The following is a 91691-nucleotide window of genomic DNA, read 5'->3' as shown; positions in this document are numbered from 1 at the left end:
CGAAACCCCCTAGTCCACCTCGGCCACGGCCTGGGCGAACTGCGCCTGGTACAGCCGCGCGTACGCCCCGCCGGAGGCGAGCAGCTCCGCGTGCGCACCCTGCTCGACGATGGACCCGTTCTCCATGACGAGGATGGTGTCCGCGTCCCGGATGGTGGAGAGCCGGTGTGCGATCACGAACGACGTCCGCCCGTGCGCGAGCTTCGCCATCGCCTTCTGGATCAGCACCTCGGTACGGGTGTCGACGGAGCTCGTGGCCTCGTCGAGGACCAGGATCACCGGGTCCGACAGGAACGCCCGGGCGATCGTGATCAGCTGCTTCTCGCCCGCGCTGACCCCGGTGCCCTCGTCGTCGATCACGGTGTCGTAGCCGTCGGGCAGCGTACGGATGAACCGATCGGCGTGCGCCGCGCGCGCCGCCTCCTCGATCTCCCCGCGCGTGACGTCCCGGGCGGCCCCGTACGAGATGTTCTCGGCGATCGTGCCCCCGAACAGCCAGGTGTCCTGGAGCACCATGCCGATGGCGGCCCGCAGGTCGTCCCGGGACATCGAGGCGATGTCGACCCCGTCGAGGGTGATGCGTCCGCCGGTGACGTCGTAGAAGCGCATCAGCAGGTTCACCAGCGTCGTCTTGCCCGCGCCGGTCGGGCCGACGATCGCGACCGTGTGCCCCGGCTCGACCTTCAGCGACAGGTCCTCGATGAGCGGCTTCTCGGGGTCGTAGCGGAAGGACACGTGCTCCAGCGCCACGCGTCCGCGCAGCTCGTCGGGGCGCACCGCCGGAACCGGGTCGGCCTCCTGCTCGTCCGCGTCCAGCAGTTCGAAGATGCGTTCCGCGGACGCGACGCCCGACTGCACCAGGTTCGCCATCGAGGCGACCTGCGTCAGCGGCATCGAGAACTGGCGGGAGTACTGGATGAAGGCCTGCACGTCGCCGATCGACAGCGTGCCGGAGGCGACCCGCAGTCCGCCGACCACGGCCACCAGCACGTAGTTCAGGTTCGACACGAACATCATCAGCGGCTGCATGACCCCGCTGTTGAACTGCGCCTTGAACCCGGCCTCGTACAACTGCTCGTTCTGCTCGGCGAACTGGGCCGCCGACTCGTCCTGCCGTCCGAACACCTTCACCAGGGTGTGCCCGGTGTACATCTCCTCGATGTGGGCGTTGAGCTTGCCGGTGGTGCGCCACTGCTGCACGAAGTGCGGCTGCGACCGCTTGCCGACACGCGTGGCGACGTAGAAGGAGAGCGGCACGGTCACCAGCGCGACCAGCGCCAGCAGCGGCGAGATCCAGAACATCACCGCCAGCACGCCGACGATCGTCAGCAGCGAGTTGACCAGCTGGCCCATCGACTGCTGGAGGGTCTGCTGGATGTTGTCGATGTCGTTCGTCGCGCGGCTGAGGACCTCACCGCGCTGCCGCTTGTCGAAGTAGGACAGCGGCAGCCGCGAGAGCTTCGCCTGCATGTCCTCGCGCATCCGGTAGACGGTCTTGTTGACGGCGCGGTTCACCATCCGCGTCGCCACCGCCATCAGCAGACCGGCCAGCAGGAACGTGCAGAGCGCGAGCAGGAGCACACGGCCGACGGCGTCGAAGTCGATGCCCACGCCGGGGGTGAAGTCCGTCCCTGAGAGCATGTCGGCGATGCCGCCCTCGCCGCGTTCCCGCATCCCGTCGAGGACCTCGGACTTGGAGGCCCCGGCCGGCATCTGCCGTCCGATGATGCCCGCGAAGACGAGGTCGGTGGCCTTGCCGAGGATCTTCGGGCCGACCACCGAGAGGCCGACGCTCAGGACGACGGCGACCAGCATCACGCACATCGTGACGCGTTCCGGTTTGAACTGGGACAGGAGCCGCTTGCCCGACCCCTTGAAGTCCATCGAGCGCTGGTCGGGGCCGCCCCCGGCCATCATGCGTCCCATGGGCCCGGCCATCAGGCAGCCTCCGCTTCCGTGAGCTGGGAGAGCACGATCTCCCGGTAGGTCTCGTTGTCCGCCATCAGTTCGTGATGCCGTCCGCTGCCGACGATCCGGCCCTCGTCGAGGACCACGATCCGGTCGGCGTCCCGGATGGTCGACACCCGCTGGGCCACGATCACCACGGTCGCCTCGGCGGTCTCCTCGGCGAGCGCCGCCCGCAGCGCCGCGTCGGTCGCGTAGTCGAGCGCGGAGAAGGAGTCGTCGAAGAGGTAGATCTCCGGGCGCTGCACCAGGGTGCGCGCGATGGCGAGGCGCTGACGCTGACCGCCGGACACGTTGGTGCCCCCCTGCGCGATCGGCGAGTCCAGACCGTTCTCCAGCGTCTGGACGAAGCCCTTGGCCTGCGCCACCTCCAGCGCCTGCCACAGCTCCTCGTCGGTGGCGTCGGGATTGCCGTACCGGAGGTTGCTGGCGACGGTGCCCGCGAACAGGTACGGCTTCTGCGGGACGAGACCGACCGTCCTGGCCAGTACCTTCGGGTCGATGGTCGAGACGTCCACGCCGTCGACGAGCACCTCGCCCTCGGTGGCGTCGAACAGCCGGGGGACCAGGCCCAGCAGGGTGGACTTGCCGCTGCCCGTGGAGCCGATCACGGCGGTCACCTCTCCGGGCCGGGCCACCAGGTCGATGGCCTTGAGGACCGGCTCCTCGGCGCCCGGATAGCGGAACCCGGCCCGCCTGACCTCCAGATGGCCGTGGCGGCGCAGCTCGACGACGGGCGCGGACGGCGGGACCACACTGCTGTCGGTGCCGAGCACCTCCTCGATGCGCTCGGCGCAGACCTCCGCGCGCGGCACCATCATGAACATGAAGGTGGCCATCATCACGGACATCACGATCTGCATGAGGTAGGCGAGGAACGCGGTCAGGTCGCCGATCTGCATGCCGCCGCTGTCGATGCGGTGGGCGCCGAACCAGACGACCGCGATGGACGACACGTTCACCACCGTCATGACGATGGGGAACATCAGCGCGAGCATCCGGCCGGTGGCCAGCGACGTCTGCGTCAGCTCGGTGTTGGCGCCGCGGAAGCGGTCCTTCTCGTAGTCGTCGCGCACGAAGGCGCGGATCACCCGGTTGCCGGAGATCTGCTCGCGCAGCACGCGGTTCACCGTGTCCAGCCGCGTCTGCATGGTGCGGAACAGCGGGCGCAGCCTGCGCACGATGAGGGTCACGCAGATGCCGAGCACCGGCACGACGGCGACGAGGACCGCGGACAGGGGCACGTCCAGGCCGAGCGCCAGGATGATGCCGCCCACACACATGATCGGCGCCGACACCAGGAGGGTGAACGTCATCAGCGTCAGCATCTGCACCTGCTGGACGTCATTGGTGGTGCGGGTGATCAGCGACGGGGCCCCGAAGTGGCCGACCTCACGGGCCGAGAAGGACTGGACGCGGTCGAAGACGGCGGCCCGGATGTCCCGGCCGACCGCCGACGCCGTACGGGCGCCGTAGTAGACCGCTCCGATGTTGCAGACGACCTGCGCCATCGAGATGCCGATCATCAGCGCCCCGAAGGACACGATGTAGCCCGTGTCTCCCTTCACGACACCGTTGTCGATGATGTGCGCGTTCAGCGTGGGCAGATAGAGCGTGGCGCACGTCTGCAGGAACTGCAGCAGCACCAGCAGGGTGATGGGCTTCTTGTACGGACTGAGGTGGGTACGCAGGAGTCGTATGAGCACGCGGGGTCTCTCGGAGTCGTCGACGGCTGGGGGTTCGGCACGCGATCGGTCGGTGCACCACCCCCTATCGTCGAACACTCCACCCGCGTTACCTCAACCGAATTAACCCGACCGCGGTCCTGCGACGGACCCGGCCCCGGTCCTTCGACGGAGGCCGGCGCGACGCTACGGCGCCCCCGGGCCGCGGAACGCCCCAGGATGCGTCTGTTCCCGTACGGACACGTACTGCTGGCGTACGGCCTGGCCCACGGCGAGTTCCTCGCCGGGCTCCAGCACCTGGGCGACCGGACCCTGCCACATCGGCGGCGTCCGCGGGTCGAGCGCGCCCTGCGAGACACCCAGGGCCCAGGCCGCCTGCCGGGCCGCGCCGAGCGCCGCGTAGTCCGCGGGCTGCGGCACGACGACCTGCGCGCCGAACAGTGCGGGCGCCACCGCCTGGACGGCGGGCAGTTCGGCGGCCGGCCCCAGCAGGAAGATCCGGCGTACGTCGACGCCGCGCCCGCGCAGCACGTCCAGCGCGTCGGCGAGCCCGCACAGCATGCCCTCGAAGGAGGCCCTTGCCAGGTGCTCGGGCCGCATGGACTCCCGCCGCAGCCCGGCGAGGGTGCCCGCCGTGTGCGGCAGGTTCGGCGTCCGCTCGCCCTCCAGATAGGGCAGCAGGACGAGGCCGTGGGAGCCGGGTGTCGACTTCATCGCCAGATCGGACAGCCCCTCCAGGTCGGGCACGCCGAGCAGCTCGGCGGTGCCCCGCAGGGCCCGTACGGCATTGAGGGTGGTGACGACCGGCAGATGCATGCCCGTCGCGTCCGCGAGGGAGGTGATCATGCCGCTGGAGTCCACCAGCGCCTCGGGGTGCACGGCCATCACGGACCCGGAGGCGCCCAGCGACACCACCGCGTCCCCGAGCCCGATGCCGAGCCCGAAGGCCGCCGCCATCGTCTCGCCGGTCCCCGCCGAGATCAGCAGCCCCTCCGGTGTGGTGCCGGCCGCCTCGGCGGGACCCAGCACGTCGGGCAGGGACGCCTGGTGCCCGAGTGCCAGTTCGACGAGGTCAGGGCGGTAGGCGCCGGTGGCCGCGGACCAGTAGCCGGTCCCGGAGGCCCCGCCCCGATCGGTGGTGCGCCGCGCGGGGCGGCCCAGCAGCTGCCACACCAGCCAGTCGTGCGCCTGCATCAGCAGGGCGGTGCGCCGCGCCGCCTCCGGCTCGGTCCTGCTGAGCCAGCGCAGCTTGGTCACCGGCTGCGCGGCCTGCGGCACGGAGCCCACGGCCTGGGCCCACGCCTCGCGTCCGCCGAGCGCGTCCACCAGGTCGGCGGCCGCGACCTGCGCGCGCTTGTCGCCGCCGACCAGCGCGGGGCGCACCGTGTTGCCCTGCACGTCCAGCGGGACCAGGGCGTTCTGCTGCGCGGAGACACCGATGGCCTGCACGCCTTCGAGCAGGCCGCCGCCGGCCGCCTCGCCCAGGGACAGCAGCCAGGCCTGCGGATCCACGTCCGAAGGGCGGCCGCCGCTCTCGGTGGCCTCGACCGGATGCGGCGCATACCCCTGCCTGAGCACGGCACCCGTGTCGGTGTCGCAGACGACGATACGAGTGAAATCGGGCGAACTGTCCAGCCCGGCGACTATCCCCATGGCAGAAATTCTGCCGTACGACGGGAGGTGGGCGCCCCTTAGGTGTTGCTGGTGCCCCAGTCGTCCTCGACCGCACCGTTGGTGTTCCGCTCGCGCAGGGAGCGGACCCGCTCGGCGACCGAGTCCGGGACGTGGTCGCCGACCTTCTCGCTCACGGCGTGGAACGCCTTGCCCGCGGCCACGCGGCCCTGCTGGGCGGCGGTCTCCGCGGTGTTGCGCACCGCCGGGTTCTGGGCGACCTGGCGTGCGGACTTCTTCAGCTGCTCGTAGCGCTCGCGCCCGGCGCGCGTGCCGAGCACGTAACCCAGGGCCAGTCCGGCGACGAATGTGAGCCGGTAGCGCATGGCGGCCACCCTTCCCTTGCGTCGGCATCGGTACGGAGGGAACCGATTGGCGGAGCACCCCCCTGCTTGCGCTAATGTATGTGTCGCAGCGAGCGCACGCCCCCTGGCGAATACCCAGGTAGGTACGTTCGATGCAACGAGGCAATCCTCCGTAGCTCAATTGGCAGAGCAGCCGGCTGTTAACCGGCAGGTTACTGGTTCGAGTCCAGTCGGGGGAGCTCGATCTCCTGTAGCTCAATTGGCAGAGCAGCCGGCTGTTAACCGGCAGGTTACTGGTTCGAGTCCAGTCGGGAGAGCAACGGAAGAGGACCCCTCAGGGGTCCTTTTTCATGTCCGGGGGAACCGCGCGGGGCACGCCGAAGTCCTCATGGTCATGTGATGCCGACCATCCGAAGCAGGAGATCGTATGAGCGGCTATGCTGCGGCAGACGGCGCGCACAAATGTGCGCGACACGCCGTACGGGGCGGTAGCTCAGCCGGTTAGAGCAGCGGACTCATAATCCGTCGGCCGTGGGTTCGAGTCCCACCCGCCCCACCCAGCGCTACGCGTGCAGAAACGATCTGACCTGTGTGGTCTCCGCCCTGACTGGGTTTCACCGGTCAGGGCGGACGTGTCTGTGGAGCCGCCGTCACCCGTGCGGCGGCCGGTCGCACCCGAACTGCCCCCTCGCGATGAGGTCTTGGGCACAGGCCACGTCGGTCTCCGCCGTGGGGCGGGCCCGCCGGCCCAGCAGCCGCTCGGCCTTGGCCGAGGAGCGCAGGTGCTGGTGCCCGAGCATCGGGCGCACCGACCGCAGCGCCGGGTCGAAGCGCGCCGCGCTCCGCGGGCGCCGTGACGGCCCCGCGCGGCGCCGTTTCCCGGGTGCGGGAGCGCAGGGTGGTGCGGACGGTGTCACCGCGCTGGAGCAGCGTGACGACGCACCAGTCGGCCGCGAAGCCGCGTCCGCCGGTGACCAGGACTGTTTCGCTGATCTCCACCTTCTGTCGATCAACGTAGTGGAGAGTTCTCCGGTCTTCGGTGCGGGGCACGGGAGCGCGGAGCCCGTGCCGTACCGTGAGAAAGATCATCTGCCGCACGCTCGGGGAGGAACAGTGGCCGGACGTCGTCAGGGGCCCGTGCGGGTGGACGCGCTCAAGAACCGGGAGCACCTCCTGCGGGTGGCGCACGACGCGTTCGCCGAGGACGGGGCGACCTCGCTCAACGTCATCGCCAAGCGCGCGGGAGTGGGCGCGGGCACGCTCTACCGGCACTTCCCGACCCGGGAGGCCCTGATCCTCGCCGTGTACCGGCACGACGTGGAACGCCTCGTCGGCGAAGTGGATCAGGTGCTGGCCGAGAACGCGCCGCTGGACGCGTTCCGTGTCTGGTTCGAACGGCTCGCCGCCTATGTGCGCCTCAAGCACGGCCTCGGTGAGGCTCTGCACACGGTGGCGGCCCAGAAGGTCATCAGTGACACGTACGCGCCCGTGGCGGGCGCCGTCGCCCGGTTCCTGGAGGCCTGCGAGCGCGACGGCAGTGTGCGTCCCGGCCTCGACGTCGGCGACGTGCTGCTGCTCATGGGGTTCCTGTGGCGCGTCGGACCCGGCGAGGAGGGGCTCGCCCAGGCGCGCCGCATCATGGAACTCGCCATCGACGGCTTCCGTCCGTAGGGGCGAGGGGCGAGGGGCGAGGGGCGAGGGCTGAGGGCCCGGCTCCTCAGGCCCGGGTTCCGGCGGCCGGTTCGCCGAGGGCCGGATCTTCGACGGCCGGGCTCCTCGGGCCCGGGCATGCGGAAGCCGGCCGGGCTGAGGGCGCCGGCCGGCTCCGATGACGGGGTGCGGTCGTCAGCGGCGGGCCGCGCGGCGCCGCATCACGACGACGGTGCCCGTGCCGACGGCGAGGGCCGCGGCGGCCGCACCCGCGAGGGGCAGGGCGGCACCGGAGCCGGTGCTCGCCAGGTCGCCGTCGACGGCGGAGTCGCCCGAGGTGCCGCTCGTGGTCGATCCGCCCGTGCCGCCGGTGGAACCGGACCCGCCGGTGGACGAGGAGCCGGAGCCGCCGGTGGAGGACGAGCCGTCACCGCCGGTCGAACCGCTGCCGCCGGTCGAGCCGCCGGCGCCGCCGGTCGAGCCGCTGCCCGCGACGGCGAGGGTGATGGCTGCCTTGTCGTTCTTCTTGTTCTCGTCGAACGGACGGGCCGTACCGTTCAGCGCGATGGAGCCCTTGGCCCCGGCGACCGCCTTGGTGATCTTCAGTTTGAAGTCGTACGTCCCCTCGTACGCCGCCTCCACCCAGGCCTGGGCGGTGCCGCACTCGTAGGTGCCGGCGTCCACCTTGTTGCAGAAGCCGTCGGTCTTGGTCACCTCGGTGCCCGCGGGCATCTTGATCAGGATCCGGGTCGACGGGGCGCCCAGCTCCGGGAGCACCCAGCCCGGACCGGCATTGGTGAACTTCGCCCGGAGGTCGACCGTCTCGCCGACCTTGCCCTTCAGCGCGGCTCCCGTCACCTGGAAGTCGGCCGTGCTGTCCGCGGTCACCCGCACGCTGATCCGGTCCCAGTCCTCGTGCTCCGCGGAGCCGGGCTCGGCCGCGGGGGCGTCGGGGCGCTCGACGAGCTTGACCGCGGGGCCGATGCCGCGCACCGGCTTCGAGGCGCCCTCGGAGGGCGCGGCGTCGTAGTTGGCGACCGAGACGGAGAGGTCGTCGTACAGCGCGCGGTCGAGCGCCTTGATCGTCACCGGTGTCTGCGGGGCGTACACGACGCCCGGCTTCACGGTCTGGTCGAACTCGCAGACCGCGTCGGAGCGGCTCGGGGCCTCGTCGAAGGAACTGACCTCGTAGCGGAGGCAGTTGGACGGCAGCTCCGCCTGGCTCAGGCCCTCGGTCACCGAGTACGCGATCCAGACCTTGCCGAGGTCCGCGGGACCGGTGTTGGTGAAGGTGACCGGCACGTCGAAGCTGCTGCCCGGCTTCACCCCCTCCGGCGGAGTGATCTCGCCCAGGACCAGCCCGGGTGCCGGGTCGGCGGCCAGGGCGGGCGCGGCGCCCAGGGAGATCACGGCGACGGCGCCGATCGCGCCGGCTCCGATCACGCCGGCGGTCCGGCGGAGCGTACGGCGGTCGGGAGCGGTGTGCGGCATGGAGATCCCTCTGGGTGAAGCGTCGGTGACGGACGGACGAACTGCGCGGGAACGCCAGTTCCCCACTCCTGAGACACGTGTGACGGCTGAAGGGTTGCACGCGGCGGAGGGCCGGATTCCCCGGCGGAGGGCCGGGGATCCACGGCGCGGCGGTTCGTCGGCGGTCGCCTCCGGGGCCGTCCGCGGATCTCCGGCCGTCGGCTCAACGGCCCAGCGCGGCGCCGCCGTTGATGTGCAGCAGCTGGCCCGTCACATACGCGGCCTCGGGAGACGCCACGTACCGGATGAGCGCGGCGATCTCCGCCGGGTGGCCCGGCTGTCCCGTGAGGGACTGCGCCACCCGGGAGGCGACGAACTCCGGGGTGGCGCGGTCGCCGAAGAACTCGGTGTCGCCGACGAAGCCGGGGGCGACCGCGTTCGCGGTGATGCCCTCGGGGCCGAGGCGCTGGGCGAGGTCGAAGGTGTAGGTGTTGATCCAGCCCTTGGAGCCGCCGTACGAGCCGGGGCCGCGCAGCGAGGCGATCGAGGAGAGCTGCACGACACGGCCGCCGGGGCGGCGCATGTGGGGGATCAGCGCCTCGGTGAGCAGGACGGCGGTCAGGACGTTGGCGTCGAAGTTGCGCCGGTAGCTCTCGGCGACGGAGGCGAGGCTGCCGTCGTGCGAAGGGGCCACGTTCCCGCCCGCGTTGGCGACCAGCACGTCGACCGGGGTGTCGTTCCCGGTGATGAACCCACGGACCGACTCCACCTGTTCGGGGTCGGCGAGGTCCGCCGCGTACCAGGAGGCGGTGCCCGCACCGTGCCGCTCGTCCAGTGCGTCGGCGGCCTTGCGCAGTACGTCCTCGCGGCGGCCGAGGAGCACCACACGGTCCCCGTCCGCCGCGAACGCCTCCGCCGTCGCCAGACCGATCCCGGTCCCGCCGCCGGAGACCACCACACGTCGCCCGCTCATGGACACCCCGCCCGTCTCGTCGCTGTCCTCGGATATGAATCCTGGTCAGATCCACGTACGCAAGGCGACGCTACGGAGGCCGCGAAGTGACGTCAAGTGGCTTGATATGAAGCCATGTTGACCTGCGCATTCGTTTCGCGGCAAGGCCCGCTGGGCAGGGATGGGGCAGCGTTTGTCCCGGTCCATGGACCGAGGAAGGGGGGCGCTGTGCGCGATCATGTGCGGACGGCGGACGGACGGCAGCTGCGCGTGGAAGTCTCGGGGGATCCAGGGGGGCGCCCGGTGTTCCTGCTGCACGGGATGCCCGGCAGCAGGGTCGGACCCAGGCCGCGTTCCATGTTCCTCTACCAGCGCGGCACCCGGCTCATCAGCTACGACCGCCCCGGGTACGGGGGATCCGACCGCATGCAGGGGCGCCGGGTCGTCGACGTGGTGCAGGACGTCACCGAGGTCGCCGACGCCCTGGGGATCGACCGGTTCGCGGTGGCCGGGCGCTCCGGCGGCGCCCCGCACGCGCTGGCCTGTGCCGCGCTGATGCCGGCGCGGGTCACCCGGGCCGCCGCGCTCGTCGGGCTGGCGCCGCGGAACGCGGAGGGGCTCGACTGGTTCAAGGGAATGGCGCCGTCGAACGTCAACGAGTTCCGGACCGCGTTCACCGACCCGGAGCGCTTCGTGGCCCGGCTGATCCCACGGTCGGCCGCCATCCGCCGCGATCCCGTGCGGCTGCTGGAGGAACTGCGGCACGACCTCACCGACGACGACCGGCAGATCGTCTCCGACAACACCATCCGCTCGATGCTGCTGCGCAACTACCGTGAGGCGCTGCGCACTTCGCCGTACGGGTGGATCGACGACGCGCTCGCGCTGACCGGGAACTGGGGCTTCGACCCGGCGGACATCAGGGTGCCGGTGCTCCTGTGGCACGGGGTGAAGGACGTGTTCTCACCGGCTTCGCACTCCTCGTGGATGGCGGCGCGGATTCCCCGTGCGACGGCCGTGCTGGAGCCGAGCGCGGCGCACTTCGCCGCGCTGCGGGCCCTGCCGAAGGTGCTGACGTGGCTGCTCGCCGATGTGCCGGTGTGGCCGGCGCACCGGCGAGGGCGGGGGGCGCACTCCGCTGCTGTGCCGGGTGCTTCCGTGCCGGGTCCTTCTGTGCGGGGCGCTTCCGTGCCGGCTCCTTCCGTGCCCGTGCCTGATGTGCAGGTCTCCGGGGGCTGCCGCCCCCAGGCCCCCGCATCGGCCTGAACGGCCTCGTCCTCAATCGCCGGACGGGCTGAGACTCGCCCCGCGTGCCTGGGCGGGCGTCCTGTGGTGCGGGGCGGGCTGAGGGTTGCCCCGGGTGCCTGGGCGGGCGTCCTGTGGTGCGGGGCGGGCTGGGAGTTGCCCCGTTCGCCCGGGCGGGTGCCCTGCGGTGCCGGGTGGGCCGATGTGGCCGTCCGGCACCGCACGGGCGCCGGTCACACCGCCAGCGGTTCCAGGTCCCGGTAGATACGGCGGCCCTCCGCCGCCACCCGGGTCATGCCGTTGTCGTCGCCGAGGCGGTCGCGCAGCTCCGACAGTGCCTCGTCGCGCAGCCGCCCGGCCTCGTCCTTGCGGCCGAGCTCGGCGAGCGTGAGGCCGTAGTTGGTGACGACGGCGAGCGTCTCCGGGTGGTGCGGACCGAGGACGGTACGCAGGGTGACGACGGCCTTCTCCTCCAGTTCACGGGCCTCGCCGAGCTGACCCTGGTCGGCGAGGACGTTGGCGTAGTTGATACCGGTGAACAGGGTGTGCGGGTGCTTCTCGCCGAGCACGTCGCCCATGCGGCGCAGCACTTGGCGGAACACGGTCTCCGCCTCCTCCGCGTCGCCGCAGCCCCAGTGGAATATCCCCAGGTTGTTGAGGGCGGCCTGGGTGTACGGATGGGCCTCGCCCGGCACCTTCATGTACTCGGTCAGCGCCTCCCGGGCGACATCGCGCGCCGCCTCCCGCTCGTCGGCGGCGAAGAGGTCGGCCGCCATGTTCAGATCGCAGGCGAGCGAGTCCGGCGTCGGCGCCGGGTACTGCGCCCGGTACTGCGCGCGGGTGGCCGTCGTCAGCCGGCGCGCGTCCTCGAACTGACCTGCCCTGCGCAGCGACACGGCGAGCGACTTCGCGCAGCTCAGCGTGCCCGGGAAGTCCTTGCCGAGGATGCGTTTGTGGGCGTCGTAGGCGCGGGAGAGCAGGGAGACCGACTCGGTGTACCGGCCGACCTCGCGCAGGTCGCGGCCCAGCCGGGCGGCCGAGGCCAGCGTGTACGGGTGATCGGGGCCGAGGACCTCGATGCGCCGGTCGTAGGTGTCCTGGTCGATGGCGCGGGCCTCGCCGTACCGGCCGACCATACGGAGCGCCAGCGCGAGGTTGTTGGCCGCGCTGAGGGTGCGCCGGTGCGACTCGTGGAAGATCTGGCTGAAGCCCTCGTGCGCCTCACGGGCGAACTCCACCGCCGACCCGTACACACCGAGCGCCGCGAGGTCGCTGGCCAGGCCGGACATGGTGACGTACGTGTGCGGGTGCGAGGGGCCGAGCACGCGCTTCTGGCGTTCCAGGAGCTCGGTGTTGATCTCCCGGGCCTCCACGTAACGCCCCTGCGAGCGCAGGATGTTGCCCAGCTGGCAGCGCAGGTACAGGTACTGGACGTCGTCCTCGCCGAGGGCCGGCTTCCAGTGTTCGAGGAGGTCCTCGGCGAGCGCCTGGGCGCCGGCGAACTCGCCGCGCTTCCAGAGGTAGCGGACGCGGTCGATGAGCAGCCTGCGGGTCGGCGCCTCGGTGCAGTTGCGGGCGTCGGACGCCGACAGGTGCGGCCAGATGACCGCGAACCTCGCCCAGGTCTCGGGGTCGTCGATGGGTTCGTCGCCGTCCGGCCGGCAGCCCGCCAGGACCGTGTGCACGATGTGGCGGGCGTGCCGCTGCTCCTCCTCGGTGAGCTGGGAGCGGATCACCGCCTGCACCAGCCGGTGGACCTGGATGCTGTTGCTGACCTGGTCGACCTTGGCGAGCGCGAACCGGCCGATCTCCCGGATGACCCGGCCGAGCAGCAGACTCTCCTGGAGGGCGGGGTCGTAGGGCCTGAGGGCGTCGATCATCTCCTTGCTGTAGAGCAGGTGGACGGAGATCGGCTCGGCGGCGAGGAACGCGCACAGCTGGAGCAGCCGTACCGAGGCGGGGGAGTTCTCCCGCAGCCGCGCTATGGAGATGTTCCAGGTCGCGGCGACCGTCTTGGGGTAGTCGGCGGGCTGGTTGAGGTCGAGGACCTCGGTGGTCTGCTCGGCGAGCTGGCGCAGGTAGTCGTCGATGGGCGTGGCCGTCTCGGCGAGCCAGGCGGCGGCCTGCTCGACCGCGAGCGGCAGGTCGCCCACCGCGGTCGCCACCTGGTCCGCCTCCTCGGTGGTGAGCCCGGAGGCGCGGCGGGTGAGGTGCTCGATGCTCTCCTCGCGCAGGAACACGTCGATGGGCAGGGAGGCGCCCTCCTGCGCCCAGGCCTGGTTGCGCGACGTGACGAGGATGTGCCCGCCGCCCCCGGTGGGGAAGAAGCGGGTGAGCTTCGCGGGGTCGTCGGCGTTGTCGAAGACCAGGATCCAGCGTTTGGTGGGCGCGCCGCGGCCCAGCATCTGCACGGCCTCCTGGCTGGCCACGTTGATGTCCTCGCCGCCGGGCGCGCCGATGCGGGCGGCGAGTTCGGCCAGCGAGGAGACGACGTTGCCGGGGTCCTCGGCGGAGATCCACCACACGAGGTCGTAGTCCGCCATGAAGCGGTGCACATACTCCAGCGCGACCTGTGTCTTGCCGACGCCGCCCAGCCCGAACAGCGCCTGGGGCTGCGGCAGGACGACCGATATGCCCCCGCTGAGCTGGTCGCGGACGTGGTCGAGGATGACGTTGCGGCCGGTGAAGGTGTTGTTGCGCTGCGGGGCGTTCCAGATGCCCGGCGTGCTGCCGGGGAAGCGGGGGCCCGAGGGTCCGCTGTCGAGGGGACGGCCCGGCAGCTCCAGGACGTTCAGCAGCGAGGAGATGCACTGGGCCTCGTCGAGGCGGTGCAGGTCCACCGGGTTGCGGTCGAGGTAGGAGTCGGGCAGCCGGACCTCGTCGACCCGCAGTGCGATCAGCGGGCTGTGCGGGGTGTCCGGGTCGGTCTCGGTGAGGGTGCGCCAGACGGCGTCGGCGTAGCGGGACTTGCGGAAGGCGTTCGACAGCAGCACGAGGGTGCGGGTCGCCGGGTCGGGCTGCTCGACGGGGCCGGTGGAGATGTCGTGCGGCACGACGTTGCAGCCGGCCCGCTTCAGGAGCGCTTCGGTCCAGTCCGCCCACATGCGGTTCTCCGCCGCGTACACGATGGACACGTCGGCCACGGACGTCATCGGCCGGCGCCGCAGGAACGCGTCGCGGCAGCGCAGCCGCACCGGCTCCGGCACCGGCGGCAGCGAGGTGACCTCGCCGTCCGAGATGACGGCCGTGAGCCGCTCGAAGGCGGACAGCAGCGAGTTCGCGATGCCGCTCTCGTCGCCGACGGTGGCGAGGGTCTCCTCGTACGCGTAGTACGGGCGGTACGGGATCTCGACGTTCCCCCAGTACGCGGTCATCTCCTCGAAGGCGAGGTCCTCGCCGCCGAGGCCCTTGGGCAGTCCGTCGAACTTCATCCGGGCGAGCGCGCGTCCCGCGTCCACCTTCTCCTTCTCGCCCTCGTCGATGCGCATCGGCACCGGCAGCACCCGGATCTTGCGGTCCCGGTAGCCGTCCTCGACGCTGCGGGCCACGGCCGCCGCGCCGTCGAGGGACTGGTCGCTGAGCGTGAAGCAGTCCACGAGCACGTCGGGCATCTGCATGGTGCAGATGTCGGCGTTGTCGGACAGCCCGGTGCGGCTGTCGATCAGGACGTAGTCGTACGAGCCCTTCATGTCGTCGCGCAGCGCGTCGAGGAACTGACCGCCGCCGAGGCGCTCGTAGAAGTTGTCCCATTCGAAGGACGACACGGTCGCGGAGTACGAGCGGTCCTGGCGCCCGGCGGACAGGAAGTCGAGGGAGCCGCCTTCCTGGAAACGCAGACCGAGCCGCTCCGGGGTCAGGGAGATGGCGTGCGGTTCGACGCGCGCGTAGTCCAGGTGCCAGGGCCCGGTTCGCTGGGTACCGGTGGTGGACGCCCAGGCGTACTCGTTGATGATGTCGATGACGCCGGTGGTGGCCGCGAGCGCGCTCAGGTCCAGGAACGGATGGAAGAAGCGGTGCAGGCCCGGGGCCTCCAGGTCCCAGTCGACCGCCAGTACGCGTTTTCCGTTGGCGGCGAGGATCCATGCGGTGTTGGCCAGGGCCATGGTGCGGCCCGTGCCCCCTTTGTACGAGTAGAAGGTGATGATGCGTCCGTCCTGCACGGCCGTCATGCTTCTTCTCCTCCGTCGTCGGCTCCGCCTTCGTCCAGTGGCGGTTGGATGGGGCCCAGCAGGCGGGGCCTGCGGATCGGCGGGCCCGCGGGCGGATGCGCCTCCGCGTGCTTGAGGTACTGCCGGGTCGCGTGCGCGACGACGGCGGGCAGTACGTCGGTGAAGGCCTTCAGGGTCGGGACGCCGTTGACGGCGACCCGGCAGTCGGCGCGCCGGCCCCGGTCCAGGATCAGCGGCAGCGTCTGTTCGAGGTCCGCGGCCAGCTTGCGGCCCTCGTCCCCGTGGCACTGGATGTCGGCACGGTTCCAGGGAACGATTGCGCTCACCCAGGGCCGGGCGTTGGCGTCGAAGGCCGCGAGTCTGCGCTTGCGTTCCTCGTCGGTCAGCGCCCAACGGTCGACCAGCAGGATGCCGGGGTGACTGGGCGCCGCCTTGTCGGAGTCGTCCGCCACCAGGTTCTCGCCGGTGTCCTCGTCGTCGAAGGACGACACCGTGATCCGGTAGTCCAGGGAGCGGATCAGCTCCTCGGCGAGCGCGGGCAGCGAGCGGGTGGACTCCGAGTGGTACGGGTTCCAGTCCTGGGCGTCCTCGCCGTAGGGCCGGGTGTCCCGGTGCTCGGGGATGCTGTGCCGGGTCGGCGCGGCCACGGTCAGGTGGATGCGCCGGGGACCCTCGCCGCGCGGCTTGAACGCGCTGGGCGTGCTCTCGTAGGGGCGGGGCCTGCTGGACGGCAGCGGCGACTCGTGGGCGAGCCGCACGATCCGCTGGGCGAGCCCGAGCACGGTCTCCTCGTACTCGTCGTGCAGCCGGTTCAGCTTGATCAGGCCGTAGATCCCGTTGGCCGCGTACCGGTCGCCGAACTGCGCCTGGTCGACATGGATATGCCGTACGGAATCAGGGAGTTGGGCGTAGTCGATATGCGTCCACAGCGCCGGGACGATGGCCGACATGGCGCCGGCACCGGTGGCCCGCGCCCGTACGATCCGCTCGTTGAAGGCGAACCATTCCCGGCCGCAACTCTCACTCGTGAAGTACCGCGGCGAGAACAGCGGCACGAACACCCGGCACGTCGCGAGATTCTCGCTGAGTTTCTCCGGCCAGCCGTCCCCGGCGCGCATCTCGCGGTCCATGAAACCCGCGGGCGCGCCCGCGGGCAGATCCGTGAGCGCCATGATGTGGTCGCACAGGTCCGTGAACAGGACGTGCACCCAGTGGTCCGGATCGCCGCCGCCGGACCCCCACGCCGGTGTGTGGGCGTAACTCAGGAAGAAATACGGCCGGTTGTCCGATGCCCGTTCAGGTATGTCCACGCGCCCCCCTGCCTGTGGATGTGCCCCTACGGGATGTTCACCTGGCCGGAACCCACAATCTTCCCGACCGAGCGCCCGCACGGGTCGCCTCTTTCACGTCAAACCATGTCGATATCCAGACATCTGGACACCCGCCAGGTCGACGGCCTTCCGCACCCCGAAGAGCAGCACCGCTCTCCCCGCCATTTCCCGTTCCGTCCAGAGATCACGCGGCAGGCGCGCCCCGATCGCCCCGAAGTCCCCGTCGTCCAGCACGATGTCCTCGTACGCCGTCCAGCGGCCCGGACCGCCCACCACACAGTGGTAGGACCGCCGGGCGGGCGCGGGACGCAGCCGGTACTCGGCGAGGTGGAAGGCGCTGCACACCTCGAACCCCACCCGCAGCAGCAGGACGTGTGCGTCGGCCGCGTACAGCTTGGCCATCGGGGACGTCTCGCCGAGGTGGCAGTGCGGGTCGTGCCCGCCCAGCAGTTCCGCGGCGCGCGGGCCGAGACCGGCCAGCGAGGTGTGCGGATGCCCGCTGCGCACCGAGCCCGGTGTGGTGCGCACGCACTCGGCGAGCACACCCATCGTCGGACAGGGCGTCGTCGCCGGGTCGAACGGCGGCACCGACGCCCGGAACACCGCCTCCTCGCTCTTCGACATGGTCGCGGTGAGCGTCTTGTACGCACGTGAGGTGAACGAGTTCTCCGGCGTGAAGGTGGGCACGACGAGTGTGCCGTCGGGACCGAGCGCGTCGAGCAGTCCGTCCCGTACGTCGGCGGCGTGCACCCCCGCACCGCCGAGCGAGGCGTGCACCATGAGGACGCCGCCGGGGCGCACTCCCAACTCCGTGAAGAACTCCGCCAGTTCGGGGCGAGAGGTCACGACAGGACCGCCCACTCCGCGCGCAGCTCCTCGGCCAGCACCATGCCGGTCTCGGTGAGTTCGTCCTTCGGGCGTTCGCCCAGCTGCTCCAACGCACGCTCCGCGCGGTCCAGCGCGGCCGCGCGCAGCGCCGCGTCGCCGGCGAAGTACGTGGCGTTGCCGAGCGCCCGGCTGGCCTCGTCGAGCAGCCGGCCGGCACGGTTGCCGGGCACGTTCAGGTCGGCCGTCCCGCGCAGCGCGGTGAGACGCGCCCGCCGCCCGGTGCGCGGCAGTTCCCGCACGAACTCCTCCGGATCGAAGTCGACGGCCACCCCGAGCGCGCCGAGACCGTGGGCTCCGAGCCGCACGCCCGAGCCCTCCTCCAGCGGGGTGACCGTGGTGACCAGCAGCGCGTTCGCGTCGGTGCGCCAGCCGGGCGCGCGCTCGTCCATCAGGTCGAACGCCGTGCGCAGCCGCCGGGCGAACGCGTCGAGCGGGCCGGGGCCGAGCGGCGGCGCGACGGGCACGGGGAAGCAGTCGCGCAGCGGATCGGCGTCGTCGAGGAGCAGGACGGTGCCGTCCGTCAGGGTCGTGGCGGGCAGCGGGCGCCACACCGAGGGGCCGTCCTCGGGAGCGCGCTCCTCGCCGGTGTGGGTGCGCACCCGCAGCCGGCCTGCGGTGACGGAGACCTCGACATGTCCCGGTTCGGGGAGGGTGAGGGTGCCCAGGGTGGGCAGATGCAGCTCGCGGGTGCTCTGGTGCCAGCGGAGTTTGAGGTCGGCGCCGGCGCGGACGGCGACGGCGGCGATCGCCGAGGCGAGCGGCGCCGGGCCGTCGAGCCGGTCGTGCAGGCTCTCCTTGAGCGCGGTGGACAGATAGGGGTGGGCGAGGACGTCGTCGACGTGGGCCGGGCCCTCCGGGCTGCCGTCGAGGTCCAGCAGGGCCCGCCACATCTCGTCCCAGTCCTCTTCCCCGGTGTGCCGGGCCATCGCGCGGGACAGCGCGTGCCGGATCGACTCGCCCTGCGCGAACCACAGCTCACCGCTGTCGTGGACGGCCGGGCTCAGCGCGCGGTCGGTGGTCCGCTCGGCGATGCCGTCGACGAGCGCGCGCAGGTCGGCGCAGAAGACGGACGGATTGTCGAAGCCGCGGCCGGTGCTGTACCGGTGGGCGTAGAGCCCGCCGCCGCACGACTCGACGACCGGGCAGCGCCTGCAGGTGGAGCTGATCCCGGCCAGGCCCAGCTGACGTGCGCGCACGCCGGGGTGCCGGGCGAGCTCCCCGAAACTGTGCTCGAACACGTCGTAGCCCGTGGCGGGTGCTCCGGCATAGGCCGTCTTCAGCGAGTCGGCCTGCTCGAAACTGCCGTCGGTCTCCACCACCGCCAGGTCGCTGGGCGCGAGCCCCATGGCCTCCGTCAGGCTCGGACCGCCCCGTAGGGTGCTGAGGACCGATTCGAAGGTGCGCACCGCCACGGTGCGGCCCTGTTCATCCCACCGGTCGAAGATCCGGAGCAGCCACCGGGCGTAGGCGGTGGGCGAGTCGACGGGTCTGTGCGGTGGGCTGTCCCAGGTCGAGTGGGGCAGCAGGTAGTCGATGCGCGGCGGCTCCAGCGCGACCAGCGCGTCGTGCACCGCCACGGGGTCGTTGGCCACGTCCACGGTGCACAGCAGGCCGCTGTAGAGGTGCCGGTACTCGGGTCTGCGTAACAGGGCCAGCGCGCGCAGCACCCGGTCGTAGCTGCTGCGGTGCCGGCGGTCGAGCCGGTGCCGGTCGTTCGCGGCGCGGTCTCCGTCGAGCGAGACACTGACCTTGACGCCGAATTCCCGGAACACCTCGAGATGCCGGGTGTTCAGCTGGACGCCATTCGTGTGAATGCGGAGATCGAGTTCCGTGACCTCGCCGAGAGTGCGTGTGAGTTCCGCACAGATGTTTCTCATGCGAACGGGTCCCACGAGAAGTGGTTCGCCACCGTGAAGGATCACGGAAACGGACGGGAGTTTCTGCTCCTCGGCATACTGCGCGAATCTTCGGGCGACAATCCCGAGTGTTTCCTCGGAAATAAAGGTGGGGCGCCCTTTCCAGCTCTGGTCCGCATGCTCGTAGACATAACAGTGATCACAGGCGAGGTCGCATCGACTGTGGATCTTGAGAACCAGCTGCTGAAGCTTCACTTGGTGAAGGGTAGTGCCGACAGCGGGCTGCTTGTACCGCGAACTCCCAGATCTTTCAAGCCGGTTGACGCCTCCGGCGCACGCGGACGGGCGCACCGGGCGGCTTCCGCGCCGCCGGATGCGCCCGTCCGAAGTCTGTGGGGCTAGAGAGCCGAGTCGAAAGTGATCGGCTTCGTGGGGCGCCGCCCGGGGATGTCCGTCACTCGTCCGGCCGACCTCACCGCGGCTGTTCCGAGCGGGTCGATGGCCGACAGGGGGGTGTGCTGCTTGCGCACGGGCCGGGCGGCGACGGGGCGGCGCGTCGTCGGCATCACCGAAACGTTCATTTGAGGATTGTCCACTCTTGGATAGGGGAATACTGCGTCCACCGCGGACCCTACCTGAGATCGGCGGACCCTACCCGAAAACAACGACAAGAGGCGAGCACTTCGTCTGAAGCGGCCTAAAAACGCCTTGGCCGGTCGGGACCTGTGAGCCGCGACAAGTCGCAGCGGGCGGTTGAGCCGTCCGGGGCATTCGAGGACGTGAGTTCGCCGGGTGCCACGACGTCACAGTGGTGACTGCCAGGTGACGGTGTTGTTCGCGCCGTCCCCGCCCGCGCCGCGCCCGCCGGTCGCGGCCTCGTCCCCGCCCTCCTCGCCGCCGCCCCCGCCCTCCTCGCCGCCGCCCCGGCCCTCCTCGCCGCCGCCCCGGCCCCGACCGCTCGTGCGGTCCGCGCCTGTGGGGATGTCGTGGTCCGTACCCGTGGGGGTGCCGTGGTCCGCTCCCGAAGGGACGCCGTCCACCGCACCGTCGTCGCGCACGGTCAGCCGGACCCCGGGGCGGCCGTCGGGCAGCGTCGCGGTCACGTCGACCGTCACCTCGATCCACGACACCCCGGCGCGGCGCGTGGCCGCGGCCAGCGCCCGGCGCAGCGCGGCCAGGAGCTGCCCGGCCACACGCTCCGTGAGCCGGCTCTCGACGGGACCGGTGAACCGCGCGGACGGCCGGAAGCCGACCACCGCCGCCGCGCCGGCGGCCTCGCGCAGCACCTTTCCGCGGAACGTGGTGGGGGCGTCGGCGGGCGGCTGCTGCAAGGCGAAGATCGCGGTCCGGACCTCCTGGACGGTCGCCTGCAACTCGTCGACCGCCCGGCCGAGCATCACGGACACGTCCTCGCCGCCCGCCGCGGCGCTCCTGCGCCGCGTGGACTCCAGCATCATGCCGGTCGCGAACAGCCGCTGTACGACGAGATCGTGCAGATCCCGGGCGATGCGATCGCGGTCCTCGTACACCGCGAGCCGCTCACGGCGGTGCCGGGCGTCCGCGAGGACCAGGGCCAGCGCGGCCTGAGAGGTGAACTGCGTGGCGAGCAGCCGCTCCACCGGGGTGTACGGCCGGCCGCCGCGGGTGCGCGGCAGGGCCAGCGTGCCGATCAGGCGGCCCTCCGCCTGGAGGGGGAGCATCATGCTCGGCCCGAACCTGGTGCGCACATGCGTCGTCATCCGCGGGTCCGTCGCCGAGTCGTCGATGAACACCGGCTCACCGCTCAGGAGCTGATCCAGCACGGGGCTGCCGGGCGCGATGGTGGCGCCCACGATGTTCCCGGGATCGCCGAGCACGGACGCGGTCACGATCTCCATGCCGCCCGCCCGGTCGGGCTGGAGGATGACGCCCGCCGTGGCGCCGGCGAGGACCCGGGCCCGTTCGGCGACGATCGCCAGCGCGTCCGACGCCTCGTCGGCGGTCAGCAGCGCGGTCGTCACGGCGGCGGCACCCTCGATCCAGCGCTCGCGCTGCCGTGCCGTCTCGTACAGGCGGGCGTTGGCGATCGCGACGCCGGCCTGGGTGGCGAGGACCCGCAGCAGTTCCTCGTCCTCCTCGGTGAACGGCCCGTCCGGCTTCCCGGCGAGCCAGAGGTCGCCGAACACCTCGTCGCCGATGCGCAGCGGAACCTCCAGGCGGTCACCGGTCGGTACCGCGGGGCCCTTCTCGGTGCCGGGCGCGTACGGACGCGCCGCACGGATCTCGACGAGCCCGTCGTGGCCCGGATCGTTCATGCCCAGCGCCGCGTAGCGCGCACCCGTCAGCTCCGCCGCGCCGTCCACGATGCGCTGGAGCGTCGCGCGCAGATCGAGGTCGGTGCCGACGCTGAGGACGGCCTCCAGCAGGGACGGGAGGCGGGGGACCGGATCGGTCATGCGGCGCCCTCGGCGGTCGGGCCGTCAGCCCGCCAGCGGGTCCAGGACCATCGGCTGGATCATGCCCTCCAGCATGTAGCCCAGCCCCTGCACGGCACAGATGTCCGGCCTCTCCGCGATGTGGACGGGCATCCCCGTCGCCTGCCGGAGCATCTGGTCCAGCCCGGGGAGCAGCGCGCTTCCGCCGACCATCATGATGCCGCGGTCGGCGAGGTCGGCGACCAGGTCCGGCGGGCACACGCGCAGCACCTTGCCGATGCCGTCCAGCACGGCGGTCAACGGCGTCTGGATGGCGTTGCGCACGGCGGCGGTGTCGACCCGCACGGAGCGGGCGAGGCCGGTCGCCACGTCCCGGCCGTGGATCTCCGTGGACGTCGGGCCCTGAGCGGTGAGCCCGTTGCCCGAGAGGGCCAGCTGGAGGGGGCGTACGGCCTGGCTCGGCAGCATCAGCTCGTGCTGGTGGCGCAGGTGCTGCACGATCGCGTGATCGACGGCCTCGCCGCCCACCGGGACCCGCTCGGCGGTGACGATCGAGCCCAGCGACAGCACCGCGAGCTGCGTCGCGGCGGCACCGCACACCATGACCATGGTGGCCTCGGGCTGCTCCACGGGCAGTCCGCAGCCCACGGCCGCGGCGATCAGCGTGTCGACGAGCTCGACCCGCCGTGAGCCCAGCCCGACCAGCGTCTCCACGGTGGCGCGCTGCGCCAGCGGGTCCGCGTCGTGCGGGGTGCAGGCGGCGGCCCGCAGCCGCGGCTTGCGGCGCAGCGTGCGGCGGACCTTGTCGCCGAGCAGCTGACGCAGCATCCGCTGGGCCATCTCGATGTCGACGACCGTGCCGCCGGACACCGGCCGCACCACACGGATGTAGTCGGGCGTACGGCCCGTCATCTTCTCGGCGAACTCGCCCACCGCGATCAGCGCGCCCGTCCTCGTGTTGATCGCGGCGACACTCGGCTGGTCGACGACCAGACCCGCGCCCTTCACGTACACCCGGGTCCGCGCGGCGCCCAGGTCGACGGCGAAGTGGCAACGGCGCAGCTGCTCCAGACTGGCGGTCATGGCAGGTCCTCCGAGAGCGCAGAGCGTGGCCCGCCGGGCGGCGGTCCTCTTTCGCATCGTGCGCGGGCCGCCGGGGCGACGCCTTCTGTGGGGGGCCGGGCGGGGTGCCGCTGGACGGGTGGTCCTGGGGAAGGACACGCGTCTAGGAGGTACGCACCTCATCGAGAACCGGTTCCAGGGACGTGATGATCCGCTCGCAGCCCGCCCGGGTCAGCCGCCGCTCCACCCCCGTCTGCCGGGTGAGGCCGACGAAGGGGAGGCCGACGGCGTCCGCGGCGGTCAGTTCGGCGACGGTGGATCCGATGAGCAGAGCCTCATGGGCGGCGACCCCCAGTTCGTCCAGGGCGCGCCGGAGGCAGTCGGGGTCCGGCATCAGCAGAGCGAGGTCGTCGGACCGTCCGTGCACTCCGCCGGTCACCGAGTCCGCCAGACCCCTGGACGTCAGGTACGACAGGACGGCGCGCCGCGAGGCGTTCGTGACGACGGCGGGGCCCCGGCCGGTGTCCGCGAGCGCGCGGACCAGGGAGTCCGCGTACGGGACGGGTGACGCCGAGGCGGCGGCTGCCGCCTCCAGCCGGTCCAGCCGTCGCCGCAGTTCGGGCCCGGACCGGTGGTCCGCGAACGCGCGCAGCAGGTCGTACGGATCGGCGTATCCCTCAAGAGGCGGTGTGGGTGCGCCCCCGCCCGGCAGGGAGGTGCCGCTCAGGGCGTCGTCGGGACTGCGCAGTTCCACGAGGAGCGTGGCGAGCTCGCGGTTCACGGCGTCGCGCTGCACGCCGCCCCACAGCCGGGCCAGGGTGCCGTGGAAGCCGAGGAGCACACACACGGCGTCGCCCAGCAGGGAATCCGCGGGGTGACGCCCCGCCCTCCCGTCCGGCGCCGTGCGCTCCACCGGCTGCTCCACCGGCTGCTCCACCGGTTGGGGAGGCGGGGCCTGCGACGCCGGCGCGCCCGGGCGCAGCCGTACCGAACACCCGACCGACAACCCCGGCACCGGCCATCTGCGCAGCCCGTCGTGCACCGCCCGCTGGGCGGCGCCCGCGCGCGTCAGCGGATGGCGCCTCGTGATCCGTCCGGCCTCCCTGACCAGGTGGTCGAGGAGCAGTCCGGACACGTCGGTGGCCTCGCTGCGGACGAATGCCACCGGGTCGTCCACGTGCCAGGACAGCTCGGCCGACGCGGCGAAGGCGCCGCGCCCGGAGCTGGGCAGGTGCAGCTCATGCGTGGTCCCCTGCGCGGTCAGGTCGACCTCGTAGTACGTGATCAGGTACCGAGGCGGGCGCTTGCCGAGGGGCCGGCCGGGGTCGAGGAGCGTCAGCGAACCGTCGGGTTCCGTGTGCACGACGGCCGCGCGGCCCTGCTCGGGGACGCGGATCCGCTCGATCTCACGTTTGGTGAACGGACCGCGCACCAGGTCCCGTTCGGCCGGTTCCGGTGCCCGCTCCGGCAGGTCCAGCGGGTAGTACCAGGCCACGGGCGGGCCCGATCCCTCCCAGCGCAGGGGGAGGAAGGAGGCGTCGGTGACGGCCGTGCCGCCGCCCATCAGCTCCTCGTGCAGCGGAGGGGACAGGACGATGACGACGTCGCGGCCGGAGCCGACGTCGGCGGTCAGGGTCGCGGCACGGTCCGCGGGCGTGAACTGCGCGGTGTGCCAGAACGTGACCGACAGCCGCGGCGGATCCTCCATCTCCAGCAGGGCGCCCGGCAGTTCACGCATGACGGCGTGCAGCGCGGTCAGTACGGACGCCTCGGGCTCGGTGATCACGAGGTAGCCGTTGTCGCGGGCCAGCAGCTCGTAGTCGCGGGGGGCCATGTCGCTCAGCGAGAGCAGCCAGGCCAGGGTGCGGCCGACGGCGCTGTGACTGCGGGGCTGCCGGGCCTGCTCGCCGGGATCGAGGTACTCGACGACGATGGTGGGCCGGGCGCGTTCCGGGGCGCCGCGCAGCTCGCGGTACAGCTCCAGCATCGTCGCGCTCGGCTCGCCGTAGGGCTCGCTCGCCTCCTCGAAGGCCTCGTACGACTCGATGGCCTCGGCGATCCGGCCCTGGCCCTTGAGGGCGAGGATGTGCAGCCGCCGGAAGTCCTCCCGCCGGGGGTGGGAGCGGAGCAGTTCGGTGAGGTCGGCCGCCGCGCGCTCGAAGCGGCCGAGCTCCAGGTCGAGTTCGGCGCGGGTGGCGCAGAGCGTGAGGCGCAGGGCGCGCAGGCGGCCGCGGGTCGTCTCGGCGGCGGGTCCGGGCACGCCGTCGACGGGCTGGCCCTGCCACAGGGCGAGCGCCTCCCGGACGGCGGCGCGCGCGCCCGCCGGGTTCTGCTCGTCCCGGAGGGCCTTCGAGCGGGCGATCAGCTCCTCGCAGCGGTTCAGGTCGACGCCTCCGGGGTCCGCGAGGAGGGCGTAGCCGTCCGCCGTGGTGGCCAGCACGCCGGGGCCCAGGGTCCTGCGCAGACCGGCCGCGTACGTAGACAGCAGCCGCGCCGCGCGCTGCGGGCGCCGACGCCCCCACAGGCCCTGGATCAGTTCCTCGTGCGTCACCGTCCGCGCGCGGCGCAGGAGCAGCATGCACAGCAGCGCCTGTTCCCGGGGCGCACCGGCGGCCAGGGGGCGGCTGCCCTGGCTGACCCGCACGGGGCCCAGCACGCGGTACCGGAACCGGGCGGCCTCCCCGGCCTGGAGGACCTGGGCGAAGGAGGGGGTGAGGAAGAGGTCCCTGCCGCGTCGCTGGGCCTCCAGGTCCGAGGAGGTGAGCGGGGTGAGGGCGTCGTCGAAGAACGCCCTGAACTCGCCGGGGATCGCGCCGAGTTCGGGTGCCGAGTCGCCTCCGGCAAGCCGCCGCAGCAGATGGCCGAACCGGCTCAGGTCCTTCGACTGGTCGGGTGGCTGCTCCGCGTCCAGCGCGAAGTGGGTGATCTTCACGGTGCCGTCCGGCGCGACGAGCAGCGCGTTCGGGGTCAGCCGGCCGTGGGCGACGCCCTTCTCGTGCGCGGCCCGCAGACCGTCCGCCACCTGCTGGGCCAGGGGCGCGAGCAGCGAGAAGGGCAGCCCGAAGCCGCCCTCCGCCGTCAGCTCGGCGACGGTGAGGCCCTCCACGAACTCCGTGACGAGACAGGGCAGTCCGTCGTCGATCCCGTAGTCGCGCACGGCGATCACATGGGCGTGCCCGACGGCGGCGAGGGCGCGTGCGCGCTCCAGGAACAACGGGTGCCGTGCGGGAGGCGCGGGATACTGGTGCACCGTCACGGTCAGGTCCGCCTCGGTGTCCATGGCCTGCCACAGCGCGTGTCCGCCGCTCGTCCCGAGCCGCCGCACCAGCCGGTACCGGCCGAGCACCAGCCCTCCGGAGCGCGGTGGCGTCGCACCGCCCAGCCTCCTGAGGCTCTCCTCCCGCACCGTCGCGATGGGCTCGCCGCCGCCCCGCTCGTCCCCGCGCCCGGGGGCGAGCACGGGAAACTCCCCCGCGGCCACCCCGGCCCGGACGTCGATCAACGCGCCCACCCGGGAGAGGAGTTCGGCCGTGCGGGTGTGCGCGGTGCGCGGCAGTGTGCCCAGCAGGAGCTCGCGGACGCCGGGACGGAAGGCGTACGAACCGGGCGGGCCCGGTGTGCTGCTGAGCACTCCGCTGAGGATGACCTCCGCCAGGTGCTGCGGCCGCGGACTGGGCTCGATCGCGGCCTGGACCAGCCGCATGACGGGCAGTTCGGCCCGGCCGACGGCGAGATGCCCGGCGAGGCGGAAGGCCTCGGGAGAGGCGATGGACCGGAAGCGGAGGACCAGTTCCTCCGGGGAGAGTTGCTCGACGTCGCCGCGGCCCTGCTCGTCCAGCGGGGCGGGCGGGGGAGCGGGGTCCAGCAGCGCCACCGAACCGGGGAGCTGACCCGAACCGGCCACCAGCGCCGACCAGTTCGCCAGCCAGGGCGCCGAGGGTTCCAGCACGGGCAGCGGCAGCGGCGCGGAGCCGTGCGGGTCCGTGACGGCGTAGGAGTCCACGGAGTAGGCCGAGTTGGGGGCGGCGGGCCACGGGGCGGAGATCCGGGCGGTCGTCGCCGGGAGGGCGGTGGTGCGCCACAGGCGTTCGGGCAGCGGCTGGAGCACGGCCACCGGCATCCGGGCCGCCCAGCGGCGCAGCGTGCGATACCAGCGGGTGCCCGGCGGCCCGCCCCGCCACTGGGGGCCCATGCAGTCGCTGACCAGCAGGGTGACCGTGCGCCCGTCGGCGTACGCCTCCTGCGAGCCCGGTCGCCGTACCGTTCCGCCGGCGGTGAGCCGGTGCAGCTCCACCGTGCGGAAGACGCCCGACTGGGCCAGCGCGGTGTGCAGTTCGCGGACGAGCGGGCGCCAGACGGGCATGGTGGGCCCGGTGTCGTGCACCAGGTGCAGGGTCAGCCAGCGTTCCGTCGCCGGGCGCAGCACGGGCATCCACCAGGGCGGTGCGGCGCCGAGCCGGGCGATGCGGTGCGCGGTCTCCTCCTCGTCGAGTTCCTGGCCGACGGGCGCGGGCACCCGGCGCTTGAGGGGCCGCAGGGTGCGCTGGAGCGCGAGCGGGTGGGGCAGCATCGGGGGCGCGGGGGCGAGGAGCGTGGTGTGCGGACCGTCGTCGTCGCCGGGTCCGCCGCTGTCGGCCGTGTCGCCGCCGGGCAGCAGGAGGGGGACACGGTCCTCGGAGTGCCCCGGCCCTGGGGGCGGTTCGGCCTCTGGGCCCGCCGGGGGCGCGGGCGGTGGCGGGCCGGCCGGCGTGGGTGCCTCCGGCGCGGCCGGGGTGCCGGCGGGCTCACGTCCGGCGGACTGCGGCCGGGGCGCGCGCCCGGGCGTCGAGTCCCCTTCGGCATGCCCCGCGAGCCACAGCAGCTCGGCCAGTTCCACGGAGCCCGGCGGCTCCCCGCCGGTGACCTCCCCGAGCAGCCGGGCGAGCGCGGCGGGTCCCGCCGCGGGCCCCTCGCCGGCGGCCGTGCCGTCCGAAGTGCCGGGCGTGCCCGTCGCGTCGGCGGGGTCAGAACTCATCGTCGTCCTGGGTGCGGCTCAGATACGGCATCAGCTGCTCCGCCAGGTCGTCCCGTGACGCGGCGTCGACGCCCGCGGCCCCCGTCAGGTAGATGGCGTTCAGGAGCTGGTCCGTGGCGAGTTCACCGCCGGTGCCGCGGGAGAGGAAGCGGGTGATCAGCTCCCGGGCGTAGGCGTCGGGCTCGCCGAGGTGGGCCCGGACGATGGCTTCCAGGTGGGCGTCGCGCGGCTGGTGGAGTTCGAGGCGGACGCAGCGGCGCAGGAAGGCGGGCGGGAACTCGCGTTCGCCGTTGCTGGTCAGCACCACGAAGGGGAAGGCCCGGCAGCGGACGCGGCCCCGCAGGATCGCGACGCGGTCGTCCGTACCGGCGGTCATCACCTCGGCGGCGGGTGTGTGCCGGGCCGCGCGGACCAGCTCGGGGATCTCGTACTCGCCCTCCTCCAGGATGTTCAGCAAGTCGTTCGGGAGGTCGAGGTCGCTTTTGTCGATCTCGTCGATGAGCAGCGCCCGGGGGCGGCGGTAGGGCAGGAGGGCGGTGCCGAGGGGGCCGAGGCGCAGATGGTCCTGGAGCCCGTCGTCCGCGGACGGTTCGTGCGCGGCGGCGCGGCCCGCGGCGTACAGACGGGACAGCGGGTCGTACTGGTAGAGCCCGTCGCGCAGGGTGGTGCGGCTGGTGATGTTCCAGCGCAGCACGGGCCCGAGCCGCAGCTCGCGCGCCACCGCGTACGCGAGGCTCGACTTCCCGCTGCCCGGCGGGCCGGTCACCAGCAGCGGCCTGCGCAGGTACAGGGCCGCGTTGACGAGCTGGACGGCGCGGTCCGTGGCGCGGTAGGTGCGGGCGCGGTGCCTGCGGTCCGGGGAGGCCGCCGAGGTGTCGTCGTCCACGGCGGGCGTGTCCAGCTCGGGGCCGCCGTCGAAGTCGCGCCACGGTGGCGGCGCCGGCAGCTTCGCGATGCCGTCGTGCGGCTCGCTCCCACCCGTGTAGACGGGCCACAGGGACATGGTCTCTCCTCGTTAGCGGGCCGGCCGGACGGCGGACGGGTGTTCAGCCGACGGGCGAGTGCAGATAGCCGACGGGGTCGGGCAGGCATCTGGGGTCCTCCCACAGCAGCGCAAGGTCGTACGCCCAGTGCGGTTCGGACGCGTCGGCGGCGTACGCGGCCTCGCGCAACTCATGTATGTGGGAAGGAAGTTCGGACGGCGGAAGGTCCGCGAGGTGTTTCGCGAGCCGGTCCAGGAACGCGGCGCCCGTGCAGTCCTCGTGCGCCGCCCCGCGATGGTCCCCGCGGCACCCGGTGCGGGGCCAGAACATCACCGGCACCGCCGCGTTCAGGCTCGCCTGGAACAGCCGCCGGGTGCCGCCCGCGCGGGGCGGGGCCGCGAACCCCACCATGTCCGCGCCGCGTCGCAGCCCGATCGTCAGCCGCACCGGGTCCTGGCCGAGGGCCCCGCAGCCGATGCGATGCAGCCGTGCCGCGGGCTGCGCGTCGAGGCGCTGCCACTTCTGCAGCAGTTTGTGCTGGAGTCCGCCGCTGCGCCGCCGCTCCAGGTCCATCACGACGAGCGGGGCGAAGGAGCCGAGCGGGCTGTCGTCGTCGGCGCTGCGCTGCCAGTGCGCCACGTCCGTGTTGAGCCAGCGGCGGGGCAGGACGAACGCGATCAGCTCCCGGGCCTCCGGCTCCAGTTCGTGGTAGGCCTCGTCGATGCGCTGGAGGGCGTAGCCGCGGACCCGGTCGGCGGGCAGCGCGCGCGAGCCGACGACCCGGCGGTGCCGGCCGGTGTACGCGGACACCTCGACCAGGAAGTGGTGGTCGCCCGAGCCGCTCGGCGCGATCTCGACGAGGATCGGCGACCAGGGCTGCCGGTCCGCCGCCGGACGGTGTGCCGCCGGGGGACCGGGCCGCGGGGGCCCGGGGTGACGGTCCTGCGGCCGGGACGGCCAGGCCCGCAGCGCGCCGCGGGCCGGCGCGTCCTCCACGAAGTCGGCGAGCCGCGTGGCGAACCGGGCGACGGCGCCGGTGTCGGGCACCTCGGAGAGCAGGTACCAGGCCGCGTCCCACAGCGAGCCGAACCGCCGGGCCGGCAGCGGCGGCCCGAACGGTCCCACCGCGTCGCTGTAGAGCCGCTCGGGGCTGCAGTCGGGGCGGCCCTCGAACTCCGGGCCGCGCCCCTGCACCAGTTCCCGCAGGCGTTCCTTCTCCGCCCGCCCGTACTCCGGCGTCGGGATCAGCTCGCCGAGCCGCGGCCAGTAGCGGGCCATGACGTGCGCGGGCAGCATCCGCCCGTTGCGGATCTGGGGGTCCCGCGCGGCGGCGGAGACCATGCCCACCACCCGGCCGGTGTCCGCGAGGGTGACCGCGGCGCCGCTGAACCCCGGTACCAGGGGCTGGCCGTGGGCCGCCCACGCCTCCAACTGGACCCACTCGCCCGCGATCAGCTGATCGGCCGTGGCCCGGTACTCGGCGAGCGTCCCCTCCTCGTACCGCTTGGGGAAGCCGTACGCCAGGAGCCTGCGCGGCGGGTCCCCGTACGCGTCGGCGGGGGGTGCGAACCGCGCGGGCTCGACGGCCACGGCGCGGTCGAGTTCGAGGACGGCGACGTCACCGGGGTCCGTGTCGCGGCCGTCCCAGCCGCCGTGCGCGACGACCTTCGCGGGCAGCCCGTCGCCGTCGTGCCCGTCCGGCACACCCGGTCCGAAGCGGACGCGCACCTCCGCGGTGCCGCTGCGCGCCACCACGTGCGCGCAGGTCAGCACGTGCCGCTCGGTGACGAGGAACCCGGCACCCGTCTCCCGCCCGCAGCTGATCCTGGCGTGCCACGCGGCGCTGCTCATGACTGTGCGGCGGTCTCCGCGGAGCCGGAGCCCCCGGACTGTCCCGGCGACCAGGAGAGCTTGACGACGAGATGGCCCTCGACGGCGCTCTTGGCGATCAACGCGCCCGCCTCCGCGGTGAGTCTGACGCCGAACTCGATCTCCACGGCATCGGGGTTCAGACCGTCGCGGAACACCCGCAGCGCGGAGCGGGCGGCGGCCCGTACGCCCTCCAGCGAGCCCTCGAAGGTGCGGGCCGCCTGCACGGTCCCGTCGTCCCGCGCGACCAGCCGCGATCCGGTCCCGTCGTCGACGCCCTCGACGACGACCAGCGCACCCTCGTCCGTCTTGAACTCCACCAGTCCGTCCATGGCGCCGGCTCCCCCGTCCGTCGTGACCCTCGGCCGTCCCCATTGTTACGGACGGTGCTCGGGGCTGTCCCGGTTTCTGCGGCTCGTACCCGCCTGTCCTGGCGGGAAGCCGCCAGGGCGCCTTCCCGCCAGGTCGCGTCAACTCCCCTGCAACACAAGCCCCCTGACACTCTTCGCAGCGCCCGTCCCGCACGGGGAGGCAGAGCGGGAGCGGCGCCGGGCACAGCGGAAGCGGAGAACGGACCCAGCCGGAGCAGAGCCGAGCAGAGAGGGCAGAGATGACGACCAGAGGACCAGCGAGACGCGGGGCGGCGCTGTTGTCGGCCGGGCTCGTGCTCGCCCTGCTGCCCACGGGGCGGGCGGGCGCGCTCGGCACCCAGATCGCCACCCCCGAGCCGGCGAAGGCGGCGTCCGCCGCCCGCACCGTCACTCTCGTCACCGGCGACAAGGTGACCGTCACCGATCTGGGCGGCGGGAAGAAGACCGTGTCCGTCGAGCGCCCGCGGGGCGCGACCGGCGCGGTGCGCACCCAGGTGGCGAACGGCGCCGTCACCGTCGTACCGGACGAGGCGCTGCCCTACCTGCGGGCGGGCACCCTGGACCGGCGCCTGTTCGACGTGAGCGAGCTGATACGTCAGGGGCTGACCGACCGGCAGACGCACGAGCTGCCGCTCATCGTGACCTACGACCGCAAGGCGCGCGCGGCCACCCCGTCCGGCGCGGAGCGGACACGGGAGCTGCCCAGCATCCGCGGCGCGGCCGTCGACGCGGACAAGGGCCGCACCTTCTGGCGGGCCGTGACCCGCCAGGCGGGCATCGGCAAGGTCTGGCTGGACGGGCGCGTGAAGGCCGACATGGCCGAGAGCAACGCCCAGATCGGCACCCCGAAGGCCTGGGAGGCGGGGCTCACCGGCAAGGGCGTCACCGTCGCCGTCCTCGACACCGGTGTCGACGCCGACCATCCCGATCTGGCCGGGCGCGTCTTTCGGAGCAAGAGCTTCATCGAAGGACAGGAGGTCGCCGACCGCAACGGGCACGGCACCCATGTCACCTCGACCGTCGGCGGCAGCGGAGCCGCCTCCGACGGCAAGGAGCAGGGGGTCGCGCCCGGCGCCACGCTCGCCGTCGGCAAGGTCCTCAGCGACCAGGGCTCGGGCAGCGAGTCGCAGATCATCGCCGGCATGGAGTGGGCCGCGCGCGACGTGCACGCGAAGGTGATCTCCATGAGCCTCGGCTCGACCGAGGCCAGCGACGGCACCGACCCCATGGCCGAGGCCGTCGACACCCTCTCCGCGGAGACCGGGGCGCTGTTCGTGATCGCCGCGGGGAACACCGGCGCGCCCTCCTCCATCGGGTCGCCCGGCGCCGCCGATTCCGCGCTCACCGTCGGCGCGGTGGACTCCGCCGACGAGGCCGCCTACTTCACCAGCGCGGGACCGCGCTATCGCGACAACGCGCTCAAGCCCGACCTCTCCGCCCCCGGCGTCGACATCCTCGCGGCCCGCTCCGGACTCGTCGAAGGCAGTGGCCCCTACACCTCGATGAGCGGTACGTCGATGGCGACACCGCACGTCGCGGGCGTGGCCGCACTGCTCGCCGAGAAGCACCCGGACTGGTCCGGCGCCCGGCTCAAGGACGCGCTGATGTCGACGTCGGAGCAACTGGACGCGTCCGCCTACGTGCTGGGCGCGGGCCGGGTCAGCGTGCCGGACGCCGTCGACGCGGAGGTCACCGCCACCGGCAGCGCCGACCTCGGCTTCCACAGCTGGCCCTACGAGGACGACAAGCCCGTCACGAAGACCCTGACCTACGCCAACTCCTCTGACCAGCCCGTCGAGTTGGCGCTCACCGTGCAGGGCGGCCCCGACGGGGTGGCCTCCCTCGCCGACCGGGCGCTCACCGTGCCCGCGCACGGCACCGCGTCCACGACGGTGACCGGCGACGCCGGCGAGGCGCCCGTGGGCAACACCTCCGGGCAGATCGTCGCCTCGGTCGCCGGCACCCCCGTCGCCCACACCGTGTTCGGGCTGGTCAAGGAGGAGGAGCGGTACACGCTCACCGTCCACGTCAAGGACCGCGACGGGTCGCCGACGGCGGCCGACCTCGCGGTGCAGCAGCTGGCGCAGGGCGTCGACCCCTATCCCGTGACGGTCGGCGACTCCGGCACCCTGGAACTCCGCCTGAAGCCCGGCACGTACAGCCTGACGTCCTTCCTCGACGTGCGCGGCAGCCGCGGCGCGGACTCCCTCGGCCTCGGCTTCCTCGCCGCCCCCCAGCTACAGCTCGACCGCAACCGGGAAGTCACCCTGGACGGAAGGCAGTTGAAGGAGGTCCGTGCGAGGGTCGACCGGCGCACCGAGACCCGGCAGCTGCTGATGGAGTACGACCGCAGCGGCGGCGGCTCCGACCTGTTCGGTGCGGTCGAGGTGCCCGTCAAGTACGACAGCGTGTTCGCCGCGCCGACCGGGAAGGTCACCGAAGGCGGCTTCGAGTACCGCACGGTGTGGCGGCTGGGCAAGCCGTTGCTGGAGGTCGACGGCGTCCGCGAGGCGGTCGTCCAGCCGGGCGGCACGTTGATCGAGGGACGCAGCAGGCTGCCGCTGGCCGACGTGGGGACCGGGCCGTTCACCGGTGTGCGCGGCAAGGCCGTGCTCGCCCGCCTCGCCGACGGCGTCGAGCCCGCCGCCCTCGCCCAGGCCGCCCAGGACGCGGGAGCGGCGGCCCTGTTCGTCACCGACGACACCGCGGGACGCCTCAACGCCTGGTTCGGCACGGACGACAACACGGACCGGCCGCTGCAGATCGCCACGGTCGACACCGCGGACGCGGCACGGCTGCGGGCGGCCGGACGGGTCGACATGACCGGGACGCGCAACACGCCGTACGTGTACGACCTCGCGCAGGGCCACCCGGGCGGCGTCCCGCGCGGAGACCTCACCTACGAGCCCGGTGCCCGTGAACTCGCCGTGCTGGACACCCGGTTCCACGCCGCGAAGCCCGTGTCGGGCAGCGAGTACCGCTACTCGATCACCGACACCTTCCCCATCGGCATCGGCTTCCAGGAGCGCATCGACTACCCGGCCGAACGGACCGACTACGTCTCCACGGGCACCGGGCAGCTCTGGCACGAGTCGGTGAACGTCGGCGCGGGCGCGCTGGAGGAGCGCAGCGGAGTCATCGCCTACCGGGGCGGCACCCGGACCCCGCTCGACTGGTTCAAGCCGGTCTGGCACCCGTACCTGGGCACCGGGCTCGGCTGGGGGCAGCAGCGGTCGGGCAACGTGATCCAGTTCAACACGCCCGGCTGGGGCGACTCCGGGCCCGACCACACCGGCTTCGGCGACGTGTGGAGCGACGACAGCGGGATGACCCAGTTCACCGAGGTGTACCAGGACGGCACGCTGGTCGACCGCAAGACGAGTTCCGGCGCCTACGTCTGGGACGCGCCCGCCGACGAGCACACCTACAAGGTCGTCACGGACACCACCCTCGACCCCGACCGCTGGAAACTGTCCACCAAGGGCCACTCCGAGTGGACCGTACGGTCGGCGGCCACCCCCGACGACCGCTGGACCTTCCTGCCGCTCCTCAACCTCGGCTACGACATCGACACCGACCTCGCGGGAGACGTGCGCGACGGCCGAGTGCCGGTCGGCCTGCACGCGGAGTACGTGAAGGGCGCGCCGGACACCGGGACCATCGGCGGCGCGAAGCTGGAGGTGTCGTACGACGACGGCCGGACCTGGAGGACGGTCCCGCTGTCGAGCGGCACGGCGTCGTGGAAGGGGACGCTCAACGTGCCACGCGGCACCGCGTACGTCTCGCTGCGGGCCTCCGCCGCCGACGACCGGGGCGGCTCGGTGAGCCAGGAGATCATCCGCGCGACCGGGGTGCGCTAGCCACGACCGGGGTGCGCCGGCCACGTGCGCCGGCCACCACCACCCCCGCACGGAAGGCGCCGGCTCCCCTCGCAGGGGGAGCCGGCGTCGCCGTGTCCGCTCAGACCGCCGCGCTCTCCACGATGCCGCGGACCACACCGAGCTCCAGCAGATCCTGCGGACGCACGCGGAGCTGATCCGCGGTGCCGCGCACCTCGTCCGGGGGCCGCTTCAGGATGGCGGCCGCGAGCTCCGGGGCGATGACGGAGAAGTAACTGTCCGGCGTGGCCCAGGTGTTGCCGGGCGCCGCCAGCGCGAGCGCACCGCCGGAGCCGCCCTCGCCGATGACCAGCGTGGTCACCGGCGTCCGTGCCGTCGCCACCGCGGTGAACAGATCCGCGATGGCGGCACCCGCGCCCTGCCGCTCCGCGTCCGCGTCGTTCGCCGCACCCGGCGTGTCCACCAGCGTCAGCACGGGGATGCCGAGCCGGCCCGCGAGACGGACCAGCCGGGCGGCGGTGCGGTACCCGGCCGGCCGGGTCGCGGTCCCGCACTGGGCCGCGTACGCGACGGACCGTCCGCCGTGCGTCAGGCCGACACCGCACAGCATGCCCTCGTCGGTGCCCCCGCAACGGTCCCCGCGGAGCGCGACCCGGTGCGTGAAGTACGCGTCCAGATAGGCGTGGGCGCGTGGCCGCCGCGGGGAACGGGCCCGGAGCACCGCGTCCCATCCCGTGGCGGGCAGCCCGGCCGCGCCCAGCGCCCGGGGCGGCGGCGCGGTCCCGGCGGAGGGCCGGGTGAGCAGGTCGAGCCAGAGCGCGAGCGTGCCGCGCAGCTCCGACGCCGGCACGACGTCGTCCACCGCGCCCGCCGCCAGCTGGGCCTGTGCCGTGTACGCCGCCGGGTCCGCGTCGGGCGGCCGGACCCGGGAGCCCGCGAATCCCACCTGGGCGCCCGGCAGCGCCAGCGTCACATCGGCGCCCGCGCCCAGCGTGGCCCAGCCACCGCCCGTCGTCGGGTCCCGCAGGACGGCGATCTGCGCGAGCCCCGCCTCCCGGGTGAGCGCCGACTGCCGTGCCACCCGCTGGAGTTGGGTGAGCGCGAGCATGCCCTCCTGCATCCGGCTGCCGCCCGTCGCGACCAGCGTGACGACGGGCAGCCGCTGCGCGCGGGCGTGCGTGTACGCCGCCTCCAGCCGGTCACCGGTGCGCACCCCCAGCGAGCCGCCGAGGAAGCCGAACTCGAAGGCGACCAGCACGGCCCGCGTGGCACCGAGGAGCGCGGTGCCGCAGACGACGGACTCCTCCTCGCCGGTGCGCTCCCGGGCGCGGGCGCGGGCGTCGTCGTATCCCCGCCAGGACAGCGGACCGTCGGGCGGGTGCGCCCCCTTCGGGGCGGAGAAGGGCACGAAGTCGTCAGTGAGCAGGGCGAGGGCCGCGCGGGCCGGGATCCGCTCAGTCACGCTTCAGCGCCCGCTTCAGGATCTTGCCCATGTCGTTGCGGGGCAGCGACTCCAGGACGTGCACGACGCGCGGCCGCTTGTGCGGAGCCAGTCTGTGGGCCACCTGGTCGGCCAACTCGTCGGCCGACGGCGGGGACTGCGGGTCCGTGGGCACGATCCAGGCCACTACGCGCTCGCCCAGGTCCTCGTCCGGTTCCCCGGTGACGGCGGCCTCGCGTACCCCCGGGTGTTCGAGCAGCGCGTTCTCGATCTCCCCGGCGCCGATCTTGTAACCGCCGCTCTTGATCAGGTCGGTGGCCTTGCGGCCGACGATGCGCACGGACCCGTCGGTGTCGAGGACCGCCATGTCGCCGGTGCGGAACCAGCCGTCCTCGGTGTACGCGGCGGCGGTCGCGTCGGGCCGGTTGAGGTACTCGGTGAACAGGTTCGGCCCGCGCACCTGGATCTCGCCGACGCTCTCGCCGTCGTGCGCGCCGGTGGGGGTGCTGTCGGCGTCGTACCCCGCGATCACGGAGCCGTCCTCCTCGACGAGCCGCAGGCCGACCCCCGGCAGCGGCACCCCGACGGTCCCGGGCCGCGGCTTTCCGTCCGCCCGGACGCTCGTGTTCATCAGGGTCTCCGTCATGCCGTACCGCTCGACGACCCGGCGCCCGGTGGCCGTCGTGATCCGCTCGTGGTCGTGCACCGGCAGCGCGGCCGACCCCGACACGAGCAGCCGTGCCCGGCCGAGGGCCTCGGCGGCCTTCGGATCCGCGTCGAGCGTCTCGGCCAGCCGGTGGTACATCGTCGGCACCCCGAACAGCATGGTCGCCCCGCCGTTCAGCTCCCGGACCACGCCCTCCGCGCTGAACCGCCCCAGATGCCGCATGGAGCCGCCGCGCCGCAGCGGCCCCAGCACGCCGAGGACCAGCCCGTGCACGTGGAACAGCGGCAGCCCGTGCACGAGCACGTCGTCGCCCGTCCACTGCCAGGCGTCGGCCAGCGCGTCCAGCGTGGAAGCGATCGCCCGGCGGGGGATGACGGCGCCCTTCGGCGGGCCGGTGGTTCCCGAGGTGTACACGACGAGCGCCGGGTCCGCCGGTCCCGCCGGCTCCGGCGGCAGCGCCGGCACCGCCCCGCCGCCGGGCGGCTCGGCCACGACGTCGATCCGCCGCAACGCCCGGACGGGAGAGGGCAGTTCGTCCCCCGGGGCGGCGAGCACCGCGGACGGCGCGCTGTCGGTCAGGATGTGCTCCAGTTCACCTTCCCCGGACTTCGCGTTGAGGGGCACCGCGGGCACTCCGGCGAGCAGTGCGGCCACCACGCCGACGGCCGTCTCCAGGGTCGGCGTCGCCCACACGGCGACCCTCCCGGCACCGTCCAGGCGCGCGGCCAGGGCGCCGGCCGAGGCGGCGAGCTGCGCGTACGTCAGGGACCGCTCACCGAAGCGCAGCGCGGACCGCTCCGCGACCGAGCCGCCCACGAGGGCCGGGAAGAGGGAGGACACGTGTGCTCCTTTGCCAGTAGGGACGTTCCGCCTGAGACCGTCACCACCGTTCCTACACGATGACGCCACGCCCACGGGTGGCCGTCCGGTCGCAGCGGGGACGTGAGGCGCGTGTCGAGGCCCGTGCCGGAACGACGTCCGGCCGGGCGGTCCCTGCGGCCCTCAGCCGAGGTGCGCGGGTGCCGCCGCGGCCACGCGTGCGCGGACCGCCCTGATGTCGTCGGTGCGGCGCAGCGCCCGGGACACGGCCTCGATCTCCTCCAGCAGCTCCTCGATGTCCGGGCTGTCCAGCGGCGCGGGGGCCTCCGCGCGGGAGCGGCGTCTGGCGTCGACGGCGGCCTGGATGGTCACGGCGTGGGCGAGCGGGCGGGCCCGGCGGGCGTCCCGGCCCAGGTCCACGGCCGCACCGTAGGCGCGTCGGTCCAGGTCCTGGTCGATGTACCGGGCGAGGTGGAGCAGCGCGTCCCGGATGAACGTCTCGCGGCGGGTGAGGCGCAGTTCGGGGGTGGCCCGCAGCTTGAAGGGGACACGGCCTCCGGTGGCGTTCCGGGTGAGCCGGTACAGCGGCCGCAGACGCCAGTGGCTGAGCCGGGTGCGGCCACGGCGGTGCAGGTACTGGCCGGTGTGCGGGAGGATGAAGCCCGCCGCGATGAGGATGGCGGAGACGCAGGCGACCGGCGGTGCCAGCGAGGTGCTCAGCCAGTCCAGGTCGCGGCCGGTCCACCGGGCGCCGACCGCCACGGCCTTGGCGGCGTCGTAGACCAGGTTCGTCGCGTAGCCGACGCCGAGGAGCTTCAGACCGCCGCGCAGCCAGGCGTCGAGCCCGTCGGCGCGGATCCAGTTCCGGATGAGCCGGCAGCTGATCAGACAGGCCACGGTGTGCGCGAGCAGATAGAGCACGATCAGTTCGCGCATGAACGGGGTGGTGGCGTAGTAGGTGTCGAGGTCGCGCACCCGCTCGACGGGCGCGTCGGCGAACGCGAACAGCACCCACAGCGCGACGACCACGCAGGAGTAGACGCTCACCACCCACCGCGTGGCACGGCGGGTCGTCGCGGAACGGTCCGAGATGCCGTTGCGCCAGGCGGTGATGAGCAGCAGACAGGACCCGCAGAAGGCGGTGATGAGGCTGTAGACCAGGGGCGCCGAGAAGTTCGGGACGCCGGTGGCGCGGTTGACCCGGGCGATGGTCGGCGGCGCCGCGAAGACGAAGACGGCGCAGGCGAGCGCGAGGAGACCGCCGACGGCCCGCAGCAGCGGGTCCTTCCACAGCTTGACGATGCTGGGCAGTTTGATCGCGAGCGCGGCGGTGAGCACCGCCGCCGGTATCCAGAAGGAGATGTACAGGCCGTCGGCGAGGCGGGCGGGGCTCATCGCGGGTCAGCCCCGGGGGTCGCGGTAGCCCAGGGAGGCCTGGATGGCGCGGCCCACCGGATCCACGGGCCCGCCGGTGCCCTTGCTCCTCGGGCCTGTCAGCCAGGAGCGGAAGACGCTCGCGAGATGCAGGCCGAAGTCCTCTGCCTGCGCCTCGTCCGACGCGTGGGAGCCGTCGCGGGCAGCGACGGTGAGCGCGACCTCCTGCCAGTCGGGCCGCTCCGACAGGGCGTGCGCGGCGGCCGCGGCGCCGGCGACGTGGTGGTCGCGGTGGCCCTCCTTCATGTGCCACAGCTCGTGGCCGAGGATGACGAGCTGCTGCACGGCCTCGGCGCGCTCCTCGACGATGACGAGGTCGAAGTCGTGGAACTCCATCCACAGACCGGTGACCTCGATCTCGTCGGGGAACCGCTCGAAGCGCAGCTGGACGGGGCGGCCGTCGCGGCGTCCGCTCATCTCCGCGCACAGGGCGTCCGCCAACTCCCGTACGCCGACGGGGGCGTCGATCCGCCCGCGCAGGACGCGGCTGAGCTCCACGGCGAGGGCGTGCATCTCGGAGTCGGCCGCCGGCGAGCGCAGAGCCGCCGCGAGCCTCCGGATGCCCCCGGCCAGTCTCATCGGCCCGGCTCCGCACGGTTCACGCGCGGACGGGCGAGCGTCTCGCGCAGGGTCGGCGGGGACTGGCTCACCAAGGGGCTCCCGGCTGTTGATGCGTCAAGTTCTCACACGTCACCGAGAGTACGGGCCCCCTCCGGCCGGTGCCAGGGTTTTCCGAACGATCTTTCCCGCCCGCGGGACGGCCCGTCCGGGCACCGGCCCGCGGGTGCCGCGGCGAAGGGGGAGGTCAAAAGGCCTGGGGCGGGCGCCCGGGTGGTTGTTAGCCTCCCCGAGGACCAGTCGTACGAAGAGGGAGTCCGCCGTGGCCCGCACAGCCGACCGCGCCCGTATCGCGCTCGCCACCTACCGGCCCGAGGAGGGGGAGACCAGCGCGGACCGGGACCTGCCCGTGCTCAGGGCCGCCCTGGAGGAGGCCGGTGCGGAGGCCGCCGTCGTCCACTGGGACGACTCCACGGTCGACTGGGCGGCCTTCGACCTCGTCGTGATCCGGTCCACCTGGGACTACAGCCGGCGCCTGGCCGAGTTCGTGGCGTGGGTCGAGCGCTGCGCGAAGGCGACCCGGCTGGCCAACCCGGCGGACGTCGTGCGATGGAACGCGGACAAGCGGTACGTCGGCGACCTCGCGGCGGCGGGCGTGCCCGTCGTGCCCACCCGGTACCTCGCGCCGGGCGACCCCGTCGAGCTGCCCGCGGAGACGGAGTTCGTCGTGAAGCCGACCGCCGGGGCCGGCGCGCGGTATGCCGCCCGGTACCTGCCCGAGGAGCGGGAGACGGCCGTGCGGCAGCTCGCGCGGATGCACGCGGAAGGCCTGACCGCGATGGTGCAGCCGTACCTGAAGGGCGTCGACGTCCGCGGCGAGCGGGCCCTGCAGTTCTACGGCGGACGGCTGCTGCACGCCAGCCGGAAGGGGGCCGTCCTGGAGCCGGGGACGCCCTTCGACGGTGACAAGGTCCCGCATCCCCGGCTGGAGGTCTGGGAGCCGTCCGCCGCGGAACTCGCCGTGGCCGGGCGGGCGCTGGCCGCCGTGCCGGGCGGGCCCGACGCGCTGCTCTACGCCCGGGTCGACCTCGTCGACGGCGACGACGGCGAGCCCCGCGTGATGGAGCTGGAACTGATCGAGCCGAACCTCTTCCTCTGGCTGCACCCCGGGTCGGTGCCGGCCGTCGTGGAGGCGGTCCTCAGGGCCGCTCTCTGACGGCGACGCGCTGCAGCAGCCCCCAGGTGAACTCCGCCGCGCACTCCCGCGCGGCCCCCGACGCGTCCGGCGCCGTGAACGCCAGGCCCCAGCGCGTCGGCGCCGTGCCCTCCAGGGGGCGTGCGGGGGCGAACGCGCGGGCCGCCTCGTCGACCGTGCAGGACCAGGGGAGAAGGTCGTCCACGGTGCGCAGTTCGGGGCCGGGCGCACCGGGGGCACGCACCAGCCACTCGTTCCAGGCCACGCCGTTCGGCGCGACGAGGACCTCGAAGCGCAGCTCGGACCAGAGAGGGACGGGCCACAGCAGGGCCTCGCAGTCCAGGTCGCCGATCCGGCGCGGGCTGACGGACTCCGGCTCGCCGAGGACCGAACGGTAGCGGGCGACCGCGGAGCGGGAGCGCGGGGCGTGCAGCATCGCCTGCCAGCGGCGGTTGGCCTCGCGCATGTCGGCGACACCGACGCCGAGCCGGTGGCGGGCGTCCTCGACGAGACCGGGGTTGTGGTCGGCCATACGGCGCAGCAGGACCAGCTGGAAGTCGAGCGGAGTGAAGGGGGCGGTGGGGCGTTTGGCCGGCATGCGTCCATCGTCGCCCACCCGGACCGCTCCGCGGCCGGTTCAGGGAGCCATGCGTTTCAGCAGCTCCTCGTGCTCGTCCTCGGTGACCTGCACCCCGGAGGACGGCAGCAGCTGAGGGATGCCGTCGACGACCGGGTAGCGGCGGCGCAGTCTCGGGTTGTACAGCGCTTCCTCCGCCGCCACCGACTCGTCCGGTACGAGCAGGTGGAGCGGCCCCTTGTCCAGCGGGCAGGCCAGGATCCTCAGCAGCGGGTCGTCCGGGTTCATGGGGGTGTCAACTCCTTGGCACCGATGGGCGGTCGGGGTGCTTCGTCGTGCTTGGGCATGGCGAGCAGGACGGCCACCGCGAGAGCGGTGCCCGCCAGGCGCAGGGCGAGCCGGACCGGGTCGTGCGGCAGCGCCTCGCCGAACGCGAGCGTGCCGAGCACTGCGGTGAACAGCGAGGTCACCGTCGTGCAGACCGGCACGATGAGCGAGGCCCGGCAGCGCTGGAGCGCCGCCTGCGACATGACCAGGCCGAACGCGCCGGTGAACACGAGCAGGTACGGGTAGGGGGAACGGAGCAGGGCGAGGACGGCTCCTCCCGGGTCGTGGGCGGTCAGGCGGCTCGACACGCCCTTGATGGCCAGTGAGCTCACCCCGTACAGCAGCCCCACCGCCACGCCGTACTCGACGCCGGTGGTCGGCATGCGGTGCCGGTTCCGGGACCGGCGCTCGGCCGCTCCGTACAGCCAGACGCCCAGCGACAGCGTCGGCAGGCAGACCGTGAGGATCAGCGGGGCGGGCGCGCCGCGGCTGACCGTGTCGGAGTCCTCGTTCAGGGACAGCACGACCATCAGCAGGGCGGCGAGGATCGCGCCGAGCGCGTACCGCTCGCGGCCCGTGGTCTCCTCACCGAGCAGCCGGGAGGAGAGCAGGACCAGCAGGACGAGCCCGGAGACGAAGATGCCCTGCGCCGCGGCGATCGGCAGCGTGCGGTAGACGGCGAGCTGGGCAGCGAACCCGGCGGCCAGGGCCAGCGAGCCGCCGATCCACAGCGGGCTGCCCAGCACCAGCCGCAACAGCCGGGCGGGGCGGCGGATTTCCACGTCGGGCAGGGCCGCCAGCGCGCGTTTCTCCAGGACGAATCCGGTGCTGTACAGGACGTTCGCCAGCAGTGCCGCGGCCACTCCCCACCACATGGGCTACGTCCTTCGTGCGTGCAGGAGCAGGATGGACGACAGGGACGGCGCGGCGCAGGCCAGCCGGTCCAGGGGGCGCAGCGGACGCGGTACGCCGTGGAAGGGGGCGCCCGCCAGCCGTACGACCTCGAAGCCCGAGGCGGTCACGAACTCCCGCAGCGCGCGCGCCGTGTACAGCCGCAGGTGGCCCACGACCTCCTTGCCCGGGCGGCCGTGGATCGCGCGCAGGCTCACCTCGGAGAAGACGGGCTGGACGCCGGCGAGGAGCAGGGCCCGGTTGTACCAGGCGGCGAGGTTCGGGGTGGAGAGCATCAGGTGGCCGCCGGGGCGCAGCACGCGGCGGATCTCGTCCAGGGCGGAGTCCGGGTCGGCCAGGTGCTCGACGACCTCGCTGAAGAGCACCGCGTCGGCCGACGCGGTCGCGAACGGCAGCCCGCCGTCGCCGAGTTCGCCGCGGACCGCGTACGGCAGCCGCGCGTGGGCGCGTCTGAGCGCGTCCTGCGACCAGTCGACGCCGACCAGGCGGTGCCCGGCGAGCAGCGGGGCCGCGGTCGCGGCGGCGGTGCCGTCCCCGCAGCCGATGTCCAGGACGGTCCGCGGGCCCGCCGTGGCCGGGCCGAGCGCGGCGGCCAGCATGCGGGCCTGCCGCAGGCTGCGCGGTGTCCCGGAGGCGACGGGGACGGAGGGGTCCTCGTAGAAGTCGCGCAGTCCGCCGGGGGCCGGTGCTGTCGTGGTCATGCGCCGTTCGCCTCTCTCAGCTCCGTGGCGTGCAGATAGTGCTCGAAGAGGTCGCGCAGATGGGCGCCGTCGCCGTGGCTGAGCAGCGTCCGCGACCAGCGCAGGGCGAGGTGCAGACGGCCCGCCGTGGACGCCGTCGTGACGGTCAGGCCGCGCGGCATGCGGGCGGGCGCGGAGAACCAGACCGCGTGGGCGCGGCCGGCCGCCTCACCGAAGTCCAGGGCGTACGGGATGCGGCCGATGTTGCTCAGCAGGACGGTCGACGTCCACGGCCCGGCGGCCCGCCGCAGTCCCCGGGTGACGGTGGCGCGCCAGGCGACGGGGACCACGGGGGCGGTCAGCAGGGCCGCGCCGTGGCCGAGTTGGGGGCGGTCGACGGACTTCAGCGCACGGGTGCGGTTCGCCGTGCGGCGCAGCAGCTCGGCCATCCGGTCCGCGTTCACCTCGTCCGGCGCGAAGGTGACTTCGACGAGCCGTGTGCCGTTGCCGATCGGCATGTCCGCGTCCCTCGTGCGGTCGTCGACCGGCATGGTGACGCGCAGCGGGCGGGGTCGCGCGCCGTGCTCCCGGTTCCAGTGGGCGACCATCAGCACCGTCGCGGCCATGAGCTGGTCGTTCACCGTGTACGGGGAGCCCTTGGGGCGGCGCGGCACGCTCAGTTCGGTGACGAGCAGGCCGTTGCCCGCGGACGGCTCGGGGGTGCCGTGGGCGACCCGGGCGGGCGGGGTCCAGGTGGAAGGGCCCACCGCCTCCTCCGCCCCCGGCGCCTCCGATGTCCGCACCGGGGGCGCCGTCGGGGTGTTGTCCCGGCCTCCGTACAGCTCGGCCGCCGTCGCCAGGATGCGCAGACAGGCGGGGCCGTCCAGGGCGGTGTGGTTGATGGTGAGGAAGAGGACGGTGCCCTTCCCTTCCGGCCGCCCACCGCCGGCACCGGCTGCCGCATCGGTGCGGTTGCCGCCGGCGCCGGCGTCGGGACCGCCGTCTCCTGCCCCGGCGCCGTCTCCCGTCCTGGAGGGGTCTCCTGCCCTGGCGCCGTCTCCCGTCCTGGAGGGGTCTCCTGCCCCGGCGCCGTCTCCCGTCCTGGAGGGGTCTCCTGCCCTGGCGCCGTCTCCCGTCCTGGAGGGGTCTCCTGCCCCGGTGCCGCTGCCCGCGGTGGCGTCGGGGCCGTGGCTGTCGTCGTCGCTGCCCGCGCCGGTCGCGGTGCCGTCGGTGCCCGTCGCGGGGCCGCCTCCCGCCGCGGGACCGCTGTCCGCCCCCGTGGGGACGGCCGCCCTGGTGCGGAGGGCCGCGCCCGTCCGGCCGACCGCGTCGGTCGCCTCGCTGCCGATCGCCGGGCCCGCGCCCTCGACCACCTCCAGCCGGATCGGCGGGGAGGCGGTCAGCGGGGGCGCCGTCAGCAGTGCCCGGGTCCGCGCGTCGCGCAGCGCGTCCCGGCTGGGGAGCGGGAAGGCCACCACGTCCAGGTCGGGTTCGGAGGTCAGCTCCCACTCGTAGCGCCGCCGGTACCAGGGGCGCGCGGCCTCGCGCATCAGGATGCGGGGATGGCGGCGGAGCGCCTCCGCGAACGCCGCCCTCAGCCGCGCCGGTTCGAGCCGTCCCGGCAGGTGGACCTCGATGTGGACCGTCTCCGGTTCCTCCTCCTGGAGGCAGTGCCGGGCGACCTCGTCCACCACCGGGAACGGGACGCGGACGGGCGGCCGGGCCGGGCCGCCCGTGCCGTCCCGCGGGGGGTGCTCCACAGCCGTCATGGGGTGTCGCCCCTCCCCGAGCCCGTGTCCGAGCCCGTGTCCGAGCCCGCGCCCGAGCCCGTGCCCGTGCCCGTGCCCGAGGCCGAGGCCGAGCCCGCGCCCGAGCCCGTGTCCTGGCCCGTGCGCGGACCGGGCTCCTCGGGCGGTGTCACCCTGAACCGCGGCTTGCGCAGCGCGATGCGCGCGGTCGGCGGGTCGGGCTCGGCCCGGTCCGCCCCCGGCCCCCGGGCGGAGACGGTCGGACCGGACGCGACCCGGCGCTCCCCTCCCGCACCGGACCGCCCCCCTTCCGCCGCACCGGACCGCTCCCCGCCCGAAGCGGACCCCGCGGCCGTTCCCGGCTCCGCCGTGGCCGAGCCGGCACCCGGCTCGTCGGCCCGCGCCTTCTTCTCGAAGCCTCCGGGCAGCGGACCGGCCGGGGTTCCGCTCCCCGGGCCTCCGCTCGTCCCGCGCACCCGGTGCGGCAGCGGTGCCGTCGGGGCCTCCGACGACGCCGGCGGCTGGGTCGGCCGCGCGGCCGGGACGGTGCCGGACCCCGGCTCCCGTACGCTCACCAGGCCCGCGAACAGGCCGATGAGTGCCAGGAGTTGGGCGGTCGGCCCGAAGGCTCCCTCGTCCGCGGACACCGGCGAACCTGCGCCTGTCGCCGCGGCGATCCCGGCGCCGGCGAGCGCGAGGAACGCGATCGGGACGAGCAGGGTGTGCCGCCGTCGCGCGAGCAGGGCCAGCGCCGGCACCAGCAGGGCGAAGAAGCCCGCGACGACCACGCCGACCAGGGTGAGCGCGACGAGACCCGGCCAGAGACCGGGCAGCGGGGCCTCCGGCTGCGGTGCGTCCGGGTTGGGCGCGCGGCGCCGCCACAGGACGAGTCCCACGAGGACGGCCACGGCGACGCCGCCACCGATCAGCCCCGCCTCGTACGTCGTCGACGGCTCGTACGACAGCGTGACCGTGCCGCCCGCGCCGGACGGGATCTGCCAGCCCTGCTGCCAGCCGTCGAGCCGTACCGGCGTGAGTTCCCGGCCGTTCAGCGTGGCCTTCCAGCCGTCGTTGTAGTTCTCGTACGTCGTCAGGTACGAGGCCGCGCCGGAGCCGACCGTCACCGTACGGCGGTCGCCCAGCCAGTCCCGGATCGTCAGCTCGCGTCCGACGCCGGCCGCCTCGTCCACCGTCCCGCGCGTCAGCGTCACGTCCGTGAGCGCCAGCGGCCCGGCGTCCCCCGACTCGACGCGGTGGGAGCCGTCGGCGAAGTCCAGCGCCGCGTCCTCGCGCCCCTCCTGGCAGAGCGTCACCTCGACGGCCCGGCGTTCGACCAGGTCCCGCACCGTGCCCTTCGCGGCGGTCTCGTACAACTTCCCGTCGACCGCGACGACCGGGCCCTTCCCGCACGGGAGCGAGAACGGGCGGGTGCCGGACGGCTGCGGGGTGCGGTACCGGTCGAGCGCCGGGACGTACGCCTCCGTGAGGCCGACCGGCAGCTGCAGATCGGCGTCGGCGACCGGGTTGTGGACGGTCAGCGGAGCGGTCTCGGTGACGGTGATGTCGAGGCGGTCGGTGGTGATGGGGTCGAAGCGGGCCCAGCCGTTCTCGTCGACGCCGACGACGGCCGCTCCGTCCGGGGAACTGATCTCCACCTTGGTCGGCCGGGTCGACAGACCGCCCGCCGGGGCCAGCACGAGGGACGAGACCGGCTGCTTGTCCGGCCAGCTCAGATGGATCGTCGGGTTGCCGCCGGCGATCCACGCCGTGGTGAGGTCGCCGTCGGTGAGATTGCGCGCGGACAGACCGGCGCCGAGCCGCGCGGTGGAGTCCGCCGTCGCCTTGATCCGGCTCTGCTGGTCGGGCGCCACCTCGTAGAGCAACTCGTCGAGCTCGGCGCCGGGGACCGGGACCGCGCTCGCCTTCATGGCGTACGTCCCCACCGTCGAGGTGGCGAAGCTGCGGTGCAGCCCCGCCTCCGTGCCGGTGGCGGAGAGCCCGGTGGGGTCGGTGGTGCGGTGCAGGGAGACGACCTCGGCCGACGCCGCGGACGCGTCCGGCCCCGAGGCGTCCGTGGGCAGCCGCAGCAGACGGGTGACCTGGACGTCCGGGAGGGCGATCTCGGAGAAGCCCGCACCGGTGAGACCGGCGTGCGGCCGTGTCGAGTCCACGATCGTGATCTTCAGCCAGCCCGTGGACCCGGGGCGCGCCCTGACCGTCTGCTTCATGCCGTTCGGCTGGAGATAGCTCGTGACGGAGCCCTTCTCCGTCTCCACCCGGATGCGCGTCGCCGCCGCGCGCACGCCGTCCTGCGGCAGCGGTGTCACCTCGAACGACGAGGGCACGTCCACGGACCCGTCGAAGCGGATCCGCAGCCACTGCCCGTCCGCCGAGCCCGCCGCGCCCTCGGCCCAGGCCGTGTCGGGGTTGCCGTCGAAGGCGTTCACGGGGTCGTACTGCGGAAGGTGGAACAGCCAGTTGCCGGTCGAGGACGCGGTCACCGAGCGGGCGCCGCGCAGCTGGGCGACCGTCTGGTGCTCGATGCCCTTCGTCGGCAGGATCTGGTGCGGCTTCCTCCCCGCGTCCTGCACGCTGCCGCTGTCGTTGCGCTGGTCGCGCGTGTACGTGTACGAGGTGTTGGCGTCGACCAGGCCGAACCGGGTGTCGGCGCGCCGCAGCCCGTCGCCCACCACCTGGACCTGCGGGGTGCCGAGACCGGGGTGGTTGTCGCCGGTCAGCACGGCGGCCCGGCCCCGCGCCGCCGGATCGGCGGCCAGCGGCAGCAGCGCCTCGGGACCGCCGGAGACGACAGCGGTGTCGGCGATCGGTTTCAGTCCGGCCTGACCGGGCCGCGGCACGTCCCGGTCGGCGGGTTCGTAGATCTCCACGGCGCGCCCGCGCGGGTAGAGGCCCTCCACCTGGAGGGGGGTGTCGTTCGCGATCCGCCCGCCGGTCGTGACCGGGCCGAACCCGGTCACCCGTCGGTATCCGGACTGCTCCAGGGTGCGCCGCACCGTGGCGGTGGGCACGTACCCGAGCTGGTCGGGGTCCAGGTCGTTGCGTACGACGACGTAGTGGAGGCCGGCGCGGCTCAAGTAGTCCGCGAGGCCGGGGACTTGGCCGCCGGTCGTCAGCGCCTGCTCCACCGCGTCCATGGCGCGCCGGTTGCCCGGGGTGCCGAAGGGCACGTAGTCGCGCTCGGCCCAGCGGGAGTCGGCGAGCACGTCCAGGGGCTCGTCGATCGGGGAGCCCCAGGTGTAGATGCCGTGCGCGGTGGCGGGCACGACGAGGGCTCGGGAGTCCGGCGAGTACTTCTCCAGCCAGTCGGCCGTGGTCTGCCAGTACCTGGGCAGCTCCTGGAACGAACCGGGCTGCAGGATCGACCCGTTGAGGTACGGCCAGGCGAGCCCGGGCAGCACCAGCACGGCGGCGATCAGCGGGGCGAGGCGCCGGCCGCGCACCGGGCGGGCGCCGCGTGTCTCGGCCGCGACCGCGACCAGATGGGCCAGGCCCAGGACGAGCGCGAGGGCGAGCCCTGTCTGGAACTTGTAGATGTTGCGGAAGGGGACGAGCCAGCCGTTCAGCCAGTCCTGGACCACCCCGTGGAACGGCGCGCCGAACGAGCCGCCGTACCCGGCGAGGGTGACGAGCGCGACGGTGAGCACGGTCAGTACCAGCCAGCGCCGCTCGGGCATGTCCCGTCTGGCCAGTCCGGCCAGGCCCAGACCGGCCGCGAGCGCCGAGCAGACGATCACGACCACCGAGGACGCGACGGTCCAGCCGGCCGGCAGCCAGGCCTCCCCGAAGTTCAGGTAGGCCACCCAGTTGCCCGCGCCGCGCAGCGACTCGGTCGCCGACATGGTGGCGGTCGTCGTCGCCGAAGTCTCCACGTAGGGAAGGAAGTTCTCGCCGTAGACGCCGAGCACCAGCAGGGCGATCCACCACCAGGCCGTCGCCAGGATCACGCCCGGCACCCACCAGGCGAGCAGCTTGCGCTGCCGGGGCCCGCGGGGGCGGGACAGCAGGTACAGCCCGGCGGGGAGCAGCGACGCCAGGGTCGACGCCGCGTTCACTCCGCCCATGAAGGGGACGACGAGCGCCGAGCGCAGGGCCGCGATCCGGGCGGCGTACCGCTCGTCGGCGAGCGGCAGCAGCACCCAGGGGAGGAAGGCACCCGGCAGTGCCGCCGCGGAGGTCGAGCCGACGACGACCGTGAAGACCGGCCACAGTGCGTACGCGACGGCGGCGAGCAGGCGTGAGGCCGCGCTGCCCACGCGCAGTCGTTCCGCCAGCCGCAGCGCGCCCCAGAAGGCGACGGACACCACGAGCGACAGCCACAGCCGCTCCGCGAGCCACACCGGCAGGTGGATCAGCCTGCACAGACCGTAGAACGGCAGCATCGGCCACGCGTAGCCGACGTACTGGTCCTGGAGGCCGCCGAAGCCTCCCCGGTCGTGCCACAACTGGCCCAGGTCGGACAGGAACTGCCACGGGTCGAGTGCCACGCCGAGCTTGGTGTCGAACGTCGCCCGTCCGGGATGCACGGCCAGGAAGAGGACGAACACCACGGCCCAGAAACCCAGCAGCCAGCCGCGCGAGCGCGGCCCCTGCGGGGGGCCGGCCGCGGTCGTGGCGGGGCGGACGGCTGCCGGGGGAGGAGCCTGGACCGTGCTCGTCATGGTGGACACCGCCGGAGGATGAGGAGGAGGTTCCAGGTGGCGAACTCGCGCAGTCCGGGCGTCTTCGCGACGGCCGACGCGAGGAACGGCCAGTAGCGGGAGCGGGCCGAGACGACCGTGACGTCGTCGCGAGCGCGCACCTGCCGCAGGGTGCTGCCGATGTGCACGGCGAAGAGGTTCTCGCCGAGGGTGTGCTTGGCGTCCCTTCCGGTTCGGCGGCGGTAGCGGGCGCGGGCCCGCTCGGCGCCGAGGTAGTGCCAGGGCGCCCACTCGTGGCCGCCCCACGGGGACAGCCAGTTCGTGAACGACACATAGATCAGGCCGCCCGGGCGGGTCACCCGGACCATCTCGCTCAGGAACGTCTGCGGGTCGGCCACGTGCTCCAGCACGTTGGAGGAGAAGCAGACGTCGGCGACACCGTCCGCCAGCGGCAGCAGATAGCCGTCCGCGACGACCGTCGAGCCGGCGGGTGCGGGCCCCAGCTCCCTGACGTCCGGCTCGAACAGATAGGCGTGGGCGCCGCGCCGCCGGAACTCCTCGGTGAAGTACCCGCTGCCGCCACCGACGTCGACGACGACGCGGCCCTCCACGGGGCCGTACGCCTCGACCTGGTCCGCGGCGTCCCGGGCGAGCAGCGTGTAGCAGGACTCGGGGTCCTCCTGCTCGTGCAGAAAGGCCTGGAAGAGCGCGAGGGAGCGCCGCAGCGAGGGGTCCTTGAACCCGGTGCCCCGGGTGCGCTCGGCACCTCCGCCGACCCCGCCGTCCGCCGCTCGCGGGTCCTCGGCGTTCCCGCCCGGCACCGCCCCGGGTACGGCTTTCCCCGGGCTGCCCGCGGACTTCGACACCTCTGGGGCGTGTGCGGGCCCCGGGGCTGTCGGGACTCCCGCCGCTCGCGGGGCCCGCGCGGTCTCGGCGGCCTCCGCGACTCCTGGGACGCGCGGCGCCCCGGCGGTCCCGGGGGCTTTGGCCGGTCGCCCCGCCTGCGGGGCGTGCGCCGTACCCGACGCCTGTGCGTCGGGCCTGGTCCAGGGGGACGTCATGGTGTCCAGCCCCTCACCGCCTCCGCGGCCACCGCTCCGAACTGGTGGACCGTGTGGTTCCAGCGGTAGCGGGCCGCGTGGTCGCGGGCCGCCCTGCCCATCAGGGTGCGACGCTCCGTGGACAGCGCGAGGGTGCACCAGGCCGCGGCGAAGGAGGACTCGCCCCGCGCCAGCAGGCCCGTCTCGCCGTCGACGACGGAGTCCCGCAGCCCGGGCACGTCGAAGGCGATCGCCGGGGTCTCGCGGGCGGCGGCCTCGGTGACCACCAGGCCCCAGCCCTCGACGGCGGACGGGTGGAGCAGCAGCCATGCCGCGCACAGCAGCCGGTGCTTCTCCGTCTCCGAGACATGTCCGGTGAACTCCACATGGGGACCGGCGAGTTGTTCGAGACGCTCCCGCTCGGGTCCGTCGCCGACGATCACCAGCCGGCCGCCGGTGACCGGACGCACCCGCTCCCACAGCCGCAGCAGCAGATCGATCCTCTTGTACTCGACGAGCCGGCCCATCGCCACGAACAGCGGTTCCGGCGAGCGCAGGGCGCGCGGCCCCGGCTCCTCGACGCCGTTGTGCACGACCCGGATGCGGTCCCGCTCGACGCCGATCGCGCGCAGGGCGTGTGCGGTCGACGGCGAGACGGCGACCAGCAGACCGCCGCGCTGCGCACCGGCCAGGGCCCAGTGTTCGAGTCTTCGTCCGAGTCGGGCGGCGGGGGCCAGCGGTCCGCCGAAGCGCATCCTCCACAGGTCGGTGTGGACATGGTTGACCAGGCACAGGGTGGGCCCGCGGTGCCACAGCGGGGCCAGATAGGGCAGGCCGTTGCACACCTCCACCAGCAGGTCGCAGTCGCCGACCTGGCGGTGCAACGCGGGCCGTGCGCGCAGGAAATGGCCGAGATCGCCGCCCGCGGAGACGACCCGGTAGTCGCGGTAGGCGGCCGGGCCGCCGCACAGCAGGGTGACCTGATGGCCGAGCCGGGTCAGTCCTCCGGCCAGCCGGTCGACCAGGAGTTCGGAACCGCCCGCCGCCGGATTGCCGAGGTCGCGGCGGGCGAGGAAGACGATCCGGCGCGGATGTGGGGGGAGCGCCGGGGGGTACTGCGCGGAGCGCGGGAACGCGGCGCGCAGCGGGGAGGGCACGTGCTGGGGCATGAGTGCTCCAACTCGTCTCAGGGTGCGGAACTCAGCGTGGGGGGTGGGGCTCGGTGCGGATTCACACCTTCCGGTCCGGTGACGCGTCTTCCGCAATTCCTCCTGCGGACGACGCGCACGATCCGACGAACTGTGGGGGATGTGGGAGTTCGCTGTAACGGGGATGTGGGTGGGCTGTGCTCGGGTGGGGTGGACAGTTTTCGCCCAGCCGTTCCCCGCGGCTACTCACCGGGGTGACAATTTCCGGCCTTTGTGGAGCTGACGGAACATCACATCGTGAGAGAAGGGTCGGAAGAGTCGGACGTATCGGGACCAGATCGTCCGCGTACCACCAAACCGGCCCCCACGGCGGCGAGGACGAATCCCAGCACACCAGCGCCGATCGGCACCGTCTGCCCCACCATGCGCAGCTGACCGCTCTCGCTCTTCGCCTGCTTCACCTGGTCCTTCTGCGTCGCGGTGTCGAACGCCAGCTTCCGGCTGTCGAGGAGCACCGCCGCGTCCTTCTCGCCGCCGGGGGCGCGCAGCGTCCGGCGCGGGCCGACCTGCGCGTAGATCACCCGGCCGGTGCGCTGGTCGACGACCAGCTCGATCAGGTGGTTGGCGTACCACTCCTCGGCGAGCACCTGGCTGCGCTCGGGCTCCCCGACCAGCGCGCCCGGCACCTGCCGGGTCCCCGTCCGGGTGGCCGGGACGGTTCCGGTGAACCGGTAGCCCTCGTACCCGCGGATCTTCTTGGTGCCCCGGTAGTGCAGCGTGACCGTCGCGCCGAGGGAGTTGTCCCACCAGCGGTAGGCGCGTTTCTGCACGTCGAAGGGGAACTTGAGATAGGCCTCGCCCTCGAAGTACGGGTGCTCCTTGCAGCAGTGCGCGGGAGCGTTCGTCCGGCGGTCGGTCACCCAGCGGCCCGGCACGAACTCCAGCGCGTCGTGCGGGTCCGCCGCCGGCAGCGACTTGTCCGTGTCGACCGTGGTCGTCACGTCCCAGACCGCCTTGCCGCTGCGCTCGCTGTCGGCGACGTCGCCGCGCACCTGCTGGGTGACGGTGATCCTCCGGTCGTTCACGGTCTTGGCCTCGTCCACGTCGAAGACGCTGCCGGTGCCGGTGTAGACGGCGGTCGTGTCGATGTCGATCGGGTTCACGGCGGCGCGTGGTTCCACGTACCAGGCGAGCATCGGGGCCAGCACGAGCAGGAAGGTGCCGAGACCCAGGAGGATCAGCGAGAGGGGTGAGACCTTGCGGCGCATCCGGGCACTCCAGGGGCGTGAGGAGGCTCGACGCACGGGAGGTATCGGGTGGTTCGAGGCGATACGAGTGCGTCGACACCGGGAGGGAAAGTGCACGTGCGGTACGGGCCGGGAACCGTAGGCGCACCCTTGACGGGTGTCAATGCATTGTCGAGACTGGCTCTGCCGGACGGGGCCGGCGTGGGCAGTGACCGTGGGACCACTCGACCGGTGGCCGCACGGGTCCGGGTGGGGACGACCTCCGACAGAGAGGCTGACCCTGCGATGTCCAGACTGCTCGCCGCCGCGCTGACCGTCGGCGCCGCCGCCCTGCTGGCGGTGGGTGCCGCGCTCGGGATCGTGGCGCTGCTCGACGCGACGCCCGACCAGCCCAACACCCCGTTGATCACCTACGAGCATGCCGGCCAGGAGCGCTGACCGTGCCGGGCCGCAGGGGCGCGCCGGAGGCGGAGCGCGTGGTGCAGATACGCCCGGGGACCCTCACCGTGCGCTCGGCGTGGCGTGACGTTCCCCGGCTCCAGGTACGCCAGTTCGCGGCGATCGCCATGGCCGAGGCGCCCGCGCTCGCCGAGGAGATCCTGCGCGAGATCCGCCGCGAGTACCCCCATCTACCACTCGTGCTGGACGACTCCGGCGAGCCGATGGCCCTCGTCGGCATCCGGCGTGCCATCGAGGTCTTCGTGCAGCAACTGGAGGCGGCCGAGGGCAGGCCTCGCGTCCCCCCGGAGGTGTTCCAGGAGTTCGGCCGGGGCGAAGGCCTGCACGGCCGCACTCTCGACTCGCTCCAGGCGATCTACCGGCTGGGGGTCAGGCTCGCCTGGCGGCGGTTCGCCGAGATCGGGCAGCGCGTCGACATCCCGCCACCGGCGATGTACGAGCTCGTCGACGCGGGATACGAGTACCTGGACGGCCTGGTGGACCAGTCCGTACGGGGCTATGCCGAGGCCGCGGCGCGGCAGGCGGGGGAGCGGCTGCGCCTCCAGCGGCGCCTGATGGAGCTGCTGTTCTCCGAGCACCATCACCGGGGCGACCCGGCCGAGGCGCTCGTCGAACGTGCGGCCCGTGTCGGCTGGCCCCTGCCCGACCGGGTCGCCGTGGGCGTGCTGCTGCGTCCGGCCAGGGAGGCCGTCGCGCCCGCCGTGGGGCAGGGCGTGCTGCTCGACATGGAGTACGAGCAGCCCCGCATGGTGGTGCCCGAGCCCGACGCCGCCGGCCGGCCGGAGCTGCTGGACCGGGCACTGACCGGCTGGGCCGGCGCGATCGGGCCGCCGGTGCCGCTGGCCGAAGCGGCGAAGTCGCTGCGCTGGGCGGAGGCCGCCGTGCGGCTCATGGAGCGGGGGCTGCTGCCCGCCGGAGGGGTTCTGCACTGCACGGAGCACACCGAGGCGCTCGTCCTGCTCCAGCCCGAGGAGCTCATCGACGATCTGGCGCTCCGGTGCCTCGCCCCGCTGGAGCACTGCGGGCCCACCCACGGCCGCCGTCTCGCCGAGACACTGCTGGCCTGGCTGGAGACCCGCGGCGGAGCCCCCGAGGTGGCCGCCCGCCTCGGCGTCCACCCGCAGACGGTCCGCTACCGCCTGCGCCAGATCAGGGAGCTGTGGGGCGACGAGATCGACGACCCGGACCGGCGCTTCGAGCTGGAGCTGGTGCTGCGGGCCCAGCGCCTGCGCGGCGAACTCGGCGACCCCCGAGCCCGCCGCTAGGGGGTTCGTTCGGATCAGGTCGGATCGGGCCGCGGCGTCCGGTGCGGTGCATCGCACGGCGGAGGATCATCCGCGTGCTGGGTGTACTCGGGTGGTCAGACGACGCGGCGAGGTGCCGTGCCGGGCGTCGCGGACCCGGGCTGATCCGAACGAAACACCCTGGACGTATCGACCTGAAGGGTTGTTTACGCGGCGCCGCCGTCGGGCCGGCCGATCATGCCGCGGGCCGGTGCCGACGCCGTACCGCCGCACCGGCCGTGGCCCGGCATCGGTCGTACCGCCGCACCGGCCATTGCCCGGCCAAGCCCACTGTGACTAGCCTGTGTTCGTCATGCCGATCGTCTGTTGAAATTTCGAACATAGGGAGGGGTCGGTCGTGGGACGCCTCGTACCTGCCGTGACCCGGGCTCTGGACATACTGGAGCTCTTCCTCGACGGGGACGGGACTCTTTCCGCCCCCGACATCGTGCGCAAACTACAGCTGCCCCGCACCACCGTGCACGAGCTCGTCACCACGCTCGCCGCGCGTTCGTACATCGTCCAGGTGCCCGGGCAGCCGGGACGCTATCGGCTCGGTGTGCGCCCGTACCAGCTCGGCAGCCGCTACGCCGAGCAGCTCGACCTGGCCGCCGAGGGGCAGCAGGTGGCCCGTTCCGTCGCCGAGACCTGCGACGAGACCGTGCACGTGGCCATCCTCGAAGGCACCGACGTCATCTACATCGCGAAGGTCGACTCCACGCACGCCGTGCGCATGGTGTCCGCGGCCGGCCGCCGGCTGCCCGCGCACTGCACCTCCGTGGGCAAGATGCTGCTCGCCTCGCTCTCCGAGCCGGAGCTGACCTCGCGCATTCCCGACGACGCCGAACTCGTCGCGATGACGCCCAACAGCATCACCGAGCCCGCCGCCCTGCGTGCCGCCCTCGCCGAGATCCGCCGGCGCGGCATCGCGGTGGAGAGCCGCGAGTCCAACCCGGACGTCAGCTGCGTCGCCGCGCCCGTCCGCGACCGCACGGGACAGGTCGTCGCCGCGCTCTCCATCTCCGTTCCGATGATCCGCTGGAGCGACGAGCGCCGCGGCGAGCTGGAGCAGCTCGCCGCGAAGGGCGCCGCCGAGCTGTCCGAGCGGCTCGGTCACCGGAGCATCGGATGAGCGCCGCCGAGGTCGCGGTCCGCGCGGACGCCGCCCTGGGCGAGGGTCCCACCTGGGACGCGGACGCCCAGCGGCTCGTCTGGGTCGACATCCTCGGGTCCCGGGTGCACACCTACGCCCCGGCCTCCGGGCGCCGCACGGTCATGACCACCGAGCAGCACGTGGGCGCGGCCAAGCCGCGCGCCGGCGGCGGCCTGGTCGTCAACCTCCGTGACGGCGTCGGGCTCTACGGCCCGCCCGGCTCGGGGGAGGCCTTCCGCTGGCTGCACCGGGAGCCCGTCCCCGGCCGCCGCGCGAACGACGCGGCGGTCGCTCCCGACGGTTCGCTGTGGTTCGGCACCATGCGCTACGACGAGGCGCCGCGCGGCGGCACGCTGTCCCGGATCACCCCGGACGGTGCCGTGCGCACGGTCCTCGACGACGTCGCCGTCAGCAACGGCACGGGCTGGAGCCCGGACGGCCGGCTGATGTACTACATCGACTCGCCGACCCGGCGCATCGACGTCTTCGACGTGGACGCGGACGGACTGCCGCACGACAGGCGGCAGTTGGCGGCCGTCGAGGACGGCTTCCCGGACGGTCTCACCGTCGACGCCGAGGGCTGCGTCTGGGTGGCCCTCTGGGACGGCGGGGCGGTCCACCGCTACGCCCCCGACGGGACCCTCGACCGGGTGATCGTCCTGCCCGTCCGCCGCCCCACCGCCTGCGCGTTCGGCGGCCCCGGCCTGACCGACCTCTACATCACCACGGCCCGCACGGGCCTGGACGCCCCGCACCCGCTCTCCGGCTCGGTGCTCGTCGTCCCCGGCGCCGGAAAGGGGCTGGCGCAGGCACCTTTCGCGTACTGACGCGCAGGTCTGCGTTCCCCCTCCGGGGTGGCAGCCGGTGAGATCCGACGGTCTCGCGGTCTGCTGATCGGTCGGGGGACCGGGGGACGGTGGAGCAGGCGCGGCAGGAGTACGACCAGGTCTCCGGCACTGTGGTCATCTCGGTGTCGGAGACCTGCTGCTCCCGGCTCGCCCACGTCGTCAGCCTCGCCCGGGGCCGTGCCCTGAAGACGTCGTTCGTCGAGTCCGATCCGCTGACGCCCGGCAGCGCTTTCTGACGTCCCCTCGGATCGTCTGACGTCCCGTCGGCCCCCCTGACGTCCGGCCGGACCGAACCCCGGCCTGCCGAGTTTCCCTCCCGTCACCCAAGTTCTGCGCAAACCATTGACGCGTAAGCGCTTCCTATCTACGGTCCCGTTCGAAGTTGCGATCGCTTATCGAAATCTCGAACAGTAGGGGCGGGGTATGGGACGACCTGGCCTGAATCGCAGGCAACTCCTGGCCGGAGCAAGTGGACTGGCCGTGGCGGGCAGCCTCGGCTTCGCCGCGCTCGGCACCGGCGCGGACGCGCTCGCGTCGGGAGCGGACACCCGGGTGCGCTACTGGAACCTCTTCAGCGGCGGCGACGGGTACAACATGATCGCGATGCTGGACGCCTTCCGTAAGGCCAATCCCGGCATCGACGTGAAGGATTCGACCCTCCAGTGGGGCAACCCCTTCTACACCAAGCTCGCCATGGCGGCCGCGGGCAATCGCGCACCCGACCTCGGCGTCATGCACATGGGCCGGGTCACCGGGTTCTCGCCCGGCCGCCTCCTGGACCCCTGGGACGTGGACCTGCTCGCCGAGTACGGCGTGCGGCAGGCGGACTTCAACCCCGCGCTGTGGAACCGCGGCGTCATCGACGGCAAGCTCTACGCCCTTCCGCTCGACGTCCACGTCCAGCTCTGCTTCTACCGCAAGGACGTGCTGAAGAAGGCGGACCTGCTGGGCGACGACGGCAGGATCGTGCCGGTCACCTCCACCGACGAGTGGTTCGGCGTCCTGAAGAAGGCGAAGAGGGTCACGAAGAAGGGCCTGCAGACCATCGGCCTGTGGACCAACGACCAGAACTTCCAGTGGTGGTTCTTCGTCGCCTTCTACACCCAGCTCGGCGGCGAATGGTTCGACGACGCCCGCACCGAGGTCCTCTTCGACGTCGACAAGGCCACCCAGGTCCTGGAGTTCCTCCGGCAGCACGTCACCGACGGCTACGTCATCCCCGGTGCCCCCACCGGCGAGCAGTTCATCAACGGTGCCCCCTTCACCTGGGAGGGCAACTGGTCCGTGCCGGTCTTCTCCGGCGCCGAGCTCGACTACGGCGCGACCCCGTTGCCGCCCGTCTTCGGCAAGCAGGCCACCCACGCCGAGTCGCACACCTTCGTCCTGCCGCACCAGGCGGGCCGCGGCGGCGCCGCCGACAAGGGCGCGCACAGGCTCGCCGCCTACGTCGTCAAGCACGCCCTCCAGTGGGCGGCCGGCGGCCACATCCCCGCGTACACGCCGACGCTCTCCACGGACGCGTACCAGAAGCTCACCCCGCAGAACGAGTACGTGAGCGCCATGGACCACCAGGCCAACGAGCCGAAGGTGTGGTTCGCGGGCTCCACCGGCGTCCTCGCCCAGGACCTCGGCCCGATCGTCGTCTCCTCGACGATGGGCTCCGCCGAGCCGGCCGCCGCCGCGCGGCGGATGAAGAACGACCTCACCGAACTCCTCGCCTCGAAGAACCCGATGGACGGCAGGACCGCCGCGCAGGGAGGTGCGGTCGCATGACCACGACCAGTGCCGAGACCGTCGTCGCACCGGCGCGCGCGAAGACCGCCGCGGCCGGCGCCACCGTCCGCCGCAACCAGGGACTCCAGCACGGCGGCTGGTTCGTCGCCCCGTTCCTCGTCCTGTTCACGCTCTTCGTGATCTGGCCACTGCTGCGCGGCGTCTACCTCAGCTTCACGGACGCCAACATCTCCGGCGAGGGCGCGAGCTTCGTCGGCCTCGACAACTACCGTGAGGCCCTGGGCGATTCGGCGATGTGGGACGCGCTCGGCCACAGCGCGTACTTCACGCTGCTCGTCGTGCCGTGCATCACCGTGCTCGCCTTCCTGCTCGCGATGCTGGCGCACAACATCGAGCGCGGCAAGTGGCTGTGGCGGCTGTGCTTCTTCGCCCCGTTCCTGCTGCCGTCGACCGTCGCGGGCAATCTGTTCCAGTGGCTGTTCACCCAGGGCATCGGCATGTTCAACCATGTCCTCGGGACCGACACGCCCTGGCTGACCGACAAGTCGTACGCGATGCTCGCCATCGTCATCGAGACCCTGTGGTGGACGGTCGGCTTCAGCTTCCTGCTCTACCTCGCCGCGCTCCAGGGCATCCCCGACCACCTGTACGAGGCCGCCAAGCTGGACGGTGCGGGCGCCTGGCACCGCATGGTCCACATCACGCTGCCGATGCTGCGCCACATCACCGGCCTGGTGATCGCGCTCCAGGTCCTCGCCTCGCTCCAGCTCTTCGACCAGGCCGTCGTGATGATGGACTTCGGGCCGGGACCGGAGCTCAGCACCAGATCGTTCGTGCAGTACACCCTCGAACAGGGCTTCACCAGCTACCGCGTGGGCTACGCCTCGGCGATGTCCATCATCTTCTTCGTGATCATCGCAGTCGTCGCCCTGGCGCGGATGTGGCTGCTGCGCAACCGTGAGGAGGGCGGCCGATGACCACCGCCGCGACGACCGTGACCACCAAGTCCCGCAAGCCCTGGACGCCCGGCCAGATCGTTCTCACACTGATCGGTGTCGCCGTCTCCACCGTCTTCGTGGCGCCGATCGCCGCGGCGCTGTTCACCTCGCTCAAGTCCGAGGCGGAGGCGGCCGAGATCCCGCCGCACTGGCTGCCGAAGGTCTGGACGGGCCAGGCGTGGAAGGCCCTCTTCGAGACCGGCAACATCACCGACTGGTTCGTCAACTCGCTGGTCGTGTCCGTGCTCGTGACGGCCGTCGTCCTGACGGTCGCCGCGCTCGCCGGATACGGCTTCGCCCGCACCGAGTTCCGCGGCAAGGGCGTCCTGATGGGCGTCGTGATGAGCGGCCTGATGATCTCCCCCGCCGTCCTCGGCGTCCCCCTGTTCACCACCGTCCAGCAGATGGGGATGGTCGACACCTACTGGGGCATGATCCTCCCGCAGTGCGCGCCGGCCGCGATGGTCTACATCCTCTACAAGTTCTTCCAGGGCGTCCCCCGCGAACTGGAGGAGGCCGCGTTCATCGACGGCGCCGGCCGCTGGCGGGTCTTCTTCACCATCGTGGTCCCGCTCGCCCGGCCCTCGCTGTCCGCCGTCGGGATCTTCACCTTCATCGCCTCGTGGAACAACTTCCTGTGGCCGTACATGGTGACCAACAACCCCGACCTGATGACCATGCCGAACGGCATCGCGACGGTCATGAACTCCTACGGCATCCAGTGGGCCCAGCTGATGGCCGGGGGCCTGATGGCCGGACTCCCGCTCATCGTCGTCTTCGTCTTCTTCCAGCGCCAGATCGTCGCGGGTGTCGCCCACACCGGCCTCGCCGGCCAGTGAGACCCCACCGCTCGTCAGCTCTCCGGAAGGAAGCCATGCCCCGCACCGCCCGCTTCGCCCTCGACCCCGCCTTCACCGTCGGCGCGGTCGACCCCCGACTGTTCGGCTCGTTCGTCGAGCACCTCGGCCGCTGCGTCTACACCGGCATCTTCGAGCCGGGCCACCCCTCGGCCGACGAGTCGGGTCTGCGCACGGACGTGCTGGAGCTCGTCCGCGAACTCGGCGTCACCGCGGTCCGCTACCCCGGCGGCAACTTCGTCTCCGGCTACAACTGGGAGGACTCGGTGGGACCGGTCGAGGAGCGGCCCCGCCGCCTCGACCTCGCCTGGCGCTCCACCGAGACCAACCGCTTCGGACTCGGCGAGTACATCGCCTTCCTGAAGAAGATCGGCCCGCAGGCCGAGCCGATGATGGCGGTCAACCTCGGCACGCGCGGTGTCGCCGAGGCCCTGGCACTCCAGGAGTACGCCAACCACCCCTCCGGCACGGCCCGTTCCGACCTGCGGATCGCGCACGGGGACAAGGACCCGTACGGCATCCGGCTGTGGTGCCTCGGCAACGAGATGGACGGACCCTGGCAGACCGGCCACAAGACCGCCGAGGAGTACGGCCGTCTGGCGGCCGAGACCGCCCGCGCGATGCGGCAGATCGAACCGGACCTCGAACTCGTCGCGTGCGGCTCCTCCGGGCAGGGCATGGAGACCTTCGCCGCGTGGGAGGCGACGGTGCTGGAGCACACCTACGACCTCGTCGACCACATCTCCCTGCACGCCTACTACGAGGAGACCGACGGCGACCGGGACTCCTTCCTCGCCTCCGCCGTCGACACCGAGTCCTTCATCGAGAACGTCGTGGCGACCTGCGACCACGTCGGGGCCCGGCTGAAGTCCGCCAAGAAGATCAACCTCTCCTTCGACGAGTGGAACGTCTGGTACCAGAGCCGGCCCAACCCGCACCCCGTCGAGGACTGGCAGGAGGCACCGCGCATCCTGGAGGACGTCTACTCCGTCACGGACGCCGTCGTCTTCGGCTCCCTGCTCATCGCGCTGCTGCGGCACGCGGACCGGGTGACCGTCGCCTGTCTCGCCCAGCTCGTCAACGTCATCGCGCCGATCATGACGGAGCCGGGCGGACGGGCCTGGCGGCAGACGACGTTCTTCCCGTTCGCGCAGGCGTCGAAGTACGGGCGCGGCGAGGTCCTCGACGTGCGGGTGGACTCGCCGACGTACGAGACGAAGAAGTACGGCGAGGTGGACCTGCTGCACGCCACCGCCGTGCGCGCCGAGGACGGCTCGGTCACCGTGTTCGCCGTCAACCGCGACCGGACCGCGCCGCTGCCGCTCGAAGTCGCCCTGAGCCGACTGGATCTGACGACGGTCGTCGAGCACACCGCGCTGTCCGACGCCGACCCCGACGCGGTCAACACCGCCGACGACCAGGAGCGGGTCACCCCGCACCCGGTCGACGGGGCGGCGCTCCGGGACGGCACGCTGACCGCCGTCCTGGAACCGCTGTCGTGGAACGTGATCCGGCTGCGCTAGGCCCTGTCCGACCATTCCCGCCCGCCCCGCCTGCGTGGCCGGGGATCACCGCCGGGCGCCTCGCTTCGCCGGGCCGGGGGAGTCCACCGGGTCCACCGGCACTCCTCCGGCCGCGCTGCCGAGCAGCGTCAGCCGCACCTCGCCGGGCCCGGCGGGCGTGGTCCCGTCGGACAGGACGGCCAGGGCCAGCGTGTTGCTCCCCCGGGTGCGCAGCAGCCCGTTCGGCAGGACGAAGGTGTGCTGGGGGCCGACGTCGTTGATGTACTGGCCCATGTTCCAGCCGTTCAGGAAGATCTGCACCCGGTAGGCGCGGGCCGGGTCGTCGGTGAGGGTGAGCCCGATCGACGCGTCCACGCCCGTGTCGACGGCGAGCCGGAAGTCGCAGCGGTACCAGACGACGCCCTGGCGCCGTTCGGCCCGCGGGAGATCGACGACCTTCCAGCCGGCGTCCGCGAAGCCCGGCAGGTGCCAGCCGTGGCGCTCCCCGTACAGGCCGCCGTTGTTGAGCGGGCCGCGCACCGGGTCGGGCGCGCCCTCGCCCCGGATCCGCCAGGTGAGTGCCGGGGAGGCACCGGCGAAGCTCACCGCGGTCAGTCCGCGGGCCACCTTGTGGGTGTCGCGGGCCGCGCCGTCCTCGTCGTGCTGCATACGGCGGACCAGGACGGACAGCACGTGCGGGCCGCGCGTCCCCGGCTCGACGGGGAAGGTGGCGGTGGCCTCCCACGTGCCCTGCCGGACCGTCTTCTTGCCCGGCACCGGCATGCGGTGGGTCCCCAGCGGCTCGCCGTCCAGCCAGGCCATCAGCAGTCCCTGGGCGCCCGCGACGTACGACAGGGAGACGGACTCCGCGTCCCCCGCGGACGCGAAGCGCCCCCGGTACCAGACGTCTCCGTAGTGGAAGCCGTAGTCGTCGGCGAACAGCACGGGCTGCCCGGCGGGGACCGGGGTGACGCTGAACGAGGACTTCTTGTCGGCGGTCCTCCACGACGAGTCGTCGAAGGCGGCCGCGGACTCCGGATTCTCCTCGGCCCGGCGCCAGTTGGTCAGCGTGGGCAGCGGCACGGCGGGCACGCCGGGCAGTTGCTGCACGGCCCGCAGACTGCCGGACCGGGTGGCCAGCGTCTTCACCGTGCCCTGGTTCCAGACGACCTCGGTCGTCCCGCGCGGACCCCACACCTCCAGGTCCGCCGCCTCGACGGTGTCGCCGGTGAGATGGACGGTGGTACCGCGCAGGGTGGCCGAGCGCAGCAGCGCGGGCCCGTGCACCAGCACCGGTCCGGACGGGGTGTCGTACCGCCACAGCCGGCCCGAGGCCGTGTCGTCGGCGAGCAGCAGCAGGAGGGGCGCCGCGGTGCCGCCACCCTCCACGAGGATCCGGGTGAGCCCGTCGAGGGGCGCGTCCACGCGGAGCACGCCGTCCGCGTACTCGTGTCCGGCGTTTCCCTCCAGCACGGTGACCGTCGGCTCGCCCGCGCACTCGATCGCGGTCTGTGTCGGCTCGCCCGGCCGTCCGGTGAACACGGCGATGTCCTGGCGTCCGGTGGTGAGCCACAGCATCGGCTGAGCGCTGGAGTGGCGCAGGGTGCGCCGTCCGAGGGAGATCCCGGTGGCGACGAGGCGCGCGTCGAGCCCGGGCACCGGCACGGGCACCGTCGATCCCGCGAGCGGCACCTTGACGACGGTCTCGGAGGAGGCGTCGTTGCGCAGGACCAGGAAACGCGCCCCCGTGTCCGGGTTGACCAGCGGATACACCTTGACCGGCGTGTCGTCGCCGACCGTGACGTCCGGCGCCCGGTCCAGTTTGGCGAGGTCGGGCACGCAGTGCAGGAGCTGGCCGATCTGGTGAATCGGGATCAGCTTCTCGGTGGGCCGGCGGGCCTCGTCCAGGGCGGCCCCGTAGTCGTACGAGGTGTAGACGATCGGTGCGGGCAGCCAGCCCCAGGACGTGCCCCCGAACGTCATGTAGACGTTGTGGATCTTGATGCCGTTGGCGAGGTTGGTGAGGTAGAAGCGGCGCTCGTACGCGGCGTCCCGGGTCCGGCGCGATTCGGCGTAGCCCTTCCCGTCGAACTCCGCCCCGCCCCACGGGTCGAACCAGCCGCCGCCGAACTCGGCCATGAAGCCCGGGGTCTCGGGGCTCGCCGTCGAGCCGCCCTTGGCACCGCCGATGCCGAAGCAGCCCCAGTCGGGCGGCTGCTCGACGGGCGAGGGATAGCCGTCGAAGGCGTACAGGTACCGGCCCGTCTCGCCGGCCGTGTCGAAGGTGCCGGGCGCCCAGTGGCCGTTCCTGCCCTTGTCGTTGTGGAACAGCGGCACGTCGATGCCGTCGGCGCGGACCTTGGCGTACAGATGGGTCATGTAGTCGCGGCCGAGAGGGCTCGTGACATTGTTCGCGTACTCGTTCTCCAGCTGGTAGAGGACGACGGTGCCGCCGCCGTGGGTGTAGAGGTGCCGCACGGCGATCCGGTCGACGGCGGTCAGCCACTCGTCGACGTACTTCAGGTACGTCGGGTCGGAGGTGCGGGCCCTGCCCGGGGTGACGGTCAGCCAGCCGGGGAAGCCGCCCGCGTCGACCTCGGCGTTGATGTAGGGGCCGGGGCGCAGGATGACGTACAGGCCGGTCTCGGCGGCCGTCCGCAGGAACAGGTCGAGGTCACGGACCCCGGTGAAGTCGTACGACCCCGGGGCGGCGGAGTGGTAGTTCCACGACACGTAGATGCTGATCGTGTTGTAGCCGTGGGCGCGCAGCTTCTCCAGGACGTCCCGCCACAGGGACGGGCTGGGCAGCCGGAAGGGGTGCACCTCGCCCGACCACAGCACCAGTCGCCTGCCGTCGACGAGCATCGAGTACCGGTCGAAGCCGACGGTGTGCGTCCTGCCGTCGGCCGCGGGCGGGCCCGGCGCGGGCCCCGTGGGAGCGAGGGGCGCCCTTCCGGCGGCGGACGCCTCACTGCTCACGCTGCCGCTCAGGGAGAAGCCGAGCGCGGCTGAGCCGGCGAATGCGCTGAAGGTACGTCTGCTCAACACCATGCGGGTCCTCCTGGGGACGGCGATGGGTATCCCCCTGTCCTGGCTTGCCCGATCCTGTCCGGGTGTGGCCCAGGACGTGGGGGAAGGTGCGGCCATTGTCCACAGCGGTGCGTCCCACACTGGTCATATGAGGATCTCGGCGTGGGCGGATTACGCGGTACGGGCGGTACCGGTGGCCGCCGCGCGGCGGGACGGCGGGCGGTGACGGGCGCGGCCCGCCCTTGTTCTGCACGCCTGCGCGCGCCGCTGCACACCCCCGCACGCCTCCGCATGCCTGCGCGCCGCCGAGATGCGGGCGGAGCTGACGGCGTCTGTCCGGTGGGTGGGTTGCCTCCGGTCCGGTGGGTGGGTCGGGTCCGTGCCGGTGATCCGCCCGTTGCAGCCCTTGTGTGGTCCGGCGAGACAGTGCGGTGGGTTCATGGCGCCGTCCGCAACGGGCATGTGATGCACCGGCACGGCCCCTTCGGTGAGGGGGCGGGGTGCGGGTTTGAGTGGGGCTGGGGACCGATCGTCGGCTCGTCCGACGGCAGCTCCCGTCCGGTCCGGCGGCAGCTCCCCCGCCGTCCGGCAGCAGCTCCCCCGCCGTCCGGCAGCAGCTCCCATCCCGTCCGGCGTCAGCTCCTGTCCCGTTCAGCCTTGAGGGCAGAGAGCCACCTTTCAGCCCGTCCGGCGTTTGAGGACGAGGCCGTTCAGGCCGATCCGGCTGAGTTCCGGGTGGCTCACGAGTTCCGGTGGGCCCCTCCCGGCCCGTCCTGCCCGGCGGCAGCTCCCGTCCGGCGTCAGCTCCTGTCCCGTCCAGCCTTGAGGGCAGAGAGCCACCTCTCAGCCCGTCCGGCGCTTGAGGACAAGGCCGTTCAGGCCGATTTCCCCACCCCCTGGGGTGTCGTTGCCCGGGGGTGGGTGTCTGGCGTACGCATCCTGTGAGCCGTCCTCATCGTCCGCTCAGGCTGTCCTCAGACCGGCGTCCTAGCCTCGCCTCCCGATCATCCCCACCCGGCCGGTGGGCATCCGGGGTCCCGGGCCCGGCCGTCCGGAACGACGACGGGACGCACCACATGCGCACGCTGATACTGCTCGCCCTCGCGGGCCTCGGGGCCCAGCTCGTGGACGGCAGCCTCGGCATGGCCTACGGGGTCACCTCGTCCACGCTGCTGCTGGCGATGGGCGCCAACCCGGCCGCGGCGTCCGCCACGGTCCACCTCGCGGAGATCGGCACCACGCTGATGTCCGGCGCCGCGCACTGGCGCTTCGGCAACGTGGACTGGAAGGTCGTCGTCCGGATCGGTGTGCCGGGCGCCGTCGGCGCCTTCCTCGGCGCGACGGTCCTGTCGAAGCTCTCGACCGAGGTCGCGGAGCCCGCGATGTCCCTGATCCTGCTGGCCCTCGGCGTGTACGTGATGTCGCGGTTCACCTTCCGCGGGCTGCCCGAGGGCCGGTCGGACAAGCCGCTGCGGAAGCGGTTCCTCGCGCCGCTCGGGCTCGTCGCCGGGTTCCTTGACGCCACCGGGGGCGGCGGCTGGGGCCCCGTCGGCACGCCCGCCCTGCTGGCCAGCGGCCGGATGGAGCCCCGCAAGGTGATCGGCTCGGTCGACACCAGCGAGTTCCTGGTCGCGATCGCCGCGAGCCTCGGATTCCTCTTCTCGCTCGGCTCGCGGGGCCTGGCGTGGACCTGGGTGCTGGCCTTCCTGCTCGGCGGTCTGGTCGCCGCGCCGGTCGCCGCCTGGCTGGTCCGGCTGGTGCCGCCCCGCGTGCTGGGCTCCGCGGTGGGCGGCGCCATCGTCGTCACCAACGTCCGCACGCTGCTCGGGAGCGGATGGGCCGGCGTGCCGGACGCCCTCGGCACCGCGGTCTACGTCGCGCTGTTCGTGCTGTGGGCCGCCGCCCTCGGCCACTCGGTGCGCGCCCACCGCAGGGAGCGTGCCGCGGGGCCGAGGGCCGAGGAGCGGGAGCCCGTGGCGGTGTAGCCGCGCGCCGCGGCACCGACGGTGATCGGTGCGGGACGGCGCCCGGCCGGATATGTGTCCCGGGCTTCGGGTGTCAGCCGGCCCGGTTGTAGAGCATGGCGCCCACGGCGGGCCAGCCGGTCGTCTGCGGGGGCTGTGACCGGGGTGGTGGTTCCGGCTGGGTCCGGCCGCGGACCTGAGCCGCCGTCAGTCCGCCCTGCGCGCCGAGGGGGGAGGCCGCCCTGTTCATCCCCGGCATGCCGGTCCGGCCGATGGGCTGGAGCCCCTCGACCGGGGCGGGCATGGCCGGCGCGGGGGCCGGTGCCGGGCTCGCGACGGTGCCGGGCAGTTGCGCGGCGGCGGGCGTCGGCCAGGCCGTCGACTGGGCGGGGAACTGCGGGCCGGGCTGCGCGGCCGGGAAGTTCGACGCCGCCGCGGCCGCCGGCTGGGGAGCGGGCTGCGGCAGGGGCTGGGGCAGCGGCTGCGGTGCGGGCAGGCTCGGGGCGGGCTGGGGAGCGGGCAGGCCGGGCGGCGGACCGGGCTGGACGGGGGCCGGGCCCGGCCAGGCGTTCGCCTGTGCGGCCAGCCCCTGCATCCCACTCCCGTTGGTGGCGCTGACGAGGCGGTCCACCGCCGCCGTGCCCGAGCTGTAGCTGGTCCCTGTGCCCAGCTCGGGCACGGCGGCTCCCCTCCTGGTCCCGTAGAGCACCTGTTCCAGGCCGGACACCAGGCGACGCACGTCCACCTGGGGGCGCACCACGAGTCTCAGGAAGCGGCTGGACGATCCGATCTTGTTCCCGCACTCGCGGACCAGGATCCGGTGCTCGGTGAGCAGCCGGTCCCGGACCACGGTGCCCTCGGCGCCCACCGGCAGGCGCACGAACAGGAAGTTTCCCTGGGACGGATAGACCGTCAGACCGGGCAGCGCGGAGAGCTGGCGGGCCATGTCGAGCCGGTCGCGGCGGACCATGTGCAGGCTCTCCATGTACTCGGCGCCGTGCTCCTTGAGCATGAACACCACGGTCTCCGCGAAGGAGTTGAGGTTCCACTTGGGCAGCATCGAGCGGATCTTGCCGGCGAGGGCGGGGTTGGCGACGAGGTAGCCGAAGCGGATGCCGTGCAGACCGAAGTTCTTGCCGAGGCTGCGCAGCACGATGACGTTGGGCCGCATCACCGCGTCCTCGACCACGCTGGGGTCGGACTCCGCGTCGGCGAACTCCAGGAACGACTCGTCGATGACGACGAGGTCCAGGTCCGCCATGGCGTCCATGAACTGGACGACGGAGTGGCGCGGCAGGAAGCCGCCGTCGGGGTTGTTCGGGTTGCACAGCACGGCGACCCGCGTGCCGCGGGCGCGGATGAACTCCGCGTAGGCGGCGAGGTCGAGGGCGAATCCGGCGGATTCCTGGAGCGGGAACATGTCGACCCGCTTGCCGGTCTCCATCGGCTGGTCGGTCCAGCGGCCGAAGGTGGGGACGGGGATCGAGAGGGACTCGCGGACGAGGAGGTGGTCGATCCACGTGATGAGCTCGGTGGAGCCATTGCCCATCGCGACGCACTGCGGCGGGAGCTGGAGCAGCGAGCACAGTTCGGCGGTGATGGTGTCCGCGCTGCTCGGGTAGTAGGTGATGATCTCGCGCAACCGGCCCGCCAGTTCGTCGAACATCGCGGGCGTGGGGAAGTACGGGTTGCACGGGATGCAGAAGTCCACCGGGCCGGCGCCGTCACTTTCCCGCGTCAGTGCGGCCATCGACGGGCTGTGCGCCGCGGTGCCGCGAAAGAGCGAGGTGACATTGCCGGCCATGGAACCTCCGTAGGGGGCGGACCGTCGGGGAGAACGGGCCCTCCGTCTTGTGGGTGGCCCGTGCGGGGGAGCACGGGCCGCCCTTCCATACGGATACGGGGGTGGCGCTGTTCAATCGATGTGAAGTCGTGTGGAGATTGTGAACCCGCTGTGAAGTCGGGTCACGAGCCGAACGAGTGGACCGTGCTCGTCCGGTATGTCCGGCCGGGCCGCAGCACCGTCGAGGGGAACGCGGGCTGGTTCGGCGAGTCCGGGAAGTGCTGGGTCTCCAGGCACAGCGCGTCGCCCTGCCGGTAGACGCGACCGCCCGTCCCGACGAGGGTGCCGTCGAGGAAGTTGCCGGAGTAGAACTGCAGGCCCGGCTGGTCGCTGGCGATGCTCAGGGTGCGGCCGGAGGACGGGTCGCGCAGGGTCGCCACGTGTTCGGGCCGCGCCGTGATGCCCTTGTCCAGCGCCCAGTTGTGGTCGTAGCCCTTGGCGGTGACCTGTTGCGGGTGCGCGGCCCGGATGTCCCGGCCGATCGCCTTGGCCCGGCGGAAGTCGAAGGGGGTGCCGGAGACCTTCGCCAGCTCACCGGTGGGGATCAGCCCCGAGTCGGTGGGCGTGTAGCGGGAGGCGGCGATCGTGAGCTCGTGGTTCTCGATCGAGCCGCTGCCCTCGCCGGCCAGGTTCCAGTAGACATGGCTGGTCAGGTTGACGACGGTGGCCTTGTCGGTGGTGGCCTCGTAGTCGATGCGCCAGTCGCCGTCCCGGGTGAGGGTGTACGTCACCTTCGTGCGGAGCGTGCCCGGGTAGCCCATCTCCCCGTCGATGCTGACGTAGTACAGGTGCAGGCCCACGTCGGAGCCCTTGGTGAACGGCTCGACGTCCCAGACGTGCTTGTCGAAGCCCTTGGTCCCGCCGTGCAGGCTGTTCACGCCGTCGTTCACGGACAGCTGGTACGCGGTGCCGTCCAGCGTGAACCGCCCCTTGCCGATGCGGTTTCCGTAACGGCCGATCAGGGCGCCGAAGTACGGGGTCTTCGCCACGTAGTCGTCGATGTTGTCGAAGCCGAGGGAGACGTTGGCGTAGTGACCGTGCCGGTCGGGGAGCTCCAGGCTCTGGACGACACCGCCCCAGCTGAGGACCTTCAGCCGGGTGCCGCCGTTCTCCAGCGACCAGCGGTGGACCTTGGTGCCGTCGGCGAGCTTCCCGAAGAGCTCCTTGACCGGCTTCCTGCCGCCCGGGGCGGCCTCGGCCGAGCCCGTGCCGAGGGTGGTGGCGGCGAGGCCCGCGGCCGCCGCGCCTGCAATGACCGTGCGTCTGTTCAGTTCCATTGTGCGGCTCTCCCTTTTTGTGGCGCGGTTCGCCTCAGGGGTGTCCGTGCGGGGTGCCGACGGCCCTTCGGCTCACGCGCCCAATGAAGGTCGGGCCCCGCACCGTGGTGCGGGGCCCGAGCTGACTTATGAACCGGACTTGCGCTTGTTCCACACGTCGAAGCCGACCGCGGCCAGCAGGGCCAGGCCCTTGATGACCTGTTGCCAGTCGGTGCCGACGCTGAGGAGGTTCATGCCGTTGTTCAGCACACCGAGCACGAGACCACCGATGATCGCGCCGAGGACGGTGCCGACACCGCCGCTCATGGACGCGCCGCCGATGAACGACGAGGCGATGGCCTCGAGTTCGAAGTTCAGGCCCGCCTTCGGCGAGGCCGCGTTCAGGCGGGCAGCGACCACCAGACCCGCCAGGGCCGCGAGCACGCCCATGTTCAGGAAGACGTAGAAGGTGACCTTCTTGTCCTTGACGCCGGACAGCTTCGCCGCCGGCAGATTGCCGCCGATCGCGTAGATGTGGCGGCCGAAGACCGCGTTGCGCATCACGTAGCCGTAGCCGACCACCAGCACGCCGAGGATGATCAGCACGATCGGGGCGCCCTTGTAGCTGGCGAGCAGCATCGTGACCACCAGGATGGCCGCGACGATGGCGACGAGCTTCAGCAGGAAGACGTTGCGCGGCAGCACCTCCAGCGAGAACTCCTGCTGCCGCTTGCGGTCACGGACCTCCTGGAGGACCGCGAAGACGATCAGCGCGAGGCCGAGGAGCAGCGTGATGTTGTGGTAGTTGGTGTCCGGGCCGGCCTCCGGCAGGAAGCCGTTGCCCATCTTCTGCAGCCCGTCCGGGAAGGGGCCGAGGGTCTGGCCCTGCAGCAGGATCTCCGTCAGGCCGCGGAAGAGCAGCATGCCCGCGAGGGTGACGATGAACGACGGTATGCCGAGATAGGCGATCAGGAATCCCTGGACCGAGCCCGCCACCGCGCCCACCACCAGGCACAGCACGAGGGCCAGCGGCCACGCCACGCTGTGCTGCACCGTCAGCACGGCCGCGAAGGAGCCCACGAACGCGGTGAGCGAACCGACCGACAGGTCGATGTGGCCCGCGATGATCACCAGCATCATGCCGATCGCGAGGATCAGGATGTAGCTGTTCTGGAGCACCAGGTTGGAGACGTTGCGCGGCAGCAGGAGGTCGCCGTCGGTCCAGACCGCGAACAGGGCGACGATCAGGCCGAGGGCGATCAGCATGCCGTACTGGCGCATGTTGCGGCGCAGTCCGTCCAGCATCAGCTGGAGCAGGCCGCCGCCCCCGGCCGAGTCCCCGCTCTTCCCGGCCGGCGCCGGGGCCGGGCTCTTGGCGGTCACATCCGTACTCATCGGGTTACCTCTTTGTCCTTCGTCATCTGGCGCATCAGCACTTCCTGCGTGGCCTCGGCCCGCGGGACCTCGCCGGTGAGCCGCCCGGCGGCCATGGTGTAGATGCGGTCGCACATGCCGAGCAGCTCGGGCAGCTCGGAGGAGATGAAGACGACCGCCTTGCCCTGGGCGGCCAGCTGGTCGATGACCGTGTAGATCTCGTACTTGGCGCCGACGTCGATGCCGCGGGTGGGCTCGTCCAGGATCAGCACGTCCGGACCGGCGAAGATCCACTTGCTGAGGACGACCTTCTGCTGGTTGCCGCCGGACAGCTTGCCCACCGGCTCGAAGACGGTGGGCGCCTTGATGTTCATGGACGTGCGGTAGCTCTCGGCGACCTGTCGTTCCTCGTGCTCGTCGACCACCCCGCGCCGGGCGACCTTCTTCAGGGCCGTCAGCGAGATGTTGCGGTTGATGGTGTCGATGAGGTTGAGGCCGTAGTGCTTACGGTCCTCGGTGACGTACGCGATGCCGTGCCCGACCGCCTCGGCGACGGTCTTCGTGCGGATCTCCCGGCCGTCCTTGAGGACCGTGCCGCCCGCGTGCCGGCCGTAGGTGCGTCCGAAGACGCTCATCGCCAGCTCGGTGCGGCCGGCGCCCATCAGTCCGGCGATGCCGACGATCTCCCCGCGCCGCACGTCGATCGACACGTTGTCGACCACCTTGCGCTGCTGGTCGATGGGGTGGTGCACCGTCCAGTCGCGGATCTCCAGGGCCGGGGCCGCGTCCGGCTCACCGTCGTACGCGGTGCGTTCGGGGAAGCGGTGGTCCAGGTCGCGGCCGACCATGCCGCTGATGATCCGGTCCTCGGTGGTCTCGGCCGCCTTCACGTCGAGCGTCTCGATGGACCGGCCGTCGCGGAGGATGGTCACCGAGTCGGCGACCCGACGGATCTCGTTGAGCTTGTGGGAGATGATGATCGAGGTGATGCCCTGGTTCTTCAACTCCAGGATGAGATCCAGGAGTTTGCCGCTGTCCTCGTCGTTCAGGGCAGCTGTCGGCTCGTCCAGGATGAGGAGCTTGACCTTCTTCGAGAGCGCCTTGGCGATCTCGACGAGCTGCTGCTTGCCCACCCCGATGTCCGCGACGCGGGTCTCGGGGTGGTCGTCGAGACCGACCCGGCGCAGCAGCTCGGTGGCGTGCCGCAGGGTCTCGTTCCAGTTGATGAGCCCGCCCTTGGCGTGCTCGTTGCCGAGGAAGATGTTCTCCGCGAGGGAGAGGTACGGCACCAGCGCCAGCTCCTGGTGGATGATGACGATGCCGTGGTGCTCGCTCGCCCGGATGTCCTTGAAGCGGCAGAGCTCCTCCTCGAAGAGGATCTCGCCTTCGTAACTGCCGTGCGGATGGACGCCGGAGAGCACCTTCATCAAGGTGGACTTGCCGGCGCCGTTCTCCCCGCAGATGGCGTGGACCTCGCCCTGGCGGACGGTCAGCGTGACGTCCGACAGCGCTTTGACACCGGGAAAGGTCTTGACGATCGAGCGCATTTCCAGGACGGGTCCCGCCATGGTCGTGCCTTCCAGTCAGTGGGAAATCGATGGGACCGACGGTTAGTTGAGCTCGCCCTCCGTGTAGTAGCCGCCGTCAACGAGGACCTGCTTGTAGTTGCTCTTGTCGACGCTCACCGGCTGGAGCAGGTAGGCGGGGACGACCTTGGCGCCGTTGTCGTACGTCTTGGTGTCGTTGGTCTGCGGCTTCTTGCTGTTGAGGACGTCGTCGACCATGGTCGAGGCGACCTTGGCCAGCTCACGGGTGTCCTTGTAGACGGTCTGCGTCTGCTCGCCCGCGATGATCGACTTGACCGAGGCCAGCTCGGCGTCCTGACCGGTGACCACGGGCAGCGGCTTGCTCTTGGAGCCGTAGTCGTCCGACTTCAGCGCCGACAGGATGCCGATGGAGATGCCGTCGTACGGCGAGAGGACCGCGTCGACCTTCTTGCTCTGGTACGACTTGGTGAGGATGTCGTCCATGCGCTTCTGCGCGGTGGCGCCGTCCCAGCGCAGGGTGGTGACCTGGGTGAGGCCGGTCTGGCCGGACTGGACGACGAGCTTCTTGCTGTCGACGTACGGCTTCAGGACGCTCCACGCGCCGTTGAAGAAGTATTTGGTGTTGTTGTCGTCGTTCGAGCCGGCGAACAGCTCGATGTTGAACGGGCCCTTGCCGTCCTTCAGGCCGAGCTTGTCGACGATGTAGTTGGCCTGGAGCTCGCCGACCTTGGTGTTGTCGAAGGACGCGTAGTAGTCGACGTTCTTGCTGCCGAGGATCAGACGGTCGTAGGCGATCACCGGGATGTCCGCGTCGGCGGCCTGCTGGAGCACGTTGTTCAGCGACTTGTTGTCGATGGCCGCGACGATCAGCGCCTTGACGCCCTGGGTGATCAGGTTCTCGATCTGCGAGACCTGCTGGTCCGGGTCGTCCTCGCCGTAGACCAGCTTGGTCTTGTACCCCTTGGCCTCCAGGTTCTTGACGACGTTCTTGCCGTCGGCGATCCAGCGCTCGGAGGACTTGGTCGGCATGGCGATGCCGATGGTGCCGCCCTTCGCGCTGCCCTTGTCCTCGTTGCTGCCACCCTCGCTGTCCTGGCCGCAGGCGGACAGGGTGAGGGCGAGCGAGGCGGCTCCGGCGATGGCGGCGAGGGCGGCTCTGCGGTTGCGCATGGTGATCAGTCCTTGTTCTTCTCGTCGTTGAGAGGGTGGTGACGGCGTGTCAGACGTCGGTGGGGAAGCGGTTGAGCGGGCCGGGCAGCCGGGAGCCGAGCGGCGCCATGTCGCCGTCCGCGCCGTGCCGGGCGAGCAGGTCGAGAGCGAGCCGGCCGCGCCGCACCCGCTCCCGGGCGGTGTCCAGGGTCAGGTCCCGCAGATGGGTGCCGTACGGGTAGATCCCGGGCGCCTTGGACAGACCGAACTTCAGGTAGAGCGGTGCGCCGCGCCGGATGAGCTCGGCGACCTCGTACATCCGCACGTACCCGCCGAGGTCGTCGGGGGCCTCGATGTACATGTCCATGGGGGCGGCGGAGACCCGCCGGATCTCCGTGAGGTGATCGAGCGTCAGATCACTGGGCACGTTGAGCGAGTCGGCCCCGAGGTTCTCGTACACGGCGTACGAGGCCGGGTTGACGGGGCCGATCAGCGCCGAGACCTTGAGGGTCGTGTCGGCCGGGAGGATGCCGGCCTCGCGCGCCCGGTGCAGTGTCCACAGCACGCCCTCGTCGGCGACGAGGAGGCACTTGACGCCCAGCGCGGTGGCCCGGACGGCGTCCTCGACGCAGCCGGCGACCGCGTCGTGGCCCCGGGCGCGCAGCCCGGCTCCGCGTGAGTCGGTGCGCACGGAGGCGCCGATGTCCCAGGTGCCGCGCGGTCCGGTGAACAGGCAGAGCTCGATGTCGCGTTCGGCGGTGGCCTCGACCATCTCGGTGATCTCGGCGTCGGTCAGCATCCAGACGCCGCTGCCCTGGCTGATCCGGTGGATCGGCACGTCGAGCCGGGAGGACTCCTTGAGGACGACGGCGAGGGCCTCGGGCCCCTCCACGGAGGGAACCTCGGTGCGCCAGCGGCCGCCTCCCGGGAAGGCGTGCGGCGAGGCGTCGGCGGGTGAGGGGGCGGGCGCGCCCAGGCCGAGCGCGGCGAGCGCCTGCTCACCGGGTCGACGGGCTGCCGTGGTTGCGGCGTCGGTCACGAGCTGTCCTTCGCGTTCGTCGGTTGTGCGATGCGTACGTTCGATATCTCGAACAAGGTTCGTGTCGGTGGGTGTACGCCGGTACGGAGCGTCAGGAACTCCGTACCGGCGTACTGATCGAGGGCGCGGGACGACGCGCTCAGGGGCGCAGCAGAACCTTTCCGACCTTGGGGTCGCCCGACCCCACCAACTCGATGGCCTGCGGGAACCCGGCGAGCGGCAGCTCGTGCGTGACCAGCGGCAACGGGTTCAGCAGCCCGGCGCCGAACACCCGCACCGTGTGCGCCCAGGCCTCCGGCGGCGCCCCGAACACGGTGTGCACCTCCAGTTGCCGTACGACGAGGTCGGTCGGGTCGAGTCCCTCGGCACCCGGCGCGGGGATCCCGGTGAGGACCAGGCGCCCGCCGCGCCGGAGCAGGGAGGCGGCGGTACGCGCGGCGGACGCCGACCCGGCGGTCTCGACGACGACGTCGAAGTCGCCGGGCAGTTCCTGGTCCCGGGTGCGGAAGTCCGTGGCGCCGAAGTCCCTGGACAGTGCCGCCCGGTCCGGGCGGGTACCCACCACGAGGAGGTCGGCCGGGGAGCCCGCCGCGAGGAACTGCACGGCGAACATCCCGAGCGTCCCCGTGCCCACGACCGCGACCCGCTCGCCGGGCCGGGCGTTCGCCTTGATCGCCGCGGCGGCGATGCAGGCGGCCGGCTCCAGCAGGGCGGCGGCCGTCAGGTCGGCGTCGTCCGGCAGGACGTGCAGCAGCCGGGCCGGGAGGGTCAGCGTGGCCGCCATGGCGCCCGGCTGGGTGAACCCGGTCTCCTCGTACCCGGCCGTGCACAGTGTGGTCTCGCCCGCGTGGCAGCGGTCGCAGACCTGGCAGTTGCGGAAGCCCTCACCGACGACCTTGCGGCCGACGAGCGAGGCCGGAACCCCGTCGCCCACCTCCTGGACCGTCCCGGACCACTCGTGGCCCGGAGTCAGGGGGTAACGGACGTACCCCTCGGGCCGGTTGCCCTGGTAGACCTCGCGGTCCGAGCCGCAGATCCCGACCGCGTGCACCCGGACGAGCGCCTCGCCCGCCGCCGGACGCACCGGCTCGTGCGCGGTCAGCCGGTGCTCGCCCGGCGCCTCGACGACGACCGCGGTGCTCACCGCGACCCCTTCGGCTTGCGCTGCTCCCAGCCGTCCGCCCACAGGTCGAACCGGGCCTGCTGCTGGGGGAATTCGGCCGCCGCGTCGGTGTCGAGCTCGACGCCGAGTCCGGGCGCGTCCGAGAGCTGGAAGTAGCCGTCGACGACCTGCGGGGCGCCCTTCACGACCTTCTTGATCTCCGCGTCCGCGAAGTCGTTGAAGTGCTCCAGGATCTTGAAGTTCGGTGCGGTGAAGCCGACCTGGAGCGAGGCGGCGGTCAGCACCGGTCCGCCGACGTTGTGCGGGGCGACCAGGACGTAGTGCGCCTCGGCGGTGGCGGCCAGCTTCCTGGTCTCCCAGATGCCGCCGATGTGGCCGACGTCGGGCTGGATGATGTCCGTCGACTGGCTCTCGAAGAGCTCGCGGAACTCGATGCGGTCGTGGATGCGCTCGCCCGTGGCGACCGGGATGTCGACCTTCGCGGCCACCTTCTCCAGCGCCTTGAGGTTCTCCGGCGGGACCGGCTCCTCCAGCCAGGCGGGCTTGAAGGGGGCGAGTTCGCGGGCCAGCCGGATGGCGGTGGCGGGCGAGAAGCGGCCGTGCATCTCCAGCATCAGCTCGGCGTCGGGCCCGATGGCGTCCCGCACGGCCTCGATGAGCGAGACCGCGTACAGGCTCTGCTCGTGGTCGAGCTCGAAGTGCCCGGTGCCGAAGGGGTCGATCTTCAGGGCCCGGTACCCGCGGGCCATGACCTCCTGCGCGGCCTTGTGGTACGCCTCCGGGGTCCGCTCGGTGGTGTACCAGCCGTTGGCGTAGGCCTTGACCTTGTCGGTGACCTTGCCGCCGAGCAGCTGCCACACCGGCACGCCGAGGGCCTTGCCCTTGATGTCCCAGCACGCCATCTCGACGACGGCGATACCGGACATCACGATCTCGCCGGCGCGGCCGTAGTCGCCGTACTTCATCCGTCGTACGAGGTCCTCGACAGCGAACGGGTCGGAGCCGAGAATGTGATTGGCCTCCGCCTCCCGCAGATACCCGATCAGCGCGTCGGTGTGGCCCAGCATGCGGGTCTCGCCGACTCCGGTGATGCCCTCGTCGGTGTGCACCTGGACGTAGGTCAGGTTCCGCCAGGGCGTCCCGACCACGTGTGTGCTGATTCCCGTGATGCGCACGGCAGTTGCCCCCTGTGCTTCGGATCTGTTCGAAATTTCGTCACACGTTCGAAATGTTGGCGTGACAGTAAGGATGCGGCCCGGGAGGTGTCAATGGGTCGAACGCATAACGGTTTCGACGCGATGGGAGTGGGATGGCGGGGAATGGTCGGGGGTGTCTAGAGTCGCCGCGCCGGAACGGCCGCTTCCCCACACAACATTCACAGCTGTGCCTATGAACGTGACGTGTGCGGAACTTAGTCTTCCCGCGTCATGGACTACTGCCACCCGTGCCGACGGCACCTCAACGGCGCCCTTGCCTGCCCGGGGTGCGGCACCCCCGTCGAAGAACTCCGCGCGCACGCGGAGGTCCCCGAGCCGCATCCGGAACCGGATGCGGACGCGGCCGACACCGACACCTCCTACGGTGACGACGACGAACCGGAGGAGCACCTCGGGCGGGCCGCCCGGCGGCGAGGCCGCGGCCGGGGCAGGGCGGCGGAGGACCCGGGTGGCCCGGACGGGCCGGACGGTCCGGGCGGGGCCAGCCGGCGTGACCGCAAGGCCGCGGCGCACCGCCGTCGGCGGCGCAGGACACTGCTGATAGCCGCCGGTTTCGTCCTGGCGGCCGGCGCCCTCAGCCTGGCCGAACTCGGCATCGACGCACCCGGGTTGAGCCAGAAGCCGGCAGCGGCCGGGGAGGACTCCGCCGACGGTTCGGCCTCCCCGGAGCCCGGCGAGACGGCGCGTCCGCTGGGTGACACCGGGGGCTCCGGCGGCGCCTCCGCGAGCGACTCCGCCGACGCCTCCGCGTCGCCCTCCGCTTCCGCGTCCGCCTCCGCGTCGGCCTCCGCCGAGGACAAGGGGAAGGACCAGGAGGAGCAGTCGGCCGGCTCGGGCACGGCGCCCGGCGGTTCCGCCTCCGCGCCCGAGTCCCACGCGCCGCCCGCGACGACCGCGCCCCCCACCACCGCACCGACCACGCCCGCTCCGCCGCCGGCCCCGACGCCGTCCGAGACGTGCAACCGGTTCCTGTGGTGGTGCACGTGATGCCCTAGGGGGTGTCGTTCGGGTCAGGTCGGATCAGGCCGCGGCGTCCGGTGCGGTACATCGCGAGGCGGAGCTTCACCCGCGTACCGGGCGTACTCGGGTGAGGCGACAACGCGGCGAGGTGTCGTGCCGGGCGGCGCGGACGACACCCCCTAGTCCTCCGCGGCGCGGCCTTCTCCCGCCATGAACCGCCAGACCAGGGCGTGGCCCAGGACGATCAGGACGATCAGCATCAGGGCCTCCGCCTGGATGCCGCTCAGCCCGGCGTGGCGGGCGAGTTCGGGGAAGGCGCCGACGACGGCGATCAGGGCGTAGAGCAGTGCGGCGCCGGCCTGCTGGCGGACGACGAAGCGGTCGCCGCGGGCGCGGGCCAGCAGCCGCAGGGTGCACACGCAGCCGACCACGGCGAGCACGATGAAGGCCGTCCGCCAGATCATCGGCTGCTCGGTGCCGCCCACCTGGGCGAACAGGCCCATCAGCGCGGGCAGTAGGAAGGACAGGTAGACCCCGCCGACGACACGGCGCAGCCCGGCGTCGTGCATCCAGTCGTCGTGGCTCTGGACGACGTTCCACCACAGGCCGACCAGGGTGAAGCAGGTGGCGGAGAAGAGGGCGTAGAAGGTGCTCACATCCATGGACGACGAGCGTGGCAGCGCTCCCGGACCGGGCGGGCGCCACACGCCCTGCGTCCGTCCCGGCCTGCCGGGACGGACCAGTGGCCGAGGCGTGCGGCAGGCCGCCGCGCGGAGCGCGGACGACTGACGGGACCGCCGCCGGGCGCGCTGCCGGGCGGCGCGAACTCGGCATGATCGAGGACAGGGCCCTTTCGGGGTCCGGCGGACGGTGCCGTCCGCGGCGGGCGCCGGTCAGGCGTCGAGCATGCGGCGCAACAGGTCCCGCAGCGCGAGACGCTCCTCGTCCGAGAGGCCCGCCAGGGGCTCACGCGCGAAATTCAGCGACTCCCGCAGGCCGCGGGCCACCTTGCGCCCCTCGGCCGTGGCCGCCGCCAGCTTCACGCGCCGGTCGGCCGGATCCGGCCGCCGCTCCACCAGGCCCCGCGCCTCCAGCCGGTCCACGATCCCCGTGACGTTCGACGGCTCGCACTTCAGCTGCTGCGCCAGCCGCCGCATCGGCACCGGCTCCATCGACAGCAGTCCGAGCAGCCGGGCCTGCGCGCCGGTCAGCGCGTGCTCCGCGGCGGCCTCCTCGTACTCCTCGTGATAGCGGGCCACCACCGAGCCGATGAGGTCGACGACCTCCAGGGTGAGGGGGTCGATCCGGGGGGTCTTCTGAGTGGACATGGACTCCAGGCTACCCCGTTACTTGACATCCTGAAATATTCAGGCGCATGGTTGTTTCAGGTACTGAAGTATTTCGGCCGCGGGGCGCGTGCGGACAGGTACGCACGTGAGCCCGTGAGAACGCAGGAAAGGCGCACCCTCATGACCGACACCCCTCAGGTTCCCGCCGTCAGCCGTGAATGGCATCTCGTCAGCCGGCCGGTCGGCTGGCCCCAGGCAGACGACTTCGCCCTCGTCGAGGCCGAGGTCCGGCAGCCGGGGGAGGGCGAGGTCCTCGTGCGGAACGCGTTCCTGTCCGTCGACCCGTACATGCGCGGCCGCATGAGCGCCGCCAAGTCGTACACCGCCCCGTTCGAGCTGGGCAAGACCATGCAGGGCGGCGCCGTGGGCGAGGTCATCGCCTCCGACGCCGAGGGCATCGCACCCGGCGACCACGTGCTGCACTTCGGCGGCTGGCGCGAGTACGCCACCGTCTCCGCCAAGCAGGCCGTCAAGGTCGACCCGGCGGCCGCCCCGCTGTCCACGTACCTCGGCGTGCTCGGCATGACCGGTCTCACCGCCTACGCCGGCCTGCTGCGCACCGCGTCCTTCAAGGAGGGCGACTCCGTCTTCGTCTCCGGCGCCGCAGGTGCCGTCGGCAGCCAGGTCGGCCAGATCGCCAAGCTCAAGGGCGCCTCGCGCGTCATCGGTTCGGCCGGATCCGACGAGAAGGTCAAGCTGCTCGTCGAGGAGTACGGCTTCGACGCCGCCTTCAACTACAAGAACGGGCCGGTCGCCGAGCAGCTGCGGGCCGCCGCCCCCGACGGCGTCGACGTCTACTTCGACAACGTGGGCGGTGACCATCTGGAGGCGGCCATCGGCTCCCTCAACGTGAACGGCCGGATCGCCGTCTGCGGCATGATCTCCATCTACAACAACACCGAGCCGGCCCCCGGCCCCAAGAACCTCGCCCGGCTCATCCAGACCCGCGGCCGCATCGAGGGCTTCCTCGTCAGCGACCACTACGACCTCCAGCAGCAGTTCGTCCAGGAGGTCGGCCCCTGGGTGGCGTCCGGGCAGCTCAAGTACCGCGAGACGGTCGTCGAGGGCATCGAGAACAACCTGGAGGCGTTCTTCGGCGTCCTGCGCGGCGACAACATCGGCAAGATGATCGTCAAGCTCTGAGCCGTGACGGCCGCGGCGGCGGCCGGGCTCTCGGCCCGCGGCGGCCGGTGGTGACCACCGGGCCCCGCGGGCCTGCGGCGGCCGGTGGCGGTCCGCGGCCGGGACCTGTTTCCTGGATTTCCGGCATGCGGTAACTTCTTTCCGAAGTTGTCGCGATCGTGGGCGCGAGTCGCGGCGGGCCTAGGAGGAACGCACCGTATGTCCATCCAGCAGACCGACGTCCTGTACACCGCCGTCGCCACCGCCGAGAACGGCCGTGACGGGCGGGTCGCCACCGACGACGGCAAGCTCGACGTCGTCGTCAACCCGCCCAAGGAGATGGGCGGCAGCGGCGCCGGAACCAACCCGGAGCAGCTCTTCGCCGCCGGGTACAGCGCCTGCTTCCAGGGCGCCCTCGGCGTCGTCGCCCGCCAGGAGAACGCCGACGTCTCCGGATCGACCGTCACCGCCAAGGTCGGCATCGGCAGGAACGACGACGGGTTCGGGATCATCGTCGAGATCTCCACCGACATCCCGAACGTCGACGCCGCCACCGCCCGCGCGCTCGTCGAGAAGGCGCACCAGGTGTGCCCGTACTCCAAGGCGACCCGCGGCAACATCACCGTGACGCTTGCCTGACGGCGCTCGTTGCACATGACGGAGGCCGCACCCCGGGACGTGGGGTGCGGCCTCCGCCCTTTCGCCGGACGCCTCAGGAGACCGTCAGCAGAGCCCTCCCCACCTGCGAGAACTCGCCCTTGGGATGGTCACGGAAGAGCGGTTCCGTGCCGAACAGGACCACGCGCGGGCCGCTGACCACCGAGGCGCGGCCCGCCGCCGCGGCGGGACCTCCCGTGCCGTCGGCCGAGGGCCGCCAGTGCCCGGAGACCAGCGGATCGCCCGGCGCGTACGACTGCTCGACCCGGACGCCCGGCCCCGCGGCCGTGAACCAGACCGGGGCGTACACGAAGCTGTGATCAGGGGCGCCCGCCGTCACCGGCCCGCCCGAGTTCACCACCCGCACCACGCCGTTGGCGTCGCCGTCGCCCTCCACCGGCCGCACCGCGAGCAGTCCGGCATCCGTGTTGAGCGCCGCGCCCACCGCACCGCGCCCGACCAGACCGTGGGTGCGCAGGAACGCGTCGAGGGCCGTCCGTGCCGACGGGGTGAGCGCCGTGTGATCGAGGCCCGACGACACGAACAGCACGTCGACGGCGGACCAGTCGAAGCCCGCGTCGAGGACCGCCGTCGACACCGGGACCACGTCGAAGTTCATCTCGCGCAGCGCGAACAGCTCGCCGGGGGTGACCGCGGCGGCGACCCGGGCGGCGTGCAGCGGGGTGCCGTCGGCCCCCTTCGTCGCCTCGAAGGCGACGTCGTACGCGCCCGCCAGGGAGACGGCCCGCGCACGGGCCGCGGACGGCACCAGCGCACTGCCGTCCGCGCTCCGCCGCACCGCGACGCCGTCCCTCAGCAGGGAGTTGAGGGCGGCGACCTCCTGCGGGGTGTCGAGCCGGAGCCGGAGGTCGCCGTGCGCGGCGACGTGCCCCACCGGCGCCGCGGAACGGACCGCGGTGCGCGGGACCCCCGCCAGGCTTCCGCCCGGCACCCGCTCGACCGTCGCTCCCCACAGCCGGCCCAGACTCCAGCCCGAGATGTCGTACATCGTCGAGACCTTGTCGCTGATGTCCCTGCCGTCCGCCAGCAGCGCGTTCGCCAGACCGCGCTTGGGCTGGTGCAGATCGACGACGTACGAGCCCTTCGGGTACGTCCGCCCCGCCAGCCGGAAGTCGCCGGTCGCCCGGGTCACCCGGACGTCGTCGGCGATCAGGTGGTCCACCAGGCGCGCGGCGGCCGTCGCGGATCGCTGGGAGCGGCCCGCCGGCACGACGTAGGCCCGCGGGAAGACGGTCGTGTAGACGTCCTCGGGGCCGATGCCCGGCACGCCGGGCACGGTCTTCGCGGACACCGGCACCTGCGCGGCCCCTGCCGACCCGCGCCGGAACACCTCGATCTGGTCGGCGATCAGCGAGGACCGGTGGGTCCGGACGAAGTCGAGGGTGGCTCGCATGGCCGCACCCGCCACGTCCACGTTGACGGCCGAGCGCCGCCGTAGCTCGGCGGCCGGCAGCGTGTCGTACGCCGAGCCGTTCACCGTCAATGGGATCTCGACGGTGTGCGCGGCGACCGTGCCGTGGAAGGCCGCGTACTGCGGGGTGAAGACGGGCGGCCAGTCGTCCCAGCCCTCCTGCTGGTCCCGGAACGGGATCTGGGCCGGCTCCACCCCGTCCTTGTCGGGCGTGAGGCCCAGGCCGTTGACGGCGGCCTCCATGCCGAGGGCGTTGGCGTAGGTGTTCTTGAGGAACAGGTCGTACTCGTAGTTCTCGCCGTGCGGCGGGGTGGTCGGCTCGATCAGGGTGCCGTTGACATAGCCGTGCAGATCGAGCATGACGGCCGGCTGCTTGTCGATCTCGATCTGCCGCATCGCGCGTACCTCGGGCTGCGAGGCGGTGACGAAGTCCCGGTTCAGGTCGAAGCCGGATGCGTTCTCACGGGTGCCGGCGATCCGGCCGTCCGGGTTCGCGGTGATGTCGAAGTACAGCCGGCTGTGCGCGAGCAGGTCCTCCGTCCCGGCGTCCCGGGTGGTCGCGAGCCGCTCGATCAGCCGGAGGGCCGCGTCCGTGCCCTCCCACTCGTCGCCGTGGATGTTGCTGTTGAAGAAGACCGGGGTCTTGTACGCCGTCCTGACCGCCCGGTCTTTCGCCGCCGCCCCGGGGTCGTGCTCGATGAGCTCCCGCATGCGCTCCTGCTCGCGGGCCCGGCGCGCGGACTCCGGGGCGGTGACGGTGACCAGGTAGAGGCGGTGGCCGCCGGCCGAGCGGCCCGCCACCTCGACACTCACCCGGTCGCCCAGCCGCTGGAGGGCGTTCAGCTTCGGAGCGATGGCGTGGTACGGGACGAGGCCCAGCTTCAGGGACTTGTCGGCCGGGTTCTCCGGGTCCGCGCCGAGGACCTGCTCGCGCGGGTAGCCGCGGCCGTCCGCCGCGAGATCGGTGACGGGTGCGGTGAGGGCGGTGCGGGTGGCAGCGGCCGGCGCCTTGGCGGCGCCGTGCGCCGGGGCCGCGCCCTCACGGACGGGCGGTCTGCGGTCCGCGGTGGCGTTGTGCGGGGCGAGCAGCAGCGAACCCGCCGCCGTCACGGCGACGGCGGCGGTCAGGACGGCTCTGGCGACGGGCTTCGGCAGGCGCACGTGTCGTACCTCCTGGGGTTCCCCGGACCGGGCGCCGGGGGCTTCCTGAGATCGGGTCAGGTCGGTCCACGTCGGTACGGCGAGGTGTACCTGTTCGACCCATCCGCAACAAGAGCGCGTTCCCGTCACCGCGGCCATCGGTGATGGCCCGGATGGCGCAACACCGGTGGACCGGAAGGGGCATGCTGAGTGCGGGCGCCGGCGCGACGGAGGGCCGGACCGCCGGAACGAACGGCCGAGCGGCAACGTGCGTGGCGAGGAGGCCCCATGTCCCCGATTCCGTCGCTCCCCAGCCGGGAGGACGTGCTGCGCATGGCGCGCAGCACGACCGACATCACCGGCCAACTCCTCGACACGGCAGGGAACATCACCAGGATCGCCGTCAACACCTTCGACCCCCGGGACGGGTCCGGGGCGGAGGCGCTGCGCGTGCTGCGCGAGACGACCGCCGAACTCGCAGAGGCGAGCGCCTCCCCGCAGGTGCAGGAGGCGTTCTACCGGATCGTGGACACCCTGACCCGGCTGGGCACCAGCGGGGCGCCCCTCGCGGTGCACCCCGTGAGCGAACCCGCGCAGGCGCTGCTGGCCGCGCTCGGCGACAGCCTGCTGCCCGTCCTCGACGCGGTCGAACCCGCCGTGCAGGAGGCGGTGGCCGCACTGGGCGAACTGGTCGACGCGTCCTCGCCACTGCTGCCCGCGGCGGCCGGCATCGCCGCGGGGGCGCTGCTCGCGCTGACCCCGGTGCTGGGTGCCGCCGCCGACGTCCTGCGCGGTTCCTCGCCCGAACTGCGGCGTATCGCCAATGCGTTGACCGCCGCGCTCGCACCGCTGCTGCCGCTCCAGGTCGCGCTGGCGGAGCGGGCGGCGGCGGCCGGGGCGGGGGTCGTGCGGGCCACGCTGCCCCCGCTCGCCGACCTCACGGAGGCGGCCGCCGCCGTGATGCAGACGGCCCGGCCGGTCCTGGTCGCCGGCGAGGAGATGCTCGTCGCCGGGCTCGAACAGCTTCAGCCGCTGCTCCTCGCCACGGCGTCCCGGGCCGGCCAGGTGGCGCGCGCCGGCGCCGTCCGTGTCTCGGCGGCGGTGTCGCCCGCCGCCGACGGCACGGTGGTGGTCGCGGTCACCCCGGCGTGACCCGCCCGCCCCGGCACCGGACGTGCTGCGTCCCGGGGTGCGCGCCGCCGGGGTCCACAGGGCCCGCCCGGGCCCGGAGGCCCGCCCCGCTAGAGTTCCCTCCATGCGCGATCTTGGGGTGGGCTTCGGTTACTTGGTGCGGGGCCAGCGATGGGTGGCCGGGCACGGGAAGCAGTTCGGCTTCGGTCTGCTCCCGGGCCTCATCACCCTGGTCCTGTACGCGGCGGCCCTCGTCTCCCTCGCCCTGTACGGGGAGGACTTCATCGGCTGGGCGACCCCCTTCGCGGACGACTGGACCAGCCCCTGGCAGGGACTGTTCCGGGGCTTCCTCACCGCCCTGCTCGTCGCCCTGGCCCTGCTCCTCGCCGTCCTCACCTTCACGGCGGTCACCCTCCTCGTGGGGCAGCCGTTCTACGAGAACCTCTCCGAGAAGGTCGACCGGGACGTCTCCCCGGACGGCACGGCCCCCGAGTCGGGGCTGCCGCTCTGGCGGGAACTGTGGATCTCCGGGCGCGACAGCCTCCGCATCCTCGTACGGGCCGCCGTCTGGGGCGTACTGCTCTTCGCCCTGGGCTTCGTGCCCTTCGTCGGCCAGACCGTCGTCCCGGTGGTCGGCTTCTTCGTCACCGGCTTCTTCCTCACCGAGGAACTCGTCGCGGTCGCCCTGCAACGCCGCCGCGTCGATCTGCGCGAACGCCTCACTCTGCTCCGCTCCCGCAAGATGCTGGTCTGGGGCTTCGGCACCCCGCTGGGCCTCGCGTTCCTGGTCCCGTTCGTGGCCGTGTTCCTGATGCCCGGAGCCGTCGCCGGCGCCACCCTGATGGCGCGTGAACTCCTCGACGAGGAGAGCGCCGAGACCGGAGCGGACGCTCCCGAGGAGGAAGTCACCCCGTGACCGAGATACTCGCCGTCGCCGTCATCACCGTCCTGGCCGTCGTCGCCCCGGGCGCCGACTTCGCCATGGTGGTCCGCAACAGCTACCTGTACGGCCGCAGGACGGGCCTGCTGGCCGCCACGGGCGTCGCCGCCGGCGTCCTGGTGCACGTGACGTACACGATGCTCGGCGTGGGCCTGCTGATCGCGTCATCGACCGCCCTGTTCACGGTGATCAAGCTGATCGGCGCGGCGTACCTCGTGTACATCGGCGTACGCACGTTCCGCGCGCGCGGCGACGTCGAGGTGGACCTGGAGAACAAGACGGAGCTGACCCCGCTCGCCGCGCTGCGCACCGGGTTCCTCACCAACGTCCTCAACCCGAAGACGACGCTCTTCGTGGTGTCGACGTTCGCCCAGGTCGTCAGCCCCGGCACGCCGCTCTACCAGCAGGCGGGCTACGGGCTGTTCATGTCCCTCGCCCACCTGCTGTGGTTCGGCGTGGTCGCCGTGTTCTTCTCGCACGACCGGATGCGCACGCTGATGCTGCGCGGCCAGAAGGCCCTGAACAAGGTCATCGGATCCGTCCTGGCCGGGCTCGGCATCAGTCTCGCCTTCGCTCCGTCCCACTGACGGCGGGGGCGGTCGTGTCCGCGGCGACCGTCAGGATCGCCCGCACCTGCGCGATGATGTCCAGCCGGTTGCGCACGAACTCGGGGTCGGTGACCGTGCCGGTCGCCGGGTCCGTGTTGTCCGTGCCGAACTGGAGGACGGGCGTGTGCACATGTCCTCCGGGCAGCGAGGAGTGCAGGCCGAGACGGTCGCGCAGCAGGGTCGCGCGGTACGCGATCTCGTTCGACAGGTAGTCGCCTCCGCCACCGGCACGGGCCGTCGACCCCTCGGTGGGGCCGTCGGGGCGGACGACCGGCGCGCTGCCGCCCGCCGGGATCTCGGTCACCGTGGTGTTGTCGTAGACGGGGAAGCGGCCGGTGGGCGCGGCGACGATCGCCGCGTACGGCAGTGTCGTCGACGTCCACTGGGGCTGCGAGGCCGGATCGGTGACCGGCACGGTTCCGGTCACCGGGACGTTCAGATTGTCCGGGAAACCGCCCCGCCAGGCCCCGTTGGTGCGCTCCACGTCGAAGCGGCCGACCCGCCCCTGACTGACCGTGGTGAACAGGTCGACGTGCGGCAGGTGCGGACGCAGCGTCCGCTCGACCGTCCCGTCGGCGAAGTCCTGCCAGCGGACCGGGAAGACGACGGTCTCGACGCGGGCGGGACCGTGCGCGGTCTCGATCACGGTGCCGTCGAGGGCGAGCGCGGTGGCGCCCGAGGGGTTGGAGATCCGGACGTCGCGGTCCAGCGTGAACGGGTCGAAGCCGGTGACCAGGATGCGCCGCACGTCCCGGCCGTGCGGGTAGCGGACGGTGTCCTGGCCGCGTGAAGTGCGCTCCAGGGTGTCCAGCAGCCTGGCCCGCCGGCTGTCCGAGAGGCCGAACTCCGGCTCCCACGCCCGGATTTCGCGGGTCATGCCCAGACGTGCCCAGTACAGCGGACGGTCGTCGTCACGGCTGAGGTCGCCGCCCGCGGGCCCCCGGCCCTGGGCCCGGTCGACGGCCCGCCGCCACAGCCGGGCCCCCTGCCGCTCGACGAGGTGCTCCGCCTGCGCGTAGGAGTCCGCGTCGGCGAGGGCCCGCGCGAACTGCGGCGCCACGGAGTCGAATCCGGAACGGCGCAGGATCTCCTGGGGCGCCGCCCGGTCGAGCCGCTGCTCCTCCACGGTGGGGGACGCGACGGCAGTGGGGGCGGCGGGTGCGGTGCCGGGTGCGGTGCCCGCGGTGGCCGTGGGGGCCGTCGCGAGTCCCGCCACGAGGGTGAGTCCGAGAATGCCGATCCGAACGCATCGGTGAGTCAAGGGAGTTCGTACCTTCCGTCGCCGGGATGGGGGGAGCCCCTCGCTCCTGCGCGGTCGGGAGCTCGGGGGACGCTGCCGGACGGCGGCAGTATCCCGTGACGGCCGGGGCTCACGCCATGGCGCGTGGCCCGGGAGGCCCGGGAGACCCGTGTGACCGGACGGTTCAAGCCGCCCTGGAGTCGGGGGCGGACACGGCCGGACGGTTCACACCGCCCCGCCGGCACGGGTGCCGGGGATCCTCGTCGCCGACTCCCGCAGCGCGGCCAGGAACGCCTCCGCCGCCGGTGTCAGGGACCGTCCGCGCACGGTCGCCGCGTACACCGCCCGTGCCGGCGCGTCCTCGTCGAGCACCGGGAGCAGGGCGACGTCGGGCCGCACGGACTCCGCCGCGAGCGCCGGGACCAGGGTGACGCCGAGCCCGGCGGCGACGTATCCCAGCTTGGCGGTCCACTCGGCGACGACGTGTGCGACGCGCGGCCGGAACCCGTGCCGCAGGGCCGCGTCGAGGAGGGTGCCCTCGGGGCGCGGACCGCCGGAGATCCAGTCGGCGTCGGCGAGCCGGGACAGCCGCACGGACGGTTCGGCGGCGAGCGGATGTCCGGCGGGGACCGCGACGTACAGGGACTCGTCGAGGATGTGGTGCAGGGCGCAGGTGTCCAGCCGGGCCCGGCCCGTCGTCGACACGACCGCCAGATCGAGCCGGTCGGCGGAGAGCCGGTCCAGCAGCGCGGGGGTGAGCCCTTCCTCGCGGCTGATCCGGACCCCGGGGCTGCGGACCCGGAACGCCGCGATGGCCCGCGGGACGAGGGCCGCGTCCGCCGTGGCGAAGGCGCCCACCCGCAGGCGTCCGCCGGCCCGCTCCCGCAGTGCGGCCAGTTCGCGGCCGGCCCCGAGGAGCCGCTCGACCACCGACTCGGCGTGAGGCACGAGGACCTGCCCGGCCTCCGTCAGCCGGACGCCCCGGGGCAGCCGGTCGAAGAGGAGCGCCCCGCCGAGCGCCGCCTCCAGAGAGGAGATCTGGCGCGACACCGCCGACTGGGTCCACCCCAGCGTCCGCGCCGCCACGGTGAACGAACCGTGCCGGGCCACCTCCAGGAAGACCCGCAGCCATGTGGTGCTCAGATCGGGGGCGCTCTGGGGCGCCGGGGCGTCCGCTGCGGGGGAGCCCGGAGGCAGGGAGTCGGATGGCGCGGAGTCCGGTGGCGAGGAGACCAGTGCCGATGCGTCCGGCGGCGGGGAGCCCGAGATCTCGATATGCGGGTTCGGCATGGATCCCATGCTAGACATTCGCTTGTCGCATCACGGGGGCACGTCTAGCGTCACGCACATGGACACGATGGAGAAGATCGCCTTCCTGGGGCTGGGACACATGGGCGCGCCCATGGCGCGCCGACTCCTGGACGTCGGGCACCCGTTGACCGTCTGGAACCGGACGCCGGGTAAGGCGGCACCGCTCGTCGCGCGGGGGGCCGTGCTCGCCGCGTCCCCGGCCGAGGCGGTGCGCGACGCGGACGTGGTGATCACGATGCTCGCCGACCCGGCCGCGCTCGACGCGGTGGCCGGCGCCGTCCTCCCGGAACTGCGCGCGGGCGCCTGCTGGGTGGAGATGTCGACGGTCGGCCCGGACGTCGTCAGGGAACTGGCCGCACGGCTCGGGGAGGGCGTGACGCTGGTGGACGCGCCGGTCATGGGCAGCACGGACCGGGCGGAGGCGGGCGCGCTCGGCATCCTCGCGGGCGGTGACACCGCCCGCGTCGAGCGGGTGCTGGCGCACCTCGGGACGGTGACCCGGACCGGCCCGCCCGGCTCGGGCGCCGCGCTCAAACTGGTCGTCAACTCCGCCGTCCTCGGCGGGCTCGCCCTGGTCGCCGAGAGCATGGTCCTCGCGCGGGCCCTCGGCCTCGACGACGACACCGCGCGCACCGCTCTCGCGAACAGTCCGCTCGGCGGCGCCGTCGCCCGTGCCTTCGCCGACGGTGTGCACTTCGGCACCTCGCTCGCGGTGAAGGACGTGGGTCTGGCGGTCGAGGCGGCCCGGCTGCCCGCCCTGGAAGCCGTACTGGAGCATTACCGGTCCGCCGCCGCGGACCCGGCCGTCGCCCGCGCGGACGTCGCGCGGGCCGTCACCCACATCCGCACCTCGGCCTGAGGGGATCCTGTGCAGATCACACTCGACAACCCGGCCTCCGCGCCGCAGCCCGCCAACTCCTTCTACTCGCAGGTCGCCCGCGTCGAACTCCCGGGCGGAGGCGTCCTGTTGTACGTGTCCGGGCAGGTCGCGGACGGCCCGGACCTGGCCACCCAGAGCCGCGGGGTCTTCGAGGCGCTCGACGCCCTGCTCAAGGCGCACGGCGCGACCCTCGCCGACGTCATCAACATCCGCACGTATCTGACCGACATCGACGGCATCGGCGAATACGGCGCCGTGCGGCGCGAGTTCCTCACCGGAACCGCCCCCACCAGCATGACCTTCGAGGCGTCCCGCCTCTTCGAGCCGGACGCCCTCGTCGAGGTCGAGGTCGTCGCGGCGATCCCGTGAGGGCGGGCCTGGAGAGCCGCGGCCGGGGGCGAGGGCGGTGCCGGGGAGCCGCGGCGGGCAGGGCGCGGTCGCCGCTCAGGCCCCGTCCGGGCCCGGGTCCTCGCCCAGCAGCGCGAGGAAGTCCCGGAAGGCGGCCGGCATGTCCACCGACTCCGGGTCCAGCAGCCACTGGTACTGGAGTCCGTCCATCACCGCCACGAGCAGGGGGGCGGCGCGCTCCGGCGTGAGTCCGCCGGGGAGCCGCTCCCCGTACTCGGCGCGCAGCACCGACGCCATGCTCGCGCGCACGGCGCCGTACCGCTCGGTGAAGAACTCGCGCGCCGGGTGCCCCTCGGTGACGCTCTCGCCGAGCAGCGCGGAGAAGGTCTGGATGATCCCGGGCCGCATCGCGTTGTACTCGACGAGTGAGGCGAGCAGGTCGGCCCGCCACCGGGAGTCGGGCACGGCGTCCCACTGGTCCCGCTCCTTGAGCACCGCGACGAGCAGCGCCTCCTTCGTCGGGAAGTGGTGCAGCAGCCCCTGCTGGGTGAGGCCCACCCGCTCGGCGACGGCGGCGAGGCTCGCGCCCCGGTAGCCGCGCTCGGCGATCACATCGAGGGCCGCGCGCACGATCTCCGCGCGCCGCTCCTCGCTCCTGGTCCTGGTCGCCATGGCGTCACCGTACGGCATCCGATCACCCTTCGAATAACGGCGAGGTCACGAAACCTACCGCTCTACAGGCGGCGGGTGCAGGATGTGGGCGTCCAGGACTTCGACCAGGAGGTGCCGCGGTGGCGGATACCGTGAAGGACAGGCAGGACAGGCAGGACAGGCAGGACAGGCAGGACAGGCAGGACAGGCAGGACAGGCAGGACAGGCAGGACAGGCGCGACGACGCCCGCGAGGCCGTCGTCGAGGCGGCTCTCGGCAGGCTCGATCTGGACGCGAAGGCCCGCCTGTTGTCCGGGCAGGACATGTGGACGCTGCCCGCGCTCCCCGAGATCGGA

General features: G+C 72.6%; 68 protein-coding genes, 3 tRNA genes and 1 pseudogene (1 of these 72 cut by a window edge). 26 read left to right on the top strand and 46 right to left on the bottom strand.

The window, feature by feature from the left end; genetic code table 11:
- Positions 1-9: 9 nt before the first annotated feature.
- From BKI49_RS11450 to BKI49_RS11435, 4 genes are all read right to left on the bottom strand, one after another.
- Positions 10-1938, bottom strand: coding sequence for an ABC transporter ATP-binding protein (locus BKI49_RS11450; RefSeq protein WP_095934117.1), 1929 nt, complete (start codon positions 1936-1938; stop codon positions 10-12).
- Positions 1938-3671 (bottom strand): ABC transporter ATP-binding protein, encoded by a 1734-nt coding sequence (locus BKI49_RS11445; protein ID WP_095934116.1) that lies wholly within the window; start codon positions 3669-3671, stop codon positions 1938-1940. Before BKI49_RS11445 ends, BKI49_RS11450 begins: the two co-directional genes overlap by 1 nt.
- A gap of 165 nt (positions 3672-3836) precedes the next feature.
- Complete coding sequence (locus tag BKI49_RS11440) at positions 3837-5303, bottom strand: FGGY family carbohydrate kinase (protein ID WP_095934115.1); 1467 nt, start codon at positions 5301-5303, stop codon at positions 3837-3839.
- 38 nt (positions 5304-5341) lie between these two features.
- Positions 5342-5647 (bottom strand): hypothetical protein, encoded by a 306-nt coding sequence (locus tag BKI49_RS11435; protein WP_095934114.1) that lies wholly within the window; start codon positions 5645-5647, stop codon positions 5342-5344.
- A 145-nt stretch (positions 5648-5792) separates the two neighbouring features.
- Between BKI49_RS11435 and BKI49_RS11430 the strand changes: the two genes are divergently transcribed.
- The 3 genes from BKI49_RS11430 to BKI49_RS11420 all read left to right on the top strand — a co-directional run bounded on the left by BKI49_RS11430 (position 5793) and on the right by BKI49_RS11420 (position 6182).
- Positions 5793-5865 (top strand) — tRNA-Asn (locus tag BKI49_RS11430).
- A gap of 5 nt (positions 5866-5870) precedes the next feature.
- Positions 5871-5943 (top strand) — tRNA-Asn (locus tag BKI49_RS11425).
- A 165-nt stretch (positions 5944-6108) separates the two neighbouring features.
- Positions 6109-6182, top strand: a tRNA-Ile gene (locus BKI49_RS11420).
- A gap of 94 nt (positions 6183-6276) precedes the next feature.
- Here the strand turns inward: BKI49_RS11420 and BKI49_RS35260 are convergent.
- On the bottom strand, positions 6277-6426 hold the full coding sequence (locus BKI49_RS35260; RefSeq protein WP_179332403.1) for a hypothetical protein: 150 nt from the start codon (positions 6424-6426) through the stop codon (positions 6277-6279).
- A gap of 313 nt (positions 6427-6739) precedes the next feature.
- On the opposite strand from BKI49_RS35260, the gene BKI49_RS11415 reads away from it, so the two are divergent.
- Positions 6740-7297 (top strand): TetR/AcrR family transcriptional regulator, encoded by a 558-nt coding sequence (locus BKI49_RS11415; RefSeq protein WP_095934113.1) that lies wholly within the window; start codon positions 6740-6742, stop codon positions 7295-7297.
- A gap of 174 nt (positions 7298-7471) precedes the next feature.
- Here the strand turns inward: BKI49_RS11415 and BKI49_RS11410 are convergent, their stop codons facing one another.
- Both BKI49_RS11410 and BKI49_RS11405 read right to left on the bottom strand, forming a co-directional pair.
- Entirely contained in the window at positions 7472-8767 is a 1296-nt protein-coding gene (locus BKI49_RS11410; RefSeq protein ID WP_095934112.1) for a hypothetical protein, read from the bottom strand.
- A gap of 202 nt (positions 8768-8969) precedes the next feature.
- Complete coding sequence (locus BKI49_RS11405) at positions 8970-9719, bottom strand: SDR family NAD(P)-dependent oxidoreductase (protein ID WP_095934143.1); 750 nt, start codon at positions 9717-9719, stop codon at positions 8970-8972.
- Positions 9720-9926: 207 nt separating this feature from the next.
- Here BKI49_RS11405 and BKI49_RS11400 point away from each other — a divergent pair.
- A pseudogene (locus tag BKI49_RS11400) lies at positions 9927-10790 on the top strand (alpha/beta fold hydrolase); the annotation flags it as partial.
- A 386-nt stretch (positions 10791-11176) separates the two neighbouring features.
- Here the strand turns inward: BKI49_RS11400 and fxsT are convergent.
- From fxsT to BKI49_RS11350, 11 genes are all read right to left on the bottom strand, one after another.
- Positions 11177-15112 carry an FxSxx-COOH system tetratricopeptide repeat protein gene (gene fxsT / locus BKI49_RS11395; protein WP_095934110.1) on the bottom strand — a complete coding sequence of 1312 codons (3936 nt, stop codon included), beginning with the start codon at positions 15110-15112 and terminating at the stop codon, positions 11177-11179.
- On the bottom strand, positions 15109-16422 hold the full coding sequence (locus tag BKI49_RS11390; protein ID WP_179332402.1) for a TIR-like protein FxsC: 1314 nt from the start codon (positions 16420-16422) through the stop codon (positions 15109-15111). Before BKI49_RS11390 ends, fxsT begins: the two co-directional genes overlap by 4 nt.
- Before the next feature lie 93 nt (positions 16423-16515).
- On the bottom strand, positions 16516-17289 hold the full coding sequence (locus BKI49_RS11385) for an AAC(3) family N-acetyltransferase (RefSeq protein ID WP_373557532.1): 774 nt from the start codon (positions 17287-17289) through the stop codon (positions 16516-16518).
- Positions 17286-19442: a radical SAM/SPASM protein FxsBH, inactivated beta-hydroxylase extension form gene (gene fxsBH / locus BKI49_RS11380; protein WP_095934108.1), complete on the bottom strand. Its 2157-nt coding sequence runs from the start codon at positions 19440-19442 to the stop codon at positions 17286-17288. The genes BKI49_RS11385 and fxsBH overlap by 4 nt, the downstream gene beginning before the upstream one ends.
- A gap of 143 nt (positions 19443-19585) precedes the next feature.
- Positions 19586-19768, bottom strand: coding sequence for a hypothetical protein (locus BKI49_RS35010; protein ID WP_028800985.1), 183 nt, complete (start codon positions 19766-19768; stop codon positions 19586-19588).
- 222 nt (positions 19769-19990) lie between these two features.
- On the bottom strand, positions 19991-21622 hold the full coding sequence (locus BKI49_RS11375) for a GAF domain-containing protein (protein ID WP_095934107.1): 1632 nt from the start codon (positions 21620-21622) through the stop codon (positions 19991-19993).
- A gap of 24 nt (positions 21623-21646) precedes the next feature.
- The gene (locus BKI49_RS11370) at positions 21647-22684 is read right to left on the bottom strand and encodes a rod shape-determining protein (protein WP_095934106.1); all 1038 of its coding nucleotides are present in this window, start codon (positions 22682-22684) and stop codon (positions 21647-21649) included.
- Positions 22685-22826: 142 nt separating this feature from the next.
- Positions 22827-27677 (bottom strand): SAV_2336 N-terminal domain-related protein, encoded by a 4851-nt coding sequence (locus BKI49_RS11365; protein ID WP_095934105.1) that lies wholly within the window; start codon positions 27675-27677, stop codon positions 22827-22829.
- Positions 27667-28680, bottom strand: coding sequence for an AAA family ATPase (locus tag BKI49_RS11360; protein ID WP_095934104.1), 1014 nt, complete (start codon positions 28678-28680; stop codon positions 27667-27669). Before BKI49_RS11360 ends, BKI49_RS11365 begins: the two co-directional genes overlap by 11 nt.
- Before the next feature lie 43 nt (positions 28681-28723).
- Positions 28724-30511, bottom strand: a complete 1788-nt coding sequence (locus tag BKI49_RS11355) for a VMAP-C domain-containing protein (protein WP_095934103.1) — start codon at positions 30509-30511, stop codon at positions 28724-28726.
- Entirely contained in the window at positions 30508-30861 is a 354-nt protein-coding gene (locus BKI49_RS11350) for a CU044_2847 family protein (protein ID WP_095934102.1), read from the bottom strand. Before BKI49_RS11350 ends, BKI49_RS11355 begins: the two co-directional genes overlap by 4 nt.
- 278 nt (positions 30862-31139) lie before the next feature.
- Here BKI49_RS11350 and BKI49_RS11345 point away from each other — a divergent pair, with 278 nt between their 5' ends.
- On the top strand, positions 31140-34760 hold the full coding sequence (locus tag BKI49_RS11345) for a S8 family serine peptidase (RefSeq protein ID WP_095934101.1): 3621 nt from the start codon (positions 31140-31142) through the stop codon (positions 34758-34760).
- 100 nt (positions 34761-34860) lie between these two features.
- On the opposite strand, the gene BKI49_RS11340 is transcribed toward BKI49_RS11345, so the two are convergent.
- From BKI49_RS11340 to BKI49_RS11325, 4 genes are all read right to left on the bottom strand, one after another.
- Positions 34861-36201, bottom strand: coding sequence for a carboxyl transferase domain-containing protein (locus BKI49_RS11340; protein WP_095934100.1), 1341 nt, complete (start codon positions 36199-36201; stop codon positions 34861-34863).
- Entirely contained in the window at positions 36194-37687 is a 1494-nt protein-coding gene (locus BKI49_RS11335) for an acyl-CoA synthetase (RefSeq protein WP_095934099.1), read from the bottom strand. Before BKI49_RS11335 ends, BKI49_RS11340 begins: the two co-directional genes overlap by 8 nt.
- Positions 37688-37849: 162 nt before the next feature.
- A complete protein-coding gene (locus BKI49_RS11330; protein WP_095934098.1) occupies positions 37850-39061 on the bottom strand; it encodes an MAB_1171c family putative transporter in 1212 nt (403 codons plus the stop codon).
- A 6-nt stretch (positions 39062-39067) separates the two neighbouring features.
- Entirely contained in the window at positions 39068-39679 is a 612-nt protein-coding gene (locus tag BKI49_RS11325; protein WP_095934097.1) for a toxin-antitoxin system, toxin component, read from the bottom strand.
- A gap of 301 nt (positions 39680-39980) precedes the next feature.
- Between BKI49_RS11325 and BKI49_RS11320 the strand changes: the two genes are divergently transcribed.
- Positions 39981-40874, top strand: coding sequence for an ATP-grasp domain-containing protein (locus BKI49_RS11320; RefSeq protein WP_095934096.1), 894 nt, complete (start codon positions 39981-39983; stop codon positions 40872-40874).
- Here BKI49_RS11320 and BKI49_RS11315 read toward each other — a convergent pair.
- The 9 genes from BKI49_RS11315 to BKI49_RS11270 form a co-directional block, all read right to left on the bottom strand.
- Positions 40858-41451: a hypothetical protein gene (locus BKI49_RS11315; protein WP_095934095.1), complete on the bottom strand. Its 594-nt coding sequence runs from the start codon at positions 41449-41451 to the stop codon at positions 40858-40860. The genes BKI49_RS11320 and BKI49_RS11315 overlap by 17 nt on opposite strands.
- Before the next feature lie 39 nt (positions 41452-41490).
- Positions 41491-41718, bottom strand: coding sequence for a Trm112 family protein (locus BKI49_RS11310; RefSeq protein ID WP_095934094.1), 228 nt, complete (start codon positions 41716-41718; stop codon positions 41491-41493).
- Positions 41715-42620 carry a DMT family transporter gene (locus BKI49_RS11305; RefSeq protein WP_095934141.1) on the bottom strand — a complete coding sequence of 302 codons (906 nt, stop codon included), beginning with the start codon at positions 42618-42620 and terminating at the stop codon, positions 41715-41717. The genes BKI49_RS11310 and BKI49_RS11305 overlap by 4 nt, the downstream gene beginning before the upstream one ends.
- Positions 42621-42635: 15 nt before the next feature.
- Positions 42636-43370, bottom strand: a complete 735-nt coding sequence (locus tag BKI49_RS11300; protein WP_095934093.1) for a class I SAM-dependent methyltransferase — start codon at positions 43368-43370, stop codon at positions 42636-42638.
- Positions 43367-45118, bottom strand: a complete 1752-nt coding sequence (locus tag BKI49_RS35735; protein WP_257004708.1) for a condensation protein — start codon at positions 45116-45118, stop codon at positions 43367-43369. The genes BKI49_RS11300 and BKI49_RS35735 overlap by 4 nt, the downstream gene beginning before the upstream one ends.
- Complete coding sequence (locus BKI49_RS11285; RefSeq protein WP_095934092.1) at positions 45115-49776, bottom strand: alpha-(1->3)-arabinofuranosyltransferase; 4662 nt, start codon at positions 49774-49776, stop codon at positions 45115-45117. The genes BKI49_RS35735 and BKI49_RS11285 overlap by 4 nt, the downstream gene beginning before the upstream one ends.
- A complete protein-coding gene (locus tag BKI49_RS11280) occupies positions 49773-50480 on the bottom strand; it encodes a class I SAM-dependent methyltransferase (RefSeq protein WP_095934140.1) in 708 nt (235 codons plus the stop codon). Before BKI49_RS11280 ends, BKI49_RS11285 begins: the two co-directional genes overlap by 4 nt.
- Positions 50481-50812: 332 nt before the next feature.
- Positions 50813-51964, bottom strand: coding sequence for a glycosyltransferase family 4 protein (locus tag BKI49_RS11275; protein WP_095934091.1), 1152 nt, complete (start codon positions 51962-51964; stop codon positions 50813-50815).
- Positions 51965-52233: 269 nt separating this feature from the next.
- Positions 52234-53211, bottom strand: a complete 978-nt coding sequence (locus tag BKI49_RS11270; protein WP_095934090.1) for a cell envelope lipid trafficking protein PgfA — start codon at positions 53209-53211, stop codon at positions 52234-52236.
- Positions 53212-53475: 264 nt separating this feature from the next.
- On the opposite strand from BKI49_RS11270, the gene BKI49_RS35255 reads away from it, so the two are divergent.
- The 9 genes from BKI49_RS35255 (at position 53476) to arfA (ending at position 62045) form a co-directional block, all read left to right on the top strand.
- Positions 53476-53628: a hypothetical protein gene (locus BKI49_RS35255; RefSeq protein WP_179332401.1), complete on the top strand. Its 153-nt coding sequence runs from the start codon at positions 53476-53478 to the stop codon at positions 53626-53628.
- Positions 53629-53669: 41 nt separating this feature from the next.
- A complete protein-coding gene (locus tag BKI49_RS11265; protein ID WP_095934139.1) occupies positions 53670-54914 on the top strand; it encodes a PucR-like N-terminal domain-containing protein in 1245 nt (414 codons plus the stop codon).
- 376 nt (positions 54915-55290) lie between these two features.
- Positions 55291-56064, top strand: coding sequence for an IclR family transcriptional regulator (locus tag BKI49_RS11260; RefSeq protein WP_095934089.1), 774 nt, complete (start codon positions 55291-55293; stop codon positions 56062-56064).
- Positions 56061-56912: an SMP-30/gluconolactonase/LRE family protein gene (locus BKI49_RS11255; RefSeq protein WP_095934088.1), complete on the top strand. Its 852-nt coding sequence runs from the start codon at positions 56061-56063 to the stop codon at positions 56910-56912. Before BKI49_RS11260 ends, BKI49_RS11255 begins: the two co-directional genes overlap by 4 nt.
- Positions 56913-57001: 89 nt before the next feature.
- Positions 57002-57169: a hypothetical protein gene (locus BKI49_RS35250; RefSeq protein ID WP_179332400.1), complete on the top strand. Its 168-nt coding sequence runs from the start codon at positions 57002-57004 to the stop codon at positions 57167-57169.
- Positions 57170-57356: 187 nt separating this feature from the next.
- On the top strand, positions 57357-58706 hold the full coding sequence (locus tag BKI49_RS11250; RefSeq protein WP_095934087.1) for an extracellular solute-binding protein: 1350 nt from the start codon (positions 57357-57359) through the stop codon (positions 58704-58706).
- Positions 58703-59644, top strand: coding sequence for a carbohydrate ABC transporter permease (locus BKI49_RS11245; RefSeq protein ID WP_095934086.1), 942 nt, complete (start codon positions 58703-58705; stop codon positions 59642-59644). The genes BKI49_RS11250 and BKI49_RS11245 overlap by 4 nt, the downstream gene beginning before the upstream one ends.
- Entirely contained in the window at positions 59641-60504 is an 864-nt protein-coding gene (locus BKI49_RS11240; protein ID WP_095934085.1) for a carbohydrate ABC transporter permease, read from the top strand. The genes BKI49_RS11245 and BKI49_RS11240 overlap by 4 nt, the downstream gene beginning before the upstream one ends.
- 35 nt (positions 60505-60539) lie before the next feature.
- Positions 60540-62045 (top strand): arabinosylfuranosidase ArfA, encoded by a 1506-nt coding sequence (arfA, locus tag BKI49_RS11235; RefSeq protein ID WP_095934084.1) that lies wholly within the window; start codon positions 60540-60542, stop codon positions 62043-62045.
- Between the two features lie 45 nt (positions 62046-62090).
- Here arfA and BKI49_RS11230 read toward each other — a convergent pair whose 3' ends face one another.
- The gene (locus tag BKI49_RS11230) at positions 62091-65075 is read right to left on the bottom strand and encodes a beta-galactosidase (RefSeq protein ID WP_095934083.1); all 2985 of its coding nucleotides are present in this window, start codon (positions 65073-65075) and stop codon (positions 62091-62093) included.
- A gap of 1055 nt (positions 65076-66130) precedes the next feature.
- Between BKI49_RS11230 and BKI49_RS11225 the strand changes: the two genes are divergently transcribed.
- Entirely contained in the window at positions 66131-67039 is a 909-nt protein-coding gene (locus BKI49_RS11225) for a sulfite exporter TauE/SafE family protein (RefSeq protein ID WP_095934082.1), read from the top strand.
- 73 nt (positions 67040-67112) lie between these two features.
- On the opposite strand, the gene BKI49_RS11220 is transcribed toward BKI49_RS11225, so the two are convergent.
- From BKI49_RS11220 to BKI49_RS11185, 8 genes are all read right to left on the bottom strand, one after another.
- Entirely contained in the window at positions 67113-68822 is a 1710-nt protein-coding gene (locus tag BKI49_RS11220; RefSeq protein ID WP_095934081.1) for a pyridoxal phosphate-dependent aminotransferase, read from the bottom strand.
- 161 nt (positions 68823-68983) lie between these two features.
- The gene (locus BKI49_RS11215; protein WP_095934080.1) at positions 68984-70138 is read right to left on the bottom strand and encodes an aldose epimerase family protein; all 1155 of its coding nucleotides are present in this window, start codon (positions 70136-70138) and stop codon (positions 68984-68986) included.
- A 126-nt stretch (positions 70139-70264) separates the two neighbouring features.
- Positions 70265-71512: a multiple monosaccharide ABC transporter permease gene (mmsB, locus tag BKI49_RS11210; protein WP_095934079.1), complete on the bottom strand. Its 1248-nt coding sequence runs from the start codon at positions 71510-71512 to the stop codon at positions 70265-70267.
- Positions 71509-73059: a multiple monosaccharide ABC transporter ATP-binding protein gene (gene mmsA / locus BKI49_RS11205; RefSeq protein WP_095934078.1), complete on the bottom strand. Its 1551-nt coding sequence runs from the start codon at positions 73057-73059 to the stop codon at positions 71509-71511. Before mmsA ends, mmsB begins: the two co-directional genes overlap by 4 nt.
- 42 nt (positions 73060-73101) lie before the next feature.
- A complete protein-coding gene (chvE, locus tag BKI49_RS11200) occupies positions 73102-74208 on the bottom strand; it encodes a multiple monosaccharide ABC transporter substrate-binding protein (RefSeq protein WP_095934077.1) in 1107 nt (368 codons plus the stop codon).
- Positions 74209-74257: 49 nt separating this feature from the next.
- The gene (locus BKI49_RS11195) at positions 74258-75226 is read right to left on the bottom strand and encodes a hypothetical protein (RefSeq protein WP_095934076.1); all 969 of its coding nucleotides are present in this window, start codon (positions 75224-75226) and stop codon (positions 74258-74260) included.
- Positions 75227-75365: 139 nt separating this feature from the next.
- On the bottom strand, positions 75366-76370 hold the full coding sequence (locus BKI49_RS11190) for a zinc-dependent alcohol dehydrogenase (protein ID WP_095934075.1): 1005 nt from the start codon (positions 76368-76370) through the stop codon (positions 75366-75368).
- A complete protein-coding gene (locus BKI49_RS11185) occupies positions 76367-77524 on the bottom strand; it encodes a mandelate racemase/muconate lactonizing enzyme family protein (protein WP_095934074.1) in 1158 nt (385 codons plus the stop codon). The genes BKI49_RS11190 and BKI49_RS11185 overlap by 4 nt, the downstream gene beginning before the upstream one ends.
- A 252-nt stretch (positions 77525-77776) precedes the next feature.
- Between BKI49_RS11185 and BKI49_RS35245 the strand changes: the two genes are divergently transcribed.
- Positions 77777-78553 carry an SCO2400 family protein gene (locus BKI49_RS35245; RefSeq protein WP_179332399.1) on the top strand — a complete coding sequence of 259 codons (777 nt, stop codon included), beginning with the start codon at positions 77777-77779 and terminating at the stop codon, positions 78551-78553.
- A 152-nt stretch (positions 78554-78705) separates the two neighbouring features.
- Here the strand turns inward: BKI49_RS35245 and BKI49_RS11170 are convergent, their stop codons facing one another.
- Both BKI49_RS11170 and BKI49_RS11165 read right to left on the bottom strand, forming a co-directional pair.
- A complete protein-coding gene (locus tag BKI49_RS11170) occupies positions 78706-79188 on the bottom strand; it encodes a hypothetical protein (protein ID WP_095934071.1) in 483 nt (160 codons plus the stop codon).
- Positions 79189-79419: 231 nt separating this feature from the next.
- Positions 79420-79854: a MarR family winged helix-turn-helix transcriptional regulator gene (locus tag BKI49_RS11165; protein WP_095934070.1), complete on the bottom strand. Its 435-nt coding sequence runs from the start codon at positions 79852-79854 to the stop codon at positions 79420-79422.
- A gap of 141 nt (positions 79855-79995) precedes the next feature.
- On the opposite strand from BKI49_RS11165, the gene BKI49_RS11160 reads away from it, so the two are divergent.
- Both BKI49_RS11160 and BKI49_RS11155 read left to right on the top strand, forming a co-directional pair.
- Positions 79996-81018 (top strand): NADP-dependent oxidoreductase, encoded by a 1023-nt coding sequence (locus BKI49_RS11160; RefSeq protein WP_095934069.1) that lies wholly within the window; start codon positions 79996-79998, stop codon positions 81016-81018.
- Between the two features lie 198 nt (positions 81019-81216).
- On the top strand, positions 81217-81636 hold the full coding sequence (locus BKI49_RS11155) for an organic hydroperoxide resistance protein (protein WP_095934068.1): 420 nt from the start codon (positions 81217-81219) through the stop codon (positions 81634-81636).
- A 73-nt stretch (positions 81637-81709) separates the two neighbouring features.
- On the opposite strand, the gene BKI49_RS11150 is transcribed toward BKI49_RS11155, so the two are convergent.
- Entirely contained in the window at positions 81710-84247 is a 2538-nt protein-coding gene (locus BKI49_RS11150) for a M14 family zinc carboxypeptidase (protein ID WP_257004706.1), read from the bottom strand.
- 267 nt (positions 84248-84514) lie between these two features.
- On the opposite strand from BKI49_RS11150, the gene BKI49_RS11145 reads away from it, so the two are divergent.
- The 3 genes from BKI49_RS11145 (at position 84515) to BKI49_RS11135 (ending at position 86884) form a co-directional block, all read left to right on the top strand.
- Complete coding sequence (locus tag BKI49_RS11145; protein WP_095934066.1) at positions 84515-85378, top strand: hypothetical protein; 864 nt, start codon at positions 84515-84517, stop codon at positions 85376-85378.
- Between the two features lie 103 nt (positions 85379-85481).
- Positions 85482-86273: an EI24 domain-containing protein gene (locus tag BKI49_RS11140; protein ID WP_095934065.1), complete on the top strand. Its 792-nt coding sequence runs from the start codon at positions 85482-85484 to the stop codon at positions 86271-86273.
- Positions 86270-86884, top strand: coding sequence for a LysE family translocator (locus BKI49_RS11135; RefSeq protein ID WP_095934064.1), 615 nt, complete (start codon positions 86270-86272; stop codon positions 86882-86884). Before BKI49_RS11140 ends, BKI49_RS11135 begins: the two co-directional genes overlap by 4 nt.
- Here BKI49_RS11135 and BKI49_RS11130 read toward each other — a convergent pair.
- Both BKI49_RS11130 and BKI49_RS11125 read right to left on the bottom strand, forming a co-directional pair.
- Positions 86856-88166: a pyroglutamyl-peptidase I gene (locus BKI49_RS11130; protein WP_095934063.1), complete on the bottom strand. Its 1311-nt coding sequence runs from the start codon at positions 88164-88166 to the stop codon at positions 86856-86858. The two genes, BKI49_RS11135 and BKI49_RS11130, sit on opposite strands and share 29 nt — an antisense overlap.
- Before the next feature lie 204 nt (positions 88167-88370).
- Positions 88371-89288: a LysR family transcriptional regulator gene (locus BKI49_RS11125; protein ID WP_373557535.1), complete on the bottom strand. Its 918-nt coding sequence runs from the start codon at positions 89286-89288 to the stop codon at positions 88371-88373.
- Positions 89289-89493: 205 nt separating this feature from the next.
- On the opposite strand from BKI49_RS11125, the gene BKI49_RS11120 reads away from it, so the two are divergent.
- On the top strand, positions 89494-90315 hold the full coding sequence (locus BKI49_RS11120) for an NAD(P)-dependent oxidoreductase (protein WP_306453548.1): 822 nt from the start codon (positions 89494-89496) through the stop codon (positions 90313-90315).
- Between the two features lie 9 nt (positions 90316-90324).
- The gene (locus BKI49_RS11115; RefSeq protein WP_095934061.1) at positions 90325-90705 is read left to right on the top strand and encodes a RidA family protein; all 381 of its coding nucleotides are present in this window, start codon (positions 90325-90327) and stop codon (positions 90703-90705) included.
- A 75-nt stretch (positions 90706-90780) separates the two neighbouring features.
- Here BKI49_RS11115 and BKI49_RS11110 read toward each other — a convergent pair whose 3' ends face one another.
- On the bottom strand, positions 90781-91374 hold the full coding sequence (locus BKI49_RS11110; protein ID WP_095934060.1) for a TetR/AcrR family transcriptional regulator: 594 nt from the start codon (positions 91372-91374) through the stop codon (positions 90781-90783).
- 101 nt (positions 91375-91475) lie between these two features.
- On the opposite strand from BKI49_RS11110, the gene BKI49_RS11105 reads away from it, so the two are divergent.
- A protein-coding gene (locus BKI49_RS11105) for a beta-glucosidase (RefSeq protein ID WP_257004705.1) crosses the window boundary here: on the top strand, positions 91476-91691 show its beginning. 2307 nt of this gene lie beyond the right edge of the window; only the first 216 of its 2523 coding nucleotides appear in the window; the start codon lies at positions 91476-91478; its stop codon lies beyond the right edge, outside the window.

It is taken from the genome of Streptomyces sp. Tue6028 (genome assembly GCF_002300165.1).
GTDB classification, from domain to species: domain Bacteria; phylum Actinomycetota; class Actinomycetes; order Streptomycetales; family Streptomycetaceae; genus Streptomyces; species Streptomyces siamensis.
This window is presented reverse-complemented; position numbering and strand designations above follow the sequence as displayed.

Coding starts and splice junctions, on each gene's coding strand:
- BKI49_RS11440 (WP_095934115.1), bottom strand. CDS start 5,303: ATGGGGATAGTCGCCGGGCTGGACAGTTCGCCCGATTTCACTCGTATC.
- BKI49_RS11165 (WP_095934070.1), bottom strand. CDS start 79,854: ATGTCCACTCAGAAGACCCCCCGGATCGACCCCCTCACCCTGGAGGTC.
- BKI49_RS11110 (WP_095934060.1), bottom strand. CDS start 91,374: ATGCCGTACGGTGACGCCATGGCGACCAGGACCAGGAGCGAGGAGCGG.
- mmsB (WP_095934079.1), bottom strand. CDS start 71,512: ATGAGTACGGATGTGACCGCCAAGAGCCCGGCCCCGGCGCCGGCCGGG.
- BKI49_RS11375 (WP_095934107.1), bottom strand. CDS start 21,622: ATGACCGATCCGGTCCCCCGCCTCCCGTCCCTGCTGGAGGCCGTCCTC.
- BKI49_RS11360 (WP_095934104.1), bottom strand. CDS start 28,680: ATGTCCCTGTGGCCCGTCTACACGGGTGGGAGCGAGCCGCACGACGGC.
- BKI49_RS11255 (WP_095934088.1), top strand. CDS start 56,061: ATGAGCGCCGCCGAGGTCGCGGTCCGCGCGGACGCCGCCCTGGGCGAG.
- BKI49_RS11300 (WP_095934093.1), bottom strand. CDS start 43,370: ATGACCACGACAGCACCGGCCCCCGGCGGACTGCGCGACTTCTACGAG.
- BKI49_RS11450 (WP_095934117.1), bottom strand. CDS start 1,938: ATGGCCGGGCCCATGGGACGCATGATGGCCGGGGGCGGCCCCGACCAG.
- BKI49_RS11250 (WP_095934087.1), top strand. CDS start 57,357: ATGGGACGACCTGGCCTGAATCGCAGGCAACTCCTGGCCGGAGCAAGT.
- BKI49_RS11215 (WP_095934080.1), bottom strand. CDS start 70,138: ATGGAACTGAACAGACGCACGGTCATTGCAGGCGCGGCGGCCGCGGGC.
- BKI49_RS11330 (WP_095934098.1), bottom strand. CDS start 39,061: ATGAGCCCCGCCCGCCTCGCCGACGGCCTGTACATCTCCTTCTGGATA.
- BKI49_RS11370 (WP_095934106.1), bottom strand. CDS start 22,684: ATGACCGCCAGTCTGGAGCAGCTGCGCCGTTGCCACTTCGCCGTCGAC.
- BKI49_RS11405 (WP_095934143.1), bottom strand. CDS start 9,719: ATGAGCGGGCGACGTGTGGTGGTCTCCGGCGGCGGGACCGGGATCGGT.
- BKI49_RS11145 (WP_095934066.1), top strand. CDS start 84,515: ATGTCCCCGATTCCGTCGCTCCCCAGCCGGGAGGACGTGCTGCGCATG.
- BKI49_RS11120 (WP_306453548.1), top strand. CDS start 89,494: ATGGACACGATGGAGAAGATCGCCTTCCTGGGGCTGGGACACATGGGC.
- chvE (WP_095934077.1), bottom strand. CDS start 74,208: ATGCGCAACCGCAGAGCCGCCCTCGCCGCCATCGCCGGAGCCGCCTCG.
- BKI49_RS11140 (WP_095934065.1), top strand. CDS start 85,482: ATGCGCGATCTTGGGGTGGGCTTCGGTTACTTGGTGCGGGGCCAGCGA.
- BKI49_RS11275 (WP_095934091.1), bottom strand. CDS start 51,964: ATGCCCCAGCACGTGCCCTCCCCGCTGCGCGCCGCGTTCCCGCGCTCC.
- BKI49_RS11355 (WP_095934103.1), bottom strand. CDS start 30,511: ATGAGCAGCGCCGCGTGGCACGCCAGGATCAGCTGCGGGCGGGAGACG.
- BKI49_RS11245 (WP_095934086.1), top strand. CDS start 58,703: ATGACCACGACCAGTGCCGAGACCGTCGTCGCACCGGCGCGCGCGAAG.
- BKI49_RS11410 (WP_095934112.1), bottom strand. CDS start 8,767: ATGCCGCACACCGCTCCCGACCGCCGTACGCTCCGCCGGACCGCCGGC.
- fxsT (WP_095934110.1), bottom strand. CDS start 15,112: ATGACGGCCGTGCAGGACGGACGCATCATCACCTTCTACTCGTACAAA.
- BKI49_RS11435 (WP_095934114.1), bottom strand. CDS start 5,647: ATGCGCTACCGGCTCACATTCGTCGCCGGACTGGCCCTGGGTTACGTG.
- BKI49_RS35735 (WP_257004708.1), bottom strand. CDS start 45,118: ATGACGGCTGTGGAGCACCCCCCGCGGGACGGCACGGGCGGCCCGGCC.
- BKI49_RS11170 (WP_095934071.1), bottom strand. CDS start 79,188: ATGGATGTGAGCACCTTCTACGCCCTCTTCTCCGCCACCTGCTTCACC.
- BKI49_RS11345 (WP_095934101.1), top strand. CDS start 31,140: ATGACGACCAGAGGACCAGCGAGACGCGGGGCGGCGCTGTTGTCGGCC.
- BKI49_RS35255 (WP_179332401.1), top strand. CDS start 53,476: ATGTCCAGACTGCTCGCCGCCGCGCTGACCGTCGGCGCCGCCGCCCTG.
- mmsA (WP_095934078.1), bottom strand. CDS start 73,059: ATGGCGGGACCCGTCCTGGAAATGCGCTCGATCGTCAAGACCTTTCCC.
- BKI49_RS11365 (WP_095934105.1), bottom strand. CDS start 27,677: ATGAGTTCTGACCCCGCCGACGCGACGGGCACGCCCGGCACTTCGGAC.
- BKI49_RS11225 (WP_095934082.1), top strand. CDS start 66,131: ATGCGCACGCTGATACTGCTCGCCCTCGCGGGCCTCGGGGCCCAGCTC.
- BKI49_RS11350 (WP_095934102.1), bottom strand. CDS start 30,861: ATGGACGGACTGGTGGAGTTCAAGACGGACGAGGGTGCGCTGGTCGTC.
- BKI49_RS11230 (WP_095934083.1), bottom strand. CDS start 65,075: ATGGTGTTGAGCAGACGTACCTTCAGCGCATTCGCCGGCTCAGCCGCG.
- BKI49_RS11240 (WP_095934085.1), top strand. CDS start 59,641: ATGACCACCGCCGCGACGACCGTGACCACCAAGTCCCGCAAGCCCTGG.
- arfA (WP_095934084.1), top strand. CDS start 60,540: ATGCCCCGCACCGCCCGCTTCGCCCTCGACCCCGCCTTCACCGTCGGC.
- BKI49_RS11160 (WP_095934069.1), top strand. CDS start 79,996: ATGACCGACACCCCTCAGGTTCCCGCCGTCAGCCGTGAATGGCATCTC.
- BKI49_RS35260 (WP_179332403.1), bottom strand. CDS start 6,426: ATGCTCGGGCACCAGCACCTGCGCTCCTCGGCCAAGGCCGAGCGGCTG.
- BKI49_RS11285 (WP_095934092.1), bottom strand. CDS start 49,776: ATGACGAGCACGGTCCAGGCTCCTCCCCCGGCAGCCGTCCGCCCCGCC.
- BKI49_RS35245 (WP_179332399.1), top strand. CDS start 77,777: ATGGACTACTGCCACCCGTGCCGACGGCACCTCAACGGCGCCCTTGCC.
- BKI49_RS11270 (WP_095934090.1), bottom strand. CDS start 53,211: ATGCGCCGCAAGGTCTCACCCCTCTCGCTGATCCTCCTGGGTCTCGGC.
- BKI49_RS11325 (WP_095934097.1), bottom strand. CDS start 39,679: ATGAGACTGGCCGGGGGCATCCGGAGGCTCGCGGCGGCTCTGCGCTCG.
- BKI49_RS11315 (WP_095934095.1), bottom strand. CDS start 41,451: ATGCCGGCCAAACGCCCCACCGCCCCCTTCACTCCGCTCGACTTCCAG.
- BKI49_RS11220 (WP_095934081.1), bottom strand. CDS start 68,822: ATGGCCGGCAATGTCACCTCGCTCTTTCGCGGCACCGCGGCGCACAGC.
- BKI49_RS35010 (WP_028800985.1), bottom strand. CDS start 19,768: ATGAACGTTTCGGTGATGCCGACGACGCGCCGCCCCGTCGCCGCCCGG.
- BKI49_RS11310 (WP_095934094.1), bottom strand. CDS start 41,718: ATGAACCCGGACGACCCGCTGCTGAGGATCCTGGCCTGCCCGCTGGAC.
- BKI49_RS11155 (WP_095934068.1), top strand. CDS start 81,217: ATGTCCATCCAGCAGACCGACGTCCTGTACACCGCCGTCGCCACCGCC.